The sequence below is a fragment of the Actinomadura sp. 1N219 genome (assembly GCF_044326405.1).
Lineage (GTDB): Bacteria > Actinomycetota > Actinomycetes > Streptosporangiales > Streptosporangiaceae > Spirillospora.
In genome coordinates, this window is the sequence record NZ_JBIRAY010000013.1 from 56,749 (window position 1) to 170,133 (window position 113,385).

At 69.7% G+C, this 113,385-nt stretch carries 105 protein-coding genes, 1 tRNA gene and 2 pseudogenes (1 of these 108 only partly in view); 64 read left to right on the plus strand and 44 right to left on the minus strand.

What is annotated here, in order from left to right; all coding sequences use genetic code 11:
- Positions 1–469: 469 nt before the first annotated feature.
- Together ACH35V_RS32685 and ACH35V_RS32690 are read right to left on the minus strand one after the other, a co-directional pair.
- Positions 470–853, minus strand: a complete 384-nt coding sequence (locus ACH35V_RS32685) for a hypothetical protein (RefSeq protein WP_395978409.1) — start codon at positions 851–853, stop codon at positions 470–472.
- A 536-nt stretch (positions 854–1,389) separates the two neighbouring features.
- Positions 1,390–1,729 (minus strand): annotated as a pseudogene (locus tag ACH35V_RS32690) (transposase); the annotation flags it as partial.
- 766 nt (positions 1,730–2,495) lie between these two features.
- On the opposite strand from ACH35V_RS32690, the gene ACH35V_RS32695 reads away from it, so the two are divergent.
- Positions 2,496–4,349 (plus strand): hypothetical protein, encoded by a 1,854-nt coding sequence (locus tag ACH35V_RS32695; RefSeq protein WP_395978411.1) that lies wholly within the window; start codon positions 2,496–2,498, stop codon positions 4,347–4,349.
- Positions 4,350–4,404: 55 nt separating this feature from the next.
- On the opposite strand, the gene ACH35V_RS32700 is transcribed toward ACH35V_RS32695, so the two are convergent.
- The 5 genes and pseudogenes from ACH35V_RS32700 to ACH35V_RS32720 form a co-directional block, all read right to left on the minus strand.
- Positions 4,405–5,055, minus strand: a complete 651-nt coding sequence (locus ACH35V_RS32700; RefSeq protein WP_395978413.1) for an SMI1/KNR4 family protein — start codon at positions 5,053–5,055, stop codon at positions 4,405–4,407.
- A gap of 324 nt (positions 5,056–5,379) precedes the next feature.
- A pseudogene (locus tag ACH35V_RS32705) lies at positions 5,380–5,743 on the minus strand (IS701 family transposase); the annotation flags it as partial.
- Positions 5,744–5,772: 29 nt separating this feature from the next.
- A complete protein-coding gene (locus ACH35V_RS32710) occupies positions 5,773–6,000 on the minus strand; it encodes an IS3 family transposase (protein ID WP_395978415.1) in 228 nt (75 codons plus the stop codon).
- Between the two features lie 248 nt (positions 6,001–6,248).
- Positions 6,249–7,406: a hypothetical protein gene (locus tag ACH35V_RS32715; RefSeq protein ID WP_395978417.1), complete on the minus strand. Its 1,158-nt coding sequence runs from the start codon at positions 7,404–7,406 to the stop codon at positions 6,249–6,251.
- A gap of 20 nt (positions 7,407–7,426) precedes the next feature.
- Positions 7,427–8,383: a hypothetical protein gene (locus tag ACH35V_RS32720; RefSeq protein WP_395978419.1), complete on the minus strand. Its 957-nt coding sequence runs from the start codon at positions 8,381–8,383 to the stop codon at positions 7,427–7,429.
- A gap of 744 nt (positions 8,384–9,127) precedes the next feature.
- Here ACH35V_RS32720 and ACH35V_RS32725 point away from each other — a divergent pair.
- Complete coding sequence (locus ACH35V_RS32725) at positions 9,128–10,399, plus strand: tyrosine-type recombinase/integrase (protein WP_395978421.1); 1,272 nt, start codon at positions 9,128–9,130, stop codon at positions 10,397–10,399.
- Between the two features lie 286 nt (positions 10,400–10,685).
- Here ACH35V_RS32725 and ACH35V_RS32730 read toward each other — a convergent pair.
- Together ACH35V_RS32730 and ACH35V_RS32735 are read right to left on the minus strand one after the other, a co-directional pair.
- A tRNA-Lys gene (locus tag ACH35V_RS32730) sits at positions 10,686–10,758 on the minus strand.
- A 43-nt stretch (positions 10,759–10,801) separates the two neighbouring features.
- A complete protein-coding gene (locus ACH35V_RS32735; protein ID WP_395978423.1) occupies positions 10,802–12,085 on the minus strand; it encodes a cytochrome P450 in 1,284 nt (427 codons plus the stop codon).
- Positions 12,086–12,110: 25 nt separating this feature from the next.
- On the opposite strand from ACH35V_RS32735, the gene ACH35V_RS32740 reads away from it, so the two are divergent.
- Together ACH35V_RS32740 and ACH35V_RS32745 are read left to right on the plus strand one after the other, a co-directional pair.
- Entirely contained in the window at positions 12,111–12,509 is a 399-nt protein-coding gene (locus ACH35V_RS32740; protein WP_395978425.1) for a PaaI family thioesterase, read from the plus strand.
- 1 nt (position 12,510) lies between these two features.
- Positions 12,511–13,194, plus strand: a complete 684-nt coding sequence (locus tag ACH35V_RS32745) for a dienelactone hydrolase family protein (protein WP_395978427.1) — start codon at positions 12,511–12,513, stop codon at positions 13,192–13,194.
- Here ACH35V_RS32745 and ACH35V_RS32750 read toward each other — a convergent pair.
- Positions 13,189–15,912: an ATP-binding protein gene (locus ACH35V_RS32750; RefSeq protein WP_395978429.1), complete on the minus strand. Its 2,724-nt coding sequence runs from the start codon at positions 15,910–15,912 to the stop codon at positions 13,189–13,191. The genes ACH35V_RS32745 and ACH35V_RS32750 overlap by 6 nt on opposite strands.
- A 109-nt stretch (positions 15,913–16,021) precedes the next feature.
- On the opposite strand from ACH35V_RS32750, the gene ACH35V_RS32755 reads away from it, so the two are divergent.
- The 5 genes from ACH35V_RS32755 (at position 16,022) to ACH35V_RS32775 (ending at position 23,950) form a co-directional block, all read left to right on the plus strand.
- Entirely contained in the window at positions 16,022–17,095 is a 1,074-nt protein-coding gene (locus ACH35V_RS32755; protein WP_395978431.1) for an alkene reductase, read from the plus strand.
- Positions 17,096–17,234: 139 nt separating this feature from the next.
- Positions 17,235–18,008 carry an SDR family NAD(P)-dependent oxidoreductase gene (locus ACH35V_RS32760; RefSeq protein WP_395978433.1) on the plus strand — a complete coding sequence of 258 codons (774 nt, stop codon included), beginning with the start codon at positions 17,235–17,237 and terminating at the stop codon, positions 18,006–18,008.
- Between the two features lie 8 nt (positions 18,009–18,016).
- Positions 18,017–18,781 carry a crotonase/enoyl-CoA hydratase family protein gene (locus tag ACH35V_RS32765; RefSeq protein WP_395978435.1) on the plus strand — a complete coding sequence of 255 codons (765 nt, stop codon included), beginning with the start codon at positions 18,017–18,019 and terminating at the stop codon, positions 18,779–18,781.
- A gap of 260 nt (positions 18,782–19,041) precedes the next feature.
- Positions 19,042–21,864, plus strand: a complete 2,823-nt coding sequence (locus ACH35V_RS32770; RefSeq protein WP_395978437.1) for an AAA family ATPase — start codon at positions 19,042–19,044, stop codon at positions 21,862–21,864.
- A 268-nt stretch (positions 21,865–22,132) separates the two neighbouring features.
- Positions 22,133–23,950, plus strand: coding sequence for a M4 family metallopeptidase (locus ACH35V_RS32775; protein ID WP_395978439.1), 1,818 nt, complete (start codon positions 22,133–22,135; stop codon positions 23,948–23,950).
- 82 nt (positions 23,951–24,032) lie between these two features.
- On the opposite strand, the gene ACH35V_RS32780 is transcribed toward ACH35V_RS32775, so the two are convergent.
- The gene (locus ACH35V_RS32780) at positions 24,033–26,492 is read right to left on the minus strand and encodes a hypothetical protein (protein WP_395978441.1); all 2,460 of its coding nucleotides are present in this window, start codon (positions 26,490–26,492) and stop codon (positions 24,033–24,035) included.
- On the minus strand, positions 26,492–28,309 hold the full coding sequence (locus ACH35V_RS32785) for an HSP90 family protein (RefSeq protein WP_395978443.1): 1,818 nt from the start codon (positions 28,307–28,309) through the stop codon (positions 26,492–26,494). Before ACH35V_RS32785 ends, ACH35V_RS32780 begins: the two co-directional genes overlap by 1 nt.
- An 85-nt stretch (positions 28,310–28,394) precedes the next feature.
- Between ACH35V_RS32785 and ACH35V_RS32790 the strand changes: the two genes are divergently transcribed.
- The gene (locus ACH35V_RS32790) at positions 28,395–29,204 is read left to right on the plus strand and encodes an SAM-dependent methyltransferase (protein ID WP_395978445.1); all 810 of its coding nucleotides are present in this window, start codon (positions 28,395–28,397) and stop codon (positions 29,202–29,204) included.
- Here ACH35V_RS32790 and ACH35V_RS32795 read toward each other — a convergent pair.
- Positions 29,195–29,569 (minus strand): nuclear transport factor 2 family protein, encoded by a 375-nt coding sequence (locus ACH35V_RS32795; protein WP_395978447.1) that lies wholly within the window; start codon positions 29,567–29,569, stop codon positions 29,195–29,197. The genes ACH35V_RS32790 and ACH35V_RS32795 overlap by 10 nt on opposite strands.
- 76 nt (positions 29,570–29,645) lie before the next feature.
- Between ACH35V_RS32795 and ACH35V_RS32800 the strand changes: the two genes are divergently transcribed.
- Complete coding sequence (locus ACH35V_RS32800; protein ID WP_395978449.1) at positions 29,646–30,566, plus strand: hypothetical protein; 921 nt, start codon at positions 29,646–29,648, stop codon at positions 30,564–30,566.
- A 169-nt stretch (positions 30,567–30,735) separates the two neighbouring features.
- Here ACH35V_RS32800 and ACH35V_RS32805 read toward each other — a convergent pair whose 3' ends face one another.
- The 6 genes from ACH35V_RS32805 to ACH35V_RS32830 form a co-directional block, all read right to left on the minus strand.
- Positions 30,736–30,939 carry a hypothetical protein gene (locus ACH35V_RS32805; protein WP_395978451.1) on the minus strand — a complete coding sequence of 68 codons (204 nt, stop codon included), beginning with the start codon at positions 30,937–30,939 and terminating at the stop codon, positions 30,736–30,738.
- A 17-nt stretch (positions 30,940–30,956) separates the two neighbouring features.
- Entirely contained in the window at positions 30,957–31,526 is a 570-nt protein-coding gene (locus tag ACH35V_RS32810; protein ID WP_395978453.1) for a dihydrofolate reductase family protein, read from the minus strand.
- A gap of 54 nt (positions 31,527–31,580) precedes the next feature.
- Positions 31,581–32,519 (minus strand): RNA polymerase subunit sigma-70, encoded by a 939-nt coding sequence (locus ACH35V_RS32815; protein WP_395978455.1) that lies wholly within the window; start codon positions 32,517–32,519, stop codon positions 31,581–31,583.
- Between the two features lie 156 nt (positions 32,520–32,675).
- On the minus strand, positions 32,676–32,783 hold the full coding sequence (locus ACH35V_RS32820; RefSeq protein ID WP_395978457.1) for a DUF397 domain-containing protein: 108 nt from the start codon (positions 32,781–32,783) through the stop codon (positions 32,676–32,678).
- Positions 32,783–32,965 carry a DUF397 domain-containing protein gene (locus tag ACH35V_RS32825; RefSeq protein ID WP_395978459.1) on the minus strand — a complete coding sequence of 61 codons (183 nt, stop codon included), beginning with the start codon at positions 32,963–32,965 and terminating at the stop codon, positions 32,783–32,785. The genes ACH35V_RS32820 and ACH35V_RS32825 overlap by 1 nt, the downstream gene beginning before the upstream one ends.
- Positions 32,962–33,792: a helix-turn-helix domain-containing protein gene (locus tag ACH35V_RS32830; RefSeq protein ID WP_395978461.1), complete on the minus strand. Its 831-nt coding sequence runs from the start codon at positions 33,790–33,792 to the stop codon at positions 32,962–32,964. Before ACH35V_RS32830 ends, ACH35V_RS32825 begins: the two co-directional genes overlap by 4 nt.
- 111 nt (positions 33,793–33,903) lie before the next feature.
- Here ACH35V_RS32830 and ACH35V_RS32835 point away from each other — a divergent pair, with 111 nt between their 5' ends.
- The 3 genes from ACH35V_RS32835 to ACH35V_RS32845 are packed head-to-tail and all read left to right on the plus strand — an operon-like array spanning position 33,904 to position 34,828.
- Positions 33,904–34,347, plus strand: a complete 444-nt coding sequence (locus ACH35V_RS32835) for an ATP-binding protein (RefSeq protein ID WP_395978852.1) — start codon at positions 33,904–33,906, stop codon at positions 34,345–34,347.
- Entirely contained in the window at positions 34,344–34,484 is a 141-nt protein-coding gene (locus ACH35V_RS32840; protein WP_395978463.1) for a hypothetical protein, read from the plus strand. Before ACH35V_RS32835 ends, ACH35V_RS32840 begins: the two co-directional genes overlap by 4 nt.
- Positions 34,481–34,828 carry a hypothetical protein gene (locus ACH35V_RS32845; protein ID WP_395978465.1) on the plus strand — a complete coding sequence of 116 codons (348 nt, stop codon included), beginning with the start codon at positions 34,481–34,483 and terminating at the stop codon, positions 34,826–34,828. The genes ACH35V_RS32840 and ACH35V_RS32845 overlap by 4 nt, the downstream gene beginning before the upstream one ends.
- 1 nt (position 34,829) lies before the next feature.
- Here the strand turns inward: ACH35V_RS32845 and ACH35V_RS32850 are convergent, their stop codons facing one another.
- The 4 genes from ACH35V_RS32850 to ACH35V_RS32865 form a co-directional block, all read right to left on the minus strand.
- The gene (locus ACH35V_RS32850; RefSeq protein WP_395978467.1) at positions 34,830–35,330 is read right to left on the minus strand and encodes a Uma2 family endonuclease; all 501 of its coding nucleotides are present in this window, start codon (positions 35,328–35,330) and stop codon (positions 34,830–34,832) included.
- 135 nt (positions 35,331–35,465) lie between these two features.
- Complete coding sequence (locus ACH35V_RS32855) at positions 35,466–36,134, minus strand: helix-turn-helix domain-containing protein (protein ID WP_395978469.1); 669 nt, start codon at positions 36,132–36,134, stop codon at positions 35,466–35,468.
- Between the two features lie 59 nt (positions 36,135–36,193).
- Positions 36,194–36,679, minus strand: a complete 486-nt coding sequence (locus ACH35V_RS32860) for a DUF488 family protein (protein WP_395978471.1) — start codon at positions 36,677–36,679, stop codon at positions 36,194–36,196.
- A gap of 62 nt (positions 36,680–36,741) precedes the next feature.
- Positions 36,742–37,137, minus strand: a complete 396-nt coding sequence (locus ACH35V_RS32865; protein WP_395978473.1) for a RidA family protein — start codon at positions 37,135–37,137, stop codon at positions 36,742–36,744.
- Between the two features lie 93 nt (positions 37,138–37,230).
- On the opposite strand from ACH35V_RS32865, the gene ACH35V_RS32870 reads away from it, so the two are divergent.
- The gene (locus ACH35V_RS32870; RefSeq protein WP_395978475.1) at positions 37,231–38,211 is read left to right on the plus strand and encodes a helix-turn-helix transcriptional regulator; all 981 of its coding nucleotides are present in this window, start codon (positions 37,231–37,233) and stop codon (positions 38,209–38,211) included.
- Here ACH35V_RS32870 and arfB read toward each other — a convergent pair.
- A complete protein-coding gene (gene arfB, locus ACH35V_RS32875) occupies positions 38,208–38,633 on the minus strand; it encodes an alternative ribosome rescue aminoacyl-tRNA hydrolase ArfB (RefSeq protein WP_395978477.1) in 426 nt (141 codons plus the stop codon). The genes ACH35V_RS32870 and arfB overlap by 4 nt on opposite strands.
- An 89-nt stretch (positions 38,634–38,722) precedes the next feature.
- Between arfB and ACH35V_RS32880 the strand changes: the two genes are divergently transcribed.
- Positions 38,723–39,550, plus strand: coding sequence for an oxygenase MpaB family protein (locus ACH35V_RS32880; RefSeq protein ID WP_395978479.1), 828 nt, complete (start codon positions 38,723–38,725; stop codon positions 39,548–39,550).
- Between the two features lie 179 nt (positions 39,551–39,729).
- On the opposite strand, the gene ACH35V_RS32885 is transcribed toward ACH35V_RS32880, so the two are convergent.
- From ACH35V_RS32885 to ACH35V_RS32905, 5 genes are all read right to left on the minus strand, one after another.
- Positions 39,730–40,710: a S1C family serine protease gene (locus ACH35V_RS32885; protein ID WP_395978481.1), complete on the minus strand. Its 981-nt coding sequence runs from the start codon at positions 40,708–40,710 to the stop codon at positions 39,730–39,732.
- A 284-nt stretch (positions 40,711–40,994) separates the two neighbouring features.
- Positions 40,995–42,611: an ATP-binding protein gene (locus tag ACH35V_RS32890; protein WP_395978483.1), complete on the minus strand. Its 1,617-nt coding sequence runs from the start codon at positions 42,609–42,611 to the stop codon at positions 40,995–40,997.
- Positions 42,611–43,339, minus strand: coding sequence for a response regulator transcription factor (locus tag ACH35V_RS32895; RefSeq protein ID WP_395978854.1), 729 nt, complete (start codon positions 43,337–43,339; stop codon positions 42,611–42,613). The genes ACH35V_RS32890 and ACH35V_RS32895 overlap by 1 nt, the downstream gene beginning before the upstream one ends.
- 127 nt (positions 43,340–43,466) lie before the next feature.
- Positions 43,467–44,006 carry a peptide deformylase gene (def, locus tag ACH35V_RS32900; protein WP_395978485.1) on the minus strand — a complete coding sequence of 180 codons (540 nt, stop codon included), beginning with the start codon at positions 44,004–44,006 and terminating at the stop codon, positions 43,467–43,469.
- 95 nt (positions 44,007–44,101) lie between these two features.
- Entirely contained in the window at positions 44,102–45,205 is a 1,104-nt protein-coding gene (locus ACH35V_RS32905; protein ID WP_395978487.1) for a DivIVA domain-containing protein, read from the minus strand.
- Positions 45,206–45,427: 222 nt separating this feature from the next.
- On the opposite strand from ACH35V_RS32905, the gene ACH35V_RS32910 reads away from it, so the two are divergent.
- The 5 genes from ACH35V_RS32910 (at position 45,428) to ACH35V_RS32930 (ending at position 52,738) form a co-directional block, all read left to right on the plus strand.
- Positions 45,428–45,949 (plus strand): gamma carbonic anhydrase family protein, encoded by a 522-nt coding sequence (locus ACH35V_RS32910; RefSeq protein ID WP_207934470.1) that lies wholly within the window; start codon positions 45,428–45,430, stop codon positions 45,947–45,949.
- A 199-nt stretch (positions 45,950–46,148) separates the two neighbouring features.
- Positions 46,149–50,084, plus strand: coding sequence for an AAA family ATPase (locus ACH35V_RS32915; RefSeq protein WP_395978489.1), 3,936 nt, complete (start codon positions 46,149–46,151; stop codon positions 50,082–50,084).
- A 254-nt stretch (positions 50,085–50,338) separates the two neighbouring features.
- A complete protein-coding gene (locus ACH35V_RS32920) occupies positions 50,339–50,530 on the plus strand; it encodes a hypothetical protein (protein WP_395978491.1) in 192 nt (63 codons plus the stop codon).
- Positions 50,531–50,912: 382 nt separating this feature from the next.
- Positions 50,913–51,530, plus strand: a complete 618-nt coding sequence (locus tag ACH35V_RS32925) for a DUF47 domain-containing protein (RefSeq protein ID WP_131967776.1) — start codon at positions 50,913–50,915, stop codon at positions 51,528–51,530.
- On the plus strand, positions 51,527–52,738 hold the full coding sequence (locus ACH35V_RS32930; protein ID WP_395978493.1) for an anion permease: 1,212 nt from the start codon (positions 51,527–51,529) through the stop codon (positions 52,736–52,738). Before ACH35V_RS32925 ends, ACH35V_RS32930 begins: the two co-directional genes overlap by 4 nt.
- Before the next feature lie 57 nt (positions 52,739–52,795).
- On the opposite strand, the gene ACH35V_RS32935 is transcribed toward ACH35V_RS32930, so the two are convergent.
- Positions 52,796–54,475 carry a bifunctional metallophosphatase/5'-nucleotidase gene (locus ACH35V_RS32935; protein ID WP_395978495.1) on the minus strand — a complete coding sequence of 560 codons (1,680 nt, stop codon included), beginning with the start codon at positions 54,473–54,475 and terminating at the stop codon, positions 52,796–52,798.
- A gap of 107 nt (positions 54,476–54,582) precedes the next feature.
- Between ACH35V_RS32935 and mshD the strand changes: the two genes are divergently transcribed.
- The 5 genes from mshD to pstB all read left to right on the plus strand — a co-directional run bounded on the left by mshD (position 54,583) and on the right by pstB (position 59,650).
- Complete coding sequence (gene mshD / locus ACH35V_RS32940) at positions 54,583–55,461, plus strand: mycothiol synthase (RefSeq protein ID WP_395978497.1); 879 nt, start codon at positions 54,583–54,585, stop codon at positions 55,459–55,461.
- A 284-nt stretch (positions 55,462–55,745) separates the two neighbouring features.
- Positions 55,746–56,849: a phosphate ABC transporter substrate-binding protein PstS gene (gene pstS, locus ACH35V_RS32945; protein WP_395978499.1), complete on the plus strand. Its 1,104-nt coding sequence runs from the start codon at positions 55,746–55,748 to the stop codon at positions 56,847–56,849.
- 173 nt (positions 56,850–57,022) lie between these two features.
- Complete coding sequence (pstC, locus tag ACH35V_RS32950) at positions 57,023–57,940, plus strand: phosphate ABC transporter permease subunit PstC (RefSeq protein WP_395978856.1); 918 nt, start codon at positions 57,023–57,025, stop codon at positions 57,938–57,940.
- Positions 57,937–58,848, plus strand: a complete 912-nt coding sequence (gene pstA / locus ACH35V_RS32955; protein ID WP_395978501.1) for a phosphate ABC transporter permease PstA — start codon at positions 57,937–57,939, stop codon at positions 58,846–58,848. Before pstC ends, pstA begins: the two co-directional genes overlap by 4 nt.
- 25 nt (positions 58,849–58,873) lie before the next feature.
- The gene (gene pstB / locus ACH35V_RS32960; protein WP_395978503.1) at positions 58,874–59,650 is read left to right on the plus strand and encodes a phosphate ABC transporter ATP-binding protein PstB; all 777 of its coding nucleotides are present in this window, start codon (positions 58,874–58,876) and stop codon (positions 59,648–59,650) included.
- On the opposite strand, the gene ACH35V_RS32965 is transcribed toward pstB, so the two are convergent.
- Positions 59,647–60,363, minus strand: a complete 717-nt coding sequence (locus tag ACH35V_RS32965) for a winged-helix domain-containing protein (protein ID WP_395978505.1) — start codon at positions 60,361–60,363, stop codon at positions 59,647–59,649. The genes pstB and ACH35V_RS32965 overlap by 4 nt on opposite strands.
- A gap of 224 nt (positions 60,364–60,587) precedes the next feature.
- On the opposite strand from ACH35V_RS32965, the gene ACH35V_RS32970 reads away from it, so the two are divergent.
- The 10 genes from ACH35V_RS32970 to ACH35V_RS33015 all read left to right on the plus strand — a co-directional run bounded on the left by ACH35V_RS32970 (position 60,588) and on the right by ACH35V_RS33015 (position 66,903).
- Positions 60,588–60,848 (plus strand): MoaD/ThiS family protein, encoded by a 261-nt coding sequence (locus ACH35V_RS32970; protein ID WP_395978507.1) that lies wholly within the window; start codon positions 60,588–60,590, stop codon positions 60,846–60,848.
- Positions 60,849–60,990: 142 nt separating this feature from the next.
- The gene (locus tag ACH35V_RS32975) at positions 60,991–61,698 is read left to right on the plus strand and encodes a DUF2993 domain-containing protein (protein WP_395978509.1); all 708 of its coding nucleotides are present in this window, start codon (positions 60,991–60,993) and stop codon (positions 61,696–61,698) included.
- A gap of 72 nt (positions 61,699–61,770) precedes the next feature.
- On the plus strand, positions 61,771–62,259 hold the full coding sequence (locus tag ACH35V_RS32980) for a sigma-70 family RNA polymerase sigma factor (protein WP_395978858.1): 489 nt from the start codon (positions 61,771–61,773) through the stop codon (positions 62,257–62,259).
- Positions 62,256–62,996 carry an anti-sigma factor family protein gene (locus tag ACH35V_RS32985; RefSeq protein WP_395978511.1) on the plus strand — a complete coding sequence of 247 codons (741 nt, stop codon included), beginning with the start codon at positions 62,256–62,258 and terminating at the stop codon, positions 62,994–62,996. Before ACH35V_RS32980 ends, ACH35V_RS32985 begins: the two co-directional genes overlap by 4 nt.
- 62 nt (positions 62,997–63,058) lie before the next feature.
- Entirely contained in the window at positions 63,059–63,487 is a 429-nt protein-coding gene (locus tag ACH35V_RS32990; protein WP_395978513.1) for a thioredoxin family protein, read from the plus strand.
- Positions 63,488–63,652: 165 nt separating this feature from the next.
- Positions 63,653–63,718, plus strand: a complete 66-nt coding sequence (locus ACH35V_RS32995; protein WP_372443026.1) for a putative leader peptide — start codon at positions 63,653–63,655, stop codon at positions 63,716–63,718.
- 77 nt (positions 63,719–63,795) lie between these two features.
- Positions 63,796–64,233 carry a DUF4395 domain-containing protein gene (locus ACH35V_RS33000; protein WP_395978515.1) on the plus strand — a complete coding sequence of 146 codons (438 nt, stop codon included), beginning with the start codon at positions 63,796–63,798 and terminating at the stop codon, positions 64,231–64,233.
- Positions 64,230–65,069, plus strand: a complete 840-nt coding sequence (locus tag ACH35V_RS33005) for a sulfurtransferase (protein ID WP_395978517.1) — start codon at positions 64,230–64,232, stop codon at positions 65,067–65,069. The genes ACH35V_RS33000 and ACH35V_RS33005 overlap by 4 nt, the downstream gene beginning before the upstream one ends.
- 31 nt (positions 65,070–65,100) lie before the next feature.
- Positions 65,101–65,415 (plus strand): DUF1416 domain-containing protein, encoded by a 315-nt coding sequence (locus ACH35V_RS33010; RefSeq protein WP_395978519.1) that lies wholly within the window; start codon positions 65,101–65,103, stop codon positions 65,413–65,415.
- Between the two features lie 186 nt (positions 65,416–65,601).
- Positions 65,602–66,903: a hypothetical protein gene (locus ACH35V_RS33015; RefSeq protein WP_395978521.1), complete on the plus strand. Its 1,302-nt coding sequence runs from the start codon at positions 65,602–65,604 to the stop codon at positions 66,901–66,903.
- Here ACH35V_RS33015 and ACH35V_RS33020 read toward each other — a convergent pair.
- From ACH35V_RS33020 to ACH35V_RS33035, 4 genes are read right to left on the minus strand one after another with little or no spacing between them, the layout of a single operon-like run.
- A complete protein-coding gene (locus ACH35V_RS33020; RefSeq protein ID WP_395978523.1) occupies positions 66,791–67,384 on the minus strand; it encodes a hypothetical protein in 594 nt (197 codons plus the stop codon). The genes ACH35V_RS33015 and ACH35V_RS33020 overlap by 113 nt on opposite strands.
- Entirely contained in the window at positions 67,381–67,986 is a 606-nt protein-coding gene (locus tag ACH35V_RS33025) for a hypothetical protein (RefSeq protein WP_395978525.1), read from the minus strand. Before ACH35V_RS33025 ends, ACH35V_RS33020 begins: the two co-directional genes overlap by 4 nt.
- On the minus strand, positions 67,983–68,735 hold the full coding sequence (locus ACH35V_RS33030; protein ID WP_395978527.1) for a hypothetical protein: 753 nt from the start codon (positions 68,733–68,735) through the stop codon (positions 67,983–67,985). Before ACH35V_RS33030 ends, ACH35V_RS33025 begins: the two co-directional genes overlap by 4 nt.
- A 28-nt stretch (positions 68,736–68,763) precedes the next feature.
- Entirely contained in the window at positions 68,764–70,029 is a 1,266-nt protein-coding gene (locus tag ACH35V_RS33035) for a S8 family peptidase (protein ID WP_395978529.1), read from the minus strand.
- A gap of 229 nt (positions 70,030–70,258) precedes the next feature.
- Between ACH35V_RS33035 and ACH35V_RS33040 the strand changes: the two genes are divergently transcribed.
- From ACH35V_RS33040 to ACH35V_RS33075, 8 genes are all read left to right on the plus strand, one after another.
- Positions 70,259–70,558, plus strand: a complete 300-nt coding sequence (locus ACH35V_RS33040; RefSeq protein WP_395978531.1) for a hypothetical protein — start codon at positions 70,259–70,261, stop codon at positions 70,556–70,558.
- Positions 70,559–70,580: 22 nt separating this feature from the next.
- Entirely contained in the window at positions 70,581–71,861 is a 1,281-nt protein-coding gene (locus ACH35V_RS33045) for a hypothetical protein (protein WP_395978533.1), read from the plus strand.
- A 178-nt stretch (positions 71,862–72,039) separates the two neighbouring features.
- Positions 72,040–72,342, plus strand: a complete 303-nt coding sequence (locus tag ACH35V_RS33050; protein ID WP_395978535.1) for a hypothetical protein — start codon at positions 72,040–72,042, stop codon at positions 72,340–72,342.
- Between the two features lie 50 nt (positions 72,343–72,392).
- Positions 72,393–73,793 (plus strand): hypothetical protein, encoded by a 1,401-nt coding sequence (locus tag ACH35V_RS33055; protein ID WP_395978537.1) that lies wholly within the window; start codon positions 72,393–72,395, stop codon positions 73,791–73,793.
- Entirely contained in the window at positions 73,793–74,653 is an 861-nt protein-coding gene (locus ACH35V_RS33060) for a hypothetical protein (protein ID WP_395978539.1), read from the plus strand. The genes ACH35V_RS33055 and ACH35V_RS33060 overlap by 1 nt, the downstream gene beginning before the upstream one ends.
- Before the next feature lie 272 nt (positions 74,654–74,925).
- Positions 74,926–75,228 (plus strand): hypothetical protein, encoded by a 303-nt coding sequence (locus ACH35V_RS33065; RefSeq protein WP_395978541.1) that lies wholly within the window; start codon positions 74,926–74,928, stop codon positions 75,226–75,228.
- A 34-nt stretch (positions 75,229–75,262) separates the two neighbouring features.
- Positions 75,263–76,531, plus strand: coding sequence for a hypothetical protein (locus ACH35V_RS33070; protein WP_395978543.1), 1,269 nt, complete (start codon positions 75,263–75,265; stop codon positions 76,529–76,531).
- A 110-nt stretch (positions 76,532–76,641) separates the two neighbouring features.
- Positions 76,642–77,238 (plus strand): hypothetical protein, encoded by a 597-nt coding sequence (locus ACH35V_RS33075; RefSeq protein ID WP_395978545.1) that lies wholly within the window; start codon positions 76,642–76,644, stop codon positions 77,236–77,238.
- Between the two features lie 99 nt (positions 77,239–77,337).
- On the opposite strand, the gene ACH35V_RS33080 is transcribed toward ACH35V_RS33075, so the two are convergent.
- Together ACH35V_RS33080 and eccCa are read right to left on the minus strand one after the other, a co-directional pair.
- Positions 77,338–77,814, minus strand: a complete 477-nt coding sequence (locus tag ACH35V_RS33080) for a YbaB/EbfC family nucleoid-associated protein (RefSeq protein ID WP_395978547.1) — start codon at positions 77,812–77,814, stop codon at positions 77,338–77,340.
- A 9-nt stretch (positions 77,815–77,823) separates the two neighbouring features.
- Positions 77,824–81,774, minus strand: coding sequence for a type VII secretion protein EccCa (eccCa, locus tag ACH35V_RS33085; RefSeq protein WP_395978549.1), 3,951 nt, complete (start codon positions 81,772–81,774; stop codon positions 77,824–77,826).
- A gap of 489 nt (positions 81,775–82,263) precedes the next feature.
- On the opposite strand from eccCa, the gene eccD reads away from it, so the two are divergent.
- From eccD to ACH35V_RS33165, 16 genes are all read left to right on the plus strand, one after another.
- The gene (eccD, locus tag ACH35V_RS33090; RefSeq protein WP_395978551.1) at positions 82,264–83,676 is read left to right on the plus strand and encodes a type VII secretion integral membrane protein EccD; all 1,413 of its coding nucleotides are present in this window, start codon (positions 82,264–82,266) and stop codon (positions 83,674–83,676) included.
- 13 nt (positions 83,677–83,689) lie between these two features.
- Positions 83,690–85,129 (plus strand): type VII secretion protein EccB, encoded by a 1,440-nt coding sequence (gene eccB / locus ACH35V_RS33095; protein ID WP_395978553.1) that lies wholly within the window; start codon positions 83,690–83,692, stop codon positions 85,127–85,129.
- Between the two features lie 105 nt (positions 85,130–85,234).
- The gene (locus ACH35V_RS33100) at positions 85,235–85,525 is read left to right on the plus strand and encodes a WXG100 family type VII secretion target (RefSeq protein WP_395978555.1); all 291 of its coding nucleotides are present in this window, start codon (positions 85,235–85,237) and stop codon (positions 85,523–85,525) included.
- Positions 85,526–85,750: 225 nt separating this feature from the next.
- Complete coding sequence (locus ACH35V_RS33105) at positions 85,751–86,065, plus strand: WXG100 family type VII secretion target (protein WP_395978557.1); 315 nt, start codon at positions 85,751–85,753, stop codon at positions 86,063–86,065.
- Positions 86,066–86,105: 40 nt separating this feature from the next.
- Positions 86,106–86,393: a WXG100 family type VII secretion target gene (locus ACH35V_RS33110; protein ID WP_395978559.1), complete on the plus strand. Its 288-nt coding sequence runs from the start codon at positions 86,106–86,108 to the stop codon at positions 86,391–86,393.
- Between the two features lie 138 nt (positions 86,394–86,531).
- Entirely contained in the window at positions 86,532–86,909 is a 378-nt protein-coding gene (locus ACH35V_RS33115; RefSeq protein ID WP_395978561.1) for a hypothetical protein, read from the plus strand.
- 19 nt (positions 86,910–86,928) lie between these two features.
- Positions 86,929–88,131, plus strand: coding sequence for a WXG100 family type VII secretion target (locus tag ACH35V_RS33120; RefSeq protein WP_395978563.1), 1,203 nt, complete (start codon positions 86,929–86,931; stop codon positions 88,129–88,131).
- 103 nt (positions 88,132–88,234) lie between these two features.
- Positions 88,235–89,644: a S8 family serine peptidase gene (locus ACH35V_RS33125; RefSeq protein WP_395978565.1), complete on the plus strand. Its 1,410-nt coding sequence runs from the start codon at positions 88,235–88,237 to the stop codon at positions 89,642–89,644.
- A gap of 99 nt (positions 89,645–89,743) precedes the next feature.
- Positions 89,744–90,127, plus strand: a complete 384-nt coding sequence (locus ACH35V_RS33130) for a hypothetical protein (protein WP_395978567.1) — start codon at positions 89,744–89,746, stop codon at positions 90,125–90,127.
- Positions 90,128–92,014: 1,887 nt separating this feature from the next.
- Complete coding sequence (locus ACH35V_RS33135) at positions 92,015–92,329, plus strand: WXG100 family type VII secretion target (protein ID WP_395978557.1); 315 nt, start codon at positions 92,015–92,017, stop codon at positions 92,327–92,329.
- A 40-nt stretch (positions 92,330–92,369) separates the two neighbouring features.
- The gene (locus ACH35V_RS33140; protein ID WP_395978559.1) at positions 92,370–92,657 is read left to right on the plus strand and encodes a WXG100 family type VII secretion target; all 288 of its coding nucleotides are present in this window, start codon (positions 92,370–92,372) and stop codon (positions 92,655–92,657) included.
- 134 nt (positions 92,658–92,791) lie between these two features.
- The gene (locus tag ACH35V_RS33145) at positions 92,792–93,172 is read left to right on the plus strand and encodes a hypothetical protein (RefSeq protein WP_395978569.1); all 381 of its coding nucleotides are present in this window, start codon (positions 92,792–92,794) and stop codon (positions 93,170–93,172) included.
- Between the two features lie 2 nt (positions 93,173–93,174).
- The gene (locus ACH35V_RS33150) at positions 93,175–94,335 is read left to right on the plus strand and encodes a WXG100 family type VII secretion target (RefSeq protein ID WP_395978571.1); all 1,161 of its coding nucleotides are present in this window, start codon (positions 93,175–93,177) and stop codon (positions 94,333–94,335) included.
- Between the two features lie 106 nt (positions 94,336–94,441).
- Positions 94,442–95,800: a S8 family serine peptidase gene (locus tag ACH35V_RS33155; RefSeq protein WP_395978573.1), complete on the plus strand. Its 1,359-nt coding sequence runs from the start codon at positions 94,442–94,444 to the stop codon at positions 95,798–95,800.
- Positions 95,801–95,918: 118 nt separating this feature from the next.
- Positions 95,919–96,302: a hypothetical protein gene (locus tag ACH35V_RS33160; RefSeq protein ID WP_395978575.1), complete on the plus strand. Its 384-nt coding sequence runs from the start codon at positions 95,919–95,921 to the stop codon at positions 96,300–96,302.
- A gap of 139 nt (positions 96,303–96,441) precedes the next feature.
- A complete protein-coding gene (locus ACH35V_RS33165) occupies positions 96,442–98,082 on the plus strand; it encodes a hypothetical protein (protein ID WP_395978577.1) in 1,641 nt (546 codons plus the stop codon).
- A 301-nt stretch (positions 98,083–98,383) separates the two neighbouring features.
- Here ACH35V_RS33165 and ACH35V_RS33170 read toward each other — a convergent pair whose 3' ends face one another.
- Entirely contained in the window at positions 98,384–99,178 is a 795-nt protein-coding gene (locus ACH35V_RS33170) for a hypothetical protein (protein WP_395978579.1), read from the minus strand.
- 250 nt (positions 99,179–99,428) lie between these two features.
- On the opposite strand from ACH35V_RS33170, the gene ACH35V_RS33175 reads away from it, so the two are divergent.
- Positions 99,429–99,905, plus strand: coding sequence for a hypothetical protein (locus tag ACH35V_RS33175; RefSeq protein WP_395978581.1), 477 nt, complete (start codon positions 99,429–99,431; stop codon positions 99,903–99,905).
- Positions 99,906–99,973: 68 nt separating this feature from the next.
- On the opposite strand, the gene ACH35V_RS33180 is transcribed toward ACH35V_RS33175, so the two are convergent.
- Together ACH35V_RS33180 and ACH35V_RS33185 are read right to left on the minus strand one after the other, a co-directional pair.
- Complete coding sequence (locus tag ACH35V_RS33180; RefSeq protein ID WP_395978583.1) at positions 99,974–101,386, minus strand: DUF1266 domain-containing protein; 1,413 nt, start codon at positions 101,384–101,386, stop codon at positions 99,974–99,976.
- A gap of 125 nt (positions 101,387–101,511) precedes the next feature.
- Positions 101,512–102,453 carry a DUF6177 family protein gene (locus ACH35V_RS33185; RefSeq protein WP_395978585.1) on the minus strand — a complete coding sequence of 314 codons (942 nt, stop codon included), beginning with the start codon at positions 102,451–102,453 and terminating at the stop codon, positions 101,512–101,514.
- 149 nt (positions 102,454–102,602) lie between these two features.
- On the opposite strand from ACH35V_RS33185, the gene ACH35V_RS33190 reads away from it, so the two are divergent.
- A complete protein-coding gene (locus tag ACH35V_RS33190; protein WP_395978587.1) occupies positions 102,603–104,045 on the plus strand; it encodes an LCP family protein in 1,443 nt (480 codons plus the stop codon).
- A 332-nt stretch (positions 104,046–104,377) separates the two neighbouring features.
- Positions 104,378–105,361 carry a glycosyltransferase gene (locus ACH35V_RS33195; protein ID WP_395978589.1) on the plus strand — a complete coding sequence of 328 codons (984 nt, stop codon included), beginning with the start codon at positions 104,378–104,380 and terminating at the stop codon, positions 105,359–105,361.
- 99 nt (positions 105,362–105,460) lie between these two features.
- Here ACH35V_RS33195 and ACH35V_RS33200 read toward each other — a convergent pair whose 3' ends face one another.
- The gene (locus ACH35V_RS33200) at positions 105,461–108,577 is read right to left on the minus strand and encodes a hypothetical protein (protein WP_395978591.1); all 3,117 of its coding nucleotides are present in this window, start codon (positions 108,575–108,577) and stop codon (positions 105,461–105,463) included.
- 91 nt (positions 108,578–108,668) lie between these two features.
- Entirely contained in the window at positions 108,669–110,171 is a 1,503-nt protein-coding gene (locus tag ACH35V_RS33205) for a sulfatase (protein ID WP_395978593.1), read from the minus strand.
- 161 nt (positions 110,172–110,332) lie between these two features.
- Here ACH35V_RS33205 and ACH35V_RS33210 point away from each other — a divergent pair, with 161 nt between their 5' ends.
- On the plus strand, positions 110,333–111,817 hold the full coding sequence (locus ACH35V_RS33210) for a family 43 glycosylhydrolase (RefSeq protein ID WP_395978595.1): 1,485 nt from the start codon (positions 110,333–110,335) through the stop codon (positions 111,815–111,817).
- On the opposite strand, the gene ACH35V_RS33215 is transcribed toward ACH35V_RS33210, so the two are convergent.
- Positions 111,762–112,736 (minus strand): glycosyltransferase, encoded by a 975-nt coding sequence (locus ACH35V_RS33215; RefSeq protein WP_395978597.1) that lies wholly within the window; start codon positions 112,734–112,736, stop codon positions 111,762–111,764. The genes ACH35V_RS33210 and ACH35V_RS33215 overlap by 56 nt on opposite strands.
- Positions 112,737–112,756: 20 nt before the next feature.
- Positions 112,757–113,385 carry the 3' portion of a hypothetical protein gene (locus ACH35V_RS33220; RefSeq protein WP_395978599.1) on the minus strand. The gene runs 574 nt beyond the window's last position, so the window shows 629 of its 1,203 coding nt (coding positions 575–1,203); the start codon falls outside the window, past its right edge; it ends in the stop codon at positions 112,757–112,759.

The window sequence follows — 113,385 nt, forward strand, 5'->3', positions numbered from 1 at the left end:
GTGCCGCCTACTTCCCCCAATTGGGAGACCGGCGGCGACCATCGCCGAGCCCGCCCAGTTGCTCGGTGAACCGGTCCGCTGGCGGGAGGACCTGGTGGGTCACAAAGCGGGCGCGCTTCCAGCCAGCCTGTATAGCGAAGGCGCGCCACATCCGCTTGCCTTAGCGTGTGCAGCGCCGCTCGCGCCGATGCGGCGGAGGCGTCTGTTCCCATCTCTGCTCCGCCCTGCCCCAGTTCCGGGTGGAGCAGCCTCTAGTGGAGGATGGCGTCTCGCCAGATCGCAGCGAAGACTCGCCGCGGTTGGAGGACTTGGGTCTTACCTCTGACTGCGTAACGATGCCGCCCGAACATTGTTTGTTGGGTTCTTGGTCGCCTATCGCTGACTATGTGGAGATCTTTCCTGGTTTGGCGTCATGGAGGCTGGTCCGGCTCGTCGGAGGAGGTGGGCCGAGACGGCGGGGCGGGGAGGGCTAGTGACGGGTGTAGCAGGTGCGGTGCGCCGGCAGGACGTTGTGGCGTTCGGGGATCGGATCGGTCGGGCGAGGTGGCGGACGCCGGGCCTGCGGTTTGCGTTCTATGGGCGGATGTCGACGGTGGAGTATCAGGATCGGGCGTCGTCGTCCGGCTGTCAGCGTGAGGCTGCTGACCAGCTCGTCGCGGGCCGGGGTGTGATCGTGGCGGAGTTCTTCGATGCCGGGTGTTCGCGGCGGTTGCCGTGGGCGCAGCGTCCGCAGGCCGGCGCGTTGCTGTCGGCGCTGGATGTTCCGGCGTGCGGCTTGGATGCGGTGGTGGTCGGTGAGCACGAGCGGGCGCTCTCTGGTGATCAGTTCATTGAGCCGGCGCCGCTGCTGCAACGACTTGGTGTTCAGGTATGGCTGCCCGAGGCGGGTGGACCCGGGCAGTCTGGAGCATCGGGTGTTGATGAGGGTGTTGGGTGCACAGTCTGGGGCCAGAGCGGGCCCGGATCGAGCCGCCGAGCCAACATCGAGCCAACACGGGAACGAACCGGGACGGAACCGGCGGCGGGCATACCAGGCATTTTCTTTGTTAGCCCTGGTCAACGTGGGTGGGTTGCGTGGGACTCGAACCCACAACCTACGGATTAAAAGTCCGGAATTGTCGTACCAGAGCAGCACTCTCGGGGTTGGCCTGTGTCGCTCTGTCCGCATGCAGCACTATTCCCATGCCACTCTATCCCGCCCCGTGCCGGTCTATTTCAAAGCCGCCGAGCAGACAACGAGCAAACATGCCCGGCTAGCGATTGCGCGTCAGTGGTCCATGCGAGGTCGTGCTGGCCCGCACGTTCGGACAATGCATGGCTCAGATCCAGCTCACCGAGCAGACCGCCCTCGGCCATCCCGCGGACGCCACCGCCCTCCGCGACCTGATGCGTTCCTTCCATCTTCCAGCGGTGGCGGCCGAGCCGCTCGCTGGACTCGACACCGGCCCGGGCGATGCGTAGCACGATCCCGCGTCTGTGCAGCCAGGCCAGATGCTCGGCGGAGTGGTATGCCTTGTCGGCGCGGACCTTGACCGGACGCCGGCGGCGCGGTCCGCGCCGGGACCGGATCGCCGGTAATGCCATCAGCAGCGGTTTGAGCGCTCGGCTGTCGTGGACGTTGGCGGCCGAGACCGCGACCACCAGCGGGAGCCCGGCGGCATCGGACAGCACGTGGAGTTTGCTGCCCTTCCTGCCCCCGGTCGACTGGGGGCCTGGCTGTTCGGCCACCGGCGCCTGACCGTCCGCTACGAACGCCACGGCCACCTGTTCAACGCCTTCCTCGTCCTCGCAGCCGCCATCACCTGCTACAAGAAACTCACCAAGCTCCCCACATGAGACACGCTCTTAGGCCCTCCCAGTAGCAGGGTCAGTACACGAGATCAAACGGTGGGGCCGCATCCGGACATCATGACTCTCTGGAAGCCGGTTAATGCGAACCGAACACACCTTCTTCATGCATTTTCCCGACGAGAAGACTGACTGGTCACAACACTGCAAGGGTCGAGTCAAGGCCAAATTCGGGCCATGCTCTGTCCCGGCCGATGACAGTGGCGATCACTCTGGTGACGCAGATTGTTACTGACGGTCGCGGCGGTTGTGGCCGGTGTTTAATCGAGCGGATGAAACCACTTGATCGGTGATCAAGAGCGGGTTAGCTTACCTGCGACACGCAAAATGACTCCCTCGAACATCACACGTATGGCTCCGCCAGTCGTGCCGGCCCCACCAAGCCAGGCGCTTTCGAGAGCGCAAGTGGGTTGAGTACCGCCATGCCTTAGCAGGCCACCCGCCAGGATTCCATTACCGCCAAAAGCAATCTGACCAGTTCGATTTGGCCTGTGATCATTATCGATTCGGGCTTAGCTCAGGCATGCCTTTTAACTCATGTCATGGATGAACAAGGAGGCGAGTAAGTGTTCAGACGAACCGGGCGACCAGGCATCTTGGGCCTCTTAGCCCTTTGCGCAGCGGCCGTTCTCCTGTGGGGGGCCGGGATGGCTACCGCCGCACCTGGGAGCGGCCTCACCCCCGTCCCCGTGCCTGGGACGGCGCCGTCCGACCGGCCGGCGGCCGGGCCGGAGAACGAGGCCGCGGGCGGCAGCCGTCCCGTATCAGGCAAGAATCCCCAAGCCGGCCCCACCTTTACCCAGACCGACGGGGTATGGCAGGTCAACACCTCGATGACCGTCCTGCGCAACACCGTCACCGACGCGGACGGCGACAAGGTGAACCTGACCTTCGAGGTCTGGACGACCGAGGCGGCTGGAAAGCCGAAAGATCGGGTCAAACTCACGGACGACAACGAATACGGCGTCCTGGTCTCCGACTACGTCGCCTCAGGCAAGACCGCTCAGGTCACGGTCCCCTCCGGCAAGCTGAAGCCGGGAGCCATCTACATTTTCCGCACGTCCGCCTACGACGGCAGCCTGTACGAGACCGCCTGGTCTCCCTGGGCGAAGTTCAAAGTGCGTGACCGCGTCGTGGACATCAAACTGCCCGCGCCCGACATGGACGCGCCCACACTGGACCAGGACGCGTACCAGCAGCCACAGAAGATCAACCAACCCATTGTCACGACACCACCGTTCACGCTGGACCGAGACGGGCGAAAGCAGCCGGGCTGTGACGGTACCACGGAGCAGATCTGCCTGAGTATCGTGCCCGATGCCAATATAAAGGCGCCCAAGAAACGGACCAGATCCCCTGACCTGGTGGACTGGTGTCCCGACAACCCGCCGGGCTCTTACATCAAACGGTATGAAGCGTGCATCAACCTCGGGGTGAAAGCCGAAGCCGTCAAGGTCATAGATAACAAGCCGGTCGTCCTCCACGCCACGTGGAACGTCCTCCAGCAGTACAAACTCTCTCCGGACAGCGGCATTATCCGCGAGAAGATGTCCCTTGTGCCGGTGGATCCCGTCGACCCGTTCTTCGCGGTCAACCTCGGCGTCGACTTCGTATGCCTGGCGGACTGCGAGTCACGCTCGGGATCCGCGGATTGGGAAGGACTTCGGGTATGGCTTCCCGGTGACATGCACACCGCTGAAGGCATCGTCTCCCACACCTGGAGGAACGCCGACCAAGAAGGTCTCTCCAGTTTCATCAACCTTGAGCCGAACACCACCCGGACACGGGAAACAGGGGAGCAGAAGTCGCAGAACTGGATGGCTGTCGACGCGACGATACGCTGCGACACCATCTCCTCGGCCAAGGCGGGCTGTGTGTTCCCGAGATACACGCCCACCTGGACCTTCAACACCAAGAAATTCCCCGTCGCCACGGCGCACGCCTGGCTGATCAGGGACAAACTCCCCAGCCACCCTGGCAGTAAACAGCACAACAAGCCGATGCTCTTCCTCCCGACGCCGAAACCGGGTGACACCACCAGCCCCAACCCGGCGGACAACCGCAAGGTGATCTGCCCGTCGGGCTGGGCCAGAAAGCACGGTCACCCCGACACAACGCCGTTGACCGATACCGATGTGCCCAGCTGCGACGAATACGCCTTCGCCGCCTCCTACAACTCCGCCGGCATGCCGTCGTCCAAGGGCGGCCTGAACCCCGTGTCGTCCGGCGACCAGTGCCTGCAGACATATGCCACGCGGATCAAGACGGACGAGTGGCACCTGTATGACGATGAGCGCAAGCCGGCACCGACGTTCAAGGAGGTCTGCGGCCGTTCCTCGATGTCCAACTGGATGAACACCCAGTCGATGCAGGCGTTCTCCGGCGGTTTCAGCCAGAAGTACAGGCTGATGATTCGCGACGAGTACTGGGTCAGCACCCCCGGTTTCGAGCACTGCGACGCCACCGCGGCGACTGTGAGCTGCACCGTGCCCAAGCCCTGACCGAGCGCAGGCCGATTGGTGGTGGGGCGGACCCGACCGGGTCCGCCCCACTGCGTCACCTGGGCCCGACGAGCACAACGGCGCTGTGCGGATACTCCGGGTTCACCCACGTCAGGCCGTTCTGGTGCAGCGCGGGCCGGTCACCCGGCAGCTCGGTGCCGTTGGGCAGCCTCATCGGGCGTCCCTCTTCGAGCACGGCGGCGATCTCCGTCAGCCAGTCCGGCAGGGACCACGCGTCCGAGCGCCCCGGGTAGGGCTCGTCCGCCTCATCGACCGCCCAGCTGCCGAGGGTGCCGTATGTCGGCTCACCCTCGCGCGCATCGGCATACCATCCGTACCAGGTGTCCCCGGCGGTGCGCGCGAACGGCAGGATGCCCGCCTCCCGATCGTCCCAGTCCTGGGTGTGCGTCCGGTATTCGGCGACCAGCTTGTCGAGCGGCAGCATCGTCTTGTTCGACGGGAGGATCCCGGCGACCTCGGCCGTATCGAGCGTGCGCTCCTCGTCCACACCGTCATGGATCCGGTACCAGGCCGCCAGCGTCGGGGGAAGCGCCACCCCCATGGCCGCCTCCGCCGCGGCGAGGTCGGCGTCGCCGGCGGGCGGGCGCAGCAGCGCGGCTGAAGCCGGGGCGTGTGCCCTCAGCCAGGTTTCGATCCGGCTCCAGGCCGCCGCCAGCCGCTCCACACCATCAGCATGATCACTCATATGGTGATGCTAGCCGGGCATCCACAGAATGGTCCACCTCGGCCGAATATTGAGGCCCATAGATCAAGTGAACTCCTTTCATCTTCGATGTCGGCCGCTTTATTTGTCAATCCTTCCGGGCCTTTTATCAGCGGATCCAGATTGGAAGGTCTTAGTACGACAACGACAGGTTGTGATGTGTGCGTCTCTTGCAGTGGCCGTTCCTGGCGCGCATCCGGCTATGTCGCCGCCACCTCGACCAGTGCAGGACGTGGCTGCTGGTATGGGTGATCGGAGCGGTAGTGCGGTTGAACAGGCGGCGTACCTCGTTCAGGCTCAACCGGATCAGGTTGGACTGTTCCATTTCCGGTGTCCCCCTTTTGCGGCAGCATCACGGACGATCACCAGGAAGGCTGCAGCCGCAATCGACAAGGTGACGTGGCGGTACCAGGCTTGGTAACCGCGGACTCGGTAGTGCTTCAGGCCGGTCTCATTCTTGGCGGCATGGAAACATTCCTCGATCGCCCATCTGCTACCGGCTACTCGCACCAATTCTGCGATGCCGGTGTCGGCCGGGCCGAAGCAGATGTAGTAGGCCAGGTCAGAAGGGTCGGTGACGCTGCCTGGGCCAACAGCCAGTTTCCCCAGCCGGGGCGCCGCAACGACGGATGTCCGATATGGCCCAGTTCGACCTGCGCTGATGTGCCCCGAGATTCGTGGTGTTGGGATACCGGAATCTCATGCGGGCAGTTGGGCTGAGTGGAGTCTTTCGTACTCGATGGGGCTGAGCATCCCGAGCGAACCGTGGCGGCGTCGGCGGTTGTGGAAGATCTCCAGGTACTCGAAGCTCGCGTTGGTCAGCTCGATGCGGGTGCGCCAGCGCTGCCGGTTGAGGAGCTCGACCTGCATCCGGCCCCAGAACGACTCGATGACCGCGTTGTCGAAGCAGTCTCCGATGGAACCCATCGAGGCCACTCGTCCGGAGGCCTTGGCGCGCTCGGGCCCTGAGCATCGCGAGGGCTGGGACCGTACCTGCCACGTAGTTGGACTCTCGCCCAGTGCAACTCACTACTGGACAGGTGCACCCGCGGGTGGGTAACAACATCCGCACATGCCGATGTCCGGAAACCTGAAATGGCCCGCGAGTCTAGCGCAGACTACTCCTGCAGCACTGGGCGCCACCCATTAAGCCCCTGCGCTAAGTAGACGCTTGCTCAGTCCATGTCTGGCTGGTTTCCTCGGCGCTCGACAGCATACACGCCGCAGTTCGGATATTTTCCGCAATGTTTCAACTGGACGTCTCCGTCGTAGAAGTTGAGGTAGCGTCGCGCCATACCCTTCGCAGCCTTGTCTGCGTGCTTGAAAGGTTTGAATCCATCGGCGCCGTGCATGCACGGCTCAGGGGAGCCAGCGTCGAAGTGGTCGTAGTCGGGGGCCTTGCCTTTTTTATTCTTGCCGCGCTTCTCCACTTTCCTGTGGTAAACGACCTCGCCCGACAACAGTTCTCGGGCTTCGAATGGATTCTGCTCCGTTCCGAGAGCGGCGGCGAGGAGCCCCCGCCGAGTGGCTATGAGCAGCTCATGGAACGAGGAGCCTGCAGAGCCCACGACCAGCGGATCTCCCGGAATGCTCTCTTTGGCTCGCCGCCCGGGAGGCCAACCGTGCAGCAGAAAAATGACGTCGGCTTCCGAGATCAATTGAGCCCGCCGCGCGTGTAGCTGATTCGAGTTGTTGATGATATGGGTACGCAGTCCGAGTACGGACGCAGCCACTCTCAACCGAGCCTCCCAATCAGCCGGTACATCGAGATATCCGGAGGTGCGCGGATCACCAAGCCACAGCAGCACCTTCGGTTGGGCGAGTTCAGGTAGCGTAATTTCGCGAACCCTGTACTCGCGCCACCAGTCCTCCAAGTACTCGGCGAGTCCAGCGTGATCCATCGGATCAGTGATGCTCACCGGCAGCAGGTCCGCGGTAGCTTCCACGACCTGCGGAGGCTTTCCCGCATCCGTAGCAACACGGATTGTGACGAGATATCCGTCTTCGGTATCACTGTCCTTCATGAGGACTGCCTGCAAATATTCCTTTCCGCTGCTCCGCCTTCTCATCAGAGCTGTCCCGGGCGCGTTGACCACTCTCCGAAGGCAGGCAAGCGCCTCCCCGGAGGAGATACCGGCGTCCCGAAGGTCTCCGTGGAGTCGATCCAAGAAGCCTGCATCGCTTCTGCGCTCGAGCCCCTGGCGCAGCAGGGAGTCTGCGTGCTTTTCGCCAAGGACGAGCTCCGACGGGTCTCCGCTCAATTCCTCGAGCAGACCTGCCCGCCGAATCAGCAGATTAAGGCTGCACGCGGCCTGGCCGCGTATCGAAGACATATTCGGATACCGTACGTCACTTACCGATCACCGAGCAGGTGTTCGGCGCGGATAGGGATGGCCGCGAGCTCCGCGTATGACATACGATCGACGGCACGGTGGACGATCTCACGCAGCCGCTCAAGATCGCTGCCACCAACGGTAGTTCTTTGCTCTGCTTCCAGCGTTGCCGTGGTGGTTCTGCCTTGCGCTTTCCGCTGCTTTTTCCTAGGCGCCGTGGTCGGGTACCCCTTTTCCCTGTGGACCGTCAGGTCGAGCCAGGCAACCCCCTGCGCTTCTGCCCACTCACGCACGTGGTTCCCGACTCTGCGCTGCAGCTCGTCGCGCCACTCAAATGTCAATCCTCGCGCATCAAGCTCATGGCGGAAGGAACGCAGAGGCGCGTTAGGTGCCAGCGCCGCGAGCAACGCCTCACGATCAGCGGCCTGACACGTCAGCGCCCACTCGCGCATCCACTCTTTCTGTGACTTGGCCGTCACGGGCTCAATCTCACGGAACCGGTCAGGTCGTGAAGCCCAGGCCGGTTCCCCGTTCTCATCCAGTGGGAAGACGAAAGCCCTGCAAGTACTGGAGTCCCAGAGCCTCCGATGCCCTTCTTGCCACTCAACGAACGCCGCCCATACGTCAGGCTTGAGTCGAAACTGAGTCTGCGTGGCCTCGGAACCACGCCGTGCTGCGGTCCGCTTCTCCGGCCAAGTCGCGACCACAGCGGGGCCCTCGTCAGGCAGCAGGATGGCTGTGTGGCTGGTTGCCAACCGTTCGGTCTGGACATGACCGCCCGCGACGGCGGCTTCGATGAACTCGCGCCAGGTCTCGAACCCGAGGTCCTGCTCAGTCTTGCCATTCATCGCCTCGACGAATGCCGGCTTGACTCCCGCGCTCGTTGTGATGCGACTGGCTGCGCGCCACTCCCGCACGACATCAACGAGCGTTGCGAACGCGGTCTTCCTCAGGTCTGGCAGCTCAGAATCGGCCATGACACATCTCCCCGTAACGTGAGATAGCCCCGGTGATGGGGCTATCTGAGGTGAAACATGTCGTTGCCGCGTCTTGGCAGTGGCTCGCGTGGCCTCTGCGGATAACCGCTCCGGCCACACCCCGTAGGGGGACCCTGTCCACCAGCACCGCGACGGTTGCGTTGCTGTGACTCGTCCCGAGGTTGCCGTCTGGCTGGCTAGCGCCTAGCGCCTAGACAGCCCAACGTCAATGAAGTTCTCGGCAGGAAGCTACCCTGCCTCGCATCTAGCATAACCCAACTCGGGATGCGACGTCATCCTCGCTCGGGAGACACCTGCAAGCAGTCATCCACGACGGCCGATGATGCGCCTCGGCAGGCTAGTGGCGGGTCGACTCTGCGGACCATGCGTCGACGGCTCCAGCGAACACGGTGCTCATCGGAATGTCCGTTGGACCACTCGTTTCAGGTCGCTGGTATGAGCTGTACCGGGTTGTGTGAAGCGGTTCGAGACCTGCGTGGCCACGGCGGGGAGGGGAGCATCGTGGTGGTTGCTCCTGGTAGGGCCGTTCTGATTTGGGCGTGTGGCAGGAAGCTCGCCACGGTGCGGTTCGGGCTGGTGTACGAAGCGTGCATGGCGATTACCAAGAGTGCTGGTGGGATCTACCGGCGATGCGGGTGTGTGGATTCGCGGACGGGGAAGGCGTGGGGAGACCACTGCCTGAAGTTGGCGGCCGGCCGACGGCATGGGAGTTGGTATCTGCGGTTGGAGTTGCCGGTCGGTTCTGATGGTCGGCGTCGGCGGATCCGCCGTGGCGGCTTCACCACGCGCAAGGCGGCCGAGGAGGCCTTGGCTCAGCTCCGCGCACCGTCCGGGTCGGGTGGTGGGCTGGTCACGGTGGGCGAGTGGCTCAACCACTGGCTCGTCACCCGTACCGGGGCGGCGTCCACCATCAGTGGGTACGCGAGCCACGTCCGTCTCTACCTGGCCCCTTACCTGGGCACGGTGGTGCTGGCCGAGCTGTCGGTCGCGCACCTGCAGGCGGTGTTCGCGAGCATCGCCCGCCACCACCAAGCACGAGGAACGCCGCTGACGCCGGCCACCCTGAACCGGATCCGGGCGACGCTGCGCACCGCCCTCAACGCCGCCATCCGCCGAGGGCTGATCGGCGACAATCCCGCGTCCCGGGTCGAGTTGCCGACGGCCCGGCGCCCGCGTGCGGTCGTGTGGACCGCGGAACGTGTGCAGCACTGGCAGCGGACGGGGGAGCGTCCGCCGGTCGCGGTGTGGACGGCGGCGCAGACCGCCGAGTTCCTCGACACCATCGAGGACCATCGCCTGTACGCCGCCTACCATCTCATCGCGTTGCGCGGGCTGCGGCGCGGAGAAGCGGCAGGGCTGCGCTGGTGCGACGTGGACCTGGACCAGGGCGTCGCGATGATCACCCAGCAGATCCAACAGCACCAGGGACATCTGACGGTGTGCCCGCCCAAGACCGCCTCCAGCGCGCGTGTCATCGCGCTGGACCGCACCACCGTCCGCGCCCTGCGCGCCCACCGTGACCGCCAGCAAGCCGAACGGCAACAGGCGGGGGAGGGCTATCGGGACAGCGGCTACCTGTTCACTCGTCCCGGCGGGGATCCGTTGGGTCCTGATCGGCTGAGCTGCACCTTCCGCGCGTTGATCGCCGAGCACGGGTTGCCGCCGATCCGGCTGCACGACCTACGGCACGGCGCCGCCACGCTCGCTCTCGCGGCCGGGGTCGAACTCAAGGTGGTGCAGGACATGCTCGGCCATTCCAGCATCGTGCTCACGGCAGACACCTACACCTCTGTTCTGCCCGAGGTAGCGCACCGTGCTGCGGAGAAGACCGCCACCCACGTCATGAAGGCGCGAGGCATAGTCCCGGGCACCAAGCGGACCCGTCGCCGAACACCCGGCCGGATGAAGCGCCGTCGCGGCAGGAAGACGGCATCGCGTCCCGGAACTTCGTCGGCCCACCCCGCACGCCAGATAGGTCGCCCGCAGCGACGCTGAACCTCGGCCGTCAGCCGGTGATTGCGCACTTCTAGAGCCTTTCGGCTCCCTCGTCTCTCGTCGACGACTTTGAAAGGGCTAACTGAATAGACCTCGCCTGTCGCCCTACCCAGGTCGATGCGGTGATCAGTCATGCCCGGCGGGGAGGCGAACCGCCGACCGGGCGGGACGTCGGGCGGCTGTCCGGTACACCCTGGAATGCCCGGGACCCAGGACGGCCTCAGTGCGGCCCCAGGCCGGAGCGGCCGAGGCCGTCCTGGAGTGCGTTTGCCCTGGTCAACGTGGGTGGGTTGCGTGGGACTCGAACCCACAACCTACGGATTAAAAGTCCGGAGCTCTGCCAATTGAGCTAGCAACCCGTCCCGCAAGGGTACCGAGATCGATGGGGGGTTTGCGACGGGGTTACGGGGTGGGGGAGATGTGGAGGGGGAGGTGCTTCAGGCCGTTCTGGAAGTTGGAGGCCAGGCGGACGGGGGCGCCGGTGCGGGTGATGCGGTGGGGGAGGAGTTCGCGGAAGACGGCGCGCATCTGGGTTCGGGCCAGGTGGGCGCCCAGGCAGAAGTGGGGGCCGAAGCCGAAGCTGACGTGGTCGTTGGGGGTGCGGGTGACGTCGAAGCGGTCGGGGTCGGGGAAGACGGTTTCGTCGCGGTTGGCGGAGGCGTGGTAGACGACGACCTTGTCGCCGGCGGGGATTTCCTGGTCGGCGAGGGTGGTGTGTTGCGTGGCGGTGCGGCGGAAGTCCATGACCGGGGGCCAGTAGCGGAGCATCTCTTCGATGGCCGAGGGGAGCAGGGACGGGTCCGCGCGGAGGCGGGCCAGTTCGGACGGGTGGTCGAGGAGGGTGAGGAGGCCGCCGGGGATGCCGTTGCGGAGGGTCTCGTTTCCGGCGACGGCGAAGAGGAAGAACATGTTCTCGAACTCTTGGGTGGTGAGGCCGCCCTCCAGCATGCGGGACATGATGTCGGCTGAGGGGTGCAGCCGTTTCTCGGCGGCCAGGGCGTGGGCGTAGGCGAACATGTCGGCGAGGGCCGTGTGGGAGCGCGGGTTTATGGGGCGGCCGTCGGGGTGGGTGAGGGTTGTGGGGCGGTGCTCCATGGCTTTGCGGGCCAGGGGCGTCATTGAGGCGGGGTCCGAGGAGATGCCGGCGTATTCGTCGTCCTGGTAGCCGATGACGCGGGACGCCCAGTCGTAGAGGAGGCGGCGGTCCGAGTCGGGGACGCCCATGATGTGGGCGAGCGTCCAGACGGGGAGGTCCGCGGCGAGTTCGACGAAGTCGGTCTCCTCGTTGAGGGCCGAGGTGATGAGGGTCCGGGCTCTGGTGTTGATGGTTTCTTCCAGGGCGCGGACGGCGCGGGGGGTGAACGCGGCGGCGACGATGCGGCGGAGGCGGGAATGGTCGGGCGGGTCCTGGTTGAGCATCATCGCGCGGACGAACGCGAGGTCTTCGGGCGTGTCGGGGTCGCGGATCTGGGTGGCGCCGAGGTTCGAGGAGAAGAGGTCCGGGGAGCGCAGGACGTGTTTGACGTCGGCGTGCCGGAAGACCGCCCAGTAGCCGGGGCCCGCGGGCCAGGGGCCGATGGGTGGTTCGGGGATCCGGGCGACCGGGGAGTCGGTGCGCAGCTTCCTGAAGGTGTCGTAGGGCACCCCGGACGCGTAGGTGGCGGGCAGGAAGATCTCCTCGTGCATGCCCTCAGCGTGCATCATGTCGGGTGTGACGGTGAAGCCCGAAGAAATTCTGCGCGACAACTTCGCGCCCTGGGTCCTTGAGCTGGGGCTGGTGCCGGAGGAGGTGGGGGAGGACGGCGCGGTGCTGCGGCTGCCGTGGTCCGAGCGGCTGGCGCGGGAAGGCGGCGCCCTGTCGGGGCAGGCGCTGATGGCGGCGGCCGACACGGCGGTGGTGATCGCGGTGTCGGCGGCGAAGGGCGCGTTCGTGCCGATGACGACGGTGCAGCTCAGCACGTCGTTCCAGCGGCCCGTGGTGGGACGGGACGTGCTGGTGCACGCCAGGCTCACCAAGCTGGGACGGACGCTGGCGTTCGCGGAGATCGGCATGACCGCCGATTCCAAGATCGTCGCCCAGGCGACCGCGGTCTACGCGATCATCGGGTGACATGACGCGAATCGAGAGGGTGGCAGTCCCGGACGGCGAGTTCGACCTGCATGTGTGGGGTCAGGAGGGGCCGGGGGTCCTGCTCGTCCAGGAGATCTTCGGGGTCGGGGACTATCTGCAGGCGGTCGCCGAGGATCTGGTGGCGCTCGGGTATGTCGTGGCCGCGCCCGACATGTTCTGGCGGATCGAGCCGGGCTGGAAGGTCGTTCATAACGAGGAGGCGCTCCCCAAGGGGAGGTCGATGGTCTCCCAGTTCGACTGGGCGAAGGGCGTGGAGGACGCGGAGGCGGCGCTGGCGGTTCTGAAGGGGCTGCCCGGCGTGGGCAAGGTGGGTGTTCTGGGGTTCTGCTTCGGCGGGACGCTCGCGTACCTGCTTGCCGCTAGGGCGGAGGTCGATTCCCTGGTGTCGTTCTACGGGTCGGGTGTGCCGGGCGCGCTGGACCAGATCGACGGCATCGGCGCTCCGGCGCAGTTCCATTTCGGTGGGGACGACCCGTACATCCCACGCGAGGACGTCGCCAAAGTGGAACGTGCCGTTGAGGGACGGGACGGCATGGAAATCCACGTCCAGGAGGACGGCGGGCACGCGTTCCACAACCGGAAGGCGCCGATGTTCTACCAGCCGGAGCCGGCGGAGCGGGCTTGGCGGCTCACCGAGGAATTCCTTGCCCGGACGCTGTCATAGCGACGGTTCCAAAGCGAGGCGGGACAGTTCCTTGCGGGACGAGATGCCGAGCTTGGGATACGCCTTGTAGAGGTGGTATTCGACCGTCCGCGGGCTGAGGAAGAGCTGTGCGGCTATCTCCCGGCTGCTCGTCCCCGAGGCCGCCAGCCGGACGACCTGGAGCTCTTGCGGGGTGAGGCGGTCGAGAAGGTCGGGGGCGGTTGGCGCGGACGTCCCCGCCTCGCCGGTGGCGCGGAGTTCGGCGCGCGCGCGTTCCAGCCAGGGTGCGGCGCGGAGGCGTTCGAAGATTTCCATTGCTGAGCGCAGGGGGACGCGCGCGTCGGAGCGTCGGCGAGCCCGTCGCAGCCATTCGCCGTAGAGAAGTTCTGTGCGGGCCCGCTCGAACGGGCGCGTCGACTGCTCGTGTAGCCGGACGGCTCGCTCGTAGGGTTCTTCGCTGTCGTCCAATAGGGCTTCGCAGTGCAGGGCCACTGCGAGAGCCCACGGTTGCTTGCCTGCCTCAGCCCAGGCGCGGAAACGCGCGTAGGCGGCGCGAGCCAGTTCGGGCTGTCCTGACCGTACGGCCGCCTCGACCTGGTCGGCGGCGGACAGCAGGCTGCCCGTGCTGTGCCGGCGGGGTCCGTGGGCGATCTCGTCCAGGCGGCGGAGCGCGTCGTCGTAGCGGCCGAGGCCGAGGTCGAGGAGGGCGAGCGCGCTGTCGGCGAGGCCGCCGTGCGGCGCCGGGGCCTGCGCGATCAGCTCGCGCAGCCGGGCCTCGTCGCCCTCGATCGCCGCGATCCGGGACAGGACCGCGCCGAGGCGTCCTTCCCGGTGGGGACGGCCCGTGTCGCGGGCCAGCGCGATCGCCTCGGCGACGGTGGCCTCCGCGTCCGCGTGCAGACCGGCCGCGATCTGGGCCTGCGCGAGCGTTTGCAGGACGTTTGGCAGCGCGCCGATCAGGCTGTGCCGGCGGCAGTGCGCGACTTCGGCGGCGGACAGTTCGAGCGCCGCCTCGTCCGCGCCGATGACCAGCGCCAGCTGCGCGCCCAGCACGCGATGGCCGGGGGCGTTCTCGACGCTCTGGCGAGGGCTTGGCAATACGCCGGTCGCCGGGCCGCCTCCGCGCGTCTCGTCGACCAGTTCCGCCAGTGACGGGACGCCCCGCGCATGGTCGCCTCCGGCCAGGGAGGCGAGGCCCTGGACCGTCCGGTCGCCGGGGAGCAGTTCCGCGGCGCGCAGGACGGCGGGCAGTTCGCCGGACGTCCACCCGTAGACCGCGCCGGTCCTGAGCATCTCGGCGTGGTCGCCGGGCGCGGCGTCGGCGGCGTGGTCGACCAGCATGCGCGCGGCGGCGCGCGGGTCGCCGCGCTCATATTCGACCGCGGCGTGGACGCGGGCGAGCCGGGCCCGCTCGGCCGGGTCGCGGGTGAGCTTCTCCGCCTGGACGGCGAGGTCCTCGGCCTCGTCGAGCCGTCCGGCCTGGAGGGTCAGGGACGCGGCGGCGGCGAGCCGGGCGGCGCGGACGTCCGGGTCGGGCGTCAGGTCGGCCGACTGCCGGTAGAGCACCGCCGCCGTCGTGCAGCCCATGCGGCCGTGGGCGCGTTCGGCCGCGTCCCGGAGGTCGGCGGCGACGTCCTCGTCCGGGCCCAGGGCGGCGGCCGCGCGGTGCCGGGCGCGGCAGTCGAGGTCGTCGGCCGTGTCCGCGAGCGCCTGGTGGACGGCGATGCGCCGCGCCACGACCGCGCCGTGGTACGAGGCCGCCCTGATCAGCGGGTGGCGGAACGCGATCGTGCGCCCGGTGATCTCCACCAGCCGGGCGCGTTCGGCGGCCTCCAGGTCGGCGATGCTCACGCCGAGGGAACGGGCCGCCTGCAGCTGGCTCGGCATGTGCCCGCGCCCTTCGGCCGCCGCGATCAGCAGCATCAGCCGGGTGGCCTCGGGGAGCCGGCCGATCTGGTCGCGGAACGAGCCGAGCACCCGGTCGGCGACCGGCAGCGGATCGGGGCCGTCCGCCCGGAAGGTCCCGGCGGCGCCCAGCTCCTGCAGCGCGAGGGGGTTGCCCGCCGCCTCCCGGACGACCCGGGCGCGGACCGCCGGCGCCAGTTCGCGGGACGCGACGAGCCGTTCGGCGGCGTCGCCGTCCAGGCGTTCGAGGCGCAGCTCGGGCAGGCCCGTGCCGGTGAACGCGTCGTCCCGTGCGGCGAACAGGATCACGACGCCCTCGGCCGCCAGCCGCCGCGCCGCGAACAGCAGCGCCTCGGCCGTCGCGGTGTCGAGCCATTGGGCGTCGTCCACGAGGCACACCAGCGGGCCGCCGTCGGCGGAAGGGCCGGTGAGGTCGGAAAGGTCGGTGAGGTCGGCTAGGTCGGCGAGCAGCGTGAGGACGGCCAGGCCGGTCGTGAACGGGTCCCTGCCCGGTGCGGTGGCGGAGCCCCCGTCCAGCGGTTCGAGGGCGGAACGCAGCGCGGCGGATTGCGGGGGCGGGAGGCCGTCCAGCCGGTCCCGGACGGGCCACAGCAACTGGGTGAGCCCCGCGAACGCGATGCCGGACTCCGCCTCGACCCCCGTCACCCGCAGGACGCGCTCAGCCGGCAGCAGCGCCGCCGTCGCCGCGAGCAGGGCCGACTTGCCGATGCCCGCCTCTCCGCGCAGCACGAGCGCGCCGCTGCGGCGATGGCCGCGCGCCTCCGCGAGCAGCGTGGTGATCCGTGCCTGTTCGTCGTTCCGCCCGTAGAGCACGCATCCCAAACTACGGGGCGAACTACCGAATCCGTACGGATTCGCCCCGTAGTCGGCGGCTCCTACGTTCTTGACCAGCGATAACACGCTTCACGGCTAGGAGGACGTCATGGAAGAACTGTTCGAGCCGCTGTCGGCGGGAAAGCTGGAACTGTCCAACCGCCTGGTGATGGCGCCGATGACACGGAGCCGGGCCGTCGAGGACGGCAAGGTGACCGAGTTGACCGCCGAGTACTACCGCCAGCGCGCCGCCGCCGGGTTGATCATCACTGAGGCGGCGCAGCCGAGCGTCCGGGGCCAGGGGTACATCTGGACGCCGGGACTGCATTCCGGCGACCAGGTGGAGGCGTGGCGGCCGGTGACCGACGCGGTCCACGCCGCGGGCGGACGGATCTTCGCCCAGCTGATGCACGCCGGACGCGTCGGCCATCCCGTCCTGTACCCGGACGGCGGGCTGCCGCTCGGCCCGTCCCCGCTGGCGTCGGGCGAGCGGCTCTACACCCCGGACGGGATGCTCGACCACCCCGTCCCCCGCGAGATGACCTTGGACGACATCGCCCAGGCCGTCGCGGAGTTCGCCGTCTCGGCGCGCAACGCGATCGACGCCGGGTTCGACGGCGTCGAGGTGCACGGCGCGAACGGCTATCTGATCCAGCAGTTCCTCGCCGACGGCAGCAACACCCGCACCGACGCGTACGGCGGGACGCCCGAGAACCGCATCAGGTTCGCCGTCGAGGTCGCCCAGGCCGTCTCCGAGGCGATCGGGCCCGAACGGGTCGGCTTCCGCGTGTCGCCCGGCGGCACGGCCAACGGCGTCAGCGAGAGCGACACCCCGGAGCTGTATTCGGCGCTCGTCGCGGCCCTCGCCCCGCTCACCCTCACCTACCTGCACATCATGGAGGTCGGCGACCGCGGCACGACGCGGCGCATCCGGGCCGAATGGCCGGGCACGCTGATCCTCAACCCGCACCCGACCCCCGACTCCTTCCCCGCCAAGCCCGAATATGGCGCCGAGGCCCTCCGGGACGGCGTCGCGGACGCGGTCTCGTTCGCCGAGATGTGGCTGGCCAACCCGGACCTGCCCGCCCGCATCCGCGCCGGAGGCCCCTACAACGAGGCGGACCCGAGGACCTTCTACGGCGGCGACCACCGCGGCTACACCGACTACCCGACCCTCGACTGACCCCGAGCGAGGGATTGACCCGCGCCCGCCCGGAGATCGGGAAGCGTCACCGCCTGGTGACCCCGCTCGGGCGCGGCGCGGTGGTGTCTGGGTACCATCACCCCGAACCACATTCGGTCCCACACGTGAGGTGCTGCTAATGGACCTGAACGGAGTTTCCGCCGTCGTATCCGGTGGGGCGAGCGGCCTCGGTGAGGCCACCGTCCGCGCGCTGGCCGCCGAAGGCGCCAAGGTGGTCGTCGCCGACCTGAACGAGGACCGGGGCAAGGCGGTCGCCGGCGAGATCGGCGGCGTCTTCGTCAAGACGGACGTCTCGAACGAGGAGCAGGTCCAGGCCGCCGTGCAGGCCGCCGTCGACACCGGCGCCCCGCTGCGCGTCATCGTCAACAGCGCGGGCATCGGCTGGGCGTCCCGGACGGTGAACCGCGACGGCAGCCCGCACGACCTCGGCCAGTACGAGACCGTCATCCGGGTCAACCTGATCGGCACCTTCAACCTGATGCGGATCGGCGCCGCCGCCATCGCCAAGACCGAGCCCGCGGACGCGGACGGCGCCCGCGGCGTGGTGGTCAACACCGCGTCCGTCGCCGGGATCGAGGGGCAGACCGGGCAGGTCGCCTACTCGGCGTCCAAGGGCGGCATCATCGGGATGACGCTGCCCGCCGCCCGCGACCTCGCCGCGATCGGCGTCCGGGTGAACACGATCTGCCCCGGCATCATCGACACCCCGATCTACGGCCAGGGCGAGGCGGCGGAGGAGTTCAAGGCCAAGCTCGCCGCGCCCGTCCCGTTCCCGAAGCGGATGGGCCGGGCGTCGGAGTTCGCGCACCTGGTCAAGTCGCTGATCGAGAACGACTACATGAACGGCGAGACCATCCGCTTCGACGGCGGCATCCGCTTCCAGCCCAAGTGAGGCCCTGAATGTCCGACGCTGTTCTGACAGAGGAAGACGGTGGCGTCCTCGTCATCACGATCAACCGCCCGGAGGCGCGCAACGCGCTGAACGGCGCGGCGGGACGCGGGATCGCGGCCGCCGTGGACGAACTCGACTCCCGCAAGGACCTGTCCGTCGGCATCCTGACCGGCGCGGGCGGCACGTTCTGCTCCGGCATGGACCTCAAGGCGTTCCTCGCGGGCGAGACCCCGGTCGTGGAGGGACGCGGGTTCGCCGGCATCTCCGAGCGCCCGCCGGCCAAGCCGCTGATCGCCGCGATCGAGGGCTACGCGCTGGCGGGCGGCTGCGAGCTGGCGCTGTCCTGCGACATGATCGTCGCGGCCCGGGACGCGCAGTTCGGGCTGCCCGAGCCGAAACGCGGCCTGGTCGCGGCGGGCGGCGGGCTGCTGCGGCTGCCGCGGCGCATCCCGTTCCACATCGCCATGGAGATCGCCCTCACCGGCGACAAGTACCCGGCGGAGCGGATGGCGGAGCTCGGGCTCGTCAACCGGCTCACCGAGCCGGGCGGCGCGCTCGCCGGGGCGAAGGAGCTGGCCCTGAAGATCGCCGAGAACGCGCCGCTGGCGCTCGCGGCGACGAAGCGGGTGGTCCACGAGTCCTCGGACTGGACGTCCGAGGAGATGTGGCAGAAGCAGCAGGAGATCACCCTGCCCGTCTTCGTGTCCAAGGACGCCCAGGAGGGCCCGGCCGCCTTCGCCGAGAAGCGCAAGCCGAACTGGTCGGGCGAGTAAACCCGTCCACGCGCCAGATCATGACGCCCGGAACCCACCGGTTCCGGGCGTCATCGCGTCCCGAGGACGGGCGCGAAAGCCGGACCTGGTGTTTCGCGAAGGAGTGCGGTTTGCGGACAGTCCACTGCGGAACGTGGCCGTTGTGAGTGCCCCGCGTGGTGGTTATTGTCGGTTCGGCGTCCGAATCCTCCGGAAGGGAGCGAGTCATGGACGTCGGTGCCGCGCCGTCGGCAGGTCGGAAGGGAGCACCTCCCTCGCTGGTGGGGCGCTCGGCACTGCTCGCCTCGATCGAGGCCCGGCTCGCCGCGAACGGCAGCGTCGTTCTGACGGGGCCCAGCGGCATCGGCAAGACGGCGCTGCTCGAAGCCGCCGGTGCCGCCGCGGCCGCGCGCGGTGAACTGGTCCTGCGGGTCGCCGGGACGGAGACGGAGCGGTGGGTGCCCTGCTCGGGGCTCGCCGAGCTGCTCGACCAGCTCCCCGACACCGTCACCGCCGATCTTCCCCGCGAGCGGCTGACCGGGCTTCCCGCGCCGCATCCGGCGGCGACCGGTGAGCGGGCCCTCGGCCGGTCGTCGGCGGACCGGTCCGGCATGGACCACGTCGCCTGCCGGCTGGCGTTCCGCGGGCTGCTCGCGCGCTGCGCGGGGGACCGCCCGGTGCTGCTGCTCGTGGACGACGCCCAGTGGGTGGACACGGAGTCGGTGCATGCCGTCCGGTACGCGGTCCGGCGCCTCGGGTCCCGCGGCGTGCGCGCCGTCGTCGCCGGGCCCTGGCCGGACGGTCTCGCCGCAGGCGACGGAGGCAGCACGCCCTGGGCGCCCGCTCCCGACGCGCTGCACCTGCCCGTCCCGCCCCTCGGGCCGGACGAGCTGGCCGAGATGTTCGACAGCTACGGGCTTCCCGTCCGGGTCGTGAACACGCTGCATTCCGACTCCGGCGGCAACCCGTACCTCGCGCTGGCGCTCGGCGGCGCGTTCACCGACCGCATCCCGCGGCACTGGCGTCCCGCGCCGCTGCCGCAGCGCGTCCAGGCCGTGATCGCCGAGCGGCTGGCGCGGCTGCCCGCGCAGGCGCACGAGACGCTGCTGATGGCCGCGCTGGCGATCCGTCCGACGACCGACCTGCTGGCCCGCGCCGGACGGGCCGAGGCCGCGCGGGACATCAGGCGCGCCGCCGTCCTGGGCCTGCTGATCACCGAGGGCGGCGGCATCCGGTTCACGCCGCCCGCGGTCGGCACCGTCCTCGCCGAGTCCGCCGACGCGCAGCATCTCGCGCGGGTGCACCGGGCGCTGGCCGCCGTGGTCCCGGACGCGGCCGGACGCGCCCGCCACCGCGCCCTCGCCGACCCCGGCCCGAACGCCGAGCTCGCGCATTCGCTGGTCACGGCGGCGGAGCAGGCCGTCCGGCAGGGGTCGCACCGGATGGCCGCCGAGCTGTACCGGCTCGCCGCCGACCGGTCGCCGGCCGATCCGGCGGCGGAGCGGCTGGAGTGGCTGGTCGCGGCGGCGGAGACGGGCGCGAACGGCGGTCTGCCCGATCTGGTGCACCGGGTCGCGGAGGCAGTCCTCGCCGCCGACGCGACCCGCGCCCAGCGGGTGCGGGTCAGGCTCGCGCTGCTCGACCTGTCGGGCCAGGGCCTCGCGGAGATGGGCGAGGTGTTCGCCGCCGCGCTCGTCGACGCGGACGGCGACGCGGCGCTGCTGGGCCCGCTGCGCCTGCGGATGGCGCTGGGCGCGCTGCTGAACGGCGCGCCCGACCTCGCCGAGCAGGAGGCCGACGGCGCGCTCGCGCACGCGCAGGAGGCGGGCGACACGGCACTGGAGGCCAAGGCCCTGGCCCTGCGCGCGAACATCTCGCTCGTCGAAGGAAGGGACGACTACGTCAGCGACCTGGAACGCGCCGAGCGCCTGCCCGAGCCGCCGCTGGACGGCCAGATGCACATGACGCCCCGCTACATCGCCGCCTACTGCGCCATCGCCGAAGACCGGCTGCCCGAAGCGCGCGCGGAACTGCTGCGGATGCTGGCGCTGGTCGAGCGCGGCTCCGGCGAGGAAGTCGTGCACGTCCTGCGCAACCTGTCCGAGGTCGCCGCCCGGACGGGCCGCTGCCGCGAGGCGCTCGACTTCGCCGACCGCGCCATGCGCATCGCGGAGCAGGCCGCGCTCAGCCCCGGCCCGGCCTGGTACCAGGGCGCGCTGGCGGAGCTGGCGGGCGGCAGCATCCGCCGTGCGGTGTCTCTGGCAGAACGGGGGTTGCGGGCGTCCGAGCAGGAGAACGACGTCATCTTCCAGAGCCGCCTGCTGCACGTCCTGGGCGTCGCCCGCATGCGGATCGGCGACGTCCGCGCGGGCGTCGACACGCTGTGGCGCATCGACGCGCTCGGCTCCGCGCCGGACGAGCGGGGACGCGGCATGCGCTGCCCGATGGTCCTGCGCTGGCACGGCGACCTCGCCCAGGGGCTGGTCGCGCTCGGTGAGGTCGAGCGCGCGGAGGAGGTGGTCCGCGCGGCCCGCGCCGTGATCGGCGGCCGGGCCCGGGGCGCGGGCGTCACCGGCCTGCTGGACCGGGCGGAGGCGTGCGTGCTCGGCGCGCGCGGCGAACCGGACGACGCCGTCGCGCTCCTGCGGCAGGCGGCGGCGCTGTTCGAGCGGCTCGGCCAGCCCCTCGAAATGGGCCACTGCCTGCTCGAACAGGCCAGGATCGAACGCCGGAGGCGGCGCGCCGGGGCCGCCCGGAAGGCCGCGGCCGACGCCCTGGAGATCTTCCTGCGGTGCGGCGCGCGCCCCTGGGCCGAGCAGGCGCGGCACCGCCTCGCGCGCCTGGACATGGGCCTCCAGGACGGCCCCGCCCCGTTCGGCGCGGTGGCGCAGGCGGCGCTGACGGAGGGCGAGCGGCGGATCGCGGTGCTCGTCGGCCAGGGCGCCACCAACCAGCAGGTGGCGAACCGGCTGTTCCTCAGCGTGAAGACCGTCGAGGCGTCCCTCACCCGCATCTACCGGAAGCTCGGCATCCGCTCCCGGTCGCAGCTCGGCTCCCTCCTCGGCGGCGGCCTGGAAGGCCCCGGCGCCACCCTCTCCCGCTAGACGCTCCTGTTCTGAAAGGCGTCACCCTGCCTTTTCGGCGGACCCTCGTCCACCCCTTGGGGATGTAGGGATTTCCCTTGCGCTGGAGTCGATCTCCCTATGGATGCGTCCCGCAGCGAACTTTGCGGTGACATGCCCACCAATGCGTGCGATCGTTCCCGAGTCAACCATTCTCCGGCACTCCGGAGCTCCGCGGGCGCGACGTGCCCTGCGGAGCGAGCCCCCCTTCGGCCGTTCCCCCGCGCGGCCGGCAGACAAGGAGCACCGCGTGAGATCCACCTCCCCCAGGCGCGCCCGCAGGCGCGTCACCACGAGCACCGCGCTGGTAGGCGTCGCCGCCGTCGCGGTGCTCGGCATGCAGGCGGCACCCGCCACCGCCCAGCCCCCCGCCAAGCCCCCCGCCAAGGGCAACCCCGGGCAGCTGCCGGCGAAGGTCAGCGCCAAGGAGTACAAGGCGCTCGTCGGCAAGGCCAAGGCGCAGCAGGACGAGACCGCGTCCAAGCTGAAGCTCGGCGAGAAGGTCGAGCTGAAGGCCAAGAGCGTCCTGAAGAACCAGGACGGCACCACGCACACCCGCTACACGCAGACCTACGACGGCCTGCCCGTCATCGGCGGTGACATCGTCGTCCACCGCGCCCCGTCCGGCTCCATCGCGCGCGTCACCCAGTCGTCCACCCGGCCGATGAAGGTGAACACCGCGCCGGCGGCGCTGGCGTCCACCAAACCGGCCACGCCGAAGGCGGCGGGCAGCGTCGCGCCGCGCAAGGTCGTCTGGATGGACGCGGCCGGCAACACCGTCCTGGCCTGGGAGACCGTCGTCGGCGGGACGCAGAAGGACGGCACCCCCAACCGGCTGCACGTCCTCACCGACGCCGCCACCGGCAAGAAGATCATCGAGTGGCAGGGCGTCCAGACCGGCACCGGCAAAAGCATGTACTCCGGCACCGTCGAGCTGGGCACGACCCAGTCGGGCGGGTCCTTCACCCTGAAGGACGCCGGACGCGGCAACCACGAGACGACCGACCTCCGCGGCGCCCAGTCCGGCAAGGGCACCCTGTTCACCGACACCGACGACCAGTGGGGCAGCGGGGCGGCGAGCGACCGCCAGACCGCCGGCGTCGACGCCGCCTACGGCGCGGGCCAGACCTGGGACTACTACAAGACCGTCTTCGGCCGGTCCGGCATCCGCGGCGACGGGGTCGGCGCGTACTCCCGCGTCCACTACGGCCAGTCGTATGTGAACGCCTTCTGGGAAGACGGCTGCTTCTGCATGACCTACGGCGACGGCCAGGGCAACAGCAACCCGCTGACCTCCCTGGACGTGGCCGGGCACGAGATGACCCACGGCGTCACGTCCAACACGGCCGGGCTGATCTACCAGGGCGAGTCCGGCGGGCTGAACGAGGCCACGTCCGACATCCTGGCCACCGCGATGGAATTCTGGTCGAACAACCCCGCGGACGTCGGCGACTACCACATCGGCGAGAAGATCGACATCTTCGGCACCGGGGCGCCGCTGCGCTACATGGCGAAGCCGAGCCAGGACGGCAACTCGCTGGACAACTGGCGGCCGGGCGCCGGGGACGTGGACGTCCACTACTCCTCGGGCATCGCGAACCACTTCTACTACCTGCTGTCCGAGGGCAGCGGGCAGAAGGTCATCAACGGCGTCACCTACAACTCGCCGACGTACGACAACAAGCCGGTGACGGGCATCGGCCGGGACAAGGCCGCGGCGATCTGGTACAAGGCGCTCACCGAGGAGATGCGCCCGACGACCAACTTCGCCGACGCGCGCCGCGCGACCCTCGCGGCCGCCGCCGGGCTGTACGGCGAGAACAGCGCCGAGTGGACCGCGACCGCCAACGCGTGGGCCGGCGTCAACGTCGGCACCCGCGCGCCGGACCCCAACGACCCGCCGGACCCCAACGACCCTCCCGGTGACACCACCTGGGCCGACGGCAAGACGTACAACGCCGGCGACGTCGTGACCTACGAGGGCGTGCAGTACCGCTGCCTCCAGTCGCACACGTCCATGCCCGGCTGGACGCCGCCGAACGTCCCGGCCCTGTGGGAGGCGGTCTGACAGCAGCGCTGATGTAGGGGATTCCTTTCCGGGGCCGCGGTGCTCGTGTTCTGCCCACGAGCACCGCGGCTTCTCCTTGCCCCTACACCGACGCGCGGGCGTCGGCGATCGCGTTCATGCGGCGGACGTGGAAATCGCTGCCCGTGAGCTCCTGCCATCTGAGGGCGAAGAGGTTCAGCTCGGTGCGGTAGTCGGTGGCGAGCCTGGCGTAGGTCCAGCCTTCTTCGGCCGGGCAGCAATCGTGCTCCGGCCACGTCCAGGTCTCGTCCAGGCCGCGGGCCGCGATGAGGCGGCAGGCCAGCACGGCGGCGGCGCACGGGCGGAGCCGGTCGAAGGTGAATTCGGTGTCGTCGTAGTAGACGTGGAACATGTCCAGGGTTCCGCGAATGATTTCTTTGGCGCGGACGAGATCGCCGGTAAGGGCGCAGAATTCCAGGTGGGCCGCGACCTGGCGCGGGTTTTCCGCCGTTGCGAAAGTGCGCTCGTGGATCTCGCGCGCTTTGGCGTCCTGGCCTGCACGCAGATACGGGACGATGAGGATCTCCTCCCCGTCCTTCCCGGACAGCGCGGGCCCGACCGTCGCGATCACCTCGTCGTCCAAGCCGAGATCGAGCCACCATTCCGTCCGGCGCAGGACGGTCGACCAGGTGGCGTACTCGTCGCAAGACGGGAGCGACTCGAAGGTCGCCCAGGCCGCGCGGGCCGCGTCCACGTCGCCGCACCGGACCTCCAGCTCGACCGCGTACCAGCGCAGATGATGCAGGTCGATGGTGCCCGGACGGCAATGGCGCCCGAGCATGTCGATCAGCTCGCGGATCTGCACGGCGTGGACGGTCGCCCGCGTCAGAGCACGCTCCAAGACAACGGGCGCCGCCGCCCACAACCGGTCAAGCCGTTCAGAGCCGAGCTGCTCGGAATCGAGCGGTTTGGAGCCGAGCGGTTTGGAGCCGAGCCGTTCGGAGTCGAGCCGTTCGGAACCGAGCGATTCGGAGCCGAGCGGTTTGGAGCCGAGCGGTTTGGAGCCGAGCCGCTCAGAGTCGAGCCGCTCAGAGTCGAGCGGTTTGGAGTCGAGCGGTTTGGAGTCGAGCCGTTCGGGGTCTGCGTCGTGTAGGCGGATGAGGGCCGTGAACGCGGCGAACAGGTCGGGCCGCATCGCCGTGGGCCCGTACGCCAGCAGCTCGTCCAGGTAGGCGAAGCGGATGTCGATGAGCGCGTCCCGCTCTTCCGTCGCGAACGCGTTCTGCATGAGCCGCTGCAGATGGACGACCCGCTTCCATCTGAGGTCCAGCTCATGCGCGCGGGCGAGTTCGTCCCGGAGCTCGTCCGTCGTGGCGGCCGTCAGATGCGGGGTGAGCCGCGGTCTCCTGCGGTGGGCGGGCTCGCCGTCCGGAGCAGGAATGTTGAGATGTTCAACAATCGGCTCGGCGTGCAGCCGGCGCATGATCTCCTCGCTGCAATAGGACGTCCCGTCCATCTCGTCGAGCTTCCGCGCGAATTCCAGCGCCGACCAGCGGCGCTCCCCGCCGAGTTCGGCGTAGGAGTGCAGAGGGGCGACGTTGCAGTCGCAGCCCTCCTCCTCGCATGACCAGACCCATTCCTCATCGAGCCCGCGCTCGGTCACCCGGCGGCACAGCAGCGCCACCGCCGCCGCCGTCCACATGGCCTCGACCGTCGTGACCGTCCCGCGCAGCCGGCCGAGGTTGCGGTGCATGACGTCCAGCCCGCGCTCCTCGTTGCCGGTGCGGGCGCAGAACTCCAGGTGGGACGCGATGCTCTCCAGCTTCAGGCCCGTCCGGTCGTATGTGCTCTGGTGCGCCGCGACCGCCTCGTCCAGCCGCCCCGTGCGCAGGTACGGCATGAGCAGGTAGTCCCCGTAGGCGCGGTCCTCGCGCTGCGGGATCTGGCCGGTCAGGACGGGCGTGAGGGCCTCGATGGCCAGGTCGTCCCGGCCGAGCCGCTCCCACACGGCCGCCGCGCCCGCCGCGCTGCCGTCCTGGACGAGGTGCTTGGTCGGCCGCGGCCGGAGCCGAAGATCCTGCCAGAGCCGCTCCACCTCGGCCACGTTCCCCTTGCGCGCCTCGATCTTCATCCGGAACATGTCGAGGACGTACAGGACCTCGTGCCGGGACGGAGGGCACTGCCGCTCCAGCTCGTCGATCAGGCGGTGGACGCGGTCGGCCGGCTCCGGATAGAGCCGGATGAAGATGTCGAGGATGTTCGTGAACTGGTTCCACATCAGGACGACGTGCTCTTCGCAGATGCGGTCCGGCTCCGCCCGCAACGTCAGGAGGCATTGGCGGAGCAGCCCGAGCCACTCGGTGAAGATCTCCCGCGAGCTCTTCTTCCACGACTTGCCGCGCAGCGCCCAGGCGTACGCGAGCCGCGCCTCGAAGAGCAGCTCGGTGTCGCCGACCGCCTCCGCCTCGCCGAGGATCTCCTGCATCGTCCGCCAGTACGACTCCGCGCCCGCCCCGCCGTCGTCGTCGGGGTGCTCCTTGTAGGCGGCGTCGAGCCTTGCGCGCAGCGCGTCCCTGCCGGACATCAGATCCCGGGCTCCTGGTGGATCGCGTGCTCCACGAGCCCGAGGAAGGCCCGGTTCACGCTCGCCACGTCGCCGGGCCGGACCGCGCGCTGCCCGGCCAGCAGCGCGTACCCGTACAGCGCCTCCACCGACAGCCGGACGAGCCGCGCGTTGGCGGTGCTGGTCAGCCGGGCGATCAGCGGGTTGCGATGGTTGAAGACGAGCAGCGGCTTGGCCTCGCCAGGCTCCTGGCCGCCGCCGTCATTGCCCCCGTTGCCGTCGCCGCCGTCGGCGAATTCGGCCCAGACGTCCCCCGCCTCCTCCAGCACCTCCCGCAGGTCGGCGGCGCGCCGCGCCTCCCGTCCCTCCAGGTAGAGGACGGGAAGCTCCGCGGGCGAGAACGTCCGCAGCACCGCCTCGCAACCGTGCTGCGCGACGGCGGCCCCGGCGATGCCGAGGAACTCGCGCGCCGCGAACTCGGCGGCGGGATCGAGCGGATCGAACCGCGTCGCGAGCTCCGCCTGGTCGAGCCGCCGCACGTCGAGGTCGGGGTCGAGCAGGCGCAGCCGCTGCAGGATCTCCGCGTGGTAGGTGTAGCCGCCGTTGACCAGCGCGAGGCCCTGCGCGGCCGCGATCCCCGCGAGCTGCGCGAACTCGTCGCTCCCGCCCGTGACGTGAATGGTCCGGTGCCGGTGGCGGAACTCGCTCAGCGTGACCCGGCCCTCGCTCGTCTCGAACTCGATCCACTCGTCCACGATCCGGAGCATCTCGATATCGTGCAGCGCGAGCGCCATCACGCCCCGGTAGTGGACGGCGAGGAACGCGCGGAGCCGCTCGGGCCCGGTCGCCGCGAGCCGCACCAGCCAGGCGCGGAGCTGCTCGCCGAGCGCGGTCCTGGTGTCGGCGAGGAGGTCGTCCTCGTAGAGCTGCTCGCGGCTCGCGGTGGGCCGCAGCTCGTCCGCGTTGATCACGCAGCGGACGAAGAACGCCCAGGCGGGCAGCACCTTCTCCACCCGCTCGCCCATGAGCATCCGCTTCAGGTAGACCTTGTGCGCTTCCGGCTCGCCGGGATGCGACTCGTACGGCAGCACGAACGCGACGCCGTCCAGGCCCGCCTCGGGGACCGCGAGGTCGATCACGTCGAACGGCCGCCTCCCGAGAAGCGCTGCGCCGTGCCGCAGCAGGACGTCCCGCCGCTCGTCCGGGTCGGAGTACCGGGCCCGCCACGGCAGTTCCGCGGCCGTCACCGTGTCGTCGCCGACGCGCACCTCATACGGGAGCAGCGAGCCGTAATGCCGCGCCAGTTCCGTGACGGTGGACGTCCCGAGCCAGTGCTCGAAGTCCCTGCGGGCGCGCAGCGTGACGGTCGTGCCCTGCTCTTCGCGCGCGGGGCCGTCCGACACCGTGTAGTGCCCGTCCGCGTGCCCGTGCCAGTAGACGGTCGCCGCATCGCCCGGCCCGCGCGTCACCACCTCGATCTCGTCGGCGACGAGGAAGCAGGACAGCAGCCCGATCCCGAACTGCCCGAGGAAGTCGTGCCGTGCGAGCCCGAGCGCGTCGCGCTTGGACGAGCCGCCGATCGTGGCGAGCAGCTCGTGCACCTGGGGTTCGGTCAGCCCGATGCCGGAATCATGAATGCGCAACGTGCCGTCGCCGGTCGCCTCGCGCGGCTCGATCAGGATGCGTCCGGGTGACGCTCCATCGGCCTGGACGCGGGCGGTCGTCGCATCGACGGCGTTCTGCAGCAGCTCGCGCACGTACACGCGCGGGCTGCTGTAAAGGTGGCGGCTGAGGAGATCGACGATCCCCCGAAGGTCGACGTTGAAGCTGTGGCGCACCCGAGCCACCGTAACCGACCCCTGATCAACCGGGCGGACCACCACGAAAACGATCATCGTCGCGAAACCGGTTATTCTCGATTTCATGATCGGCGACGAGGGAGAGATCGCGCCCAAGGGAATCGATGTCACCACCCCGCACATCGCCCGCATCTACGACTACTGGCTCGGCGGAAAGGACAACTACGCGGCCGACCGCGCCGCCGCCGAGCAGGTGATGGCCGCCACGCCGACGATCAAGCCCGGGGTCACCGCGAACCGCGCGTTCCTCAGCCGGGCCGTCCGCTTCATGGCGGGGGAGCACGTCACCCAGTTCCTGGACATCGGCACCGGCATCCCCACCGCCGACAACACGCACATCGTCGCGCAGGCGGTGAACCCCGCGAGCCGGGTCGTGTACGTCGACAACGATCCGATCGTCCTCAACCACGCCCGCGCCCTGCTGTCCGGCGTCACCGCGCCGACCGCGTTCATCGACTCCGACCTGCGCGACACCGGCCGGATCCTGGACGACGCCGCCCGCCTGCTCGACTTCGACCAGCCGGTGAGCCTGCTCCTGATCGCGATCCTGCACTGCATCCCGGACGCCGACGACCCGCAGGGCATCATCAACACCCTCATGGACGCCCTCGCACCCGGCAGCTACCTGGCCATCACCCACCCCGGAATCGACCAGCTCCCCGAACAAATGGCCGCCGCCGAAAAGGCGCTCACCAAAGCGATGGGCTTCCGCGTCACCTTCCGCACTCACGAGGGCGTAAGCCGCTTCTTCGACGGCCTGGACCTGCTGACTCCGGGCGTCGTCCCCGTCCAGGACTGGCGCCCGGACCCCGACGCCCAGCCGTCCGCCACGACCGGCATGTGGGGTGCCGTAGCCCGCAAGCCTCAGCGGTAGTCGTTCTCCTTCAGCTTGACCACCCAGGCGCGCCGCTCGGCGATCTTCCCGTCCCGCATGACGAACACCTCCGCCATCGACATGCGCATCTCCCCGCCCGCCGCCCGCCGCGCCGTGCCCGTCAGCTCGGCCATGACGACGTCGCCCTGCTCGACCATGCGCACGACCTCCAGCTCGGGCGGGTCGATGAACTCGGGCGCGCCGTCGATGGCCTTGTCGTAGGCGTCCTTGCCGGTCAGGCGAAAGCCGCCGAAGACCGTCCACACGATGTCATCGGTCAGGCAGGACAGGATCTGCGCATGATCGTTCTTGCGAAATCCGGCCAGATAGGTATTGACCGTCTCGATATTCCGTGAAATGCCCATTCATCCCCCGTGCCCGGTTGTGGTCAAGATCCCTTCGTGCTCCGCAGCATAGGACCGCCCTGCGACAATCTTGACCATGAACCGCGGCTGCGGATGCCTGCTCGCGTCGGCCTCGCTCGCCCTCATCCTGCTCCTCGCGAACTGGTTCGGCTGGCTGCCGGTGGTGGTCGCCGCGTCGGCCTTCGGCGTCCTCGGCGTGGCGATGTTCGTATTCGCTCCGCACCGCCGTCATCCAGGCAAAGCGATCGGTGTGAAATCGCCGCGGTCGGGCCGCCGGAGCCTGTTCCGGCACGACGCCCTTCCGCCGATCCTCACGATGGTCCAGCAGGCCGAGCAGGACGATCCAGTGGCGCAGCGGCTAGTGGAGACCGTTGCCCTCCTGCACGGCGACGGCGTCCCCCGCTGGGTGCTCCGCGTCCCCGAGGACCTCCTGGACGAGATCATGGACGAGGAGGACGTCTCGTCCATAGGCTTCGCCGGTCTGGAGATCGACCCGCTCCTCGACCGCCTGCACGGCGAGGGCCTCCTGACCGTCGACGGCGACCTGGTGAAGATGGACCGGAAGATCGCACTGGCCGTGCGCGTACGGGCAGGTCAGCAGGGACGCGCACACGAGGCGGCCGCCGTGGTCGGCATGGCCCTGTACACGCACGCGACCGAACTCCGCTCGCGCGCGAACCTGATCGCCTTCCGTAATGCCGACGCCTCTGACGCGGACGCGATCGCGGAACGGGCCCGCGCCCTGCTCGACCAGGCCGTCACCCTCGCCTGGCACACCAACTACACCTACGACAAGGCCCTGGACTCCATCCTGCAGCTGAACGCCTGCCTGGCCGAACTCGGTTTCGAGGAGGACGCCTGGGTGCTGGCCAGGCAGATGTCCGCACTCTGCGCCCGCAAGCTCCCGCCGGGACATTCGGTCACCCACGACGCCGCGGCCAACGTGGAGGTACTCAGGAAGGCCCGCCGGGACGGCGGCCTCCGCCCGTCCGCCTAAAGCCGACCACAGGCCCGGATGCGGACATGCCCGCTCCGATGGCTCGCCGCACCGGTCGTGTTCTACACGCTGACAGTGGGCTGCGGGGACGTCGAACCCCTCACGCGCAGCCCCCTGCCGAACGCGCTGCCCCGGGAAGAACTCCCGGGGGCAGCGTGAACTAGTGCCGCTACTGCGATCCACCCTCTGACTTGGCGACCAGCTGCGCCAGGTACCGCTCTGTCTCGTCCATGAGAGCGTTGAGCCTGGCGAACTCACCCATGATCAGGCCGACGCCCGACCAGAGGGCGTCCCTGACCGAGCCGGATTCGTCAGCGAGTTCGTCCTTCGTCGCCAGGTCTGCGGGGGGTATCTGGTCGAGTGGCTTCGACACTCTCTGTGTCTGGGAGATCACTTAGGGGAAGTGTGCGCGGGCCTCCCGTATCGGGTGAGGACGGCGGCGCCGGCCTGCTCGGTCGCCAGGCACTCCAGGTAGGCGGGTGACCTGCCGTCAGGGAAGAGCCTGTCGCCGGTGCCCAGGATCGTGGGGAACGTCAGCAGCCGATACTCGTCGATGAGATCTTCGGTCATAAGCGTCCGCACGACGCTCAGGCTGCCGACGACGATCACATCGCGGTCCTCGCGTTCGACGGCCTCGATGAGGTCGCCGTCGATGACCTTCGAGTTCGCCCAGGCCGAGGTGTCGGCCAGCGTACGGGAGGCGACCAGCTTCGGCGCGGCGTTCATCCGCGCGGAGAACGGGTCGTCGCGGCCGGGCCAGATCCGCGAGAACAGCTGCCAGGTCGCACGCCCCATCAGCATGACCCCGTTGTCGAGGACGCGGCCGAACCGGAACTTGTCCCCGGCGGCGGTCTCGGGACCGTGCCGGAACGCCCAGCCGCCGGTCGCCGTGCCGCCGGACCCGTCCGGGTCGGACACGATCCCGTCCAGGGTGATGAACTCCGCGACGATGACGCTCACGATGATCTCCTTCGTTCGATGCTCGCCGGTATGTACTGGCGGCACCGGACCGACTCATCGCTCCCGGCGGAACTCGTCCGAAAAAATCTGTCTGGGCAGGTCGAACGCCGCAAGCACGCGCGGATCGGCGAACACGACGTTGTGCGCGACCCGGCCGCCGGTAACCGTGAAGACCTGCAACGTGTGCAGCCGGTGCCCGCCACCCGGCTCCGGCGCGTACGCGGCGAACGAGGGCTGCCCGTTGGCGCTCAGAAGCCTCGTCTTCCAGCCCGGCCCGTGCATGTCGAACACCCGGCGCATGAACAGCCCGTAGTCGCGGCTGCCCCGGAACCACAACGGCACCGGCGGCATTTCCATGACGGCGTCGTCGGTGAGGAGCCGCACGAGGGCGGGGACGTCCGCCGCCTCGAACGCTCGCGCGTACCGCTGGATCGCCGCGCGCGCCTCGGGATCGTCCGGCTCCGCCACCCCGCTCGCATCACCCACGTCCGCGAGGGCGGCGCGGGCCCGCTGCAAGGCGCTGTTGACAGCTGCGACCGTGGTCCCCAACTGTGCGGCGACCTCGCTGGCGCTGAACTGCAGAGCCTCGCGGAGGACGAGCACGGCCCGCTGCCGAGGCGGCAGCAACTGCATCGCCGCCACCAGCGCGAGCCGCAGATCTGCCCGCATCCCCAGGTCGAACCGCGCATCCGGAAACGGCTCCAACCAGGGGACGTCCAGTGCCGGAGTCAGCGGAGCCCCGGGATCATCGCTCGGCGCGCCCAGCCCGGTCGGCAACGGCCGTCGCGCACGTCCCTCCAGCGCGGTCAAGCAGGCGTTGGTGGCGATCCGGTACAGCCACGTCCGTACGGACGCGCGAGTGCTGTCGTACCGATCGCGGGCCTTCCACGCCCGCAGCATCGTCTCCTGCGCCAGGTCCTCAGCCTCGTGGAACGACCCCAGCATCCGGTAGCAGTACGCGACCAGCTCACCCCGGTAAGGCTCAAGTTCCACCAGCCCAGCATGGACGAGCCACACCCAACAGCAAAGCCCCGGCCGTTAAGACCGGGGCTCGCAGGGGGAGAGTCAGAGGTTGAGCTCGTCCCGCTTGACGCGGACCAGCAGGTCGGCAAAGCCCTCGGGAGTCAGGGCGAGGAGGCCAAGACCGGGCTACTTACTGTCACGGACGCCGACCCCGGAGGGCAGGTCGGCGACTTCAACGCAATCGCCCTGCTCGGGGCCGCTGTGGCTGGACTTGCGCCACGCTGCCCCGCGCATCAGTGGTCGTGCTTCAGGGTGTGGACGAGATCAGCGAAGGTTTGGGGGGTGAGGGTGAGGTGGCCGAGGTTGGGATTCTTGCTGTCGCGGATGCCGATGCCGGAGGCCAGGCTGGCGACCTCCACACAATCGCCCTGCTCGGTCCCGCTGTGGCTGGACTTCCGCCATACCGGACGAGTCATCGCATCTCCTCCATGATTTTCTGGATCAGCTTGAAGGACGCGCCTTCGTCGAGCGCCTTCGCGCTGATCCGCTCGAACCGTATCCCGTACGCTCTCACGTCGGGCGGAGATGACACCAAACGTCCAGCTCCGGGCGACTCGGAGTAGGCGACCTCACCGAAGTCGTCGCCGCTCATGAGCTTGAAGGAGCCGTTGAGGCCGGGGTGCGCTCCGGCTGCCCACGACCTCGGGACCGCCCTCAGCACGATGTTGTACCGCTGGGCCTCATCGAGAAGGCGCGCCAGTTGACCTTGCATGATCTCGGGGGAGCCCACCGGCCAGTCCAGAGCGTTTTGGGAGAGCAAGACGGTGAGGTGTGGGGGATCGTCCCGCAACAGCAGATCCTGCCGTTGGAGGCGATCGGCGAGGACCTTGTCGGGATTGGTGTCGATGCCCGAGCGCAGTAGCGCTTCGGCGTACTCCGGCGTCTGAAGCAAGCCCGGGATGACGCTGGCCTCATAGATCCGCAGCATCCCCGACATCTGCTCGATCTTCACCTGCTGCGCGAACCACTGGGGGTCGTGGCCGATCGAGGCGTACCAGACGAGCAGGTAGAAGAGCCGTCCGGTGTTCCAGAGCTTGTCGAGCGCGATCGCCTGGTTCGCGTCCAGCCGGTTGCGGCCCGACTCGATGCGGGACACCTGGGCCTTGCTGACGTTGATCACTCGGCCGAGCGCCTCACCGGACAGGCCGCGCTGGATGCGCATGAACCGCATGTAGTAGGCCGCGAAGTCCCACATGTTGGTCTGCGGTTTGGGAAGCTCATCGGCCGTGAGTTTTCGAGGCATTGACTGCTCCTTTGTTTCCAGATGTTGCTCCTGCGAAGCGTATGCACGACAAATTGCCAACCCTCGGTAATCCTGTGACCTCGTTCACAGGAAATCGTGGAGGGCAAGGTCATGGCGCTGCTCGGGAAGAAAACCGGCGTGTCCCGGCAATTCGCGGCATCTCCGGCCGTTTCGGGGTTGGCTCGGGATCAGGTTTCCGGGGCCCTGCGCGGGTGGGAGCTGCCATTCCTCGTTTCGGACGCGGTGCTCGTCATGGGGGAACTCGTGGCGAACGCGGTGAAAGTGTCCGGGACGGGGGACGTGATCAAGGTGTACGTCGGGCGCGGGGCCGGCGAGGTCGTGCTCGGGGTGTGGGACGGGTGCGAGGAGCGGCCCGTGGCGCGGAAGGTCGAGATCTCCTTGGAGACGCTCGACCTCAGCGAGGAGAACTTCGACGACAACGGCGGACGGGGCCTCGCGATCGTGGAGGCCCTTGCCTGGCGATGCTGGCTCGATCCCACGCCTCCGCGCGGCAAGTGGGTGTGCGCGGCGCTCAAGGCGCAGGGCCGCCGGTGATCTCGCGCGGCCATCTGGCGGAGGTCTTCGGAACGGTCGTCTTGGGCCTCGCCGTCGCCGTGGCCTTCGGATATGTCGCGGCCGTGCTCACCTGGCCGTCCGTCCGGCGGGTTCTGAATAGGGGCCTGCGCCGGTGATCGGAAGGGTTCAGCGGAGCGTTCTGTGGTGGCGGACGCGTCGGCGTCCGGACACGGCGGTGCGGTACCTGGAGGCGCTGGTCGACGCGCTTGAGCCGGAGGGTTGGCGGTTCGTCCGCCTGTACCAGCTTGAGGAGTTTCCGATTCCGGTGCCGATGCTGTGGGTGTACGTCCGGCACGTCGGGATCGCGGTGAGCGTGCTCGCCGTCCCCGGAGGATCGTGGGCCTACTACGAGGCACACCACGGCCGGTCCGGCTACCTTGCGGCCTGCGGCGACGCCAGGCTGGCGGCCGACGTGATCGCCCGCCACCTCAAGCGCCAGATGTACCCGGGCACCTGGTAGATCAGGCGTCCTCGTAGGGCAGGAACGCGCTGCTGTCGATCGCATAGCCGCCGGCGGTGATCTGGTCTCCGAACACATGGTCGTGCCGGGTGCGGTAGCGAGTTCCCTCCGGAGTGGGCCCGGGGTCGCTGAGGATCGTCACGGTCGACTTGCGCGGATCGATGATCACATAAGTCGGGATCCCCATCGCCGGGTAATCAGCCGCCTTGTTCTCATAGTCGTTCTCGGGATTGGGCGCCGAGACGACTTCAACGACCAGCTCCACGTCATCCGGGCGGAGATACGTCAGACCGGGCCGAGTCAGTGCGGCTTCGGGGACGACCACCAGGTCGGGCCTGCGCAATCTGCCTGTGGCGGGATCGTCTATCTCCGGCGTCCCGGAATGCGCGATCAGGTCCGGCCCGACCTGAGGCAGCAGTTGCCGCAGCAGGCGCGAGATCGCCAGCTCATGCCGATTGTCCGGACCCACCATGACGTGCACCCCTTGGTCGTCCAGCTCCACGCCGTGAGTGTCTAGACGCTCCAAGATGGCTATCGCAGTCGGGCGCAACCGCTCGTATGCCCTCATGCTCCGTCCTTGGCGATCAGCGATGACGAAGCCCCGCATGGTGATGAAGCCAGCCTGCAGTCCCGCAGGTCAGGCGGCGGCGTTTTCGCCCACGGTGATGGTGAAAGTGGTGTGCATGGCCTTGGCGATGCGGTCCAGCATTGCCAGAGTGGGAATTCCGCCCCCGCCCTCGATGCGCGACAGCGCGGGCTGGGTGATGCCGGCCCGTTCGGCCACCAGGGCCTGAGTGAGCCCGAGTTCGATGCGGCGCTCACGCACCATGTCGCCGAGCCGCAGGTCAAGACCTGCCTGCTCGTATTCAGGATGCGGCACTGCGTCCTCGCGCAGCCGCTTCTCCCGATAGGTCCGCCAGTTGGTATGTCCCGCCATCACCCGCTCCTTTCGTAAACGTGCCCCGCCGGTTCCAAATGAGACGACTCGCAAAGCTTGCGCATGGCGACCGCTCGCTCGATGTCCCGCGGTTGCGAACCGTTCCGGACCTTCTGGAACACGGTCAGCAGCACGACGAGCCGCCCCCGCCCCTGTAGGCAGCCAGTACGTGATCCGCCACGTCGTTTCCTCAAGGTAGAGCCGCAGCTCGCGAACGCCGTCTTGTAATGACCTGGTGTGGTTGCCGTCGAGCATGCCACCGCGGTCGACAAGGTAGTCGTCCACGTTGCGCATGACGCGTTGGTACTGGGCGAAGGTCAACCTGTCCAGCCACGCGACGACTTGAGGCTCCATCTCGATCTCGAACATACTGCTGATGATATATACCATCGATGGTAAGGCGCGAACGGCTTGGCGTCCAGTACGGGTTACGGCGGGTGTAGGTGGGTGGTTGTTATGGGGTGGTGGGCGGTTAGGCGTTGGGTGATCAGGGAGCGGTGGCAGGCTTCGGGGGTGCGTTCGACGCAGAGGAGTGCGGTGGTTCCGCTGGTCGGTAGCGTTGACAGGAGCGGTGTTAGGTCGGCGTGGTCGAGGATCTCGGTGGTGTAGCGGTGGGTGTATTCGGCGGAGAGTTCGCGGCGTGAGCGCTTGCCGACCCCCTGGCGGTCGTCCTCGGCGTATTGGAGTTGGCGTAGTTCGGTGGTCGGGGCGAGTTCTGGGTGGTGCTCGTAGGCGATCCGGGCTTGGGCCAGGGCCGCTTGGAGGCGGAGTGAGTTCGCCCAGGCGTAGTCGGGGCCGCGGACGCCGCGGCGTTGGCGGACGTCGAGTAGCAGGCGAACGTCCGCTTGCCGCAAATGCTGCAGGAAGGACTCGGCGTCGAAGCCATAGACGCCGATCGTCACCATTCTGAGCATCGGATCACCTCCCTGCTGCTTGTGCCGCCTCCGGCGGGTCTGCCGGAGGCGGCGAGGTCGCGTTACGCGACGGCGGTTCCCTCAAGTTCGACCATCAGGTCGGGGATCGCCAGGCGTGTCACCCCGAGCATCGTCGTGGACGGCGCCACCCCGGCGGCGCCCAGCCGCGACGCCAGCACGCCGTAGTGCTCGAAGAGCCGATCGACGTCGGTGGTGTAGACGTTGAGCCGGACGAGGTTCGCGAGGGACATCCCGCCCTCGCCGAGCACCGACTCAAGATTGTCGAGGCTCAGCGCCAACTGCGCCGCCATATCACCGGCGTGCTGGGGCTTGCCGTCTCCGCTCATCGCGGTCTGCCCGGCGCAGTACAGCGTCCGGGTGTGTCCGGAGACGATCTCGCCCTGGTTGTAGCCCAGCTCCACCGACCACGCCCACGGGTTGACGGCCGTTCGCTCCATAGCCCTATCAGCTCCATTCGTTGAAAGCACCTGGTGAAGAGCCTGCCAACGAATCACGACATCCTGTGTCGTGTATTTCGGTAGAGTTTTCGGATGCGTGCCGACCGGTTGGTTTCGCTGGTGCTACTGCTGCGCCAGCACGGTCGGTTGTCGGCGGCCGCGCTGGCCCGCGAGCTGGAGGTCTCCACTCGCACTGTGCTGCGCGACATCGAGGCGCTTTCTGCGGCTGGGGTCCCGGTTTATGCCGAACGCGGTCGCCACGGCGGGTTCGCGTTGCTGCCCGGTTTCCGGACCGAGCTGACCGGGCTGAACCACGATGAGGCGCTCGCCCTGCTGATTGCCGGATCGCGGCGCGGGGCGCAGGCATTCGGTCTCGGCTCGGCGCTCGCTTCGGCCATGCTCAAGGTGGTGGACGCGCTACCCGAAAGCTATCGGGACACCGCGGCCGACGCGGCGCAGCGGCTGCTCATCGACCCCGAGACCGACCTCCTCTCGCGTCGGCTGGTCACGGATGAGGTGCCCGACGCCGTTGTGGCCGAGGTCCGGCGCGCGGTGTTCGCCGGGCACAAGCTGCGCATCCGCTACGCGGCTGTGGGCCAGGCCCCCGAGTGGCGGACGGTCGACCCGATCGGCCTGGTCACCGTGCGTGAGCAGGGGTACCTGCTGGCGACGAGGGCCGGTGCGGACCGCACCTATCGGATATCCCGGATCTTGGACGCCGAGGAACTCGACGAACCCGCGCAGCGTCCAGACCGGGTTGATCTGGACCAGGCCTGGCAGGAACGCAGCGCGCGGTTCCGGACCGGCGGCGATCAGGTCGCCGTGCAGGTACGGGTGAAGTCGGCGCGGCGGGAGGATCTGGTGGGCACCGCGCTGGCCGTCCTCGCCGAGGAAACCGATGCGGACGGGTGGCTGCGGATGGAGGTCACCTTTCAGGATCCGAGGCATGCCGAGTGGGCGCTCTGGCAGCTCGCCATGAGTGCGGAGGCGCTGGCTCCGCAGTGGTTGCGCGTCGCGTTGCGCGACCGGGCCGCTGCGATCGTCGCGCGCTACGAAGCGCCGGTGGACGGTTAGTCCCAGCGGTTGGTGCGTTGGCGTTTTACCGCGCTGCGGCGTTTCTTGTTCTCCAGGCGGCGTTCGTTGATGCCGCGGGGGATCTTCTTGGGGATGCGCTTCTTCGGGGGCGGGGCGGTGGCGTCGGCCAGGAGGGTGGCGAGGCGGGTGCGGGCGGCGTCGCGGTTGCGTTGCTGGGAGCGGTACTCCTCGGCGCGGATGGTGAGGACGCCCCGGACCAGCCGGGTCGAGAGGCGCTCCAGGGCGCGGGCCTTGAGGGGCTCGGGGAGGGACGGGGAGTTCGCGACGTCGAAGGAGAGCTCGGCGGCCGTGGCGCTGGTGTTGACGTGCTGCCCGCCCGGACCCGAGGAACGGGAGAAACGCCAGCTCAGCTCGGACTCCGGGATGGAGACCGAGCCGCGGACATGGACCTCGTCGGGCATGTCCTCATTGTCGCAGGGTAGAAGCGATCTTGTCGCCTGAGTAACCCCGGACTGGCGGCAACTGCAAGTACTTACTTACACTGGGCGCCATGACCGAAGGACTCTTCGAGGACGACGACCTCATCCGCGTCATCTCGCGGGAGGGCGCGCTCATCGCAGCGGGCGGTGCGGCGTCCCTGCTCCAGACCGCGCATCCCAAGGTGGCGCAGGGGGTGTACGACCACAGCTACACCGCCGACGATCCGCTGCGGCGGCTGCGGAACACGATGGGGTGGCTGTACGCCGTCCAGTTCGGGACGCGCGAGGAGGCGGAGGTCTTCAGCGCACTCGTCCGGAAGGGGCACGAGAGCGTCACCGGGCCCGGGTACGAGGCGAACGATCCCGAGCTGCAGGTGTGGGTGGCGTCCACGCTGTTCGCGGTGGCGACGCAGTTCTACCAGGCCCTGTTCCGGCGGACGCTGGACGACGCCGAGCTCGAGGAGTTCTACCAGCAGGCCAAGATCTACGCGACGATCCTCGGCTGCCCGGAGGAGCGGATGCCGGAAACGTATCCGCGGTTCCGCGAGTACTACGCCGACATGGTCCAGAACTTGAAGATCACCGACGCGTCGCGGGCCATCGCGGAGCAGGTGATGCATCCGCGGTTGCCGGGCGGGCCGGTGAACGCGCCGGGGCTGATGGCGATCCGGCTGATCACGGCGGGGCTGATGCCGGCGCCGATCCGGGAGCAGTACGGGTGGAAATGGGACGCGAGGCGGGAACGGCGCTTCCGGATGCTGGTCGGGGCGCTCGCCGTCGTGTATCCGCGGCTTCCCTTGCGGGTCCGGACGCTGCCGCGCGAGTACTACCTGTTCACGACCCGAAGGATGCTCGCGAAGATGAAGCGGCGGCCGTCGATCGCGGTCACGTCGGCCTGAACGGCTTGCGACCGCTTGAACTGGACGGGGTGCGACCGCGTGACCTCGTGTGCGGGTCACGCGGCCGCTTTCCCTTGCCCGGTCCCTCCCGAGCCCGGCCCGGCCGGAAGGGACCCACTGCCCCGGTCCGCCGCCCGTCCGCCCGCTCCCCCCAGAGCTCGGCCGGACGGCGTCCCAGGTCAGACCTTGGAACCGGCGACGATCGCGTCGGCGGTCTGCTTGGCGGAGTTGATCGGGATGGCGAAGCCGACGCCGATGTTCCCGGTGCCGTTCCCGGACGTGGCGATGGCGGTGTTGACGCCGATCACCTGCCCGGCCGCGTTCACCAGCGCGCCGCCGGAGTTGCCTGGGTTGATGGCGGCGTCCGTCTGGACCGCGTTCTTGATCACGGCCTCCTGCTGCTGGGACAGCTGCCCGCGCAGCCCCGGCGGGAGCTGCGGCTCCTGGCCGCCCTCGCGGACCTCGCGGTTCAGGGCGCTGACGATGCCGGACGTCACCGAGCCGTCCAGGCCGAGCGGGCTGCCGACCGCCAGCACCGTGTCGCCGACGGCCAGGGCGTCGCTGTTCCCGAGCGTCGCGGGCTTGAGGCCGGACACGCCGGCCGCCTTGATCACGGCGACGTCCGCGCCGGAGTCGGAGCCGAGGACCTTCGCGGACGCGGTCCGTCCGTCGGCGAACTTCACCGCCACCTGACCGGCGTCCGCCACGACGTGCGCGTTGGTGAGGATCACGCCGTCCGAGCGGAGAATGACGCCGGAGCCGCCGCTCGTTCCGTTCGGCGTCTGCGCTTGTATCGACACGACGCTGGGCTGGACGGCGGCGGCGACCTGCGCGATCGTGCCGCCCTTCGCGGACGTCCCCGTCACGGCGGTCGGGCTTGAGTAGACGGTGCTGTCGTGCGTGAACGCCAGCGTGACGGCCGCGCCCGCGCCGCCCGCTCCCAGCGCGAGCGCCATCGCGGCCCCCGCCGCGGCGATCTTCTGCCGGGTCGTGCCGAGCAGTCGCGGACGGCCCGCCGGCGGGACGCTGCCCGGGGCCGCAGGCGGGACGGTCCCCGGTGCGGCGCCTGCGGCGGCCTGCCAGGGCGGCGGGGTCCACTGCGGTGCGATGCCCGGACGTCCGGGCTCCCAAGGCTGCTGCTGCGGCCGGTCCTCGTTCATCTGGTCCCCCTGTCGTATCGCTCACCAAGGAGCGTGCGTCCCGGGGCTGCAGGCTGCCTGGAGCCAACCTGAAAGTGTGCTGAAAGCCCTCATTACGAAAAAACCGCGGCCGAGGGGACGTGCGGCGTTACGTCCCCCCGGCCGCGGTGCCGGTGCGGCGCTGCCGTCAGCGCGTGCCGGATCGTGGCTGGCCAGGGCGCGGGCTCCCGCTCTCCGTCGAGAAGGGGGCGCGCCCTGTACGGCCACCTAAACGCATTCAGCTGAACGTTGCCTGAATACGTCCCTCAGTCTTCGTCCAAAGGCAGGACGACCCTGAACGTGGCGCCCTCGCCGGGCGTGGAATCGGCCTCCACCAGCCCCTCATGGGCGGCGACCAGCGCGGCGACGATGGCGAGGCCGAGGCCCGTGCCGCCGTCCGCGCGGGAGCGGGCCTCGTCGGCGCGGTAGAAGCGCTCGAAGACCCGTTCCGCCTGCTCAGGGGAGAGGCCGGGGCCCGCGTCCACGACCTCGACGATGACGGCGGGTGCCTTGCGCAGCGTGCCCGGCGAGAGGCGCACCTCGATCGGCGTGCCCTCGGGGGTGTGGGTGACCGCGTTGGCCAGCAGATTGCCGAGGACCTGGCGCAGGCGCGCCTCGTCCCCCCGCACCTGGTACGCCAGCCCGCCCTCCACCGCCAGCTCTATCTCGCGTTCGGGTGCGAGAACTCTCGCCTCCTGGACAGAGTCGGCGGCGACGGCCAGGAGATCCACCGGCCGCCGCTCGATCGGACGCTGCCGGTCCAGCCGGGCGAGCAGCAGCAGGTCCTCCACGAGCAGGCCCATCCGGGCCGCGGTCTCCTCGATCCGGCCGATCAGCCGGCCCAGCTCGTCGGGGGTGCGGGCCGCGCCCTGCCGGTAGAACTCGGCGAAGCCGCGGATCGCGGTCAGCGGGGTGCGCAGCTCGTGGCTGGCGTCCGCGATGAACCGCCGCATCCGCTCCTCCGACCGGAGCGCCGTCTCCTCCGACCGCCGCGCCGCGGCCTCCGACTCGGCGCGCGCCCCGAACGCCGCCTCGATCTGCGCGAGCATCGTGTTCAGCGACCGGCCGAGCCGTCCCATCTCGGTGCGCGGATCCGCCTGCGGGACGCGGCGGGACAGGTCCCCGGCCGCGATCGCGCCCGCGGTCTCCTCCACCGCCGACAGCGGGCGCAGGCTGGCCCGCACGACCCACACGCCGAGGCCGGTCAGGACGCCCAGCACCAGCAGCCCCACGATCGCGTCGATCGCCACCAGCCGCCGGACGGTCCGGTCGACCTCCTCCAGGCTGAACGCGAGGACGAGCACCCCGCCCGCGACCGGCGCCGCCAGGATCCGCCACTGCGACCCGCCCGTCCCGGACACGGTGAACGGCTGGTCCATGCGCTCGCTCATGTCGGCGGGCAGCTTCGGATGCCCGGACTCGCTCCACGCCGAGTTCTGCCAGACGATCGCGCCGCCCGTGGACCTGACCTGCGCGTACATCTCGCTCGGGATCCGGACGTTGATCTCCCGCTGGCCGAGCCGCAGCCCCTCGGCGACCTGGTCGATCGCCCGCCCGACCGAGCCGCGCAGCTGGTCGTCGGCCCGTCCGACCAGGTACTGCCGCAGGACGGACGCGCCCGCCGCGCCCATCACGGTCATCCCCAGCGTGACCAGGACGAGCATCCCGGCGATCAGCTTCACGCGCAGCGGCGTCCGGCCCCACGTCCTCGACAGCTCGCGGCGCGGCCAGCGCGGCGCGCTCCCACCGGCGCTCCCACCGGCGCCCCCGCCCGGACCGCCCGGACCGCCCGGACCGCCCGGACCTCCCGGAACGACGGGGATGCCGTCGGCCCGCGTCGGCTTCGCCGGGTGGGCCGCGGACGCCGGGAACCGCGTGGCCATCAGCCAGATCTCGACGGCTCGCGCAGGACGTACCCCACCCCGCGCAGCGTGTGGATGAGCCTCGGCTCGGCGTTGTCGACCTTGCGGCGCAGCGCCGACACGTACGACTCGACGATGCCCGCGTCGCCGCGGAAGTCGTAGTTCCACACGTGGTCGAGGATCTGCGCCTTCGACACGACCCGTCCCGCGTTGGCCATGAAGTAGCGCAGCAGCTTGAACTCCGTCGGCGAAAGCTGGATCGCGCGCCCGCCGCGCCACACCTCGTGGCTGTCCTCGTCGAGCTCGACGTCCGCGAACACCATCCGCGGCGGCGGCTCCGTCAGGCCGCCGCGGAACCTCCGCAGGACGGCCCGGATCCGCGCGATGACCTCCTCCAGGCTGAACGGCTTGGTGACGTAGTCGTCCCCGCCGATCGTCAGGCCCTTGACCCGGTCCTGCACGCCGTCCCGCGCGGTCAGGAACAGCACGGGGGTGTGGTCGCCGCCGGACCGCAGCCGCCGCGCGACGTCGAAACCGTCGATGTCGGGCAGCATCACGTCCAGGACGATGAGGTCCGGGCGGTGCCGCCGCGCCGACTGGACCGCGTCGGCCCCGTTGGTCGCGGTGAACACGTCGAACCCGGTGAAGCGCAGGCTGCCGGCGAGAAGCTCCAGGATGTTGGGCTCGTCCTCGACGACGAGCAGGGTCGCCTCCGCCGTCTTGCCGCCGTTCGCCGTCCGATCAACCAATGGCACTGACCCCCTCCGCAATCACTGCAGAGGTTCCCATCTCTACCTGAAAGTCACCTGAATGACCGCAGGGGATCGGTTGAGTGCGCTGTCAGCCGTCCTGCCCCTGGTCAACGGCTCAAGCGAGTCAGCGGCTCAAGCGGGTCAGCGAGCGGATGGCGCGCATGGCCTCGCGGCGCGCGTCGCCCGACAGGACGTCGATGTAGACGTTCCCCTCCAGGTGCCCGCACTCGTGCTGGAGGCAGCGGGCGAAGTAGCCGGTGCCCTCAACGCGGACGGGCTTTCCTTTCACGTCGACGCCTTCGACGACGGCGTGCGCGTGGCGGGCCGTCTCGAAATGCATGCCGGGCACGGACAGGCAGCCTTCCGGTTCGACGAGCAGTTCCCCGTCGGCGGCCACGAGTTTCGGGTTGACGACGTGGCCGATGTGCCTGCGCCCTTCGTCGTCCTTGCAGTCGTACACGAACACCCGCAGGCCCACGCCCACCTGGTTGGCGGCCACGCCCGCGCCGTCCTCCTCGTACATGGTGACGAACATGTCGTCGACGAGGCGCTGGAGGGAGGCGTCGAACGTCCGGACCGGGTCGCATTCGGTGCGCAGGACCGGATCGCCGAGGAGCCTGATCGGACGGGCCGTTCCGTTGCGCGTGTGGGTCCTCTTGCTCACGCAACGATCCTAGAGGCGACGCGCGATCCCAGAAACGGCTGTGTCCGCCCAGGGACGACCCTGGGCGGACACGTCGCGGTCGGTCTCGGCCGCGCCTACAGCTCGATCGGCCCGCGGGACTGCTGGGGCGGGACGACGGGGCCGGGCGGCGGCGGGGTCGGGCCCGCGTCCTCGGCCGGGCGCGCGGGCTTGGCCTGCGCGGCGGACGGGTCGGGGGCGTCGGCGGGCGGCTCGGGCTTCTTCATGGACGGGCCGCTCTGCTGCGACGGCGCAGGAGAGGCCGGGGCAGCCGGGGCGGATGAGGCAGCCGAGGCGGCCGAGGCGGCCGGCTTGGACGCCGACGACGCAGACCCAGACGTGGACGACGACGAGGGCGCGGACGAGGACGACGACGAGGACGGCATCGGCTTCGCGGGCGGCGGCGAAGAGGGCTGGGACGGCTGCTGCTTGCGCGGCGTGGTCTGCCGGACGGCGTCCTCCACCATCTTCTCCAGCGGTCCCGCCTCGTTCTCCGCCGTGAGGAGGCGGTGCAGCGTCTCGCTGATCTCGGTGAGCCGCTGCAAAGCCTGGGTGTGGTTCTTGGTGAGCGACGTGAGCCGCTGCGTCGCGCCCTCGTTGATCACGCTGGCGCGGCGCTCGGACGCGGTGAGCGTGCGCTCGGCCTCGAGCCGCGCGCTGGTCACCGTCTGCTCGGCCTCCTGCTTGGCGGACCCGAGGACGCTCTCGGACTCCTTCTTGGCGGACGCCAGCACGTGCTCGGCCTTGTCCTGCGCCTGGGCGAGGTTCTTGTCGGCGTGCGAGCGGGCGTCGTCGATGATCCGCTTGGACTCCTGCTCGGCGTCCTTGCGGATCTCCGCCCCCTTGGCCTCGGCCTCGGCGACCTTGTCCTGGGCCTCGTCCTCGGCGAGGTTGATGATCTGGCGGAGCCGGTCGCTGAGGTCGTCGCCGGTGGGCTTGCGCGCCTCCCGGACCTCGGCCATCTCGCGACGGAGCCGCTCGGAGTCGTCGTGGGCGCGAGCGAGCCGCGCCTCGAGTTCGCGGTTCTTCTGGACGAAGCGCGCGATGTAGTCGTCGACCTGGCGGCGGTTGTAGCCGCGCATGACGATCTCGAACTCGTGTGAATCTTCTTGGAGGAGGTTCGGCAGGATTTCGGCTTCGTTGCTCATGATGCCTTGGGGGTCGTTGGCGGGGGTGATCACCCCGTCAGGGTCGGTTGCTCTCCTCGCCCGCCGGTCAGCGGGTCCAACTGTGGAAACGTCAGGACGACTCTCGTCCGGTCCACCCCATTCGCGCAACCGGAACGCGCTTCTCGTCGTGGTTTCTTCACCTGGTAAGGGCGACAAACTATCCAATCTCGGAAAATTCGCGCTATCCCGGGGTGGTGCGCGGGCGGCGGGTGCGACCGTCCTAGCATCGGCGGCATGACGTATCTCGGAACGTTGGGCGAGGACCGGCCGGACATCCACCCCGAGGCGTGGATCGCGCCGGGCGCGGTCGTCGTCGGACGGGTCGCGCTGGGCCGCGCGTCCAGCGTCTGGTACGGCTCGGTGCTGCGCGGCGACGACGAGGCGATCGTCGTCGGCGAGGAGTGCAACATCCAGGACCTCTGCTGCCTGCACGCCGACCCCGGAACGCCCGCCGTCCTGGAGGACCGCGTCAGCCTCGGCCACAAAGCGATGGTGCACGGCGCCCACGTCGAGACGGGCTCGCTCATCGGCATCGGCGCGATCGTCCTGAATGGCGCGCGGATCGGCTCCGGGACGCTGATCGCAGCAGGCGCGCTGGTGCCGCCCGGCAAGAAGATCCCGTCCGGCGTGCTCGTCGCCGGGACGCCGGGGAGGATCGTCCGGGAGCTGACCGACGACGACCGGCTCGTCCTGACGCACACGCCCGAGGTGTACGCGGAGAAGGCGAAACGGCACCGCACCGTCGCGTGGGACTGACCGCCCCGCCGTCCGGAACCGACCGCACCGCCGTCCGGAACCGACCGCACCGCCGTCCGGGACCGACCGCACCGCCGCCTGGGACCGACCGCACCGCCGTCTGGAGCTGACGTCAAGGTCGGAAAGATAAGTCTCTGACCTGCGGAGATGCGACGAATGCGCCGGTGGGCGAGACCCCTGCCGTGTTCTGCTGACTACCATGACCATCGTGGTGTGGGGACCGGGCTATGGCAATGCTCCGCCGCCCAGCCCCCCGATGGGGCAGGATCCGTTCGCGGAGGCAGAGCGGGACACGAGGGCGATGGTGGCCGCCGCATGGTGGCCGTCGGCGCCTCCGCAGCAGCGCCACCACGCCATCGGCGGTCGCATGCTCGTCCTCCCGGACGGCACGTGGTGGCTGTTCGGCGCCTGGGCCCGCTGGTACCGGCTGCATCCGGCCGACGGGCAGTGGTACCTGTGCCCGCCGCCGCGGACGCCCGCCGTCCGGATGGCGGCGCGGCCCGCGCAGCAGGGCGGGGTGCAGGTTCCCACGCTCCCGCCGCACGTGATCCCGGCCGGGCCCGACTTCTCGTACGACCCGCCCACGGGCCTGCCGTTCGTCGGGCACGGGTTCGCGACCGAGCTGAGTTCGCGCGTCCGGTCGACGGTCGAGTCGGCGGCGACGCTGTCCGCGCCCGACTACCCGCACTGGTGGTCGGAGTTCTCCAACGACGCGCCGTCCACCGTGGTCGTGGCCTGGGGCGTGATGCTGTGGTGCTCGTCCTCGCCCGCGTTCGACTCGCGGCTGGACGCGCAGATGCTCGACCTGTGGAAGCCCTACCGCGCCAAGCCGCTCCCGCGCGTGGACGGGCCGCGCTGGCTCACCCCGCCCCCGCTGGAGACGCTGGTCGGGCTCTACGCCGAACGGCTGCGGGCCAGCCGGGTGGACGCGGCGGTCGTCGTCCTGCGGACGATGTGGGCCGTCGCGAGCGCGCTGCGCGAAGACGTCCGGTTCCAGATCCGGGCGGACGCGCTGCTCGCCGTCCTCGGCACCACGCTCGCCAACCCGACCGTCGACTATGGGGCGCTGCCGTACGGCGACCAGGCGATCGTCCAGCAATGGCTGACGCGATGCCCACCTAACCTGGTTCCTTCGCTGCGAAACGAGAGTTCGCCAGGGGACAACTTCCGGCACGCTTTCTACACACTCAGCGAATTGATAGCCGGGCTCTCAGGCGACCCCGCCGAACCCGCATATATCGAGCCTCGTCTTGTGGCCGCCGCGCTGCTCGCCGCCGATCTGGACGTCGTCCGCAAGGACATGGTCGGCACCATCGTCCCGTGGCTGGACCCGGAGATCCGCTACACGGTGCAGGCCGTGGCGGAACAGAAGGGCCATCCGCTGCGGCGCCTCTGGCCGCAGGACATGCGCCTCCCCGAACCGCTGCGGTCCGCGGCCGGGTCGGGCCCGGGCGCGGAGACGCTGCTGGCCGCGATGTACGAGGTCGACCTGGCCTGGTGCCGGCTCGGCGGGATGCCCGCGCGGCCGCGCGGCTTCCCCGTCCCGACCTCGATCATCGCCGGGATCATCGGACGGAACCGGGCCCGCGCCACCGCCGCCGCCCCGACCGCCACGCCACCGCCGAACCCCGCGCCACCGCAGCCGACGCCGTTCAGCATGCAGAGCCAGCCCGGAATCGCTCCTGGTACGCCTCCGCATGCGCAGAGCGCGCCGTCCGAGCCTGACCGTCCGTTCGTCCAGCCGCCCGCGCAGCCGTACGGCGACGCGGCGGCCAACCAGGCGGCCGTCCATCAGATGGCCGGGCCAGGGCAACAGGCCGCGTTCGCGTCGCCGGACCCAATGATGGGCGGCACCCCCACCGAGGAGGACCGGGACGAGGGGAACGCAGCGCCGCCTTACACGGAACTCGGATTCCAGCGTCCGGGCGCAGCGCCACCTGCGCCAGTTCAGAACCCGGCCGCCATGCAAAGCCCTGCGCCAATGCAGAACCATGGGCCCATGCAGAGCGCCTCTCCGCAGCCTCCGCCGGCGGCGGTGCCTGAGCAGCAGGACGCGAACTTCGTGCCGCCCTACACCCACCTCGGCTATCAGCCGTCCGGTGCCGCTCCTCCGCAGCAGGGTCCGCCGCCGTCGCCGAACGTCTCGCAGCCGCCGCCGAATCCCGTCGCGCCTCCGGAACCGCAACAGCAGCAAGTCCAGCAGCAGGTCCAGCAGCAGCCGGCGCCTGCGGCGTTCGATCCGTACTCCACTCGCGTGGAAGACCAGTCGGGAGCACCGCCCCAGGCAGGCCCGGCGAGCCCGCCTGGCACCCGGATTCTGGGGCCCGGCGACCTGGAGGACGACCCCGCCCAGCCGCCGCCACCCGTGCCCGGAGCCGGGCCGGGGACGAAGGTCATGTCCAAGACGATGGTCGGCGACTTCGACTTCCTGGACGACACGCCTGCCCCGGACCAGCCCGTCCACGAGATCCCGCCCCCGAAGGACCGGAGCGAACGCCGCGTCCTGGAGCGCTTCGGGTTCGGCTTCGTGTACGGCGACCATGACGCGAGCGAGCTGCTCGCCGACGTGCGCAAGCAGGTCCAGGAGTGGGACGCGCCCGGCGGCGAGGGCGCCGAGGACACCCGGGTGGACGGCGCGCCCAGCTCGATCAGGCCGGGCGTGCCCGGCGTGCTGCTGGTCGGCGGGCCGCACTCGGGGCAGCGCAGGCTGTCCCGGCTCATCGCGCTGACGCTGGCGAACGCGGGCCTCGGCGACGGGTCGCTCCGCGCGCACGACGCGGAGGACGTCCGGGACGCGCCCGCCGAGCGGATGGGGCAGATCCTCGCCCAGCCCGGCCCGGCCGTCCTGTTCGAGCGCCTGGACGTGGCGATCGCCGGGGCGCGCGACCCGGTGGCGGTCGTCGGCGCGGTGCGCCGGGCCCGCCGCGACCCCGTCAACACGACGCCCGTGATCGCGACGTGCGAGCCGCAGGCGTACAAGCGGCTCCTGCGCGAGCATCCCAAGCTCGTCCAGACGTTCCGCGTCCACCGGCTGCCCGACTTCAGCGACCTCGACAACCGCCTGATGCTGCTGCACGTGCTGGCCGAGGAGCGGCGCGTCACGATCGGCGCGTCAGCGATGGAGGTCGCCCGCGAGGACCTGAACCGGCTCCGCGGGCCGGGCGACCTCGTCAACGCGCGCCTGGTCGAGGCGTACCTGGACCAGGCGGCGCAGCGGAACATGGAGCGCGCCGGGGCGTCCCACGACCGTCTCGTGCTGACCCCGGACGACCTGGCGGGCGTCGCGGAGGGCATCGAGCCGGCGCTGCGTCCGCCCGGCGACATCGACGGCTACCTGCGGCAACTCGAACAGCTCACCGGGCTGGAGGACGTCAAGGCCGCCGTGCACGAGCTGGCCGACGACGCCGGGCTCGCCGCCGACAGGGCGCGCTACGGGGTGTCCCCGGGCGAGGGCCGGCACCTGATCTTCGTGGGGCCGCCCGGCACCGGGAAGACGACCGTGGCGGGCCTCGTCGGCGGCATCTACGCGGCGCTCGGGCTGCTGGAGTCGGGGCATGTGGTCGCGTGCCGTCCCGTCCACCTGGCGGGACGCGACCGGGCCGACACCGAGAACCGGGTCGCGGGCATGGTCGAGCAGGCGCTCGGCGGGGTCCTGCTCATCCAGGAGGCGTACCGGCTCGACCGAAGCCCGCCCGTCGTGGCCGAGCTGCTCCGCCGGATGAACGCGGGCGGCGCCCGGTTCATGGTGGTCTGCTCCAGCCCGGCGGCCGAGATGGAGGGCTTCCTCGCGGGCAATCCCGCGTTCCGGGCCGAGTTCGGCCGGGTCGTGGAGTTCACCGGCATGGGCGACCGCGACATGGTGCAGCTCTTCCAGAGCTACGCCGAACGCGACCTCTACGTCCTGGACGAGGAACTCCGCGTCGAGCTGCTGAACCGGTTCGCGCGGCTGCGCGGCGACCCGCAGTTCGCCTACGCGCGGACGGTCCGCGCGCTGTTCGAGCAGACGGTGGCGCGGCAGGCGGCCCGGCTCGCGGGCGCCGACGTCAACGCCGCCACCGTGGCCCGGCTGACGGCCCGCGACCTCCCCGAGACGGCGCTGGAGCAGATGCTCGGCGACTTCCGCCCCGGCCCCTGACCGCCCCGGCCCCTGACCGCCGCGCCCGTCTCCGCTGGTCGGCACCCGCCGCGCGGGACGTTTACGACATATGCATCAGACGGGCGTCAGATGGGAAGGGTACGGGGAGTCGCCGAGGGCCGGTGCCTAGATCGTTCAGGTGGGCGTCCCCCGGATTGACAGGGTCACGGGTGGCCCTCGAATGGCCCTCTTGGGTCATGTGCCCGTCCGGACGAGGCGCGTAGCCTCGACTTGGGTGTGGGGAACGAACGGAGGTGGACGCGGTGCGCCAGAACCTCGATTTGCGCGTCCACGACCGTGTTGCGCTGGACGAGATCGAACTCTATGCCGAGATGCTCAGCGCGGTGGCGGCGGCCGAGCGGCCGCTGACCGTCGCGGAGATCGACATGGTGCTCGGGGTACGGTCCGACGAAGCCGGTCGTCGCGAGCTGACGCCACGGGACTGAGAGCGGTCCCAGGGGGGCTTGGGAGGACGTCCTCCCAGCTGGAGAGCAGAGCAGTCGCGCGCAGCGGGCCGGGGACGCCGATCACGGCGTCCCCGGCCCGTCATTTTCGCGCCGCACCCGGCCGCCCGCCCGCTGACCTGCCCGTGTAACAAATCTCACTTATGATCTTGACCGGCGCCTCGCGGCGGACCGTCCGCAGGCGCCGAAACGGCGGCCGTCCCCGCAGATACCGGGCGCACGGGGGGTATGTACCTGATGATCCGGGGCAATCTTGGAAGTGAGAGGATGGCGGACACCAGCCGAAGCTGGGGCAAAGGTTCTTTTTACGGCTGGTAGCGCCTACGATCCTCTGCGGACTGTTCCGGCACATCAGGAGAACGACGTGCGCTTGCGTCTCACGCCGCGTGAGGACAGCTTCTACGACATGTTCGCCGACTCGGCGAACAACCTGGTCACCGGCGCCAGGCTGCTCGTGGAGCTCATCAGCGACGGTGCCGACCGGGCAGCGATCGCGGAGAAGATGCGCGCCTGCGAACACGCGGGCGACGAATGCACCCACGCGATCATGCGGCGGCTGAACGAAACGTTCATCACGCCCTTCGACCGCGAGGACATCTACCGGCTGGCCTCGACGATCGACGACGTGATGGACGAGATGGAGGAGGCGGCCGACCTCGTCGACCTCTACAAGATCGAAGAGTTCCCCAAGGGCATCGTCCACATGGTGGAGGTGCTGGAGCGCGCGGCGGAGCTGACCGCGGAGGCGATGCCGAAGCTGCGGTCGATGAAGGAGCTCAACGAGTACTGGATCGAGATCAACCGGCTCGAGAACCAGGGCGACAAGGTCTACCGCAAGCTGCTCGCGAAGCTGTTCAGCGGCGAGTACGACACGCTCACGGTGCTGAAGCTGAAGCAGATCATCGACCGCCTGGAGGACGCGGCCGACGCGTTCGAGCACGTCGCGAACACGGTCGAGACCATCGCGGTCAAGGAATCATGAGCGTTCGGGACGAGCCGCAAAGCCCCGAGCCGCGCGGCCCCGCCGACCATGCCGTGGGCGGCCCGGTCGGCGCGACGCTGACCAAGGACGAGGCGCCGGGCGCCGACCCGACCCTCGGCGAACAGGTCCGCCGCGGCCCGGCCAGGTTCTGGCCCGTCCTGCTGCTGGGCTTCCTCGCGGTGATCCTCGCCGGGGCGCTCGGCCTGCGCTCGGACGCGCAGGCCGCCGTGCTCATCCTCGTCGTCATCATCGCGCTGGCCTTCGACTACACCAACGGGTTCCACGACGCGGCCAACGCGATCGCGACCTCGGTGTCCACGCGGGCGCTGACGCCGCGGGCGGCGCTGCTGATGGCGGCCGTCATGAACCTGATCGGCGCGCTGCTCGGCGTCGAGGTCGCCAAGACCGTCAGCGAGGTCATCACCCCGCCGACCGGCCTGCACGGCCTCACCGTCGTCGCCGCGGGCGTGCTCGGCGCGATCACGTGGAACCTCATCACCTGGTACTTCGGGCTGCCCTCGTCGTCCTCGCACGCCCTGATCGGCGGGGTCGTCGGCGCCGGGTTCGCGTCGGCGTCCACGGTGAGCTGGAGCACCGTCCTCGAAAAGGTCGCCATCCCTATGGTGGTGTCGCCGGTCGTCGGGTTCTGCCTGGCCTACCTGGTGATGGTCGCCATCCTGTGGATCTTCCGCCGCGCCAATCCAGGCCGGGTCGCCCGCCGCTTCCGGATCGCGCAGTCGCTCTCCGCGGCGTCCATGGCGCTGGGCCACGGCCTCCAGGACGCGCAGAAGACGATGGGCATCATCGTCCTGGCGCTGGTCACCACCGGCCACTCCGACGGCAAGAGCGTCCCGCTGTGGGTCATCGTCGCCTGCGCCGGCGCCCTGTCCCTCGGCACGTACGCCGGAGGCTGGCGGATCATGCGGACGCTCGGCCGCCGGGTGATCGAGCTCGACCCGCCGAAGGGGTTCGCCGCTGAATCGACGGCCTCGATGATCCTGTACGCGACCGCCTACATCTGGCACGCTCCAATTTCCACCACGCACACGATCACGTCCTGCATCATGGGCGTCGGCGCGACGAAGCGCCTCTCCGCCGTCCGCTGGGGCGTCGCCGGCAACATCATCACCGCCTGGGTCCTCACCATGCCCATGGCCGCCTCCGTAGCCGCCGCCGTCTACTTCGTAGTCCACTTCTTCGGCGCGTGATAGCGCGAACCGCCCGCCCGCCCCTTTCCAGGACGGGCGGACGGCGCTCGGCCGGGGTTACTGGCCGGAGATTCGGTTGAGGGGTGGGGGTGTGATGGTGGGCTGGGTGGTGAAGTAGGCGACGAAGGCGTCCAGGTCTATGGGGCCTAGGACCTGGTCCTTTCCGTCGGTGAAGACGGTGAAGCCGTCGCCGCCGCCTAGGAGGAAGTTGTTCGCCGCGACCTTGTACGTGGTGGACGGGTCGATCGGTGTTCCGTCGATGGTGATGGCGGAGACGCGGTCGCCTACGGGCTTGGAGCGGTCGATGGTGAAGTGCAGGTTCGCCGAGGGCTGGAGGATCTTCTCGCCTGCGGACGTCCACTGCTGTTCGAGGAGGGCGTCGAGCTGCGTGCCGGTCAGGGACACGACGCCCATCACGTTGCTGAACGGCTGGACGGCGAACGCCTCGCCGTAGGTGACGACGCCGTCGCCCTCCGAGCCGCTCGCGGCGAAGGTCAGGTCGGTGCGGACGCCGCCCGGGTTCATCACCGCGACCTGCGCGCCCAGGTCCTTCATCGAGGCGAGCTGCGCGTCCGCGATGACGTCGCCGAGCGCGGTCTCGCCCGCGGGGGACGGTGCGCGGGTGAGGTCGGCGGTGATCTTGCCGATGGGCTTGTCGGCGATCTCGGAGACGCGGTCCTTCCACGTCTGGACGAACCGCTCCGTCGCCGGATCGGGCGCGATGTCGCGCGTGACGACGTGGTTGTCGCCCTTCATGGAAGCGCGGACGATGTCGCCGGTGCGGCGGTCCACCTGGAGGTTCACCTCGGTGATCACGCGTCCGAAGGACGAGCCGGACGAGAACAGCCGCGGGTCGCCCTTCGGGTCCTCGACCGAGCAGATGTACTGCTGGTGGCTGTGCCCGGACAGGACGACGTCGATCTCCGGGTCCGCGTCCTTCGCGATGCGGGACCCGGCGCCGGGCTGGACGCCGCACTCGTCCGGCCGCGAACCGGCCTTGACCTGGTCGCCCTCGTGGACGAGCAGCACCATCGCGCGGACGTGGCGCCGCTTCAGCTCGCGGGCGGCGCGGTTCGCGGCGGCGACCTCGTCGACGAACTCCAGGTCCTTGATGCCCTCCGCGGTGACGATGCTGGGGGTCGTCTTGGTGACGACGCCGATGAAGCCGACCCGGACGCCGTTGACGCGGCGGATCGTCCACGGCTTCATCGCGGGCCGCTGGTGCTTCTTCTTCAGGACGTTCGCCGCGAGGTAGTCGAACTTCGCGCCGCGCCACGTTCCGGCGGGGGAGCAGCCGTCGGCGGGATGGCAGCCGCCGTTCTGGATGCGCAGCAGCTCCTTGTAGCCCTCGTCGAACTCGTGGTTGCCGACCGCGGAGGCCGTGACGCCGATGTCGCCGAGGAACTGCACGGACGGTTCGTCGTGGTAGGCGGCGGAGATCAGCGGCGAGGCGCCGATCAGGTCGCCCTGCGCGACGGTGAGGGTGTCGCGGTTCCGCAGCTTCTTGAGGTGGGCCGCCACGTAGGCGGCGCCGCCCGCGAGCACGGTGTTCCCGTCCTCGTCGATGGCCCTGCCGGAGCTTCCGGACGGCGGTTCCAGGTTGCCGTGGAAGTCGTTCAGCGCCAGCAGCCGCACGGACGCGGCCGGGGCGGGGCGTGCCGCCGCCGGTTGCGCGGCCAGGCCCACGACCGTCAGCGCCGCCGCGGCGCAGGCCAGGATGGTGCGTCGTCGAGTCATGCTGCGGACGGTAAGTGCGTCCGGCATACGCTTCCCGGCGGCACGATGACGTTTCTGTGACAACTTGATCAGGGGATTCACGCGTCCGGCCGCATAGGGTGGCGATCATGAGCGAGGTGCGTGCGGTGCACGGCGGCGAGGTCGCCGGCGTGCTGGCCCTGGTCGAGGCGGCGGCGGACGCCGACGGGGTCGGGCCGCTGTCCGAGCATGCGGTGCTCGCGCTGCGCGGCGGGCGGCCCGGGACGGCGCTCTCCGACGGCGGCGTGATCGTGGCGTACGCACACCTTGAACCCGCGGCCGATGACGAGCCCGCGGTCGGGGAACTGGTCGTCCACCCGGGGTACCGGCGCCGGGGGCACGGGCGTGCGCTGCTCCGCGCGCTGCGCGAGGAGGCGGGTGGTCCGCTGCGGGTGTGGGCGCACGGCGACCTGCCCGCGGCCGCCGCGCTGGCGAGCGCCGAGGGGATGGCGCGGGTCCGCGCGCTGTTCCAGATGCGACGCCCCGCGTCCGGGCCGCTGCCGGAGGCGCGCGTCGCGGACGGCGTCACCCTGCGGACCTTCGAGCCCGGACGCGACGAGCGCGCCTGGCTGGACGTGAACTCCCGCGCCTTCGCCGACCATCCCGAGCAGGGCGCCTGGACGATCGAGGACGTCCGCGACCGCGAGACCGAGGACTGGTTCGACCCGGCCGGCTTCTTCCTCGCCGAGCGGGACGGCCGCCTCGCCGGATTCCACTGGACGAAGGTCCACCCCGGCGGTCTCGGCGAGGTCTACGTCGTCGGCGTCGACCCGGACGCGCAGGGCCTCGGCCTGGGCCGCGCCCTCACGCTGGCGGGCCTGCACCATCTCCGCGACGTGGGAGTCGACCAGTTCATGCTGTACGTGGACGAGTCGAACGCCGCGGCCGTCCGCCTGTACGAGTCGCTCGGCTTCACCCGCCACGCCGTGGACGTCATGTACGCCGCAGAGGCGCCGGGACTCTCCTGAAACAGGGCCGCGGGCTCTCCCGGAACGCGCCGTTCTAAACCTGGCTTACTCGGTCCGGGTAAGTTTTTTGCGCTCGTGAGCTGCGCTGTTAACCCGGCGTACATGGCAAATCGGGGCATTCTTCGCAGTGATGCTCGTCCGCGTTCATCGCTCGTTCACCTGGATCGGGGCGGCTGGTCACCTCGCCTGCCTAGCGTCGCTTCCGACGGTGACCCCGGCGCCCCAGAGAGCTGACCAGGAACGGCCCGGGGGTCCCGCGAGACGAAATTAGAGGAGACCCTCCGGTGAAGAACGGTTCCCGACTCGCCGCCCTTGGCGGCGTGGTCGTCGCGGGGGCACTGGCCCTCACCGCCTGCGGGAGCGATGACAACACGACGGCGTCGTCCAGCAAGGCGCCGACCGGCGACATCGACTGCGCCAAGGCCAGCGTCAACGCGGCCGGTTCCAGCGCGCAGAAGAACGCCGTCGAGGAGTGGACGAAGGTCTACGCGAGCAAGTGCGCGGGCGCCAACCTCAACTACAACCCGAGCGGCTCGGGCGCGGGCATCCAGGCGTTCACGAGCGGTCAGGTGGCGTTCGCGGGCTCGGACTCGGCGCTCAAGCCGGACGAGGTCCCCGCGGCGCAGAAGCGCTGCCAGGGGAACCCGGCGCTGAACCTGCCGATGGTCGTCGGCCCGGTCGCCGTCGTCTACAACCTCCAGGGCGTGGACGGGCTCAAGCTGTCGTCCGACACGATCGCCAAGATCTTCTCCGGCAAGGTCAAGACCTGGAACGACCCGGCCATCGCGAAGGAGAACGAGGGCGCCAAGCTCCCGTCCTCGCCGATCAAGCCGGTGTACCGCTCGGACGAGTCCGGCACCACCGACAACTTCACGGACTACCTGAACAAGACCTCCCCCGACGTCTGGACGTGGGAGAAGGCCAAGAAGTGGCCGAACTCCACCGGCCAGGGCGCGCCCAAGTCCGACGGCGTCACCAGCCAGGTGAAGAGCACCGCGGGCGCGATCTCCTACGTGGAGATGTCGTACGCGGAGAACAACAAGCTGCAGACCGCGCACATCAAGAACGGCGCCGGCGAGTACGCCCAGCTGTCGCCTGACAGCGCGTCCAAGGCCGTCGCCGGGGCGAAGGTCGTCGGCACCGGCAACGACGTCGCGCTGAAGATCGACTACACGACCAAGGAGCCGGGCGCCTACCCGATCGTCCTGGTCACCTACGAGATCGCGTGCTCGAAGGGGCTGCCCGCCGAGCAGGCCGGGTTCGTCAAGTCGTTCCTGACCTACACCTCGTCCGACGCCGGCCAGAAGATCCTGACCGACGTCGGGTACGCGCCGCTTCCGCCGGCCGTGCTGACCAAGGTCCAGACGTCCGTGAAGGCGCTGTCCTGACAGCTGGCGACGGCACCCGCAGCCCCGCCGCCGACCACGTCGGCGGCGGGGCTGGCGTGGGTCCGGCCGATCTGAACCAAGGAGGACGCTCCATGAGCAGCGAGAGCGGCGTCGAGGCCAAGTCGGGCGCGGAGGCGGTGGCGGGCGCCCGGCACCGCGCCACCGGCGCCCGGATGAGCACCGGACGGGCCGGCGACCGGATCTTCGCCGGGGCCGCCCGCGGCTCCGGCATCATCGTCCTGGGGATCGTCGCCGCGATCGCGGCGTTCCTCGTCTGGAAGGCGATCCCGGCGCTGCAGGACAACGAGGCGAACTTCCTCACCAGCGAGGAGTGGAACCCGAACGCGGCGCCGCCGGAGTTCGGCATCGCGCAGCTGGCGTTCGGGACGGTGGTGTCGTCGCTGCTGGCGATGCTCATCGCGACGCCGGTGGCGATCGGGATCGCGCTGTTCATCTCGTTCTACTCGCCGCGGCGGCTGGCGACCGGGCTCGGCTACATCGTCGACCTGCTCGCCGCCGTCCCCAGCATCGTGTACGGGCTGTGGGGCCTGATCTTCCTGTCCCAGCACATGGAGGGCATCAGCAAGTTCCTCAACTCGGTGCTCGGCTGGATCCCGCTGTTCGGCGGCGACAGCCCCGGCAAGAACTCCATCTTCACCGCCTCCGTGGTGCTGGCGATCATGATCCTGCCGATCATCTCGTCCATCTCCCGCGAGGTGTTCCTGCAGGTCCCGCAGCCCAACGTGGAGGCCGCGCTGGCGCTCGGCGCCACCCGCTGGGAGATGATCCGGATGTCGGTGCTGCCCTACGGCCGGTCCGGCATGATCGGCGCCTCGATGCTCGGCCTCGGCCGCGCGATGGGCGAGACGATCGCCGTCGCGATGGTGCTGACGTTCGTGCCCGGCATCAACTGGCACCTGCTGGAGAACGGCGGCAGCACGTTCGCGGCCAACATCGCCAACAGCTTCGCCGAGGCGTCCACCACGGGCCGCGGAGCGCTGATCGCCTCCGGTCTCGTCCTGTTCGTGATCACCCTGGTCGTCAACATGGCGGCCCGCGCGGTCGTCGCGCGCCGGAAGGAGTTCGTGTGACCGCCGTCTCCACCAGCAAGGGCCCCGCCGGCAGGAACACGAGCCTGACGTCCGTCTCGCTCGGCCGGAAGGTCAAGGACCGGGTCGTCCAGGCGCTCGTCTACCTGGCGTTCGCGCTGGCCGTCATCCCGCTGCTGTCGGTGCTGTGGACGGTCGTCGTCAACGGCGTCGAGCGGCTCGACCTCACGTTCTTCCAGTTCTCCATGAACGCGGTCAGCGGCAAGGACGCGGGCGGCGGCGCCTACCACGCCATCATCGGGACGCTGCAGCAGGTCCTCATCACCAGCCTGATCGCCGTCCCGATCGCCGTGCTGACCGCCATCTACCTGGTGGAGTACGCCGGGAACGGGCGGCTCGGCAAGATCATCAGCTTTACCGTGGACGTGATGACGGGCATCCCGTCCATCGTCGCGGGCCTGTTCGTCCTGGCGCTGTGGCTGCTGACGTTCGGGTTCGACTTCTCCGGGTTCGCCGGGTCGCTGGCCCTCACGATCCTGATGATCCCGACCGTGGTGCGGGCCACCGAGGAGATGCTGAAGCTCGTCCCGAACGAACTGCGCGAGGCGTCCTTCGCGCTCGGCGTGCCGCGCTGGCGGACGATCATGTTCGTCGTCCTGCCCACCGCGAGGACCGGGATCGTGACCGGCGTGATGCTCGCCGTCGCCCGCGTGATGGGGGAGACCGCGCCACTGCTGCTCACCATCTTCTTCACGAAGGCGATCAACAACGACCCGTTCAACGGGCCGCAGGCGTCCCTGCCCACGTTCATCTGGGAGCAGGCCGCCGACCCCAACCAGAACTCGATCGACCGGGCCTGGACGGGCGCCCTCGTGCTGATCGGGATCATCATGCTGCTCAACCTGGTCGCCCGGTTCGTCGCCCGGCGCGGCGCGCCCACGGGTCGCTGAACTAACGGAAAGGAACATCCACCCCATGGCGAAGCGGATCGAGGTCTCGGGGCTGCACGCCTACTACGGCGGCGTCCACGCCATCGAGGACATCTCGATGACGGTCGAGCCGCGCTCGGTGACGGCGTTCATCGGGCCGTCGGGCTGCGGGAAGTCCACGTTCCTGCGCACGCTCAACCGCATGCACGAGGTCATCCCGGGCGCCCGCGTCGAAGGCAAGGTGATGCTGGACGACGAGGACCTGTACGAGTCGTCCGTCGACCCCGTCGCCGTCCGCCGCGTCGTCGGCATGGTGTTCCAGCGGCCCAACCCGTTCCCCACCATGTCGATCTACGACAACGTGGCGGCGGGCCTGAAGCTGAACGGCGTGCGCCGCAAGGCCCGGCTGGACGAGACCGTCGAGGAGTCGCTGCGCGGCGCCAACCTGTGGACCGAGGTCAAGGACCGGCTCAGCAAGCCCGGCGCCGGCCTGTCCGGCGGCCAGCAGCAGCGCCTCTGCATCGCACGCGCGATCGCCGTCCAGCCCCAGGTCCTCCTGATGGACGAGCCGTGCTCCGCGCTCGACCCCATCTCCACCCTCGCCATCGAGGACCTCATCGACAAGCTGAAGACCCAGTACACGATCGTCATCGTCACGCACAACATGCAGCAGGCCGCCCGCGTCAGCGACCGCACCGCCTTCTTCAACATCGCCGGCACGGGCAAGCCCGGCAAGCTGATCGAGATCGACGACACCAGCAAGATCTTCACGAACCCGGAGCAGAAGGCCACCGAGGACTACATCACCGGCCGCTTCGGCTAAGTTCTGGCCGGGCTTTTTTCTTCGGTGTCGCCGGGGCGGTGGTCGGGGACGAAGCGGTAGCCGACGTTGCGGACCGTGCCGATCAGGGACTCGTACTCGGCGCCGAGCTTGGCGCGGAGGCGGCGGACGTGGACGTCCACCGTCCGGGTGCCGCCGAAGTAGTCGTAGCCCCAGACCTCCTGGAGGAGCTGGGCGCGGGTGAAGACGCGGCCCGGGTGCTGGGCCAGGTACTTCAGCAGCTCGAACTCCTTGAACGTGAGGTCGAGGACGCGGCCCCGCAGCCGCGCCGTGTAGGTGGCCTCGTCGATCGTGAGGTCGCCGCTGCGGATCTCGCCGGGGACCTCGTCGGCGTCGGCCCCGGCGGCGGCGCGTCCGACGGCGAGGCGGAGGCGGGCCTCGACCTCGGCCGGTCCTGCGGTCTGCAGGAGCACGTCGTCCAGGCCCCATTCGGGGCTGAGCGCGGCGAGGCCTCCTTCCGTCACGACGGCGAGGAGCGGGCAGTCGAGCCCGGTGGTGCGCAGCAGCCGGCACAGGCTCTTGGCCTGGACGAGGTCGCGGCGCGCGTCCACCAGCAGGACGTCGGCGGGCGGCGCGTCGATCAGCGCGGACGCCTCGGCCGGGGCGACGCGCGTGGAGTGCAGGAGGAGGCCCAGCGCGGGCAGGACCTCGTCGGAGGGCTCTAACGCGTTGGTCAGCAGGAGCAAGCTGCTCACGTGCCGCCTCCCGTCCCTGAAAAAGACGTAGGACCCAGGCGGCTCATCCTTCAGCCCCGGCCACGGCCGGCGGCTCAAGGACGAGGCGACCATGAAGGGGTTTCTGATGAACTCCATGGCCTCGTCGCCCGGATCCCTTCCCATGAGCATATACAAGGCGGTCCGGCGGACAACGGGGTGGCCGGGTCGGGTCGGTATCAGGGGTGGAATGAGAGTCTGGGGACATGGCCAAGGGGACGATGCGTTACTGGGCGGCGGCTAAGGCGGCGGCGGGGACGCATGAGGAGCCGTACGACGCCGGGACGCTGGCCGAGGCGGTCGCCGCGGCGGTGGCGAAGGAGGGCCGCGACGGTGAGTTCCGGCGGGTCGTCGGGCGCAGCTCGTTCCTCGTGGACGGGGAGCCCGTCGGCACCCGCGCGCACGAGTCGGTCGAGCTCCCGGACGGCGGTGTGGTGGAGGTTCTCCCGCCATTCGCGGGTGGTTGATCTCACCGTGGTGTGATTTTTCGGGCTACGAGGTCATTCTCCGGTGCGACCCGTTCATGGGCATCCGCGCACTATGGTGTGCGCGGACTGCCATGACGCGGAATGCCATCACGGGGCGCATGCCGGAGCCCGGAGGAGAGACATGCGGAAAGTACTGCTGGCCTTGCTGGTCCTCGTGGCCGTCGGCGTGGTCGCCGCGGACCGGATCGGCGTGCGCGTCGCCGAGGACAAGATCGGCGAGCAGGTGGCGGCGCAGTACAACCTGCAGCAGCGGCCCGACGTCACCATCCACGGGTTCCCTTTCCTGACGCAGGCGCTCGGCGGCGACTACGACCACATCGAGGTGACGATCGACGACTGGAAGCAGCAGGGCATCGCCGTCACCGGCGTCAAGGTCGACATGCGGGGCGTCAGCGCGCCGCTGTCGGAGGTCACGCGGGGCAGCGCCGCGAACGTTTCCGCCCGCACCGCGACCGCGTCCGCCGTGATCCCCTACGACGTGATCAAGAAGGAGGCGCCGAAGGGGGTCAAGCGGATCGGGCCGAAGGGCGACAACCTGGAAGTCGATCTCGAAGGCACCTTCCTCGGACGTCCGCTGACCAGCACCGCGATCGTGCAGGTCAAGCCGACCGCGCGCGGCATCGCGGTCACGCCCGTGTCGGTGAGCTCGGACGGCGGCCCGCCCGTCCCGCTGGCCCTCGTGAGGCAGCAGCTCACCTGGACGGTCCCGGTCGCCGACCTCCCGGTCGGGTCGCGGATCAGCGTGATCGAGCCGACGCCGGACGGGCTGCGCGTCGGCGCCACCGCCGAGAACGTCCGGCTGAACGATCTCCAGCAGAAGCAGAAATGACGCGGCACTGGTGAACCGGTGCGGAAACGCGTACGTGACAGGGATGTGGGTCCCACCGCGGATGAGGGTTTGCTGCGCGCCCTGTACAGCGAGCACGGAGGTCCCCTCCTCGGCTATGTCCTGCGGCTGACCGGTGGGGACCGCACCCAGGCCGAGGACGTCGTCCAGGAGACGCTGCTGCGCGCCTGGAAGCACCCGGAGGCGCTCGCGGGACGTCCCGTCCGGCCGTGGCTGTTCACGGTCGCGCGCAACCTCGTCGTGGACGCGCACCGCGCGAGACAGGCACGGCCCCCGGAGACGGGCATCGACGAGCATGTCATGATGACCGCGTCCGGCTCGGACGACATCGACCGGGCCCTGGAGTCCTGGACGGTCGCGGAGGCGCTGGCCGGGCTGAGCCCGCCGCACCGGGCCGTCCTGGTGGAGACGTACTACAAGGGCCGGTCGGTCGCGGAGGCGGCGAAGACGCTGGGCATCCCGCCCGGCACGGTCAAGTCCCGGACCTACTACGCCCTGCGCGCGCTCAAACTCGCATTGGAGGAGCGGGGGTTGGCGCCATGAACGGCTGCGTTGACGTGCGTACCTCGCTCGGGGTGTACGTGCTCGGGGCGCTCGACCCCGCAGAGCGGTCCCAGGTGGAGTCCCACCTGGCGGGCTGCCCCGTGTGCCGGGACGAGCTCGCCGGGCTGGCCGGCCTGCCCGCGATGCTCGGACGGGTCGACGAGGCCCAGCTCGCCCAGCTGGCCGGACCGCCGCCCGAACTCCTCGACGGCCTCCTCGCCCGCGCGGCCGCACAACGCGGCCGCCGCGTCAGGCCCCTGAGCCGCCGGGCCGACGGGCAGGGCACGGGCCGCCGGGTCGCCAGATGGACGCCGCTGGCCGCCGCCGCGTGCCTGCTGCTGGTGATCGGCGCGCTGTTCGGCGGGCTGGTGTTCCCGTCCGGCTCGGACGAGACCGCGTCGCCTCCGCCATCGGCGTCGCCGTCCGCCTCCGCCGGCGGCGCGGAGCGGATCGCGGCGGCGAACCCCAAGAACAACATCAAGGGCTACGTGCTGCTCAAGAAGAAGAAATGGGGCACCGAGGTCGAGCTGCATCTGGCGGGCGTCCCGAAGGGGTCGCACTGCCGGCTGCTGGTGATCGCGCGGGACGGGCGGCGGGACGCGCTCGGCAGCTGGTACGTCCCGTACGACAAGGGCTACGGTGAGTACACGGGCTCGACGATGTTCCCGCGCGGGCAGCTGTTCTCGTTCGAGATCGTCGGCCTGGACGGCAAGCCGCTGCTCACCATCCCCGCCTGACCGCCCGGTCCTTCAGGCCGTCCGGCGGAAGAAGTCACCGCCCTGCGAGGTTGTCCATGTCGATGACCGGTGCATTGATCGCGGCCGCGATGCTCGCCGCCGCCACGCTGTTCGGCCTGCTGTGGCGGCGCCGCGACGGCGTGCTGCGCGCCCAACGGGGGCTGGAGGACGCTGTGGTGAACGATCCCCTCAGCCCTGACGACCTGGGCGCCGAACTCGGGGAGAAGGCCACGCTCCTGCAGTTCTCCAGCGCGTTCTGCGCGCCTTGCAGGGCCACCCGGCGCGTCCTCGGGGAGGTCGCGGACATGGTGGACGGCGTCGCGCACGTCGAACTGGACGCCGAGGCGCATCTGGATCTGGTCCGCAGGCTGAACGTGATCCGCACCCCGACCGTCCTCGTCCTGGACGACGCCGGACGCGTCGTCCGCCGCGCCTCCGGAGCCCCACGCAAACCCGACGTCATAGCCGCCCTCGGCGAGGCCATCCCATGACCCCGCAAACGACCGCTCTTCCGGCCGCTCTCCGGACCAATCCCGCGAGCCATACCGGGATGACCTGGGCTAAGACGAATGTCACTGTCTCGGAAGGCGAGATGGATGTGACAGCGCGTGGATTGTCGGCTTAACATCATGTCCGTGCGTTACTGGACAGAGCAGATGCTCACGAAGCGTCGCGCGGTCGACTTCTGCCGCGTGTCCGCCTCGCTCTGTCGCATGGCCTGAGGCATCGAGCCCGTCCGCCCCCGAGCACTTCCACTCCCAGCTCGTACGCACGCTTCCACTCCGCCAGGAGCACCCCGATGCAGGTTGACCCGCGTGGGCCGCGCTTCGGCGCTTGGGTCACGACAGCGGTTCTCGTCGTGGTGCTGGTGACCGGAAGCTGGGCACTGCTCGCCGCTCAGGCCGTCGTGTTCGCCACAGCGACCTTCCTCGGCCTCCGGTACGCCCCGTACGGACTGCTGTTCAAAGTGCTCATCCGTCCCCGGCTCGCTCCGCCCAGGGAACTGGAGGACGCGGCCCCGCCCCGCTTCGCGCAGGGTGTCGGCCTCGCCTTCGCTCTGGCCGGGACGGCCGGATACGCGGCGGGGATCACCTGGCTCGGAATCGGTGCCACCGCCCTCGCGCTGGCGGCGGCGTTCCTGAACGCGGCGTTCGGGTTCTGCCTCGGGTGCGAGATGTATCTGCTGGTCCGACGTATCACCGCGAAAGTCCGCTCCGAGAGGGAGGTTCCCGCATGAGCCGCTCAGACGTCCTGGTGGACACCGACTGGGTTGAGTCCCACCTGGACGACCCCGGTCTCGTTCTCGTCGAGGTCGACGAGGACGTGTCCGCCTACGACAAGGGCCACATCCGTGGCGCCGTGAAGATCGACTGGAAGACCGAGCTGCAGGACCCGGTCCGCCGCGACTTCGTCGACAAGACCGGGTTCGAGCAGCTGCTGTCCGCGAAGGGCATCGCGAACGACGACCTGGTCATCCTGTACGGCGGCAACAACAACTGGTTCGCCGCGTACGCGTACTGGTACTTCAAGCTGTACGGCCACGACAAGGTCAAGCTGCTCGACGGCGGCCGCAAGAAGTGGGAGCTGGACTCCCGCGAGCTCGTCACCGACGTCCCGTCCCGCCCGAAGACCGACTACACGGCCAAGGAGCAGGACCTGTCGATCCGCGCGTTCCGCGACGAGGTCGTGGACGCGATCGGCGCCAAGAACCTGATCGACGTCCGGTCCCCGGACGAGTTCAGCGGCAAGCTGCTCGCCCCCGCGCACCTGCCGCAGGAGCAGTCGCAGCGGGCCGGGCACGTGCCGACCGCGCGCAGCATCCCGTGGTCGAAGGCGGCCAACGACGACGGCACGTTCCGGTCCGACGACGAGCTCCGCGAGCTGTACAGCGAGGCCGGCGTCGACCTGAACAAGGCCACCATCGCGTACTGCCGGATCGGCGAGCGCTCCTCGCACACCTGGTTCGCGCTCCGCGAGCTGCTGGGCCTGCAGGACGTGAAGAACTACGACGGTTCCTGGACCGAGTACGGCTCGCTCGTCGGCGTCCCGATCGAGCTGGGCGCACCCAAGTAAAACCGGCCGTGTGCACGGAGATGGAGGAGTAATGACCACCACCCAGGGCTGCGCAGCCCCCGAGCAGACGGCGCACCTGCCCGCGACCGTCGACCTGACGCACGAAGCGGTCATCCAGGGCAAGGTCACCCGTGACGGCACCCCGGTGTCCAGCGCCTACGCCCGCCTGCTCGACTCGACCGGCGAGTTCACCGCCGAGGTCGTCACCGGCGACGAGGGCGTGTTCCGGTTCTTCGCCGCCGACGGCGACTGGACGGTGCGCGTCCTGGCCGCCGGCGGCGTCAGCGTCGACAACACCGTGACGGCGAAGATCGGCGAGGTCGCCGGCCTCGAGGTCGCCATCTGACCGGAGACCGTCCGGCCGAGGCGCTCACGCGGGCGCCCACGCGGTGAAACGGCCGCCGGACCCCGTCGTCCCGCCCATCCGGGACGGCGGGGTCCGTCGATTCCACGGCCCCGTCCTGGTCCGCGTGCGCGGCGACGCCCCGGTCCGCGTGCGCGGCGACGCCGCTGATCCTCTACGATCAGCGCGATGCTCGGACTGTCCGCGCGGTCGCCGCTGATACTCCCGTGGGCCACGCTGAAGCTCGCGGGACGGTTCGTCCTGCCCCTCACCCTGTGGTTCACGGTCGGCGAGCTGCTGCGCTACGGCGCCATGTACGGCGGGTACCGGCTCGGCGGGATGAAGGGGACGGCGGCGACGGTCGCGCCGATCGCCACCATCGGCCTGCTGGTGGTCATCACCCTGGCGGTCGCGGTGCTGATGGTGCACAGCGTCCGGGAGGGCCTGGAGGTGGTGCACGCCCGCGAGGCGGACGGCGACCTGACGCCCTGGGCGGTCGGCAACGAGGAGTCGGTCATCGGCGCGATGGGCCGCGCCGCGCTCCCGTTCGTCATCTTCTACCTGGCCTGGGGGCTGCAGGGCGAGGACGCCCGCGAGTTCGCCGACCAGGCCACGAGCCGCGGCTTCCAGGAGGGCGGCCTCCAGGGGCAGATCGACGCCCTCGACATGCTGCTCTCGCTGGAGAAGCACATCGGCCTGGCCATCGGCCTCACCGCCGGGCTGTTCGTGCTGAAGGTCGCGGCGGAGTGGCGGCTGGAGGAGCGGCTGCCCCGCGCCATCGGCGCCCTCGTCGCCTTCCTCGAAGTCAACTTCGCGCTGTTCGGCATCTTCACCATCGACCACCTGCGCAGCAAGGGCGTCGAGTGGTTCAGCGGGCGGGAGGCCTGGGCGTGGGTGACCGACGTCGCCGGACCCGCCCTCGAGCTGTGGCCGCCGTTCAAGGACGCGGTGCTCGGCGCGCTGATCTGGCTGGTGATCGCCGGGGTGATCCTCGGCCTGGACGCCGGCGACGAGCAGGTCGTGCTCGGCCGCGGCCGGGCGGGCAGGCGGCTGGCCGCGGCGGGCGGCGTCGGCCGGGTGAACAGCCCCCGCGAGCTCCTCACCCGCGGCATCCGGGAGATGTGGCTGCCCGCCTGGTACGGGCTGCGGCTCGTCCGCCGGTCGGGAATGATGCCGTTCGCCACGTTCTGCCTTCTGTTCGCGGGCCTGGACGTGGCCGCGGAGGCATCGCGCCGGTTCGTCTACGAGCTGATCGGGCCGCACGAGGTGACGTGGTGGATCCAGGTGATGCCGTTCGTCGGGTTCGCGACGTCGGCCGTCTTCGAGATCCTGCGGGTCTGCCTGCTCGCGGCCGCGTTCAACCTCGTCATGGCGAGGGTCAGCGTTCGAACCGCAGCGAAGGCAGTGGGTCCTCGCCCTTCCGTGACGTCTTCGGTGCCTGGATCACCAGTTCCAGCGAGTCCGCCTTGGCACGGGGCACCGTCCCCTTGACGATGACGCGCATCGCGACGCCCGCTCTAGGAACTCCCGGGCTCGTCGCCATTGCCGACCATTCACGGCCTTCGCCGTCAACGAATCGGTAGACGATTCCGTAGGAGCCGACTGACTTCGCGCTGGCGGCGTCCCTGGGACGGACGGCGACGCCGACGCGGAGGTCGACCACGTCGTTCGAGTCGTTCTTCACAAGGGGCGGGGTCTGCTGGCGTCCGATCTCCTTCCACTGCGCGCCGATCAGCTCGCCGATCTGCCCTGGCTGGACGCTGGTGACCTTCTCCGGCGGCTTCAGGTTCTTCTGGATGCCGTTCGTCTCGTCCACCCATTGCAGGACGAGGAACGCCGGGACGGCGCATATCAGTGCGATCGCCTGGAGAATGCGCCTGTCGAGAGGACGCAGCCGTCCCGGCCGCTCCTCGGGTTCGGGGTCGGGCTCGACCTGGACGATCGGCTGGGGCCTGGTCTCCGCCGCCGTCATGAGCCGCCCGCCTTGATGTCGTAGCGGTCGGGAGCGTTCCGGATCAGCTCGTCCGCCTTGGCGGCGGTGAGGCCGAGGTCGATGTCGGCGGCCGCGGACAGCTGCGGCAGGAGCCCGCCCGTCCCCACGATCAGATGCGCCCCCTCCAGGCGCTTCTTCGGCAGCTCGAACACGAACACCGTCGGCGTCCAGATCATCGGCTGGAACGTCGGCTGCGCACCGCCGGACACGGTGGACGGCCGCGGGTCGTCCTCGAACGTGAACCCGCCGGGCGTCTCCAGCTCCGCCGTCCTCAGCTCCAGGGGCTCGCGGTGGCTCGTCGCCCTGGCCCGGACGACGAGGTAGATCCCGTCCGTGCCGACCGGAGGCGGGTTCCCGAGGCTGAGGCCGGGCGCCAGCGACTTCGCCGCCTCCACCTTCTCGACCCGCACGCTGAAGTCGCGGTTGCGGACCTCCTCGCCGACCGTGCCGCCGCCCCGGATCGGTTCCAGCTCCGCCGCCCGGACGTGCGGCTTCAGCGAATGCATCCACATCGCGCCGGCGAGCAGCACCGTCCCGCCGATGCCCGCACCGCCCTTCAGCAGGACCTTCTGCACGTTCATCGCGGGCTCGCAGTGGGCCTGGGCGTGCTCCGCGGCGCCGGACGTCCGGCTGGCGTCCGCGACACCCGCGGCCGGGGTCTGAGCGTCGGCCGCAGGCCGTTGCCGAAGGACGGCCGCGGCGCCGGGACGACGCTCAGGTCCGCGACGGGGAGGGTGAGGCGGCCGACGAGCGTCTCGTCCTCACGGTCGATCGTCCAGTTGAAGCTACTGTCGGTGAACCCGTGGTCGTACGACCATTTGCGCAGCCCCACGGTCAGCTTCGGCGGCGCGTCCACCGGACCCAGTTTCCACATCGCGGACGCCTCGACCGGCAGTTCAGGCTGTGCCACGCCGGTCTTCGCGCCGCCGGCGACGCCCTCGACCTGCTCGGGCTTCACCCATTTGCCGTCCTTCGTCAGGGCGGCGACGCCGTCCGCCAGCCCGCCCGTGTCGAGCGACTCGGTCTCCTTGCCCTTGTTGACGACCCGCATCCGCACGATGAGGAAGCGCTCCTTCTCGCCGCCGAAGCCGCCGCCCTCCAGCCCGACCCGCGCGTCCCGGACGGTGACGCTGAACAGCCCGAGGTCCAGCGTCTTCCCCGCCTGCTCGGCCGGCTGCTTCGGCGTCTCCTCAAGACCGCCCGTCACCCACAGCACCGGAACGAGGACGGCCACCGCGCTCAACACGCACAGGGGCACCACCCAGCGGCGCTGCCGCCGCTCCTCAGCGGGCTCCACGGGAGGCGGAGGAACCGGTGCGTACGAGTACATCCGCACGATGGTAATGCCCCGCCACGGGCTACGCCTCGGACGGCTCGTCCGGGCCGCGGCGGGACGGCTGGACGTAACCGGGCCGCCACCCGCGCTTCCGGCCGCGCGGGATCAGCATCCCCCCGGCCACGACCAGCACGGCCGCGCCCAGGGCCCCGCCCGCGATGCCGAGGGCCACCTTCTCGGTGGTGGGGTCGGGCCGGTCGGCCATCGCGATCCGCACCGGCGACCCGGCCCCGCCCTGCTGCCCCGGGCCCTGGACGTTCACCGCGGTGATGGCCTCGACCGGGTTGATCATGCCCGCCCCGCTGCCGGCGCCCTTGCTGCCCTCGGCCGTCCCCTCGATCCGCTGCTTGACCTGCGCGGCGGTGAGGTTCGGGTGGGCCTCCAGGATCAGCGCGGCGAGGCCCGCGACGAACGGGGTGGCGAAGCTCGTGCCCTGCTCCGCGACGGCGTAGTTGCCGTCCGGCGACGTGGTCAGGATGTCCTTGCCGGGCGCGATGACGGAGACGGGCGTCTGCTGGTTGGAGAACGTGCTGACCTGACCGTCCTGGCCGACGGCGCCCACCGAGATCACTCCCTTGTAGGCGCTCGGATACATCAGGCCCGGCGGCTTGCCGTTCTTCGGGTCGATGTTCCCGGCCGCCGCCACGACGACGATCCCCTTCGCGAGCGCGTTCTCGACGGACTGCCGCAGCCGCGGGTCGTCGCCCAGCGACTGGGTCGAGACGTTGATGACGTCGGCGCCGAGGCGCACCGCGGCGTCGATGCCCTTGGCGGCCAGGCCGCTGTCGACGTTCTGGGCCTGGGCCGCGAACTTGATCGGGATGATCTTCGCGTCCGGGGCGACGCCGGTGAACGGGGTGACGCCCCGCTTGGCGGCGATGATCCCGGCCACCCAGGTGCCGTGCCCGATGCAGTCCGCGGCGCCGCTCCTCGACACGTCCTCGCCCTTGAGGACCTGCCCGGCCAGCTGCGGGTTCGCCGGGGTCACGCCGCTGTCGACCACCGCGACCTTGACGCCGCGGCCGGTGGCCCGCTCATGCGCCGCGCCGAAGTTGAGGATCTGCTGCGCCCACGGCTGCCCGTTCTGGACGATCTGCTGCGCGGTCATGTTCCCCGCGGGCGGCTGGCAGTTCTGCGGCGCCAGCGGCGCGCGGGGAGCCAGCGGCGCAAGGGGCGCGCCGAGCGCCCGCGGCGCCTTCGGGGCGGCCGGCGGCGCGGCGTGCGCGACCGGCGCGGCGTACAGGGGTGCCAGACATCCGGCCACCACGGCGACCGCCGTCCATCTCATCCCGGAACTCCTTTCGCTATTCACGACTGTAGAGGACGGAAGGAGCGGTATGCCGCGTTCGGCAGCGGTACACCGCGTCCACTCGGCGGACGGATTCGGCTGCCATCGGTAGACGGGATACGGCTGCGCATGATGTCCTATCACGCGGTATCAATGGCGATACGCTCTGCTGTGGCCGGACGGTCCACAGGCGAAGATCCGCGTAGCGGAACGAGGAAGGGCGACGGGCGTGGGGGAAGTCTCGATCAATCCGGCGCGGATCGATCAGCACGGCAAGGAGATCAAGAGCGCGGTCCGTCCCGCCCTCGACAAGGCGCGCAGCACCCTCAACGACAAGGGGACGATCGAGGGCGGCGACTTCAGCATCACCGGGACCCTGGCGTCCATGGCCTACCCGATGGGCCTGCAGTTCGTCTACGAGGACCTGAACACCCACCTCGAGATGCTCGACGGGTTCGCCAAGAACCTGGCCACCACGGCGAAGAACTACGGCGGCGCCGAAACGGCCAGCAAGATCAAGCAAGTCTGAAGTCAAGGGGGACCCCGCCGCGATGACCGCTTTCAATTCTTACGACACCCTCATGGGCACCGCCGACATCGAGGTCGGCATCGCCTCGTTCATCCTCCCCCCGGCCTTCATGATCGGGTTCCAGTTCAAGCTGAGCAAGGGCAACCCGGCCAACCTGGAGAAGGCGAGCCAGGCCTGGGACGAGGCCGCGCAGGCCATCGAGGAGACCAAGACGGTCCTCCAGCAGCGCGTGTCCGCCATCTCGGCCGCGGACTGGACGGCCAAGGACCGTCCGGCCTACGAGCAGAAGGTGCAGGAGTTCGTCGCGCAGCTCGACATCCTGCAGACCTACTGCCAGGCCGTCAGCATCGCGCTGATCTCGTTCGCGTGGGCGCTGATGATCTACGCGATCTTCGCGGTCGCGATGGGAACGTTCCTCGCCGCGCTCGCGGCCGTCGCCGCCGCGGCCCTGGCCGGGATCATCACCGCCGGGATCACCGCGACCTGCGAGGCCATCGCCGCGACCTGCCTGACGGTCACGCTCGTCGCCACCGGCGTCCTCGCGGCGGCCGCGCAGATCGCCGCGATGGTGTTCCAGGGCGGCTCGATGCTCGCCGCGGTCGCCGAGGCGTTCAACGGCAACGACCAGGCCCTCTCCGACTTCATGACCGCGCAGGCCACCGGCTCCGCCACCGCCCTCGCCAACCTCGGCCAGAACGCGATCAACGGCGGCCTCGCCTTCGCCGGCTCCCGTCCGGGCGGCAAGGGCCTGCCGGTCTCCAACGTCGACCTGGACGCCGACCGCAACGCCAACCACACGTGGAACGTCGGCGGCGGCGCGACCTACAAGACCCCGGGCGGGACGGAGATCACCGGCGGCGGCCACGTCAAGTACGGCGACCACGGCTTCGCCGGCGGCGACCTGTCCGGCGGCGTCAAGACCCCGGTCGGCGTCGGCGCTGACGGCAGCGTCGAGTACACCGACGAGGACGGCATCGGGCAGGGCAACGACGGCAGCGTCAAGTACGGCGGCAACGTCAGCTACACCACCCCCGGCGGCGTGCCCTCGGGCGGCCAGGGCAGCCCGGAGATCCCGCTCCCGACCGGCGGCGTCAAGGTCGGCGTCGAGGGCGAGCACGACTTCGAGACCGGCGAGGGCAAGGTCACCGGCACCGGCAGCGGCCAGTACAACGGCGGCGACGTCGTCAAGGGCTCCGGGACGGTCAATTACGACGGCAAGGGCGGCACCCACACGTCCGGCACGGTGGACACGCCAGGGGGCACCACCAAGTACGGCGACGAGACCCCGCCGTGGGACAAGTAAACCGTTCCACCGAGCCTCTCCGAGCCTCTCCGTGCCGCTGGACGCAGGCGGTATAGCGGAAAGGCGAGCCCTCTGAGCCCTATTCACCGGAGAGCCACTACGGCCTGACCTGTGTGCCCTAGTATGTCCGGAAGCCTGATCAGACGACCCGCGACGCAGCCCGATTGGAGAGGCAGAGTTGGCTCCCGATAAGTCCGCCGACCCCCAACGGATCGCCCTGCACGGCAAGGACATCACCGACCGTGTCGTCCCGCGGCTCACGAACGCCGGAAACGCGCTCAACAGCGACGGCACGTTCAACCTCGAAGGCGGCGATTTCAGCATCACGTGCACGGCCGCGTCCACCGCCTATCCGATCGCGGTGCAGTTCGGCTTCGAGGACATCAAATTGCTGATCGACACCGCCCAGGGCTTCGCGAAGAAGATCGACGCGTCGGCGAAGAATTACGCCAAGGCCGAGGAATCCAACACGTTGGCCTGAACCTCTCTCCGTAACCCCCTAGCAGAGCGACGTAACGAGGAGCAGGCGACATGGCACCACAGAACGGCGGCGGCCCAGGCGGCACGGGTGGCGGCGGGACCGGTGGCGGTGGCACGGGCGGCGGTGGAACCGGTGGCGGCGGCACGGGCGGTGGCGGCACCGGTGGCGGCGGGAACTCGTCGACCGTCGGTACTCAGGGACGCGGCAAGGCCGCGACTGCCGGCGGCGCCGCAGCGGGCGGTGCGGCGGTAGCGGCACTGACGGGCGGTTCGGCCACGGCCGTCGCCGAAACGCTGATGGACATCGCGATTCCCATGGTCAGCGCCGCGGTCATCCTGCCGCCCGCGCTCATGATCTCGTTCGAGTTCCGGCTGTCCAAGGGCAAGCCGCAGAACCTCGAAAAGGCGGCGGCCCAATGGGGCAAGGCCGCCCAGGAGCTGGAGCAGTCGGCGAACGACCTGCGGAGCCTGGTGCAGGGCATTCCCGACCAGGCCTGGAACATGGACGACCGCAAGGGCTACGAGGGCAAGGTCGAGGAGTTCTGCCTCCAGGTCGACGCCCTGCACAACTACTGCATGGCCGTCTCGATCGCCCTCACCGTCCTGGCGTACGCGCTCCTCGCCTACGCGATCTTCGCCATCGGGATGGCCGTCTACATCGACGTCCTCCTCGTCCTGGCGGTGGCGGCGCTGGCGAGCATCGTCGGCGCCCCGTCCTACGGCGCCATCGTCGCCGCGGCCGGCACGGGCCTGACCATCACCCACGTCGCGACCGGCATCCTCGCCGCCGCCGGTTCGATGGCGGGCATGGCGATGTTCGGCGGCGCCGGGCTCACCACCGCCTACCAGGCGGGCCACGGCAACGAGGGCGCCGGCGGGGCGTTCAAGGAGGCCCTGGTGAACGGGTCCGCCGGCGCCGCGGCCAACCTGGTGCAGAACGCCGCCAACGCCGGCCTCTCCTGGGTCAACCGGTCCGACGGCAGCACGGTCAACGGCGGCCTGCCGGGCGGCAAGTCCGCGGGCAGCAAGGGCTCCCCGATCAGCGAGGTCGACCTGGACGCCGACCGCAACATCAACGAGACCTGGACCTACGGCGGCGGCGTCAAGGTCAACACCCCCGCGGGCGAGACCGAGCTCGCCGGCAACGTCAAGAAGAACGAGCAGGGCTGGGCCGGCGGCGAGGTCGGCGTCAACCACAAGTACACCGACCCCAGCGGCACCGTCAACGGCACCGCGGGCGGCAAGGTCACCTGGGACGAGAACGAGAACGTCGGCGGCGGTTTCAAGGCCGGCGGCGGTCACACCCCCTCGGGCAGCAAGGCCGAATACGAAGGCAACTGGGACGGCAAGGGCGATTACTCCGACAAGTACAACGTGAACACCCCCGCCTTCAACCGTGAGGGGACCGTCGCCGGAAAGCCGAAGGACGAGACGCCCCCCTGGGACAAGTGATGACCGCCGGGCTGTTCACCGCCGCCTCGCTACGCCTGAACTCGTCGAACCTGTACGAGATCCAGGACGCCGAGTCTGGAATCGTCCAGGCCAATCTCGTCGAGGTGGCACGAGTCCGCGCACCGAGAAGCAATTTCCTCAGCGCCGACCGCATCCAGACACCCCGCCTCACACTGGCCGTCAACGCCCCCGACGGCACGACGCTCCTGTACTTCGACCGTGCCGAGCACCTCAACCTCAGCCCCGTCGCACCGCAGACGGCGTTCGTAGCCACTGACGGCAGGATTCTGGCCAGAGTGGAATTCGACAGCCACTCGGCTTTCCACGGCGGCGGACGCACCCTGGGAAGCACCGAGCAAGGCAACACCCTCACACCCGCCGCCCGCCTGCTCGACGCGAACAACCAACCTCTGGGCGACCTGGTCTACGAGCAGCCCCCGGATCTGAGCCGTCCGACATTGCCGGACGGCTTCGACGCCCGAGCCATTCGCTGGACGGCCCCTGACGGCACCGTCCTCGCCCAACGCCGCGACGCGGTCCTCTACCTCGACAATCGCGTCACCGGAGTCTGGCGCCCCATAATCATCTGCTCCTTCCTAGCGGTCGCCTTCGAATTCCACCTCCCGTTCTTGGACCGCCCAGTCTCCGAAACGGCACCGGAGCTCTACCCCGGCTACGCAGGCCTCCACTCCGCCTACGACGAGTTCCAGCGGAACTTCATGGACCAGTACAGGCCCCCCGTCCGCACACCGCTGGGCCGAGGCATCCAACGAGACCAGCTCGAACACCTCTTCAAGATCTTCGGCCCGATCGCCGGCGTAATCATCATCATCGCCCTGATCTTCAAATACGTCGTCTGAGCCTGCGACGATTGGGTCGATCCGTTACCGCGAGTCTGCTGACTCAAATAGGACCGCCGTGACCTGCCCGCGAGTTGCCCACTGAACAACGGCAACAGTGTCCAGCGCGCCTCCCGCCAATCGACGCCACTGGGCGAACTGTCGGACTTGGCCGTAAGGTGCGAACACCACCGACACTCATTACCGTCAGTGGTTTCGAGGCTGAGGTGTGCCCTATCATTCATGACTGGTCAACCCCGCACTAGTTGCTTTCACCTTGACCGGGAGAGTGGATGGGCAAGAAGGACGCCGACCCATGGCGTATCCAAAAGCACGGGGAAGACATAGCCAATATCGTCGTTCCACTGATAGACCGGGCCGGAACGACGCTCTCGCAGGACGGTGCCTACAACCTTGAAGGTGGCGACTTCAGCATCGTCTGCTTCACCGCATCCGCCGCCTACCCCATGGCCGTGCAGTTCGCGTTCGAAGACCTGAAGGCACAGAAAAAGGTCGCCGAGTCCTACGCGCAACGTATCGGGAAGACGGCTGACAACTACGCCAAGGCCGATCAGCAAAGCAATATCGGTCGCTGACGCCGGGGTTTACGAGCGGATCGGAGAGCGTAATATGACGACCCCTGGTACCGGAGGAACGAGCGGCGTCCCACGGGGCAAGGCCCTGGCGGGCGGAGGCGCCGCAGCGGGCGGCGCGGGCGCGGCGGCGGCCGCCGGCGCGTTCATCCCGGGCAACTCCGTGACAGGCGCGGCCGAGGGCCTGATGAACGGCGCGTTCACCATGGCCGCGTCGGCCGGCGTCCTGCCACCCGCCCTTATGATCGCCTTCCAGTTCAAGCTGGCGACGGCGAAACCCCAGAACCTGGAAAAGGCCGCAGGGTACTGGGAGAGTGCCGCGAAGGACCTTGAGAACGGGTCACGGCAACTGAAGGAAATGGTCGACGGCATCCCGCAGACCGCCTGGAACATGGACGACCGGGCTGAATACGAGCGGACGGTCGACGAGTACTGCCTCCAACTCGACTACCTGCACAACTACTGCATGGCCGTCCACTACGCGCTCATCGCCCTCGCTTGGGCGCTTTTCGCTTACGCGATATTCGCCATCGGGGTGGCGGCCTTCCTCGTGGCCCTGATCGTGGCGGTGGGAGCCAGTCTCGGGACGATGTACACCGCGTGCGTCTCCCTGGCGCAGACGGCGCTCAGCATCACGTACGTGGTGACCGGCATCCTCGGCATGGCCGGCCACGCCTGCGCGGCCGTACTCGCCGGCGGCACCGTGGTGACCGCGAAGTACCAGGCGGACCACGGCAACGGCGAGGCCTGGAACGCGCTCAAGAAGGCCGCCGTGACCGGCTCGGCGGGAGCCGCGGCGAACCTCCTGCAAAGCGCCGCCAACACCGGCCTCGCCTATCTGAACCGCTCGAACGGCGACGTGTTCAAGATCCCTAACACGGACGGAAAGAAGACGTCCGGGACACGCGGGTTCCCACTCCAGGAAATCGACCTGGACGCCGACCGTAAGTACGATACGACCTGGAATATCGGCGGTGGCGCCAAGGTAAAGATCCCCGGTCAGTATGGGCCGGAGGCAGAAGTTTCCGGCCACCGTCAGTATGGTCCGGAAGGCTATGCGGGCAGCGATTTCGAACTCAAGGGAAAGCAGCCGGGGCCTGGCATCGACCTCACGGGCGGTGTCAAGAGGGAGTGGGACGAGAACGGCAACGCCAAGACGACGTACGGGGTAGGCGCCGAGCAGCCGCACAGCGGAGCCAAAGCTGGTTACGAAAAGACCGTCGAGCCTGACGGGAAGACGCAGGACAAGGCTTCATGGGTCACACCCTGGGGAAGCCAGGACAAGAATTTCGAACCGCCCTGGTAGTGACTCCGTAAGGTGGTCGGGAGCGCCGATGCATAAATTGCTCAGTGCAACGAGCATAAAGTTCACCAGCCTGGGACGCCGACAGTACCAGAGTCGATTGGGGAGTGTTGATGCATCGGCTGCTCAGTACGCCGAGGTTGAAGTTCAAGGGCCTGGGACGTCGTCAGTACCAGTACTTCGATACCGACGACAATGTCCTGGCATCTGTAAGGCAGATCGAAGGGGAGCGACCTCGCGGTAAGTTGGGGCGCTTGCTCGCCAATGAACGCGACTACTCTCGTACGGTGCTTCAGGCGCTTTCGCCCGACGGAGCCCCCGTCTTCATCATCGAAAGGCCAGACGAAGGTCAGGAACAGTCGATAGCGCCGATCGTGTACACCTCGGACGGGAGCCGTGCCGGACGGGTCGACGCCGACCCACTCGTTGACGGCAGAGGAATAGACAAATCGCGAATCCTGCAGTTCAGGTGGGAGTTGCGGGACGTCCACGACGCGGTTCAGTGTAGAGCGGAGCAGCGGGCCTCCAAGATGGCGTTGCGCATCAAGCAGGAGGCGTTGAGTAAGAAGGTCGACTTCACCGATGCGAGCGGGAGCCGGATCGCCCTGTTCGACGGGAAGTGGCTGGACGTGAACCATCAGCTCCCCGACGTCCTCCAGCTACTCGTCGTCGCGTCCCCCATCGCGTTCGACCTGCTCGACGGCGCCTGACGTCGGCGCTTCCGCCGCTACCGCAGGGTTCGGAGCGGCGGATTCCTGAGCCGATGCCTGTGGGCCCGCCCTGACGGACGGGCCCACAGGGCGGGACGGTCAGCGGGGGCCGGGGGAGTTGGGGCCCTTGTAGTTGTCCATGGCTTCCTTGGCGCGTTGCTGCTGGACGCCCAGTTCGTGGGCGAGGGTGCGCATCTGGCCGGCGAAGCCGTTGGCGATCTTGTCGAGGGATGCGAGGGCCTTGGCGGGGTCCATGCCCTGGCCGTCGTCCTTGGCCGGGAACAGGTCGGCCCCGGCCTCCTTCACCTTGGTCTGGAAGTCCTGCGCGGCGGCGTTGACCGCGGTGCGGATCTCCTCGCTCAGTTCGGCGGACGACAGCCGCAGCGCGCGGGGGTCGAGGTCCAGCTTGGTCAGACCGCCCTCCGACTTGAACTCGGCGACGATCCGGCCCTCGGCGGCCTCGCCGCGGCCGACCGCGGCCTGGATGGTCTCCTGCATCTTGGAAAAGTCGCCGACCTGCTGCTGCATATCGCGCTGGAAGCGCTCGAAGTCGGGTCCGAGGCTGAACTCGGCCATCGAATCCTCCTATTCCTGGTGTGCGGTCTGGATGAGGCGGGTGCCGTGGCGGCGGTTGATGAAATAGCCGCGGCCGACCGGCAGTGCGTGGCCCTTGACGTTGCCGAGCACGATTCCCTCGTCCTTGTTACCGGACATCAGAAGGCCGGGTGACCCCATTTCCTTGATGCGTTGCAGGACCGGGTCGTACATGGCGCGTCCGGACCCTCCGAACGCGCGGGACACGATGACGTGCAGGCCGATGTCGCGGGCCTGCGGGAGCAGTTCGGCGAGCTGTGCGACCGGGTTGTTGGACGTGGCCACCAGGTCGTAGTCGTCGATGATCAGATAGAGGTCCGCTCCGCTCCACCAGGACCGGTCCCGCAGCTGCTCGGGCGTGAGGTCGGCGGGTGGGAGCCGTGCCTGGAGCGCGCCGACGATGTCCTTCACCAGGCCCTGCGCGGCGGCCGAGGACGCGGCGTAGCCGATCCGGTGCTCGGTGTCGGCCGCGTCCAGCAGCGCCCGCCGGTAGTCGATGAAGATCATCCGCGCCTGGTCGGGCGTGTACCGCTCGATGATCCCGCTGGTGATCATGCGCATCAGGTTCGACTTGCCGCACTCGGTGTCGCCGATCACGAGGAAGTGCGACTCGGCCTGGAAGTCCAGGAACACCGGCGACAGCGTGTCCTCGTCGATGCCGATCGGGATCCGCGAACCGCTCTCCTGGGCGCTCGGCATCGAGGAGACCGGAAGCACGGCCGGCAGCATCCGGACCTTGGGCGCGCCGGGGCCCTCCCAGTTGCCGGCGATGGCGGCGACCAGCTTCTTGACGCCGTCGGCGAGCGTGGCGTCGTCGGTTTCGCCGTCGAGGCGCGGCAGCGCCGTCAGGCAGTGGTGGCCCTCGCGGGTCAGGCCGCGGCCCGGCTTGCCCTCCGGGACGTTCCCCGCCAGCTTCCGGTCGATCTCCGACTCGTACGGGTCGCCGAGCTTCAACTCCAGCTTCGTACCGAAGAGGTCCCGGACGTTCATCCGGAACTCCGACCACTTGTTGACGGTCGCGATCACGTGGATGCCGTAGCCGAGACCGCGGGCCACCAGGTCCGTGATGACGGGTTCGAGGTTCTCGAAGTCCTGGCGGAGGGTCATCCAGCCGTCCACGAGGAGGAACACGTCGCCGTAGCCGTCGCCGGTGATCTCGCCGGACGCGCGCATCCGCCGGTACGTCGGCATCGAGTCGATGCCGCGCTCGGCGAACTCGCGTTCCCGCTGCTCCAGCAGCGCGGTGACCTCCGCGACCGTGCGGCGGACGCGGTCGCCGTCCAGGCGGTTGGCGATGCCGCCGACATGCGGCATGTCCGCCATCGCCGCGAGCGTCCCGCCGCCGAAGTCGAGGCCGTAGAACTGCACCTGCTGGGGCGTGTGCGTTATCGCGAGCGACGCGATCAGCGTCCGCAGCATCGTGGACTTGCCGGTCTGCGGCGACCCGGCGATGCCCGCGTTGCCCGCCGCGCTGGACAGGTCGACGTACATCGGGTCGCGGCGCTGCTCGAACGGCTTGTCGACGATGCCGACGATCGCGTGCAGCCGGTTCCGCCAGGCCTCGTGCTGCGTCGTGAGGCCGAGGCCCGGGACGACGGCGAGGGACGGGAACAGCTCGTCCAGCGTGGGCGGCGCGTCCAGCGGCGGGAGCCAGATCGCGTGCGCAGGCGGGCCGTGGTTCTCCAGCTGCCCGACCACCACGTCGAACAGCGAGGCCTGCGTCTCCTCCTCGGCCCCCTGCTGTTGCTGCTGGTTCTCGATGACGTGCGGACGGATGTAGTCCGGAATGTACGGGACGATCTGCCGGATGACCTGCGGGCCGCCCTGGTCCTTCGGCTGCAGGTCCTCGGAGGCGGGACCGGACACGTACGCGGCCCGGAACCGGGTCATCGACTCGGTGCCGAACTTCATGTAGCCGTGGCCCGGGGCGGACGGCAGCTCGTAGGCGTCCGGGACGCCGAGCACGACGCGCGACTCCTGCGCGGAGAACGTCCGGAGACCGATCCGGTACGACAGGTGCGTGTCGAGGCCGCGGAGCTTGCCCTCCTCCAGGCGCTGCGACGCCAGCAGGATGTGGACGCCGAGCGACCGCCCCAGCCGTCCGATCATGACGAACAGGTCGGCGAACTCGGGCTTGGCCGACAGGAGCTCGGAGAACTCGTCCAGCACCAGGAACAGCGTCGGCATCGGCTTCAGGTCGGCGCCCTGCTCGCGCGCCTTCTCGTAGTCGCGCAGCGAGGCGTAGTTGCCCTGGGCGCGCAGGTACTCCTGGCGCCGCACCATCTCGCCGTGCAGCGCGTCGTACATGCGGTCGACCAGGGGGAGCTCGTCCTCGAGGTTCGTGATGATCGCGGAGACGTGCCGGAGGTTCTCCATCCCCAGGAACGTCGCGCCGCCCTTGAAGTCGACGAGGACGAAGTTGAGCACCTCGGACGAGTGCGTCAGCGCGAGCCCGAGCACCAGCGTCCGCAGCGCCTCGGACTTACCGGAGCCGGTGGCGCCGATGCACAGGCCGTGCGGGCCCATGCCGCCCTGCGCGGACTCCTTGATGTCCAGGTGGACGGGCCGTCCCTCGGTGTCGACGCCGATCGGGACCCGCAGCCGGTTGCGCGGCGCCCGCGGCCGCCACGTCTCGCGCGGGTCGACGCGGAACGGGTTCTCGATGCCGAGCAGCGAGGTGACCGTGGTGGCGCCGGAGAGGGCGTCCTCCATCGGGCCGGTGGACGCGCTGGCCCGCAGCGGGGCGAGCTGGCGGGCCAGCGACTCGGCCTGCTGGAGGGTGATCGAGTCGGGCTTGCCGATGCGGGTGGCGACGTCCTTGCCGGTGCGGTCCTTCTTGAGCTGGGAGACGGCCTGCTTGGTGATGCCGAGCCGCAGCATGGTCGCTTCGGGCGTCGGCGCGACCGAGCCGGTCAGGTCGATGATGCAGACGCCCTCGACGCCGTCGGCGGCCAGCTGGGAGTCGTAGGACGCCTGCCCGCCGTCCATGATCACGATGTGGTAGGGGAGGTCGTCCTGCGACAGGCCCGGCTGGAACCGGGGACGGTCCTTGACGTCCTGCCCGAACATGGCCTCAAGCGTCGTCATGCTCTCCGCCATGAGGCGGACCGGCCCCGCCGCGTCGTGCTCGGTGGGGTGCAGGTTGTGCGGGAGCCACTTGATCCACTGCCACCACGGCATCCGCTCCCGCGACGCGCACACCGTGATGCGCACGTCGTCGGGGGAGTGGAACGTGGCGATCTGCACGATCAGCGCGCGGATCATCCCGTACACGGCCTCGGGATCACCGGACGGGATGATCCTGGAGAACGACCGCAGCGACAGCGAGATCGGCAGGTTCGGGACGTTCGCGTGCGTCCGCACGAACCGGCGCAGCGCGCCCGCCGTCATGGGCTCGAGGTCCTCGATCGGCTTCGTCTCCGGCGCGATCAGCTGCACCGCGAGCTTCTGCGCGCCGCTGGCCAGCCGCACCTGGATGAAGTCGTCGTCGGCCGGACGCCGCTCCCACAACCGGGCGCTCATGGCCAGCGACCACAGCGAACCCGGGTCGGGGCTCGCCCACTCCAGCGCCTCGCGCTGCTGCTTCGCCGCCCTGCGGACCTTCTTGCGGACCTGCCCCAGGTAGCGCAGGTAGTCGCGGCGCTCGTTGTTGAGCTTGACCTTGCGCTCGCCGCTGCCGCGGCCGACCTGGCCGAGCATCATGCCGAACATGGAGACGGCGAACATGCCGCCCGCCACGTACTGCAGGGTGCCGCCGCCCCGGCCCGCCATCATGAAGACCATGGCGCCGGAACCCGCCAGCATCGGCAGGTAGGTCAGCACCGCCTGCATGCCCTGGGGGATCAGCTCCGGTAGTTCCGGCGGTGATTCGAGCAGGATTTCCCCCCGCGGCATTGGCGGGGGGTCGCGCCGCTCCCTGCGCCGGACGATGTCCGTGCTCACGCTAGTCGTCCTTTCCATCGCACACTGTCCTGAGCAGCGCGCGGGGTGCGCCGCCGGTCTCCCGGTTTCCTGCTGCTTGCCGTATCACGATCATGTGGTCGTGCGATTACTTGAACGATATGAATCGTAGAGGCATCAGATGTGGCATGCGAGTCACATCGAACGCATCAGTGACCGGTCCGGTACACGCCGGACCCATCCAGACATTAGGGTTGGCGCCGTTCACACCACCACCGTCCACGTCATGATGAAGCACGAAGATCCCCCGGCGACCGAGGTGACCCGCATGGCACCATGCAGGTGCTTCGCCCCCCGTCCGAACCGCGGACACCGTCCGAGCGCCGGACACCGCCCGATTGCCGGACACCGCCTGAGAGCCGGGCACCGCCCGGCCCCCGGGCACCGCCCGACCAATGGGCACCGCCCGACCACCGGGCACGGTCCGTCCGCCGGACCGGGTCCGAACACCGGAAGATTTGCGAGGAAGTCGTGAGTGCGCTCCCAGGAGCTGACCTCTGCCGGATCACGGTCGTCGGACCGAGCCGGCGGGTCGACATCGCGCTGCCGGCCGACGCGACCTTCGCCGAGCTCTACCCCACGATGCTGCGCTACGCCGGCCAGAACCTCGCCGACGCCGGTCTGGCGCACGGCGGCTGGGTGCTGCAGAAGCTCGACGAGGCCCCGTTCGACCCCGCCAGCACACCGGCGCAGGCCGGTATCCGCGACGGCGATCTGCTTTACCTGCGCCCCCGGATGGCGCAGATCCCCGATCTCGTGTTCGACGACGTCCCCGACGTCGTCGCGACCGGGGTCAAGGACCGGCCAGGACGCTGGCGCCAGGACTCCACCCGCAAGTTCGCCATCGCCTGGGGCGTGGCGGGGCTGGTCGTAGGCGCCCTGGCGCTGCTGCTGGCCGGGCCGCCCTGGATCGGCTCGTCCTGGATCGCCCCGGCCGCGGGCGCCGGCGTGATCGCGCTGCTCCTGCTGGCCGCCGCGATCTCGCTGTCCCGCGCGGTCGGCGACGCCGGAGCCGGTTCGGCGCTCGGATACGCGGCGCTGCCGTACGCGTTCATCGCGGGGCTGCTCGCACCGGCGAACAAGGACTCGCTACTGGACATCGGCGCGCTGCACCTGGTCGCCGGGTTCGGCGCCCTGGTGCTGGCCGCGACGGTCGCCGGGTTCGCCATCGCGGAAGGCCTGCCGGTCTTCTACGGGGTCGCGATCGCCGCGCTGCTCGGGACGGCCAACTGCGCCGTCCCGCTGGTGTTCGACATGGACGGCGCCGGAATCGCCGCCATCACCGTCACGGTGGCGCTCGCGCTGACGCCGCTGCTGCCGGGCGTCTCGTTCAAGCTGGCGAGAGTCCAGCTGCCGCCCGTGCCGGGCAGCGCCGAGGAGCTGCGCCGCGACACCATGATGGTGGACGGACGCGCCCTCCTGGAGCGCACCGCCGTCGCCGACCGGTTCGTGACGGGCGGCGTGTCGGCGATCGGGCTGGTCGCCATCGGCGCGATCGTCCCGCTGTCGTTCGACGGCGGATGGGTGAGCCCGGTCATGTGCGTCGTCCTGTCCTTCACCGTCCTGCTGCGGGCGCGGATCTTCCGGGCCAGGGCGCAGAAGCTCTGGCTCCTCATCCCGGGCGTGGCGGGGCTCGGCACGCTCGCCGTCGCCACCGCGTTCGACGCCGACTCCCAGGTCCTGCTGCTGGTCGGTGTGCTGTTGCCCACACTGGTGGTTTCCGCTATCGCGACCGGAGTGGGGATGTGGCTGCCAGGTAACAAGCTGACCCCGTTCTGGGGCCGTGCGGGAGACATCCTGGAAATCCTCTTCGTGGTGGCGCTCGTCCCGCTCGCGCTCGGCGTCGCCGGGGTCTTCGAGTACGTGCGCACCGTGGTGAGCTGACGGGGGAGGCACGATGCAGACCAAGAGGGATCTGCTCCAGGCGCACCGCCTGATGACCCACCGCGCGTCCCAGGCGCTGATCCTGGCCGAGCCCGACTATCCCGAGGCGCCGCTGCGCAAGATGAACATCGGGACGTTCGCCGGGATCATGGTCGCGATCCTCGTCGGCGCCGGGTTCGGGATCGTCGGGCTGCTCTTCGGCGGCGGCAACAAGGGGCTGGACCAAAAGGGCATCGTCCTCATGGAGAAGGAGACCGGCGCCCACTACGTCTGGTGCACCCCCAAGGGCTCGCAGAAGGACGTGCTGTGCCCGGTGGCCAACTACGCGTCGGCCAAGCTCGCGGCGTCCCTCGCGGGCGGCGGAAGCGGCGGCGCCGCCGAGCAGAAGTCCGTCTCCGCCAAGTCGCTCTCGGAGTACCCGCGCGGCCCGATGATCGGCATCCCGGGCGCGCCCGACTCGGTCCCCGCGGCCAAGCGGCTGGTCGGCGGCCCGTGGTCGGTCTGCGTCCGGCAGAACCAGCAGGGCGGCACCGGGCAGTCGGTCGTCTCGCTGGTGGGCGGACGCGACGTGGGCGGCGAGCCGCTCGACCCGGCCATGGGCGTGGTCGTCAGCACGGGCGCGAACAACAACTGGCTGATCTACAAGAACCAGCGGATGCGCCTGTCGCCGGCGGGCCTCACCGTGCTCAGCGCGTCGGCGCCGGCCCTGGTGTCGCCCGGCTTCGTGAACGCGCTGCCGGCCGGTCCCGACTTCGCTCCGCCGAGCATCCCGGGCGCCGGACGCCAGCCGCAGTTCGCCGGGGCCAACGGCGTGGTCGGCCAGGTCTTCCGGGTCAAGGGCGTCGGCGGCGGCGACCAGCCTTACGTCCTGATGCCGGACGGCTACGCGCCGATCAGCGTCCTGCAGGCCGCGCTCATCCAGAACTCGGCCGCGTACCGGCTCCCCAAGGACACCCCGCTCGACGGCGCGGCGGTGACCACGCACCGTTCGGCGCAGCGGGTCATGGACGAGCGGCTGCCGCAGTCGCAGATCACGGTGCGGCCGTACGAGGCGAAGCAGTCGCTCTGCGTCGTCTATCCCAACCCCGGGAAGGGCTCCAACGACGCCAAGCTCACCATCGGCGGCGGCGGCGACCTTCCGATGCCGGTGCAGGCGTCCGGCGGGGGCGTCGACAACGTGGTGCTGCCGCCGGGAAGCGCGGTTCTGGCCGGTGTGCTGCCAGCGACCGGCGCGGTCGAGTCGATCAACACCTATGCCCTCGTCGCCGACGACGGCCGCAGGTACGCGCTGAAGTCCGCGGAGACCGCCAAGGCGCTCGGATACACCATCTCCGGCGACAAGAACGACTCCGTGCCCGTCCCCGCGAACCTGCTCAACCTCGTGCCACAGGGACCGCCATTGGACCCGCAGCAGGCACTTGAACCCATTCAATCGAGTGGTGCCGGTACGTGATCAATCGGATGCCGCAGAGTGATCAGGATAAAAGGGCAAGATTCCCAACGTAGCGCAGAATCTTGATACGATCGCCGCGCGTTACGGTCATTACGGAGGGATGCCGTGAGTCAAGCCTTCAGCACGGACTACGCCACCATGCAGCAGGCTCAGGCGATGTTCCAGGCGAAGCATCGGGAGATGGTCGCGCTGCTGGACTCGCTCGAAGCCGACCTGCAGAGCGGCCTGGCCAGATGGGAGGACGACGCGCGCGACGCCTACTTCGAGGCGAAGGGGAAGTGGGAGCGCGTGGCGCGGCAGCAGGCGGACACGGTCAAGGAGTTCGGCCAGGCGGTGGGGACCGCCCAGCAGAACTACCAGTCCGCCGAGGGAAGCAACACCCAGATGTGGGCCTGACGGCCCGCGCTCCCAGGTCAGCGGGCTTCGGCGGACCCCTTTCGTCCGATGTGGTCTTCCGTAAGCCCCATCGCTGACCATGCACCGTTCCTGCACCGTAATGTCGCTTTACGAGGATGTGCGTTGTGCCCGACCATGGAGTTCAAAGTCGACCGGGTCGACGATGAACAACGGGGGCTCGCGTCGCGTCGAACACAGGTAGAACCAAGTCGGGAAGGATGACTGATGAGCCAGAAGTCTTCGGTCGACAGAGCAGAAATGGCCCAGGCGGCCCAGCGGGTCGAGGAGGCTGCGCAGGACCTGAAGAAGATCCAGGCGGATCTGGGTCAGGAGCAGTCGCAGCTGTCGGGTCGGTGGATCGGTGAGGCGGGGAGTGCTTTCACCAAGGTCTTCAACGAGTTCAACGGTGAGCTGACCAAGGTGCTCGACGTCCTGAACGACCTGCACCAGAAGCTGGTCCAGGTCAAGATCAACTACGAGGGCAGCGAGCAGCAGCAGACCGAGGCGGTCAACCGGGTCGCCGGGCTGCTGAACGGCTGATCGGCATCCATCACCGGACTCGGGACGACACGGAGGAATCATGAGCTTTCAGTCGATGGATTTCGGGGCGATGCAGCAGGCGTTCGCCGCGTTCCAGCAGAAGTCGAACCAGATGAACTCCGAGCTGGATGATCTGGCTCGCAGTGTGGAGAGCAAGCTGGCTCAGTGGGAGGACGGCGCGCGGGAGGCCTACTTCCAGGCCAAGCAGCAGTGGGAGGCCTCGGCCGCTGACATCAACAAGATCGTGCAGCAGCTCGGTGCGGTGATCCAGTCGTCGCAGGAGACCGGGCAGGGCACGGTCAAGACCAACGTCAACATCATCGGCTGACACGGCCGACCACGCCACGCTTCCCAGGCCGGCCCCCGATGTTCGGGCGGCCGGCCGTGGTGGCGGTCGGACGCGGAACTTATCTGTAGCTGAAGTCAAACACGGGGTAGCGGGTCTCCTGGCCCGCCGGAGGCTCACATGGGTGATCAGAAAAGCGAGATCGACACCGAAGAGGTCAAGAAGATCCTCAAGCGTCTCAGGGCCAATTTGGAAGACTTCGAAAAGGGCCAGGGGAAGCGCAACGACATCTCGATGCACGGCAATGTCACGACGGCGGAACTGGGACAGTATCCCGCTGTCTCCGGGCTGTCCGCCTCGACCCAGTCGGCGTACAGCCAGATCAAGGGCCAGTACGACGCGTTCCTGCGGAGCTACCAGGGCATCATCGACGCGCTGGATCGCATGGTCAGCAACCATGACGAGAAGGAGCAGCAGAACACCGCGGCCTCCAACAGGGCGATGACGAGCGGTGGCGGCTCCACGCCGACCAACCAGAACACCGGCGCGTACAAGTAGTAGGCAGGATCGATATCTCATGGGTCACACGAAGCACGACGAGCCGATTCGCTCGAATCAGGACAGTCCCACCGAATGGGACGGCGGCATCGATGAGATGAACCAGATCCTCAATGCCACCGACCCGCAGAAGGTCATGGACGCGGGCACGCATTACACGGCGGCCGCGCAGAAGTTCCAGAACGCGGCCGGCATCCTCGGCAGGGAGAAGGCCGCGCTCGCCGGTGTCTGGAAGGGCGAGGACGCGGACGCCACCACCGAGCAGATGGAGCGTCTGAAGCAGAGCGCGACCGGCATGCAGGAAGTTTCGCAGACGACCGGGAAGGCTCTGACGGACCACGGGACCAAGCTCGACTGGTACAAGAGGCACCAGCCGGGCAAGGGATTCATCGGCAATATCTCTTACGACGACGCCGGTGTCGTCGCCGCGGGCACCATGGTCGCGGGACCGGCCGGCGGGATGATCGCACTCGGCGGCAAGAAGCTCGGCGAGGCCTTCGGCCTCATCGACAGCGCCGAGGAGAAGGCCGCGCAGGAGCACATGAAGAGGCTCGGCGAGCGCACGGTCGAAGCCAACCGCGCGATGCCCGACAAGATCTCCACCAACATGCCGGAGACGAACATCACGTCGAAGGTCCCCACGAACGACATCCCCGGCGGTGGCGGCATCACCAACCCGGGCGGCGGCGGTGGCGGCGGCAGCATCCCCGGCACCGGCGGAATGCCCGGTGGCGGCGGCAGCATCCCCGGCGGTGGCGGCGGCGGCAACATTCCGGGTGGCGGCAACATCCCCGGCGGCGGTGGAGGCATCCCCGGCGGCGGCGGTGGCGGCAGCATCCCGGGTGGCGGCGGCTCCGGCAGCGACCTCGCCGGCCTGCCCCCCGGCGGTGGCGGCGGTGGCGGCGACCCGTTCGGTCGCACCGGCCTCGGTGGCGGCGGCATGCCCGGCGGCGGTGGCGGCGGTAGCATCCCCGGCGGCGGCCTCGGTGCCGGCGGCCTGGCCGGCGGCATGCCCGGCGGCGCGGGCGGCGGCGCCGGCGCGGGCCGCGGCGGTGCCAGGGCCGGCGGCGCCGGTCGCGGCGGCATGGGCGGCATGCCCATGGGCGGCGGTCGCGGCGGCGGCAGCGGTGAGGACGAGCACGAACGCACCACCTGGCTCACCGAGGACGAGGACGTGTGGGGCGGAAACGATGACGACACCGCCCCTCCCGTGATTGGCTGATCCAGGCTCGATCACGAGACGATGTAGGAGACGGCGTGAGCGGATCGATATCTTCGGACCGCTCACGCCGTGTTCCGTTTAGTGAGGTTTCGCTGTGCGACGGATGACACGATGGCTCGCCGCGATCGGGGCGACGTCCGCCCTGGTCATGACCACCGCGGCGCCTGCCGGCGCGATCCCGGGCCCCCGGAACGACCAGTGGTGGTTCTCGGCGTGGGAGATCCAGCAGAAGGTCTGGCCCGTCACCAAGGGGGCGGGCGTCACCGTCGCGGTCATCGACACGGGCGTCAACGGGCGGATTCCCGACCTGCAGGGCGTGCTGGTCCCGGGCACGGATGCGACGTCCGGCAGCGGAGACGGCCAGGTCGGGCCGACCACGGACCTTGATGATTCGCACGGCACCGGGATGGCCGCCCTAATCGCGAGCCAGGGCACGGGTTCGGGCTATGTCGGCGTCGCACCCGAAGCGAAGATCATGTCGGTGACGTCCAACCTGTCGGTCTGGGACAAGGCGATCCGCTTCGCGGCCGACCGCGGGGCCAAGGTCATCAACATTTCCCAGGCTTTCGCGGCGTCGGGCGGGTGCCGTCCCGAGGTCCAGCAGGCCGTCTCCTACGCCTTGCAGAAGGACGTCGTCGTCGTGGCGGGTGCCGGCAACAGCGGCGACGCGAGCAACCCGTCCATGGAGCCGGCGAACTGCGCAGGCGTCCTCGCCGTCGGTGCGGTGGACAACAAGAAGGCCGCTTGGAAGTCCACCGAGCGACAGCCTTACGTCGCCGTCGCTGCCCCCGGCTTCCTGGTGAACACCGTCCTCGCCAACGGTCAGGTCACCGACCATGTGGCAGGGACGAGCCAGGCGTCCGCGCTGGCATCCGCCGCGGTGGCGCTGGTCCGGTCGAAGCACCCGCAGATGCCGGCACGCGAGGTCGTCCAGCGGATCATCAACACGACCGTTGACGCCGGCCCGCCCGGCAAGGACCAGATGACCGGAACCGGAGTCATCATCCCGGCGGACGCGATGAACGCCACGGTTCCGAAGAACGCGCCGAACCCCGTCTTCGCCGCCTACGACCGCTGGCTGGCGGACAACCCACAGGCGAACGCGAAGCCGTCCGCGACCAAACGGCCCAAGGACGCGGCGACCAAGGACTCGGACCGGGCCGACCGCAACCTCATGATCCTGCTGATCGCCGGTGGCGCGATCGTGGTGATCGGCGGGATCGTGTTCTTCCTCGTCATCCGACGAAGCAAGAAGAAGAGCCCCCCGAGGGGACCGGGATCCGGGCCCATGGGCGGGCCGTCCGGCCCGCCGCAGGGCTGGGGCGGCCAAGCGCCGCCTCCGCAAGGGCAGGGCGCGCCTCCGCAGGGTGGCTACCCGGTGCCCCCGCAGGGCGGACCGTCCGGCCCGCCGCCCGGCTGGGGTGGTCAGCCAGGGCCGCCTCCCGGAGGCCCCCAGGGTGGGCAGCCGTACATGCCGCCGCAGGGCCCTGGAGGCTCGCGGCCCCCGAACTAGAACGTCACGTTTCTCTTCACGGCTGTCTATTCGCTCGGTACCGGGCGCGTAGGCAGCCGTCCTCCCTGGTGTGCGACCAAACCGACAGAAAGAGTAGCCATGAAGAAGCTCCTAGTAATCCCTGTCACCGCTGCCGCCCTCGCACTCAGCCTGAGCGCCTGCGGAGGAGACTCGGACGACGCGGGCGGGAGCACGTCCCCGTCGTCCGGTACCAGCGTGTCGGCGAGCCCCGGCGGCGGCACCATCACCGGCAACGGCGGCGGCACGAACGGTGGCGGCGGCAACGGCGGGGGTGGCACCGGCGGCAGCGAGCTCACCCCGGCGCAGAAGCAGTCGCTCACCAAGCTTGTGGAGTGCATGCGGAAGAAGGGCTACGAAATGCCCGAGCCCACCTCGCCCGCCATCGCCCCGAAGAACGTCGAGGGCAAGGACCCCGACAAGATCAACAAGGACTCCCAGGAGTGCGCCGCCCAGTCCCAGTAACCAACGAAGAGCCGCCCTCGTAACGCGGCCTCTCCAGGTGGGCAGCGATGCGTCAGCGGTCTCGCCCAACCCCGGAGCTCAACTGAGAGACAACACCCTCGCCCGATCAACTTGCCAGACCCGTTAGCCCAGATCACCGCCCAGGCTTCGGGAGCAGTAGGACGAGGAATCGACGCCAGAACAAGACGCTCGGCCGGGTCGGCTAACGACCCGGCCGCTAGTTTTACGTGAGCGATACAGCCGTTAACCCCAGGATCACGCGTCGTGCCAGAGGCGGCCCGCGCAGGGTGCACGGCGGACATCACCGCCAACGGTAACCCCCCCAAGCCAGAGCAGCCTGCCCGGTGCGACCCGTTTCCCAACGAGCCGCCGAATCCCGATCCGCAGAGCCGTTGGCCCAAGAGCCTCACTGGTCAACGACAGGACCAAATAGGAGGCCGCGCCCTCCGCAGGCGTCGCGGCCAGGAGGGCAACGTGCCCCGGCCAGGACGGAACACTCGGCCGGGTCGGTCGGTCTCCCGGCTCTGCCGCTGATTCTTTCGTCTGCGGGACAGCCGCAACGGTCGCACTGCGCTTCGAGCGGCGAGGTCCTTCGGGCTGGGCTGGCGTTGTTCGAGGGCTTGGCAGAGCCCGCAGGTAACTGATCACCGGTGTAACGAGCTGGCCCAATCCAGCAAGCAATGAATCAACTGGCGAGCTGCCTGCCCGCCGCTCACCAGGCAGTCGGCGTCCGGGATCGGAGGCCCCGTGTCCCGATCGTGAGCCGAGTGGCGCCGGTCAGATCTGGTTGGCGCGAACTTGCATGAGGGCGTTCAGACGGCCACCTGATCAAGCCCAGCGTTCTGCTCAGGACCCGGCCAACTCGTCTCGTGGGCCGCATCCCCGGGCCAGAGATGGCAGTTCAGATCTCGTCGATCCGGAGATCATCTGGTCTGGCCGGGTGGCCAACGGCAGTAAGGCGACTCCGCATCGGCCGGGACCTGCGTTGCCGGCGGCGGGGCCCAGCAGAGGCCTCAACCGACTGGTGCGAGAAGGCCGGCGGTCGAGGCACGCGGTTGTCGATGGTGTCCAGGCCCACGACCGTCGAGTTGGGTTTGAGCGGACATGACATCGCCGGGCGGACGCTAACTGCCTGAACGCCTGCGGCCGGTCTCACAGCACCGCAATATCGGCCTGACCAACGTGGTCCAGCGCAGAGCGTCACCGCCAGATTGGTGGCACCTTCCATGGAGCGCCGTGCGTCGTCCCGGTTGACGCGACCGCTTCAGCACCTGCGGACTCACAGCCTGCGCGCTGCTGACCCGAAGCATCTCTGCCTGCAGGCTCACTGACCTAACACGCGATCAACCGCTGTGTAAGACGCCCGCGATCTTGGTTCGGCCATCGTGGCTGCACGTGAGGGCTTTCCGGTCCAGGACTACCGGAGTCTCAGCGAGCTAATACCCCAGCTCGGGGACACTTTTCGCATATAGCGGGTTCTTGATCAACTTCATTGCTGTGTCTGATCAGCACGAAAGGGCAGGTATCACGATCTAGTGCAAGAATCTGACATGTTCGCCGACGCAACGGTCATGCTGCTGTGATGCCGTGACGATCCCTCGCGGGACGTCGCGCCCTGGGGGCAGTCGGGGACGGTATAAGCAGGTCAGCCTGGCGACAGGTGCCGTAGGGGAGCGGTTGTACTCCCAGGTCAGCAAGCTTCGGCGGTCACTATTCGGCCAATGTGGTCTTCCGTAAACGCCATTGCCAACGATCCGGCGCTTCCGCCCCCTAATATCGCTTTACGGGGATGTGTGCTCTGCTTGACGATAGGTTTCAAGTCGTCCGGGTGGCGAGGAACCGGCGGGGGCCCGCATCGCGTCGAACGAATGTCGGGAAGGATGACTGATGAGCCAGAAGTCTTCGGTCGACAGAGCAGAAATGGCCCAGGCGGCCCAGCGGGTCGAGGAGGCTGCGCAGGACCTGAAGAAGATCCAGGCGGATCTGGGTCAGGAGCAGTCGCAGCTGTCGGGTCGGTGGATCGGTGAGGCGGGGAGTGCTTTCACCAAGGTCTTCAACGAGTTCAACGGTGAGCTGACCAAGGTGCTCGACGTCCTGAACGACCTGCACCAGAAGCTGGTCCAGGTCAAGATCAACTACGAGGGCAGCGAGCAGCAGCAGACCGAGGCGGTCAACCGGGTCGCCGGGCTGCTGAACGGCTGATCGGCATCCATCACCGGACTCGGGACGACACGGAGGAATCATGAGCTTTCAGTCGATGGATTTCGGGGCGATGCAGCAGGCGTTCGCCGCGTTCCAGCAGAAGTCGAACCAGATGAACTCCGAGCTGGATGATCTGGCTCGCAGTGTGGAGAGCAAGCTGGCTCAGTGGGAGGACGGCGCGCGGGAGGCCTACTTCCAGGCCAAGCAGCAGTGGGAGGCCTCGGCCGCTGACATCAACAAGATCGTGCAGCAGCTCGGTGCGGTGATCCAGTCGTCGCAGGAGACCGGGCAGGGCACGGTCAAGACCAACGTCAACATCATCGGCTGACACGGCCGACCACGCCACGCTTCCCAGGCCGGGCCGTCCTGAAGGGACGCAGCCGGCCGTGGCGCACTGGGCCAAGATTTCTCGGAGAGAACTCAAACGGGGCAGCGGGTCTTACTGCCTGCCGGAGGGTGCATATGGGTGATCAGAAGAGCGAGATCGACACCGAAGAAGTCAGAAAGATCATCAAGGCCTTGAAAGCGGAGCGGGAGAAGTTCGAAGAAGCACCGGGTACCACCCTTGAGGTTCAGCAGAAGGGAAATATCACCGTACAGGATCTAGGAACTTATCACGCGGGACATGCACTGGCGGCGTCCACCGGCGCGGCTTTTCGTCAGATCTCGAGCCAGTACGAGGCGTTCCTCGACAGCTACGACGGTGTCATCCAGGCTCTGGAACGCATGATCGGGAATCATGACGAGAAGGAGCAAACGAACATCGCCGCGGCTAACGCTGTGAGCCCGAACGGTGGCGCCAACCTTAACCGGAATAACTCAAGCAAATGGGGCGGGGGTTAGGCATGGGTGACCGTGACCGTCCATACGAGGCAGCTATCCGCTCAAACACCGATAACGGCCAGCAATGGTCAGGCGACATGGACGACATGAACCGGCTCTTCGAGGGAACCAACCCGCGAAGGGTAAGGGAAGCCGGATCGCTTTACACGGGCCTCGGTACCAAGTTCGCGGACGTGGCGGGAGCCCTGCGGGCACAGGCCTCTGCCCTGGCAGCTGTCTGGAAGGGCGAGGACGCGGACGCTACCCTCAAGCAGTTGCAGAAGCTGCAGAAGAGCGCAGAGAACCTCCAGCAAGTTTCCCAAAGTACGGGCAAGGCTCTTTCGACGCACGGTACCCACCTGCAGTGGTACAGAGATCATCAGCCGAAGGAAGGATTCTTCAAGGGACTTACCTGGGATCACGCTGGCGTCGTCACCGGGGGAACTCTCCTGGGCGGGCTGTCTGGAGGTCTGATTGGACTGTCGAAGGGCGAGGCCCTAGGGCTGATCAAGGACAAGGAGTCCGAAGCTGCGGTGGAGCATGTGAACCGCCTGAGCGGCCGTGCGCGCGAGGCCAACACCGCCATGCCCGAGAAGATTTCCACCAATCTCCCCCAGACGGGTGTATGGGGTGGGCGCCCGCCGAATGGCCCTGGAGGTGGGGGCCTTTCCGGCGGAGGTGGCCTTCCGGGAGGCGGCGGCAGCCTTCCCGGTGGCGGCGGTCTCTCAACCGGCGGTGAAGGTGGCGGTCTACCTGGTGGTGGCGGTCTGCCCGGCGGTGGAAGCGGCGGTCTTCCTGGTGGAGGTCCCTCCGGAAGTGATCTCGCTGGCCTCTCTGGCGGTGGTGGCGGAGGCGTCGACCCGTTCGGTCGCAGCGGCCTTGGTGGCGGCAGCCTGCCCGGCGGTGGCGGCAGCCTTCCCGGTGGCGGCGGCCTCGGTGCTGGTGGCCTGGTTGGCGGCATGCCCGGTGCCGGTACGGGCCGGGGTGGCGGCGTTAGCGGAGGCAAGGGCCTCGACAAGGCCGGTTCGGCCGGCCGCGGCGGGATGGGCGGCATGCCCATGGGCGGCGGTCGCGGCGGTGGTGGCAGCGGTGAGGACGAGCACGAGCGCACCACCTGGCTCACCGAAGATGAGGACGTGTGGGGTGGAAACGATGATGACGCCGCCCCTCCCGTGATTGGCTGAATCTCAAACTCGATTACGAGACGATGTAGGAGGCGGCGTGAGTGGGATCGATCTCCTCGGACCGCTCACGCCGTGTTCCGCGTAGTGAGGTTTCACTGTGCAACGGATGACGCGACTGCTTGCCGCGATGATCGCCAGCTCAGCCCTAGTTCTGACAACTGGGATGCCTGCCGCTGCGACTCCCCGAGGGCGAGAGGACCAGTGGTGGTTCTCGTCTTGGGCGATCGAGAAAGAGGTCTGGCCGATCAGCAAGGGAGCTGGTGTCACCGTTGCCGTAGTCGACAATGGTGTCAACGGACAGATTCCTGATCTCCAGGGCGTTTTGGTTCCCGGATTCGATGCGAGATTGGACAAGGGGGATGGCCAGGTCGGTCCCACCTCGGACATGGATGACTCTCACGGCACAGGCATGGCCGGACTGATCGCTGCGCAGGGGACTGGCACCGGGTACGTGGGTGTAGCTCCCGAAGCTAGGATCATGCCGGTGAGGTCGGACCTCGTGTCATGGGACAAGGCGATCCGTTTTGCGGTTGATCACGGCGCAAAGGTGATCAATATTTCCCAAGCATTTCCTGCTCTTCATGGATGTCGCCCGCTAATCCAGGATGCGGTTTCCTATGCGCTTCAGCGAAATGTAGTCGTCGTCGCGGGAGCCGGTAACGATGGCGATAAAGACAATAAGTCAATGGAGCCAGCAAATTGCGCCGGCGTGCTTGCGGTCGGGGCAGTCGACAATCAGAAGAGGCCTTGGACGGGCAGTGAGCGACAGCCCTACGTCGCGGTCGCTGCTCCCGGCCTCGGCGTCAACGCGCTTTTTGCCGATGGCCGGGTGGCCACCGGTCTGAGCGGGACGAGCCAGGCAACGGCATTGACCTCTGCAGTGGTGGCGCTGGTTCGGTCGAAGTACCCGCAGATGTCGGCTCGTGAGGTGGTTCAGCGGGTTATCAACACCGCCGTGGATGCTGGCCCCCCAGGCAAGGACAACATGACCGGCTACGGAGTGGTCATCCCGCACGATGCGTTGACTGCCAGGGTTCCCAAGTCTGCGCCGAATCCGGTGTTTGCCGCTTACGACAAGTGGGTGAAGAGCAATCCCGGCCCACCAGGGGGCGGAGGGCCGTCGGTCAAGAAGTCTAAGACGGCGGCTGAGAAGGCGGCTGATGAGAGTAGTGAGCAGGCGGCGCGTAATACGAGGTTCCTGATTATCGGGCTTGTTGTGGTTGGGGTGCTTGGTGCGCTGGTCCTCATCTTCATTGTGGTGAGGAGCAGGAAGAAGGTTACGAGCGCCGCTGGTGTGGGGCCTGTTGGAGGGCCGCAGCAGTATGGGCCTCCGCCTGGGGCGGGGCCGCCGCCGGGGTGGGGTGGGCCTGCGGGGCCTCCGCCGCCGCCTCCTGGTCAGCAGGGTGGGCAGCCTCAAATGCCGCCGCAGGGGCCGGGTGGCGTCGGTCCCTATCCGCCGAGGTAGGGCCTCAGTTCTTCGCTTGAGGTAGGGTCTCGCAACTTTCTTGTGGCTGATTCTTGGCTATGGGTCTGCTGTGAGGTGGCGTATGACAACCATTTCAACGAGAGTGAGAATGTCTGTCATGAAGAGCGTTCTGGTCCTTTCTGGTGCTGTGCTCGCGCTTTCGTTGGGGGTGGGTGGTTGTGGCTCGGAGTCGGAGGGGTCTGCGGGGGTGAAGGGCAGCGCGTCGCCTACGAGTGAGCTTGAGAAGAAGCTGTCCGCGCCTAAGGGGCAGGCCGGCAGCATCCAAGGCGATCCGCTGACCCCGGAGCAGCTCAAGATGGCCACCAAGTTCGTCGCGTGCATGCGCAAGCTCGGTTATGACATGCCAGAGCCGTCCGACCCGGCGTTCAACTTTGCGCCGAAGAACGCTCAGGGCATGGACAGGCAGGAGCTGTTGAAGGTCCGCTCGAACTCGGCCATATGCCACAAGGAGGCGGGCGGGAGTGCCATGACCGGTGGATGAGGTCCGTGGTCCCTGTCGCTGAAAGCCGCAGTTGACTCAGGGTGGCGAGGTCAGCGAGCGGTCGGTCTCTTCGGGTGATGTGGGCGTTCGCGGACAGGCCGGGAACCCCTAGGCTGGCACCAGGACGAAAGGAGGGCGGGTGCCGGACTCGAGCTGGCAGCACTCCGTGTTGCGTGATCTCGGCGTGTCGCAGCGGGGCCTCGCGGCCTTCGGGTCCGCGTCGGCGGTTCTCGCCGACGCCGGCTGGGGGGCTGAGGCGGTGGAGCACAGCGCGCGGCGGCCGTCGCCGCCGCCGGCCGTGCAGGAGCCCCTTGCCGCGCCTCCAGCGCCTCCTGTGGCGCCGCAGCCGGTGCCTGCCGAGGCGGAGCAGCCTCGGTCCTATGACCCGTTTCCTGACCCGCCGCAGCCGGTTGCCGCAGAGCCCGAGCCGCCCCGGTCGTACGATCCGTTCCCCGATGCCGCGCAGGCGAACGCGCCGACGCAGGGGTCTGGGCCGGCGCCCGTCGTCCAGGAGCCTCCGCGGCAGGATCCGCAGCCGAACACGCCCGTGCAGCAGCCCGATCAGCACGCGGCTGAGGCGGAAGTGCCGCTGGTCAACGAGGAATTCAGCTGGGATTCGGCGATCTCGCCGATCGGCGGCTCCGCGCCGCAGGCCCCCGGGATGGCGCAGGCCCCGGGGGTCGGCGAGGGCGAGGAGGACGGCCAGGAACGGGATGCCGCCGCGTCCGCGCATCCAGCTCCTCCGGCCCAGGGGCCGGCTGCGCCCGTCCCGCCGCCGCCTCAGCAGCCGCAGACGCACGGTGGAGGGGCCGTGCCCATGGCGAACGAGTTCGTCCGCAAGAACCAGCATGGGGACGCGCTGGTCCGCCGCGTGGGCCGGGGTATGCGCAAGGCCGTCGGGGCGTCCGGCCAGATCCGGACGCAGGCGGAGATCTCGGACTACCTGCGCCGTCCCGTCGGCGGCTTCCGGCAGATCACGGTGGTCAGCGTCCGCGGTGGCGCGGGGAAGACGACCGTGGCCGCGCTGCTGGCGACCGAGCTGGCGCGGCACCGTCCGGACCGGGTACTGGCGATGGACGCGGACGCCGAGCTCGGGTCGCTGCCGCTGCGCCTGGGTGTTCGGTCTGAGCTGTCGCTTTTCGATCTCGCCGCGCAGCGGCCGCGCTCGTTCGAGGAAGCCGCCCAGTATCTGCAGCAGACCCGGGAGGGGCTGTGGGTGCTCGCGGCGACGCGGGGCGGACGGATCACCGGCGAGTTCACGTTCGAGACGTATCAGGCGGCCTTCAGCGCTGTGAGCCGCTACATATCCACTGCGGTGACGGACTGTAGTGCGGGAATTCTCACTGAGTTGCACCGTGGCATTCTCGGCCAGTCGCACAGTGTGGTCCTTGTTACCCCGGGCACTGTTGACGGTGCGCTCAGTGCACGGGGAGCGCTGGAATGGTTCTCCCAGGGGGTGCAGCGCAGCCTGCTGCCCCGGACGGTGATCGCGATGGTGTCGCACGCTCCGCAGGTCGGCGCCGACCTCGCGCGCGCGACGCAGATGCTCACCGCGTGGGGGACGCCGGTCGTGCAACTGCCGTATGACCGGCAGATCGCGATGGGCGCAGCGGTCGACATGTCCCGGCTCGGCGATGCCACGCAGGCGGCCGTCAGCCGGATCGCCTACGAGGCGTTCGCGCGGTCGCTGGGCGACGTGACGCCTGGCCAGAGCCCAGGCCAGGGTATGCACCCGGGCCAAGGCGCGGCCCCAGGTGCAGGACCGCGCCAGGGCCGCTAGGACACCGGACCAAGCAAGCGGACCACCGGACCAAGCGGACACCGGACCAAGCGGGCGGCGGCGGGGCGGCGCGGGACGACTCGGGATGTCTTCGCCCGGTATCTATCCCCTTCGGGCGTTGATCGTCCGTCCGTGGGCTGGGGCCGTCTGGAGGCTGGTCATGCGCCCCGCAGCGGGGTTCGTCCAGGCGTCGGTCATCCGTTAGTTGGGCCGTTTGCTTGCTTGGACGTCTGCTCGCCGGTTGGGTAGGCCGCCTGAAGAGGCCCGTCCGTTTGCGGGGCGGGTGGTTCTGTGGGTGGCGTTAGTCCGTCCAGACGAGGGTGTTCTTGACCTCGACGCCTATCTCGCCGGCGGTGGTGAAGACGCTGCCGGTGCGGCCGCCGGTTTGGGCGCCGCTTGACCAGTACGACTGGGCGTAGACGACGCTCGAGCCCTGCGGCCAAGAGCGCGTCCAGTACGCGGGGTTGGCGCGTGGCTGCGGGAGACCGCTCGCGTCGGACGGGGTGAGCAGCAGCGGCCAGCCCTTGCTGGACGTCACCCGGCTGATGCTGCTCGCCGCCGACGGGCTGGAGAACTTCGCGATCGACACCGAGGTGATGATGTTCCTGGACGGGTTGGCGTAGACGGCCGAGTGCATCACCCCGATGCAGGGGTAGGTGCTCAGCGCCGAGCGCAGTTTGGTGTTGGCGCGGCTGGTGCACGACGCGGTGCGGGTGCCCGCACGGGTGAAGGTGTTGCCCTTCGCGGTCCGGATGGTCGGGCCGAGGATCGAGGCCGGGTCCGACCCGCCGCCGCTGGACTCCGTGGGCCTGGGCTCAGGGGAGTCGATGGGCGAGGACGGCGTGTACGAGGGCAGCGAGGACGTCCTGGGGGGATCGTCGTCGTCGCTTTCCAGAACGAAGAAGGCGCCGATGCCGACGAGGGCCAGGACCCCCACCACACCGATGATCAGCAGCGGGACGAGCGCTCCGCCGCCGCTGCGCGGCGGGCGAGGCGGTGGGAAACCGGGTCCCCCGGGCAGCGGCGGACCCGGTGGCGCGGGCGGCGGGAAGCCGGGGCCGCCAGGGGGCTGACCAGGCCATTGGGGGGAATTCATGAACGCTCCGTGCTGATCTCTGTGGCGGGGTGGCGATTTCGGTCGGACCAGAGTAGCGGTCGGGAGTTGGCGATTTCACAGGGGATGGTAGGTATGACAGGGATGCGCGCTGTCCGCGGACGGCGGCGGCGCGCGCGGATGTCTCATAGGGTTGCGTTGGAGAGGGGAGGCAGGTGTCCGACTCAAGCCGGCGACCGTCCGCCGTGCGCGGTGACGGCCCGCTCAGTCCGCCCGACGCTGGGGTGACCCGATGAGCAGTGACCTGGTGGCGCTGGTGCGCCGCCGTCCGGATGTGCACGCCGTGGCAGACGGCATGATCGCCATGGGTGAGGCGCTGGAGCTGCGCGGCGGGGAACCCGAGCCGACGCTCGTGTACGACACCGAGGGTCGGCTGCTCATCTCGATCGAGGACGCGGTGCAGGTGTCGGCGCAGAGCGAGATCCGGCGGCTGCTCGGCGCCGATTTCGCCGAGCGGGTGACGGCCCCCGTGTGGTGGGTGGACGTCCGCGCGGTCGCCGACCTGCCCGACGCGACGCGGGTCGCCCGTAAATTCGCCGAGTCGCTGGTGCACTGGGCCGGTGGGACCGTCTACCCGGACGGGACGAGCGAGGCCCCGGCGCGCAGTTGGAAGGCGTCCGATCAAGGCGGTGGGCCGGGTGGCGGTCCGGGCGGCGGGGCTCCCGGGCAGGACGGTGCCGCTTACCACGGTGGCGTCATCGGCGGTTAGGCCCGCGCGCCGACCCGGTCGCCCGCTCGGTCGCCCTGGTCTGGGGCGGCACCGGCACAACTGGTGGGTTATGGCCAGTCGCGGGTCAGGTCTAGGTCCCAGGGAACGGCGTTCCAGGGGCTGTTCGGCTCTGTGGCGAGGTCGTCGATGAGGCGTTCGTACTCGGTTTGTGACTTTCCGCCGCCGCCCGACCAGAGCAGACGGCCCTGCAGGTAGCAGGTCGCCATGTCCCGCCAGGACGAATAGCGCCGCTGGATGTCGATCGCCAGCGGAAGCATCCGTTCCCAGCAGTATTCCTCTGTGAGCCAGCCCACCATGTGACCCCACCGGTAGAGCATGAGGGCTCGTCCGTAGTCCCAGATGAGGAAACGTCCCACGTTGGCCCGTAGCGCCGGGTCGGCGAGGACCTTGAGGCGGTGCAGCTCCTCGGACACGTGGTTGCGGTCGTTGAAGAGGTGGTGGAGGAACTGGGCGAGTTCGGCGCCCTCCTCGCTGACGTCCGCGCCGGGCTCGTCGCGCAGCACCCGCGGGACGAGCTTCGCGTACGAGCCGCCGTCGTCGCCGTACCGGACGCGTACCAGCTCGATGAGCCGCTCGACGAACGGGGGTTCGAGCTCGTCGCGGGCGATGAGGCCGTCAACCTCGCGCAGCAGCGTCCCGTACTCCTCCTGCGCGGCGGGGGAGCGGGCGGCTAGTTCGGCGTCCTGGGTGAAGTCGGCGCGGTGTCCGTCCTGGACGAGCCAGTTGACGGCGCCGAGGAGCTGTTCGAGGTCGTAGGCGCCCCACGGGTCGTGGAGGAGTTCCTGGGCGGTGCGCCGGTCGGCGGTCGCGGCGTCCGCGCCGGGGGCGGCGCCGAGCCGGTCGAGCCGGAACCCGTTGATCGCGCCGTAGGGGGCGCCGGCCGCGATGATCCAGCGCTGTACGGGGGTGATGTCGCCGTCGGCGGCGACGCCGGGCAGGTCCGGTGCGGAGATCAGCTCCCATAGGCGCCGCTGGAACTCCCTGGCCTGCCGCTCCTCGCCGCCCGAGAACCCGGCGAGCAGTTTGCGGAGGGACGGATGCCGGACGTAGAGGCGGCGGAGGAACCGGCCGTCCTTCCAGACGAGGTGCTCGGGCCGCAGGTCGCCGAACGGGATGCGGGTCCGCCGGTGCACCATCGCCTGTTCCGCGAACCGCAGCTCCAGGACGGACCACAGGCGGCGCAGCGGCGTGAAGCGCAGCAGCAGGACGAGCCCGAACAGGCCCGCGCCGGGGGCGAGTGCCCACCTCGCCGCCTCCTGCAAGCCCGTCAGGGAGAGTGCGGCGCCTGCCAGCAGGAGTCCGATTCCGCAGCCGCCGAGGGCGCGGAGCCAGCCGGTCGTCAGGGCGCGGGAGCCCTCGATGCGGAGCACCGCCTCGTCGCCGTCGAACTCGAACGACCCTTCGGCGAGCGTCCCCCTGACGGACCGCTCAAGCGCGTCGAGCTGACCGGCCTGTCCCATGGGCAGGACCGTACATCATCCCTTACCGGTAGATCATCAGGGGAGTGCGGAGTCTGTTGCGGCGAGCACCGAAAGCCCGGTTTCGGGTGTTGAGGCGGAGCCGGTGGCTCGGGTGGGCCGGTGGCTCAGGCGGACTGGAGGTGTTGCATGAGGATGCTGTGCCGCTGCCAGCCGTCCGTGGAGCGTCCGTCCCCGAGCGGGAAGAACGTCAGCGGGGTGCGGGGCGGGCCGACCTGCTGGCCGGGCAGGCCGTTCGGGCCGCTGACGGTCCCCGCGACGGCGAGCGCGACGGGGGCCGGGGCGCCCGTCCAGCGGGGCTCGGTGGTGAGGTCGGCGCGGCCCGGGGTGAGCTGGACGAACAGGGACGCGATCGTCTGGTCGGCGGCGAGCGCGCCGACGAGGGTCGGCAGGTGCTGCAGGGGCGGCGGGTCCTCCGGCATGTAGCCGACGGTGACGGTGCTGACCTCGGCGACGACGCCGCCCGCGCTGGCGGTGAAGTCGCAGATCGCCTGGGCGGGACGGGGACCGTCGCCGCCGACGATGAGCCGGGCGGTGGACCGTCCCCGCGCGTACTCGGTGAACCGGTCGGCGCGCCACGGGTGCTCCAGCGGCTCGGCGGCGCCGAGCGCGCTCGGGGGCTTGCCGGTGAGGAGCTGCAGGAGGCGTTCGACGGGGCCGCCGAGGTCGCCTTCGGGGCCGTGCCTGGTGCGGTAGACGAGGGTGAGCTGCGAGCCGATCGGCGCGTTCGGACGGGTGGTGAACCCCGGCGCGTAGTCGCGGGCCTCGGGGACGGGGATGAACGTCGTGCCGTTCCACTTCAGCGGACGTCCGGTCAGGCCCTCGTAGTAGCCGTCGCCGTTGCGGACGACCCATTGCATCTCGTTCCCGGACGCGGCGGTGCGCAGGGGGAGTGAGAGCCGGGAGTCCAACGGCGTGACGAGCTGCAGGGTGCGGCCGCTCGCGGTGCAGTCGCCGAGAGCGTTGTTCAGCCAGGCGCTCAGCGGCACCAGCGGCCTGTCCTGCAGCACGACCATCGCCTGGTCGGTCAGCGCGTCTACTGTGCTCATCTTCGGAGGAGTCTAGCGACCGGGGCCCGCCCTTGGCGGCCTCACCACCGTCCCGCCGCTCCATCGGACCGTCCCGCCGCTGGACCGGCGGCGTCCGACTTTGCTGTGACCACCGTGACTCCTGTCCATCTTGTGCTGAAATGTTACGGATGCAGCGAGCTGTCGCGCCGTCCTCCGTGTACCTCGCGGACCACGCCCCAACGCCACCGGAACCGCCGGTGCGGGGGCGGCTGTGGCGCGTGCTCGGCTGGCTTTCGATCGTGCTGTCGGTGGCGCTGGTCGGCACCAGCCTCACCGCGTACGGGTTCTGGCGCCGCCTCGACGGCCAGATCGACCGCGAGAACGTGGAGGGACGGCTCGGCGACGACCGTCCGGAGAAGCTCAACAACTCGCTGAACATCCTGCTGATGGGGTCGGACAGCCGCAAAGGCGAGAACGCCCGCTACGGCTCCGAGGCGGGGCAGCGGTCCGACACCACGATCCTGCTGCACATCTCGCCGGGCGGGGAGAGCGCCATCGGCATCAGCTTCCCGCGCGACTCGATGGTGCAGATGCCGCCCTGCGAGAAGAAGAACGGCGCCACCGTCCCCGCCCAGTTCGGGATGATCAACGCGGCGTTCTCCAACGGCGGCCCCGCCTGCACCTGGCGGACGATCGAGTCCCTCACCAAGGTCCACATCGACCACTACGTCGAGGTGGACTTCGCCGGGTTCAAACGGGTCGTGGACGCGCTCGACGGCGTGGAGATCTGCGTCCCGCGCCGCATCGACGACCCCAAGGCCGAACTGCACCTCAAGGCGGGCCGCCAGGTCGTCCGCGGCGAGCAGGCCCTCGGCTACGTCCGCACCCGGTACGTCCTCGGGGACGGCTCCGACCTCGACCGGATCAAGCGGCAGCAGGCGTTCATGGCGTCCGTGGTGAAGAAGGCCACCGACAAGGGCATGCTCACCGACCCGGGACGGACGTACGAGTTCCTGTCCGCCGTCGCGAAGTCGATCAAGGCGGACGACAAGCTCACGCTCTCGGTCATGCAGAAGCTCGCGGGCAGCCTGCGCGGCATGAGCGCAGGGAAGGTGCGGTTCGTCACCGTCCCGGTGCAGGCGTACCCGCAGGACACGAACCGCGTCCAGTTCAACATGGCCATGGCCGAGCCGCTGTTCAGGGCCGTCCGGGAGGACAACAAGCTTCCCGAGCCGGCGCCTCCGACGCCGATCGCGGCGCAGGACAAGGTCCAGCCCGTCCCGCCGGAACAGGTCAGGGTCGGCGTCTACAACGGGACCGGGACCCCGGGCCTGGCGCAGCGCACCGCAGACCAGCTCACCGAGCGCGGCTTCAAGGTCGTCAAGGTCGGCACCAGCAAGAAGCGCTACGCCCGCACCCTGATCCTGTACGGGGTGGGCGCCGAACGGCAGGCCGCCCGCATGGCGATCGCGCTGCCGGGCCATGAGCCGCGTCCGTGGAAGTCCGCCAAACCCGGCTACGTCTACCTGGTCGTCGGCAAGGACGGCGCCACCCTCCTCGGCCAGAACGCGGCGGTACCGAAGGTCGCCGGAGAGATCCGCGCCGACCGCGACATCTGCGCGAAAACCTGACCCGGCGAACCCGCGCTCAGGCCCCGGCTGGTCGGCCCCGGCTGCTCGGCCGGGCCGTCCCGGACTGCTCGGCCCCGGCTGTCCGGGGCTGCTCGGCCGGGGGTGTCCGGGAGCGGCTGTCCGGGAGCGGACAGGAGTGGGTCGCTGACCTGGCCAGGCCGTCAAATCCGCGACTGTCAGGGCACACCGGTATCTTGGCCTGCGCAAACCAACACCCCCGCTGAAGCGTCACATGTAGGACGACCCATCCGAATCCCCCCGACCTCTGCCCCGAGGAGCCGATCCCCGCAAAGGGCTCTGCCGGGCGCCTACGCCCCCCTCGGAACGGACGCATGCAGCCCGAACCCTTCACGCTGTTAATGACCGTCTACGGCGGTGATCGCGAGGATCACGTCCGGGTCGCGTTCCGCAGCGCCGTCCATGAGCAGACGCTCCGTCCCGACCAGGTCGTCCTGGTGCAGGACGGACCCGTCTCCGAAGAGATGTCGGCCTGCCTGCGGGAACTCGTCGCCGACAGCCCCGCCGAGGTGTCGTTCGTCCAGCTGGAGCACAACCGCGGCCTCGGCCCCGCCCTGGACGCGGGACTGCAGGCCGCCCGGCATGACATCGTCGCCCGGATGGACGCCGACGACATCGCCATGCCGCACCGGTTCCAGACCCAGGTGCCGCTGGTGCGCTCGGGGGCGGAACTCGTAGGCGCCGGGCTGCTGGAGTTCGGCGCCGACATCTCCGACATCGTCGGGCAGCGCACCCCGCCCAGCGACCCGGCCGACATCGCCCGCTACTCCCGCCTGCACGACCCGTTCAACCATCCGACGGTCGTCTACCGGCGCAGCGCCGTCGTCGCGGTCGGCGGCTACGGCGACCTGCCGCTGATGGAGGACTACTGGCTGTTCGCGCGGATGATCGCGAACGGGGCGCGGGTCGTGAACGTCGCCGAGCCGCTCGTCTACTACCGGGTGGGGGACGGCGCGTACGAGCGGCGCGGGGGCCGCGACCTGCTGCGCTCGGAGCTCCGGCTGCAGCGGGAGATGCTCGGCGAGGGCTTCATCTCCCGCCCCCAGTACTGGCGCAACGTCGTCGTCCGCGGCGGCTACCGGCTCGTGCCGACCCTCGTCCGGCGGCCCTTCTACCGGATGGTCGTCGCCCCGTACGGGGCCCGCCGCAACCGCTCCCGCGACCGCGCCGACACCACGCCGCCGACCTCGGCGGCCTTGACATACGTCGCGCGGCACGACCGTCAGCCCGACCAGACCCCCGCGCCGGTGGTGCCCCTGCCCGCGCCGCCGGAGCCCCCGGTCCCGCCCGCCTGCTGATCGAGGCGACGCCCACCGGCCGCGAGACGGGAGCGACGGGCACAGCGGGCACGGCGGACGGCGGGCACACGCCGTTCTGCCCGCCGCCGGTGACCGCGTTCAGTTCGGGCGCGGCCAGAGGACGGGCTGATCGCCGCCGGCGTCCGCGCTGCGGCCCACGCCGAGCAGCGTGTCCTTGAAGGTCGCGAGGCCGGTGATCTCCTGGTCGCCGACGCCGCCGAGGCCGGTGCCGCCGGGCGTCGTGGCGGTCCAGGACGAGCCGTCCGCGGACGTCCACGACACCACGTCCGTGGCGCCCGCCGATCCGGTCGTGCCGGTGGCCGCGAAGCCCTTGGGCGTCGCGGTCAGCGCGGTGACGAAGACGACCGTGTCGCCGCTCGGGGAGTCCAGCGGCTTCCACGACCTGCCGCCGTCGGTGGAGACGTAGCCGAGCCAGTTCAGACCGCTCTGCGTCGCCGCGAGGCCGGTGGCGACGAGCGTGTTCTCGCGCGCGGCGACGTGGGTGAGGTGGCCCTCGGTCACGCCCGCGGGGAGCTGGAGCTGCTGCAGCGTCCACTTCCTGCCGTCGGACGACGACCACACCGAGGGGTGGTTGCCCTTGGCGTCGCGGCTGCCGCCGACGGCCGCGTAGCCGGACGAGCCGGCGGCGACGTCCAGCATCCAGCGGGGTGCGGCCTTGTCGCCCTGCAGCTTCTTCGGGTCCGTGCCGGCGCCCCGTGCCCAGGTCCCGAGGTCCTTGGTGAACCAGGTGACCACCGAGTAGCCCTGCGTTCCGGCGATCACGTATCCGGCGTTCCCGGCCGCGGCGGCGTAGGTGATCGGTGTTCCGTCCTTGTTGCCCGCGAAGACGGCGGCGGAGTCGGCGGCCTCCCAGGTCGCGCCGTCCTTTGAGGTGACGACGAGCGGACGCCGCGGCGCCGCCTGGTCGTAGCCGACCGCCAGCCAGCCGGCCGCGGCGCCGACGACGTCGTTCAACTGCTGGGGCCCCGGCCGGGTGAACGCGGCGCCGAGCCCCTGGGCGGGTTTCCAGGACGAGCCGTCCTGCGACGACCAGACGGCGGCGTCGCCGCGTGCGCTGCCCACGGCGACGGCGACCGCGTCCGTCGCGCCCACGGACCGGACCGAATGGTCGGGCCGGATCACACCGCGGATCTTCGTCAGGTCGACGGGGACCGCGGTGCCGCCCGCGTCCCAGACGCCGAGCACCGGGTCCATGTCGCCGCCGCCCGGCTCACGGCCGCCGATGATCGCCTGGCCGCCGGCCAGCGCGGCGCCCGTGAACTCGCGGCCGGGCCGCAGCTCCGCCACGCCCGCGTCCTTCCAGGCCGCGCCGTCGGCGCTGCGCGACACCAGCACGTCCCGGCCGCGGACGACGACGGCCGCGTAGCCGCCGCCGTCGGCGATGACCCGGCTGGTCCGCCTGTAGTCGGACGGCTGCAGCACCCCGGCCTTGGTCCAGGACTTGCCGTCCTTGGACGTGAACGCCTGACCGTAGAGCTTCCCGGACGACTTGATCTCGCGCATGGCCAGGAACCCGGCCTGGCCGCCGCCGACCATCAGGCCGCGGCTGCCCTTCGGGACGGGCACGTCGGACGTCGCCCAGGTCCGGCCGCCGTCCTCGGAGCGCCAGACCACCCGGTAGGGGCCGGGCTTGCCGGAGTCGGGCGTGACGAGCCCCTCCAGGAGGATCACGTTGCCGCCGGCGGCGGCCTCGACCAGCGAGAACTTGCCCTTGTCGACCTGGACGCCGATCTGGTCGCCGACGCGCGCCTCCCACCTCCGGCCGTCGCCGGACAGCCACACCGCCGGCTGGGAGTCGGTGAAGTCGCCCTTCGCGGAGTTCTCGCCGACCGCGAGGTAGCCGCTGTCGGTCGCGACGATCCGGCGGACGCGGTTGCCCGCGCCGAACACGTCGCCGACGGCGTCGGGCTGCCTGCGCCACGTGCGGCCGTCGTCGCTGGTCCACACGGCGCCGCCGCCTCCGGCCCGGGAGCCGATCGCGATCCAGCCGCGGGACGAGCCGCCGACCGCCTCGGGGACGCCGCCGGACGGCGCGACGCCGCCGTCCGTGCTCTGCTGGGCGGCGGACTCGAAGGTGCGTCCGCCGTCGCCGGAGACCAGGAAGAGGCCCCGGGCGTTCTGCGGGTCGGTCTCGCCGCCGATCGCGACCACCGTCGAGCCGACCGCCGCGACGCCGCTGATCTGCTGGTCGCGGCCGTCGGTGCGGGCGGCGCCGCCCACGGGGAACAGGGAGGCGGCCAGTTTCGCGCCTTCGCCGCCGTCACCCTCGCCGTCGCCGTCGAGCAGGCCGGGCACCACGAGCACGCCGGCGGCGACCAGGCCGGCCACGGCGAGCGCCGCCACGCCGATCAGGAGCGGCTTCTTGACGCTTCGGCGGGACCTCGCCGACCTGCCCTGCGTCCGCCACGGCTCTTCGATCGCGGGCGGCGGCGGCGCGACCGGCTGGACCGCGCCGTGCCCCGGCTGGCCTGGCTGGCCCAACTGCCCCGGCTGGCCCGGCTGCCCTGGTTGGCCCGGACCGGCCGCGCCGGGGATCTGCTGCGCCCACGGGAACGGTTCGGCGGCCGGAGGGCCGGGCTGTTGCGCGCCCGGAATCTCCTGCGCGTAGGGGAACGGCTCGTGGGTGGCGGGCGCGGGGGCGGGGGCACCGGGAATCTGCTGGGCGTACGGGAACGGCTCGTGCGCCGGCGGGCTCTGGGACGGTGGCGCCGGCGGGTGGCTCGGCGGAGGCTGCGGAGGCGCCGAGGACTGCTGCGCCGGGAACGGCTCCGCCCGGGTCGCGTCCGGTATCTCCTGCGCGTAGGGGAAGGGCGGCGGCGCGGGGGACTGCACGCGCGTCGCGTCCGGCATCTCCTGCTCGAACGGGAACGGCGGCGGCGCCGGGATGTCGGTGGACGTCGCCGGTGGAATGCCGGGGGCGGGCGTGTGGCCTCCCAGGACCACGGTGTGCATCGCCTCGTCGGGGCCGGACTCGGAGCCGGGGGCGCCTTCGGGCGCGGCGGCGGACGGGGCTTCGCGTTCCGGCTCGGCCTCCCCGGCCTCCTCGCCCTGCTCGGCGGCGTACTCGGGAAGCAGCTGGGCGGCCGAGGACTGCTGATCGTTCAGCCACTGCGGCGGCGGCGGTGCCTGAGCCGGCTGCCCGGGTTCGGGACGCTCCACCTCGTGCTCGTCGTCCGGCTCTCCGGTTGGAGTCACACCCGCTCTCCCCCGCCTCAGCTCATGTGCACGATCGCCGTGCATTCGCAGTCGTCAGCGATGATAGCGGCGCAAAACGGACGCGATTCCCTCAGCGGCTCCGCCCCGCAGCGGTGCAGCTCTCACCGGTGCAGTGCGTGAGCGCGTACAGGAGGTCCGAGAGGTGCCGCCGCCGCTGTTCCGGCAGCGTGCCGACGATGTTGTTCAGCTCGTGGGGGTCGCGGCGGCGGTCGTAGTACTCGCGTTCCCCGTTGGCGTACTCCACGTACAGCAGCTCGTCGTTGCGAAGGGCATTGTACGTGGTCGGGGCTCCGGGAGCGGAGTCCTGCCGGTCCGGATCCGCGGGCGACGGCGGCGGTTTGACGTGCTCGACGAGCGCCGTCTCCCGCCATTCGGACGGCTCGGCGCCGCGCAGGAACGGGACGAGCGACCGGCCGTCGGTCGCGGGCGCCGGTCCCACGCCGCCGAGCTCCAGGAACGTCGGGGCGAGGTCGGTGTTCTGCGCGGGCTCCCCGACCCGGTGACCAGGAGGGACCCTCGGTCCCACGACGACGTAGGGGACGCGGATGTCGGCGTCGAAGGCGGTCATCTTGCCTCCGGCCAGCCGGTGCTCGCCCATGTGGAAGCCGTTGTCGGAGCCGAACACCACGTAGGTGTCGCGGTCGAGGCCGAGCTGCTTCAGCGTTGTCCGGATCCGGCCGATCATCTCGTCCACGGACTGGACCATCCGGACCCGGTCGCGGAAGCCCGCGTCGATGCGGTCGACTCCCGGCCTGCGCAGCGGGGCATGCGACCGCAGCCAGGACGGCTTGTCGCGGATGTCCGCCTCGTTGAACGAGGGCGAGCGCGGCGCGCGGAGGGCGGGGAATTCGCCCGCGTGCCGCGGCGCCGGGACGAACGGCCCGTGCGGCGCGAACGTCGAGATCTCCATGAAGAACGGCTGCGACGACCCGTGGGCCTTCTTGATGACTTCGAGTCCCTTGTTCGCCAGGACGTCGGTCAGATAGTCCTGCGGCCTGCCGCCGTAGTGGACGAGCCGGCCGTTCTCGTTCAGGTTGTAGTTGTACTCGGGGTAGCCGTTGCCGGTGACGTACCAGTCGTTCCAGCCCGGCGGGACGTACGGACGCGTCCCGCCATGCGTGTCGTGCGGCCTGTAGCCGTTCATGTACTTGCCGAGCAGCGCGGTGCGGTATCCGGCCTTCTGGAGGAGCGGCGCGAACGACGCCTGCTCGCCGCCCTTCGCCTTGAAGACCTCGTAGCCGCCGTCCGGCGGGAAATTGGTGCGCACCCCGGTGTTGTGCGGATACCTGCCGGTGAAGATCGTCGCGCGGGAGGTGCAGCACAGCGAGTCCGCCATGAGGAAGTTGTCGAAGGTGAGCCCTTCCCGCTGCATTCCGAGAACCTGGGGCATGTGCGCGATCAGGTTCCAGGAGAGGTCGTCGGTGAGGACGAACACGACGTTGGGCTTCTTCGCCGGCTTGGTCCCCTGCTGCCCGCCGCCCGCCTTCCCCGGCGGCTGGACGCTGTTGCAGCCGCCGAGGCCGAGCGCGGCGACCAGGCAGAACAGGGCCGCGAGCCGCCGATGTCGGATCAACGTCCGTCTCTCCTTCGGGATGCGGGTGCTGATCAAGCGTAACGAGCGCAGGGACGTTTCGCGCATATTGGACGTTTTCCCTGCCAGGCGACGGTGCCGCCCCCCGTGGCGGCCGCGCTGGTTCGCCGTACCGTGCGGGTTGTTGGCATGATTCGGGTGCTATGAGGAGGACGGGCGGGGACCTGCGTGCGCTCGCGCCGGTGCTGCCGCTGGTCGCCGGGGCCGCGATCAGCGTGCTGGTCGCGTTGATCGTCGGGCTCGCCGTCTCGTGGGGACCGCTGTCCGGCGGGGCCGACGCCCGGTCCTCCCCGGGCACGTCGAAGGAGCGGCCGGAGGCCGCGGGGCCGCCGCTGCCGAGCCCGGCCGGCTCCCCGGCGCCGATCGACCCGCCCGGCTATTCGCCCGTGAAACCGGTGATCCACGGCTCGTTCGCCGACCCGACGGTGATCAAGGCGGCGGGCGCGTACTTCGCGTACGGCACCAACAACGCGGTCGCGACGATGCCGGTGGCGACCGCGACGTCCCCGACCGGGCCCTGGAAGGTGCTGCCGGGCGACGGCCTCGCCAGGCTCCCGACCTGGGCGATGGCGGGGCGGACGTGGGCGCCCGAGGTCGTCCCGCCGGGACGCGGGTCCGGCTCGTACGTGCTGTACTTCTCGGCACGCCGCAGGGGCGGCGATGAGCAGTGCGTCGGCGTCGCGACCGCGTCGTCACCGGCCGGGCCGTTCATCCCGCGGGAAGGCGCGCCGCTGGTGTGCCCGCTGAACCTCGGCGGCGCCATCGACCCGGCGTCCTACATCGAGGCGGACGGCACGCGCTACCTCCTCTACAAGAGCGACGCCCGGAAGACGGCGGCGATCTACCTGGTCAGGCTGTCGCCGGACGGGCTGGCCCTGGCCGGCCCGGCGAAGCAGATCATGGCGCGGCACGCGAACGAGCCGGTGCTCGTCGAGGCCCCCGACCTGGTCCGGCGGGGCGGCAAGTACGTGCTGTTCTACGCGTCCGGCTGGTACTTCAAGCCGAACTACCAGACCCGCTACGCCGTCGCGTCGTCGATCGAGGGTCCGTACCAGAAGGCGGCGTGGCCGCTCCAGTCGACCGGCGGGTACGGGCGGAAGGTCGAGGGGCCCGGCAGCGCGGACGTCCTCGCCGACGACGGCGGCGACTACCTGGTCTTCCACGGCATCCGGGGCTACCGCGGCGGTTCCAGGGTGACCCGGAGCATGTACGTCACCCGGCTCGGATGGGACGGTGCGCGTCCCGCGATCCGGGGCGTCCCCGTTCGGTATGAGGCGGAGCGGGCGCGGCTGAACGGCTGCGTGTCCGCGCCGGTGCGGCCGCACGCGTCCGGCGGGCGGGCGATCGGCCCGTTCACACACGACGGCTGCCGCGTGGACATGCCCGTGTTCGCGCCCGCCGCCGGGCGGTACTCGGTCGCGGCGCGGTACGCCAACGGGACGGGCTACGACGCCGACCTGGAACTCTCGGTCAACGGGTCCGCCGCGGCGTCCTTGCGGCTGCCCACGACGGCGAAGCCCGGCTGGGCGTCCGCGACGGCGATGGTGGAGCTGGCCGCCGGATGGAACACCGTCAGCCTGCGGAGGCTGGCGGGGGAGGGGCAGATCGACTATCTCGAACTCCGGTAGCGCCCAGGTCGACTCCGACCTCGCGCAGGACCACCGGGGTGGGTCTGGGGCGGCTGGACAGCCCCGCCTTGACCCCGCGGAGCATGGCACGGCGCAGCACCGCCCGGTTCGAGGACCGGGCGAAGGTACGGCCCCAGCGCCGCAGGGTGGATCCCGCGTACAGGACGCGTTCCGCCGGCGCCAGTCCCGGGCTCCGGGTGAACAGCCAGATCTTGTTGCGGACCTCGTAGAAGAAGCGGTCACCGGGGTCGGCGTCCGTCCCGCCGAACTCCCTGGTCTTGTGCACGGCGACGCTGTCCGGGCAGAGGAGGCCGCGGCGGCCGCGCAGCAGGCGGGTCGTGAACTCGAAGTCGTCGTTCCAGAGGAAGTAGTCGGCGACCGGCAGCCCGCGTTCCCGCACGTCCTTCGCGTCCACCAGCAGGGACACGAAGGACGCCGAGCGGATCGGCCCGCAGCCCGCGGCACGCGCGATCCGCGCCTCGGACGCCGTCGGCCTGGGCTTCGGGCGCGGCGTGTTCATCGGATGGTCGCGGCCGTCCGTCCATACGACGCGGCTGGCCAGCAGCGCGGGCGGCCCGTCCTCGTCCGTCGTGGCCAGCTCCCGTGCCGCCAGCAGGGCTTCGAGGGCCGCCGGCTCGGGGACCGTGTCGTCGTCCAGAAGCCAGATGAGATCGGCGCCGCCGTCCAGCGCGCGGACGATGCCCGCGCCGAACCCGCCCGCACCGCCCACGTTCTTGGGCAGGGTCAGCAGGTCGGCGTCCGGGAACCGGTCGGCGACCAGGTCGGCGGTGCCGTCCGCGGACGCGTTGTCGATGACGATGACCCGGTCCGGGACGCGCGTCTGCGCGCCGAGCGCGGTCAGCGCCTCGGCCAGGAGCACGCGCCGGTTGTAGGTGACGACGACCGCCGCGACGGACACGCCTCCACCTGGACCGCGGCTCACCGGTCCCGCCTGCGCGCACGCCGGGCGGCGCGCCGCAGCGGCGGCGGCGGGGACGCGGCCGCCTCCAGAAGCCGCCCCAGGTTCTCCCGGACCTCGGTCATCTCACTCTGCAGGTGCGCGAGCCCGACGCGGTCGCGCGCCAGCGTCAGCTCCTCCAGCAGATGCGCCACGACGCCGACGGACGCGGTCGCGATCAGTTCGTCCGGGACGTCGCCCGGCAGCATGGCGGGGCCCGGATCAGGGGACGTCGTCAGCTCGCCGAGATCCCCGCGCACGTCGTAGCCCGCGGCGCGCAGGGCGTCCGCGATCTCCCGGGTGCGCTTCGCCGCCCACTCCGCGTGCCGCGCGGGCAAACCCATCTGCGGACGACCTGTCCTGGCGGCGCCCTCGGCGAGGCCGTGACCGACGAGGTACTGCCGGACCACGCGCTCGTAGTCGTCGCCCAGCGTCCGTCCGATCCGCTCGTTCAACCGGCGCAGCAGTTCCGCCTCGATCGCCGACAGCGGCTCGTCCGCGGGGATCCCCTCGACGTCGCACGCGTCCGCGTCCACGCCGATCAGGGCGCGGAAGCGGTCCCACAGCAGACCCCGGCCGCCGCCCGGCGCGGGCAGGGTGAGCACGTGGA

Excerpts from the sequence above, each read along its gene's own strand:
- ACH35V_RS32695 (WP_395978411.1), top strand. The coding sequence starts at position 2,496 with ATGGCTACCGCCGCACCTGGGAGCGGCCTCACCCCCGTCCCCGTGCCT.
- ACH35V_RS32700 (WP_395978413.1), bottom strand. The coding sequence starts at position 5,055 with ATGAGTGATCATGCTGATGGTGTGGAGCGGCTGGCGGCGGCCTGGAGC.
- ACH35V_RS32710 (WP_395978415.1), bottom strand. The coding sequence starts at position 6,000 with ATGGGTTCCATCGGAGACTGCTTCGACAACGCGGTCATCGAGTCGTTC.
- ACH35V_RS32715 (WP_395978417.1), bottom strand. The coding sequence starts at position 7,406 with ATGTCTTCGATACGCGGCCAGGCCGCGTGCAGCCTTAATCTGCTGATT.
- ACH35V_RS32720 (WP_395978419.1), bottom strand. The coding sequence starts at position 8,383 with ATGGCCGATTCTGAGCTGCCAGACCTGAGGAAGACCGCGTTCGCAACG.
- ACH35V_RS32735 (WP_395978423.1), bottom strand. The coding sequence starts at position 12,085 with ATGCACGAGGAGATCTTCCTGCCCGCCACCTACGCGTCCGGGGTGCCC.
- ACH35V_RS32745 (WP_395978427.1), top strand. The coding sequence starts at position 12,511 with ATGACGCGAATCGAGAGGGTGGCAGTCCCGGACGGCGAGTTCGACCTG.
- ACH35V_RS32755 (WP_395978431.1), top strand. The coding sequence starts at position 16,022 with ATGGAAGAACTGTTCGAGCCGCTGTCGGCGGGAAAGCTGGAACTGTCC.
- ACH35V_RS32760 (WP_395978433.1), top strand. The coding sequence starts at position 17,235 with ATGGACCTGAACGGAGTTTCCGCCGTCGTATCCGGTGGGGCGAGCGGC.
- ACH35V_RS32765 (WP_395978435.1), top strand. The coding sequence starts at position 18,017 with ATGTCCGACGCTGTTCTGACAGAGGAAGACGGTGGCGTCCTCGTCATC.
- ACH35V_RS32780 (WP_395978441.1), bottom strand. The coding sequence starts at position 26,492 with ATGTCCGGCAGGGACGCGCTGCGCGCAAGGCTCGACGCCGCCTACAAG.
- ACH35V_RS32790 (WP_395978445.1), top strand. The coding sequence starts at position 28,395 with ATGATCGGCGACGAGGGAGAGATCGCGCCCAAGGGAATCGATGTCACC.
- ACH35V_RS32795 (WP_395978447.1), bottom strand. The coding sequence starts at position 29,569 with ATGGGCATTTCACGGAATATCGAGACGGTCAATACCTATCTGGCCGGA.
- ACH35V_RS32800 (WP_395978449.1), top strand. The coding sequence starts at position 29,646 with ATGAACCGCGGCTGCGGATGCCTGCTCGCGTCGGCCTCGCTCGCCCTC.
- ACH35V_RS32820 (WP_395978457.1), bottom strand. The coding sequence starts at position 32,783 with ATGCGCGGGGCAGCGTGGCGCAAGTCCAGCCACAGCGGCCCCGAGCAG.
- ACH35V_RS32825 (WP_395978459.1), bottom strand. The coding sequence starts at position 32,965 with ATGACTCGTCCGGTATGGCGGAAGTCCAGCCACAGCGGGACCGAGCAG.
- ACH35V_RS32830 (WP_395978461.1), bottom strand. The coding sequence starts at position 33,792 with ATGCCTCGAAAACTCACGGCCGATGAGCTTCCCAAACCGCAGACCAAC.
- ACH35V_RS32835 (WP_395978852.1), top strand. The coding sequence starts at position 33,904 with ATGGCGCTGCTCGGGAAGAAAACCGGCGTGTCCCGGCAATTCGCGGCA.
- ACH35V_RS32855 (WP_395978469.1), bottom strand. The coding sequence starts at position 36,134 with ATGTTCGAGATCGAGATGGAGCCTCAAGTCGTCGCGTGGCTGGACAGG.
- ACH35V_RS32860 (WP_395978471.1), bottom strand. The coding sequence starts at position 36,679 with ATGCTCAGAATGGTGACGATCGGCGTCTATGGCTTCGACGCCGAGTCC.
- ACH35V_RS32865 (WP_395978473.1), bottom strand. The coding sequence starts at position 37,137 with ATGGAGCGAACGGCCGTCAACCCGTGGGCGTGGTCGGTGGAGCTGGGC.
- ACH35V_RS32870 (WP_395978475.1), top strand. The coding sequence starts at position 37,231 with ATGCGTGCCGACCGGTTGGTTTCGCTGGTGCTACTGCTGCGCCAGCAC.
- arfB (WP_395978477.1), bottom strand. The coding sequence starts at position 38,633 with ATGCCCGACGAGGTCCATGTCCGCGGCTCGGTCTCCATCCCGGAGTCC.
- ACH35V_RS32880 (WP_395978479.1), top strand. The coding sequence starts at position 38,723 with ATGACCGAAGGACTCTTCGAGGACGACGACCTCATCCGCGTCATCTCG.
- ACH35V_RS32885 (WP_395978481.1), bottom strand. The coding sequence starts at position 40,710 with ATGAACGAGGACCGGCCGCAGCAGCAGCCTTGGGAGCCCGGACGTCCG.
- ACH35V_RS32890 (WP_395978483.1), bottom strand. The coding sequence starts at position 42,611 with ATGGCCACGCGGTTCCCGGCGTCCGCGGCCCACCCGGCGAAGCCGACG.
- ACH35V_RS32910 (WP_207934470.1), top strand. The coding sequence starts at position 45,428 with ATGACGTATCTCGGAACGTTGGGCGAGGACCGGCCGGACATCCACCCC.
- ACH35V_RS32915 (WP_395978489.1), top strand. The coding sequence starts at position 46,149 with ATGACCATCGTGGTGTGGGGACCGGGCTATGGCAATGCTCCGCCGCCC.
- ACH35V_RS32930 (WP_395978493.1), top strand. The coding sequence starts at position 51,527 with ATGAGCGTTCGGGACGAGCCGCAAAGCCCCGAGCCGCGCGGCCCCGCC.
- ACH35V_RS32935 (WP_395978495.1), bottom strand. The coding sequence starts at position 54,475 with ATGACTCGACGACGCACCATCCTGGCCTGCGCCGCGGCGGCGCTGACG.
- mshD (WP_395978497.1), top strand. The coding sequence starts at position 54,583 with ATGAGCGAGGTGCGTGCGGTGCACGGCGGCGAGGTCGCCGGCGTGCTG.
- pstC (WP_395978856.1), top strand. The coding sequence starts at position 57,023 with ATGAGCACCGGACGGGCCGGCGACCGGATCTTCGCCGGGGCCGCCCGC.
- pstB (WP_395978503.1), top strand. The coding sequence starts at position 58,874 with ATGGCGAAGCGGATCGAGGTCTCGGGGCTGCACGCCTACTACGGCGGC.
- ACH35V_RS32970 (WP_395978507.1), top strand. The coding sequence starts at position 60,588 with ATGGCCAAGGGGACGATGCGTTACTGGGCGGCGGCTAAGGCGGCGGCG.
- ACH35V_RS32975 (WP_395978509.1), top strand. The coding sequence starts at position 60,991 with ATGCGGAAAGTACTGCTGGCCTTGCTGGTCCTCGTGGCCGTCGGCGTG.
- ACH35V_RS32985 (WP_395978511.1), top strand. The coding sequence starts at position 62,256 with ATGAACGGCTGCGTTGACGTGCGTACCTCGCTCGGGGTGTACGTGCTC.
- ACH35V_RS32990 (WP_395978513.1), top strand. The coding sequence starts at position 63,059 with ATGACCGGTGCATTGATCGCGGCCGCGATGCTCGCCGCCGCCACGCTG.
- ACH35V_RS33000 (WP_395978515.1), top strand. The coding sequence starts at position 63,796 with ATGCAGGTTGACCCGCGTGGGCCGCGCTTCGGCGCTTGGGTCACGACA.
- ACH35V_RS33005 (WP_395978517.1), top strand. The coding sequence starts at position 64,230 with ATGAGCCGCTCAGACGTCCTGGTGGACACCGACTGGGTTGAGTCCCAC.
- ACH35V_RS33010 (WP_395978519.1), top strand. The coding sequence starts at position 65,101 with ATGACCACCACCCAGGGCTGCGCAGCCCCCGAGCAGACGGCGCACCTG.
- ACH35V_RS33015 (WP_395978521.1), top strand. The coding sequence starts at position 65,602 with ATGCTCGGACTGTCCGCGCGGTCGCCGCTGATACTCCCGTGGGCCACG.
- ACH35V_RS33020 (WP_395978523.1), bottom strand. The coding sequence starts at position 67,384 with ATGACGGCGGCGGAGACCAGGCCCCAGCCGATCGTCCAGGTCGAGCCC.
- ACH35V_RS33025 (WP_395978525.1), bottom strand. The coding sequence starts at position 67,986 with ATGAACGTGCAGAAGGTCCTGCTGAAGGGCGGTGCGGGCATCGGCGGG.
- ACH35V_RS33030 (WP_395978527.1), bottom strand. The coding sequence starts at position 68,735 with ATGTACTCGTACGCACCGGTTCCTCCGCCTCCCGTGGAGCCCGCTGAG.
- ACH35V_RS33035 (WP_395978529.1), bottom strand. The coding sequence starts at position 70,029 with ATGAGATGGACGGCGGTCGCCGTGGTGGCCGGATGTCTGGCACCCCTG.
- ACH35V_RS33045 (WP_395978533.1), top strand. The coding sequence starts at position 70,581 with ATGACCGCTTTCAATTCTTACGACACCCTCATGGGCACCGCCGACATC.
- ACH35V_RS33055 (WP_395978537.1), top strand. The coding sequence starts at position 72,393 with ATGGCACCACAGAACGGCGGCGGCCCAGGCGGCACGGGTGGCGGCGGG.
- ACH35V_RS33060 (WP_395978539.1), top strand. The coding sequence starts at position 73,793 with ATGACCGCCGGGCTGTTCACCGCCGCCTCGCTACGCCTGAACTCGTCG.
- ACH35V_RS33065 (WP_395978541.1), top strand. The coding sequence starts at position 74,926 with ATGGGCAAGAAGGACGCCGACCCATGGCGTATCCAAAAGCACGGGGAA.
- ACH35V_RS33070 (WP_395978543.1), top strand. The coding sequence starts at position 75,263 with ATGACGACCCCTGGTACCGGAGGAACGAGCGGCGTCCCACGGGGCAAG.
- ACH35V_RS33075 (WP_395978545.1), top strand. The coding sequence starts at position 76,642 with ATGCATCGGCTGCTCAGTACGCCGAGGTTGAAGTTCAAGGGCCTGGGA.
- ACH35V_RS33080 (WP_395978547.1), bottom strand. The coding sequence starts at position 77,814 with ATGGCCGAGTTCAGCCTCGGACCCGACTTCGAGCGCTTCCAGCGCGAT.
- eccB (WP_395978553.1), top strand. The coding sequence starts at position 83,690 with ATGCAGACCAAGAGGGATCTGCTCCAGGCGCACCGCCTGATGACCCAC.
- ACH35V_RS33105 (WP_395978557.1), top strand. The coding sequence starts at position 85,751 with ATGAGCCAGAAGTCTTCGGTCGACAGAGCAGAAATGGCCCAGGCGGCC.
- ACH35V_RS33110 (WP_395978559.1), top strand. The coding sequence starts at position 86,106 with ATGAGCTTTCAGTCGATGGATTTCGGGGCGATGCAGCAGGCGTTCGCC.
- ACH35V_RS33115 (WP_395978561.1), top strand. The coding sequence starts at position 86,532 with ATGGGTGATCAGAAAAGCGAGATCGACACCGAAGAGGTCAAGAAGATC.
- ACH35V_RS33120 (WP_395978563.1), top strand. The coding sequence starts at position 86,929 with ATGGGTCACACGAAGCACGACGAGCCGATTCGCTCGAATCAGGACAGT.
- ACH35V_RS33125 (WP_395978565.1), top strand. The coding sequence starts at position 88,235 with ATGACACGATGGCTCGCCGCGATCGGGGCGACGTCCGCCCTGGTCATG.
- ACH35V_RS33130 (WP_395978567.1), top strand. The coding sequence starts at position 89,744 with ATGAAGAAGCTCCTAGTAATCCCTGTCACCGCTGCCGCCCTCGCACTC.
- ACH35V_RS33135 (WP_395978557.1), top strand. The coding sequence starts at position 92,015 with ATGAGCCAGAAGTCTTCGGTCGACAGAGCAGAAATGGCCCAGGCGGCC.
- ACH35V_RS33140 (WP_395978559.1), top strand. The coding sequence starts at position 92,370 with ATGAGCTTTCAGTCGATGGATTTCGGGGCGATGCAGCAGGCGTTCGCC.
- ACH35V_RS33145 (WP_395978569.1), top strand. The coding sequence starts at position 92,792 with ATGGGTGATCAGAAGAGCGAGATCGACACCGAAGAAGTCAGAAAGATC.
- ACH35V_RS33150 (WP_395978571.1), top strand. The coding sequence starts at position 93,175 with ATGGGTGACCGTGACCGTCCATACGAGGCAGCTATCCGCTCAAACACC.
- ACH35V_RS33155 (WP_395978573.1), top strand. The coding sequence starts at position 94,442 with ATGACGCGACTGCTTGCCGCGATGATCGCCAGCTCAGCCCTAGTTCTG.
- ACH35V_RS33160 (WP_395978575.1), top strand. The coding sequence starts at position 95,919 with ATGAAGAGCGTTCTGGTCCTTTCTGGTGCTGTGCTCGCGCTTTCGTTG.
- ACH35V_RS33170 (WP_395978579.1), bottom strand. The coding sequence starts at position 99,178 with ATGAATTCCCCCCAATGGCCTGGTCAGCCCCCTGGCGGCCCCGGCTTC.
- ACH35V_RS33175 (WP_395978581.1), top strand. The coding sequence starts at position 99,429 with ATGAGCAGTGACCTGGTGGCGCTGGTGCGCCGCCGTCCGGATGTGCAC.
- ACH35V_RS33180 (WP_395978583.1), bottom strand. The coding sequence starts at position 101,386 with ATGGGACAGGCCGGTCAGCTCGACGCGCTTGAGCGGTCCGTCAGGGGG.
- ACH35V_RS33185 (WP_395978585.1), bottom strand. The coding sequence starts at position 102,453 with ATGAGCACAGTAGACGCGCTGACCGACCAGGCGATGGTCGTGCTGCAG.
- ACH35V_RS33190 (WP_395978587.1), top strand. The coding sequence starts at position 102,603 with ATGCAGCGAGCTGTCGCGCCGTCCTCCGTGTACCTCGCGGACCACGCC.
- ACH35V_RS33195 (WP_395978589.1), top strand. The coding sequence starts at position 104,378 with ATGCAGCCCGAACCCTTCACGCTGTTAATGACCGTCTACGGCGGTGAT.
- ACH35V_RS33210 (WP_395978595.1), top strand. The coding sequence starts at position 110,333 with ATGAGGAGGACGGGCGGGGACCTGCGTGCGCTCGCGCCGGTGCTGCCG.